The sequence below is a fragment of the Fulvivirga sp. genome (genome assembly GCF_040218215.1).
Classification (GTDB): Bacteria; Bacteroidota; Bacteroidia; order Cytophagales; family Cyclobacteriaceae; genus Fulvivirga.
Genome location: NZ_JAVJQL010000024.1, coordinates 57,672 through 168,740, shown reverse-complemented (window position 1 = coordinate 168,740; position 111,069 = coordinate 57,672). Strand labels below are relative to the sequence as shown.

The following is a 111,069-nucleotide window of genomic DNA, read 5'->3' as shown; positions in this document are numbered from 1 at the left end:
TCCCATTCCGAACAGAGAAGTTAAGCCCATCAGCGCCGATGGTACTGCAATAACATGTGGGAGAGTAGGTCGTTGCCAGCTTTTATAATCTAAAACCCTTTTCAGTATCACTGGAAAGGGTTTTTTGTTTTAAACTCTTTTGAGAAATAGGCTACTGATTTTGCGATAATACTTCCTTATTCTGTTTATTTGTGTAAAGTCAAAACAATTGAAGAAAACCGCAATATTTTTAACTTTCTTATTGGTAATAGTATTCCTTTCTTACTTATTCTATGATAAGTATCTGAAAATGGATGAAGTAGCAATTCAGGAATATGTGACGGATGACGCTGCATTAATAATTGAAAGCAATTCATTCCTTGCCTCGCTAGACAAGTATAAAAAAAATAATCAAGAGATACTTGAGTTGCTAAACTCACCTGAATACAAGCGGATACTATCAGTTTTGGATACCTCTAAAGTCAAATGGGATGAGGTTTTAAAGGGAGCAGTGCTCATATCTTTACATGTTTCAGGTAACAATTCATTTGATAATACTTATTACATTGATCTTACAAAGAATAACCGTGATAAGGTTTTTTTAACTATAACTGACCAGTTTAGGGCTAATTCATCTTTATCAACCAGAGTCTACTTGGGTAGAGAGATTCATGAATTGGGAAAAGCTAAGGAAAAAATTACCTATTATCTGGATAATAATATTTTGGTCTTTAGTTTGAAGCCATATCTTGTTGAGGATGTCGTAAGAGCCATGGAAGAAGAAGGCAATAGTTTTTTCGAAAAGCACTCTGATCTTATAAACTTACCTAATCTATCTAATGATGATGGTAATCTTTATATCAATAGCGATAAGCTAAATGACTTAGTGGGTGTTTTTGGCACAGATAAATCAGATAAATCAGAGTTCATCAAGAACTTAGCTGCGAATGCCTTTTTGGATGTTACTTTTTCAGATAAAAGTATATTTCTAAATGGGTTTACTCTTTCGTCCAAGGGCGAATTTTTGAGCACTTTCGAAAACCAAATTCCAGTGCCTGATAATTTTGATTATTTTATCCCTTCTGAGGCAAGTATAGTCAGTAAGTTTCTTACCAGTGATCCGATCGAATGGCATAGCAATCTTGTTGATTTTTGGAAAGCAGACTATGAGAAGTTTGTCTTGAAAAGAACTGACTTTGTCAAATCGTATGGTTTGGAAGTTGATAAAATTTACTCTTGGATTAAGGATGGTGTATGTCTTGCCAGTTTTGATAATGACCCTCTTGCTAAGAAGATACTTTATATTTCTACAATTGACATCAATGAAGCTTTGAATCAGTTGAATGAGTTTTCTGAGAGGGAGTCTATTGCTCTTGGAGATTCGGTTTATGCAGAAGAATATGGAGATTATGAGATTAGGGAAATAAAGGTCAAAGAGTTTCCTATGATGATTTTTGGGCCTCAATTTGAAGGTTTTGGCACTACTTACTACATGGCTTTGGATGATAAAATTGTAATTAGCAATACAATAACATCGCTCAAAGATTTGTTGTATGATATTGAAAATGAAAACACTTTAGGACGATCAGTTGGATATAATGAGTTTAAGGAGTCTGGCCTCGAGGAGTCCAATGTAAGTTACTATTTTAATCTGCCTCGAATTTTGTCAACTATACAAAGTGGACTAAAAGAAAATTGGGTTGAATATGTTGAAAAAAATAGACCTAAACTAAAAGCGTTAAAACGCAGCTCAATTCAGTTTAGTAGAGTTGATCAAAATTACTACACTAGTATGGCTCTTCAATGGGAGGATAATACTATTGAAATAGAGAATTCATTATTTAAAACCACACAACAATTAGCTTTCATCAACCCAATAATTACCAAGCCATTTGTAGTAAGGAATCATAACAATAACCTTTTGGAAGTGCTTCAGCAAGATTCGCTTTCCAACTTAAATCTCATTTCTTCTGAGGGTAAAAAGTTATGGTCTATTCCTATTTCGGAAAGAATAGTTTCTGAAATCTATCAAATAGATTATTATAAAAACAAGAAGCTACAATACCTTTTTGCAACAAGTAATAAGATTTACATGATAGATAGGCTCGGAAATACTGTTGAGCAGTACCCTAAAGCATTTGACTTTGGCATTCAAGACTTGACACTTGTGGATTATGACAATTCGAAAAATTACAGATTCATGTTAAATGATGATAGAGGTAATATTTATCTCACCAATAAAGAAGGTAAGTTGCTGGAAGGCTGGAATCCTTTGGCAGGTGAAGGGAAATTATCTCAAAAGCCTTTTCATATTAGAGTGCGAGGCAGAGATTATATGATAGCTTTATTTCAAAATGGAGATTTGTCTATTTACACCAGACGAGGTGAATTAAATAAAGGGTTTCCTGTCAAGCTTGACGGAAGATTTGAATCACAGGTTTTTGTAGAGATGGGAACCGATGATTCTAATACCAAAATTCACACTGTTTCCCGAGAAGGGAGATTGTTTATTGTCAATTTGAAAGGACAAATATTAAGCACAGAAGAACTTTATAAACAAACAAAAGAGGCTAGATTTCAAATTGTGCCTGACGCTCTAGGTAAAAACTATATTTTAGCCAGACAAGAAAAGAATAGATTAGTTATATTGAATAGTAATAGAACAGAACTCCTATCAAAGGATTACCTTGACTCAAATGAATTAAGTATTCAGTACTATCATTTTAATATTGACAATCAAATTTTTGCAGTAACAGATAAGGTGCAAGGCTTTACATATTTATATAGAAATGATGGCTCTTTGCTTGGGTCAAGCCCTATAGATAGTGACAAAGAGGTTGGGATTTTGTATTCTGAAGCAAATAACACTTACACTATTTATACTATTTCAGGAGACACTTTCAGACAATTAGTTTTTTAAGATATGCGTTCAATTTTAACAGTATTTATTCTTTTAGCTACAGTTAGCTTAAACTATGGACAGAATCAGACAGATACACTCGAATATAATCTATCGTCACCTTATGAGACTGTTTTAACTCACCTAAAATATCTACAGACGGATAATTATTACCCGTCAATTTCGAGTAAAGCGTTAAACCCTGCAGATCAGAATAATGAGAGGTTAAGTAAGTTGGCTGTTAAGCTAAAGCAAATATTTGATGGTAATGGCATTTATATTGAACTAGAGGATATACCTAGAGAAGCGAATTTTCTGGATTCAGTTAGTAATAAGAGAAGATATATAATCAGTGCAAAACTACCAGATATTTATGTTGAGAAAGTTGGTAACCGATGGCTTTATAGTACTAAAACAGTTAATAAAATAGAAAGCCTTCATCAGGAGGTATACCCTTTTGGTACAGACAAACTTTTGGATTTGTTGCCTCCAAGCAAGGGAGGTTTCAAGATTTTTGGTTTATGGGGCTGGCAGTTGCTTGGCATCCTGATTTTGGTGATTGTTTGCGTAATACTGCATAAAATATTTACTCTGATATTTGAGAGGCTTATTCTTCAGGCTTTGATGAGAATGGGCTATAGAAAACTGGCACATGAGGTGGTTATTCCTGTGGCCAAGCCTATCAGCTTTCTCGTTATATTTCCATTATTGATCCTTTTTGTTCCGGTATTGCAATTGCCAATTGGCATGAGTAAGTATGTCATAATTGCACTCCAAGCAATATGGCCAGTATTTGCAATAGTATTCTTTTATAGATTGGTTGATATTTTTTCTATTTATCTCTCTAAGCTTGCTGAGAAGACAGAAAGCACTCTAGATGATCAATTGGTGCCACTGCTAAGGAAAGTGCTTAAAACCTTTGTTGTAATAGTTGGTGGGCTGTTCATTTTGGATAACCTGGAGTTTGACATCACTGGTTTGATTGCAGGTATATCAATAGGAGGTCTGGCCTTTGCCTTGGCAGCTCAGGATACCATTAAAAACTTCTTTGGCTCGTTAATGATATTCATAGACAGACCATTTCAAGTGGGTGATTGGATAACTTCTGGTGATGTAGATGGTACCATAGAGGAAGTTGGTTTCAGATCTACTAGAATTAGAACATTCAGAAATTCTGTTATGTATATTCCGAATGGTGTCATTACCAATCAGATGATTGATAATCATGGCTTGCGTAAGTACCGCAGATTTATGACCAAAATAGCCATGACCTATGATACGCCTCCGCATTTGATTGATGTGTTTGTAGAAGGTCTGAAAAAGATCGTAGATAATCACCCGAAAACAAGAAAGGACTATTACGAAATACACTTTAACGACATGGGAGCATCTTCTCTTGATGTGTTATTTTATATTTTCTTTGATGTACCATCATGGACAGAAGAACTTCGGTCAAGGCATGAGGTGCTTCTTGAGATTGTGAAACTTGCAGATGAACTAGGTGTTAATTTCGCATTCCCAACTCAAACTTTACATGTAGAATCTTTTCCTGAAAAGAAATCAAACTCTCCTGAGTATACAGAAAACAGTCCCGAGCTTAAGAAGAAGCTAGAAAGTTTTCTTAAGAAGTAGGAGAAAGTTTATTGAGTAATTCTTCAATTACAGTGTAGATGCGGTCAAGTTCCTCATTCTTAATAATATATGGAGGAATGATATAAATAAGATTACCCAAGGGCCTTAAAAGGATGTCTTTTTCCAAAAAGAAAGGATAAAGCATGTTTCGCATTTCACTGAAGTATGAGGAGTCCTTATCTGTCTCAAATTCAATAGCGATCACAGTGCCTTTTGCTCTAACATCCTTTACTATCTGTTGACCTTTAATTCTTGATAGAAAGCCAAGATGCTTTTCAGAGATTCTTTCAATGTTTTCCCGACATTCTGGAGTCATGAGCAATTCATAACTGGCAACCCCTGCGGCACAGGCCATAGGGTTAGCGGTGTAAGAATGCCCGTGCAAGAATGTTTTTTTAAGGTCATCGGAATCAAAAGCATCAATAATATCAGATGTACAAGAAGTGGCCCCTAAAGCCAAAGCACCACCTGTGAGACCTTTTGAGAGACACATAATATCAGGCTTATTTTCTAAATAATCGGAGGCAAATAATTTACCCGTTCTTCCAAATCCAGTCATTACTTCATCAGCAATACAAATGATATTATGCTCTTTCGCTATTGAAAGTAATTCATCAAGGGTCTCTGCACTATACATGCGCATTCCTGATGCTCCTTGAATCAGTGGCTCAAATATAAAAGCTGCTATTTCTCCTGATTCAGCCAGAGCTTGAAATGTTTCAATCACTGCTTTATCATTTTCTCCATTTGGAAAGTCTATAAAATCGACTTCAAACAAATGTTCAACAAAGGGCTTTGTGAAATCACTTCTTTCCCCAACCGACATCGATCCAAAAGTATCGCCATGATAAGCGCCATCAATGGCCATGATCCTTTTCTTTTCCACGTCCTTATTGAACCAGTATTGAAATGCCATTTTTATGGCTACTTCTACAGCGGTGCTGCCGTTATCGGAAAAAAAGATTTTTGACTGGTTTGAAGGAAGAATTTTCAATAGAGATTCTGCGAGTTTTATAGCCGGTTCATGCGTAAACCCAGCGAATATCACATGCTCAAGATTTGAAGCCTGACTTGCAATAGCCTTGGCAATATGTGGGTTTCCATGACCATGAAGGTTAACCCACCAGGAGGAAACAGCATCAATAATTTTTCTGCCATCATCAGTATGTAGATACACACCTTCTGCCTTCGTAATCATTAATGGGTCTGCTACACCTTTTAAAGGAGTAAAAGGGTGCCATATTGTGCTTTTATCTCTCTCAATCCAATTCATTCCAGCTTTTCCTTAATTCTCGACTTAGGTTGTCAATGGTGTGATAATTTACTTTATCTAATTGAGGTACCTTATAAATGCAGGCCAATTTGGTATAATCTAATATTACATCTTCAGTAGCCTTATTTGCCGGGCCATTAAATATTATACCTTTAATGTTATATCCGCGGCTTTTGATTAGGTCAACGGTTAGTAGTGTATGGTTAATACTACCCAGATAGTTGTTTGAAATCAAGACAATTTCGGCATTAAAATGAGGTGCCAGCTCGATCATCATTTCTTGATTGCTCAACGGGACCATACAACCGCCAGCTCCTTCAATAATTAGATTGTTATTGGTTACAGGCAGCTTAATATCCTTGATTTTCAATTCCTTGTTTTCAATTGCAGCAGCGGCATGTGGTGAAGCAGGCGTTTCTAATGTGATATGCTCAGGATGAATGTACACTTCACCGTTTGTGAACTCCCTCACGGTCTCAGAATCAGTGGGGAACCCTGCTTGAATAGGCTTCCAGTAATCGGCTTTTAAGGCTTTGGCTAGTGCAGCTGAAATAAGTGTTTTGCCACTGTCTGTACCTATGGCTGTTATAAAGTAATTCATCAATAGGTTGCTAAGGTATCAACCAATAAAGAAATTTCATCAGTCGAATTGTAGGAATGCAAACAGATTCTTAATCTTTCTTCACCTTCTTTTACCGTAGGGGCTAGAATTGGCCTAACGTCAAAACCTTGTGAAAGTAAGTGTTCACTTAATGACCTGGCATAATCATTACTTGGTGTTATTATTGTTTGGATAGGATGATTGCTGGTCGTTCTTGAAAACTTACCCTTTAATTTCTTTTCAAACTCAATCAGATAATGACTCACGTTTTTAAAAATCGCATTTTGTATTTGGACGTTATCCGCAATATGCTTCATAGCGTAATGTATAGAAATACAGCTATGTGCTGGTAATGCTGTTGTGTAAATAAAGGGCCTTGCAAAATTAACAAGATAGTTCATGAGTTCTTTTGACCCTGCTACGGCAGCTCCATGAACCCCAGGGGCTTTTCCAAAAGTATAAATTCGACAAAAAATGTCATTCTCAAGTTTGTATTGCTCAGACAGACCACCACCATTTGTACCATACAGTCCTGTTGCATGAGCTTCATCAACTATGAGATAGGCCTTGTGCTTTGAAGATAACTTTACTAGTTCTTTCAAGTTGGCTTCGTCTCCGTCCATTGAATAGATGGATTCTATAACGATGTACTTATCTCCAGTTTCAACCTTGCTTAACCTTTTCTCCAGATCGATCAAGTCATTATGTTTAAACGATGCTTTAGAAGCCAAACCCAACCGTATCCCGTCCTTAATACTGGCGTGAGATAGCTCATCATAGAAAATAGTATCACCGCGTTGAGGTACTGAAGATAAGACAGCCAGGTTAGCATCATACCCGGAATTAAATAAAAGAGTGCCTTTCGATTTAAACTGTTTAGCTAAAAACTTCTCTGTTTCTTCGAACAACTTATTGTTTCCTGTCAGTAGACGAGAGCCTCCAGAACCATTTCGCTCATTTTGTGTCTTTAAATGAATTTCATTTGCTAATTCAGAGTTTCTAGCTAAACCAAGATAATCGTTAGAAGAAAAATCAATTAGGTTATTAACGAGCTTAAGAGATCTTAAACTATTGTTTTCTTTTCTTCTTTTTAGCTGATCTAGGTGCCTTTTTGGCAATGTCATATACAATTATATTGTAGTTTTGAGCTCTAAATTAGTTAAAATAAATCCACAGTTAATGAGGATAATTGTTTTGTGTCTTTTAACGGGCTTGTTGGTTGTAAGGGCTAGGGCACAAGTTACTACACGATCTCATTCTATAGACCAGGAGTTCTCCATACGATACGAGAATGATATTGTTTTTTTTACTGATCAATACTATACATCAGGGACTGATATCAATTATGCCTTATTGCTAAAAAGAGGAAGTTACTTTGATAAGGTTTTTAGTGTCAAATCACTTGATAGTGCCAAGGTGATTGTCAGATTCAATTATGGACATAAAATTTTTACACCTAGTAAAATAAAAGAGGCTGATGTAGCAAAAAGGGACAGGCCTTATGCAGGGTGGCAGGCACTGTCGGCAACAGTTACAAACTTCCCTAGAGAAAGCGCAGCAAATAGATATTCTTTAGAACTTGGAGTAGTTGGAGAGAAATCGGGCATGGGCAACTTTCAACAATGGTATCATAGAGAGAATGGCATTACTACACCCTTAGGCTGGGAATATGAGATAGCAAATGAAGTTGTATTGAACTTGGGATATAATAGAAAGCAAAACCTGGTTAGAAGAAGAATTTTAGATGTCAATGGCGAGTTTGATGCGCAGTTAGGCAATGGTATTAGTTACGCTGGAATAGGCGCACTTGCACGAATTGGCAGGTTTAATAATTTAATTAATACGGCATATACCGACAGCAGACTTTCGAATGACATTCCTGCAGTTGGAAACAGCGATAAAGAAGAAGTGGAAAGTTTTATGTTTTTTGGGTTAAAGGGAGATTATGTACTCAATAACATCTTTATAGAAGGAAGCATATTTAACAATGAAAGCCCTCATGTTGAAGAGTTGGAGCATGGTTTGATAACAATGCAATACGGCTATATGTATTCAAACTACTACACCACTGCTGCTATAACATTATATAGATTAAGCCCTGAAATTGTTGGGGCTAAAAAACAGCACTATGTCAGACTTGCTTTATATTTAAGATTCTAGCTTACTTTTTAGCTCTCATTTTTTCTAACATGTCCCACATTTCTGGAGTTACTGCTTCCAGACCATTGAATTCACCTGCCCCGTGAACCCATTCACCACCGTCAATGGTCACAACTTCACCATTAACATACGCTGAATAATCTGACATCAGGTAAGCGGCAAGATTTGCGAGTTCCTGATGTTCACCAAACCGCTTCAAAGGAATTCTTTTTAACGGATCTATTTGTTCAGCCACCTCACCGGGGAAAAGTCTTTTCCACGCACCCTCAGTAGGGAACGGGCCAGGAGCAATAGCATTGCTTCTGATATTGTATTTGGCCCATTCTGAAGCCAAAGATCTTGTCATTGATAATATTCCAGCTTTTGCACATGCAGATGGAACTACATAGCCTGATCCTGTCCATGCATATGTTGTGACAATGTTTAGGAACGTGCCTGCCTGCTTCTTGTTGATCCAGTTTTTGCCAGCGGCCAAAGTAAAATTGTAAGTCCCTCTAAGAACAATATCAATAACAATATCAAATGCCCTATGAGATAAACGTTCTGTAGGACTTATGAAATTGCCCGCTGCGTTGTTCAATACTCCGCTAATGGAACCAAACTTGGCTTCAGCTTCGGCAATCACATTTTCTATCTGATCATATTTTCTGATATCACAAGACACAGGTAGCACTTTACCTCCAGTTTCTGCTTCCAGCTCAGCGGCAGCTTTTTCAAGCACTTCCATTTTACGACTTGCTATAACAAGGTTAGCACCTAGTTCAAGAAAATATTTACCCATTGACCTACCTAAACCGGTACCTCCCCCGGTTACAATTATAGTTTCCCCTTTTAGCGCATCATCTTTAAGCATTCCTGACATGATCATTAGTGTTTAGTGAATAATTAAAGATATTCAAAGTTTGGTAAGGGATATGGCCCAATGCGTTTTTTATTTGACCGATCAATTAGTGATATTCGTAGAAACATAATTTTTAGATATGAACAGAATCATTTTTTTGTTTTGTGGACTAATCATTTTTTCAGCTTCATGTGTAACGCAGAAAAAATATGATGATCTATTGTCCGATAAGATCAATTTGGAGACAGACTTGGCGAATAGTCGCGATAGTTTGGCAACAGCATTGAGTACCATAGAAAGGCTTAATGGTGAAATTGCAAAGTTAAAAGCGGATACGGCTTCATTAGGTAAAAAACTAAGGGCTACAGTCTCAGACCTTAAAAATTTAAGTGCTGATAAAAGCCAATTACAAACTAAATATGACAACCTGCTAAGTAACAGTGGTAAAATGACGCAGGATTTAGCCGCCCAGCAAGAGCGATTATTGGCCTTGAAAGAAAGCTTAGAGCAAACTAAGAGGGAAAATGAAAAATTAAGTGCTGACCTTGCTGTAAGAGAAGAGAAAGTCAGGGAGTTGGAGGAAATACTTGCCAACAAGGATAAGGCAGTACAGGCACTTAAAGATAAGATCACTCAGGCTTTATTAAATTTCAAAGAGAGTGACTTAACGGTATCTGTTAAAAACGGAAAAGTTTATGTGTCGCTTGCGGAGCAATTGTTATTTAATTCCGGGAGCACGTCTGTTGACCCGAAAGGGGTTTCTGCCTTACAGCAATTGGCAAAAGCAATTAAAGATCAAACAGATTTAAATATAATGGTTGAGGGACATACAGATAATGTGCCTATAGGAAGAACCTCTCAGTACATGAATGACAATTGGGATCTGTCCGTGTTAAGAGCAACTTCTATCATTAGAATTCTTACCAAGGCTGGGCTGTCTGCTGAACAGGTTACTGCCGCAGGTAGGGGCGAGTTTGTGCCCGTAGATGATAATGAAACGAAAGAGGGTAGACAAAAGAACAGAAGAACTGAAATTATTATTACCCCTGATCTTGACGAGTTATTTAGAATCTTAGACGGTAATTAAAGTAAAAAGCCCATCCGCTAGCAAGCGGATGGGCTTTTTTGTTACTTCCCTCATCTGGAAGAGGAAGTCCTGCTACTCACATATTTGGTTCTACTAGGTCTTATATCTTCTTTTCTTTCTCTTTGACCACGAGTGGAATTGCTTCTTCTACTTTCGTCATGGTACCTATCCCTTCTGGAGTAAGAGTCACTCTGGTCACTCCACTGGCTTTTATTGTATTTATCATGATTTTTGCCATTCTTATTATGACCATAAGCATATCCTTTTCCGTGATGACCTGGTCCGTTATAATAATGCTTATTCTTTACATAAGTAACATGATTGTGTCCATGGTGGTGATGTGAAGTACAAACATTTCTATAAGTTGTATAGTAATTGTTGTGGTACCCACAGCTATGACTACAAACGTGATTATATAAAGGGTAATCCTGATACACAGTTCTTCTACTTATGAAACCATCATTTCTAACAGTTACCTGAATGAACACATCACCTCGTTGTAATACAACATCAAAATAATCCACCCCAACTCTTGCTACCCTCGAAGCATGTACCATATCATATCCATAATAGTCATGGCTGATTATCGTCTGAACCCTATTAGGAATTCCCCACCCTAATTCAAATCCGAAAGAGGTAGTAAAATGCTGAGCATTAACACCAAGTGAAACCCCAGCAACTAATCCGATCAATAGTAAAATCTTTTTCATGGCTCTACATTTTTGTTTCTGTAGAGGTAATATCCAATGATAGTGCCAAAAAGTTAAATTGATATTTAACTATCTATTAATCAGCTCATTAATGACTTGTTTTTAAGGCCTTTAAAATTGTAATTTTTTGATTGATGTTAAGCCTTATAAAGTAAATGCCATCGGCCTGATTTGAAATATCGACATTATATACCGCATTTTTATTTGATATAGATACTGGCTTCATCAAATTTCCAACCAAATCAAATACCTGAACATGGGCATTTTCTGATGCATTTATTTGAAATACTCCGGTGGACGGGTTAGGGTATAAAAATATTCCAGTGTCAATGTTATCAAAAGTATTAAGCACTAAGCTCGATTCATCGGCTTCATTTGAATAGGCTGATTCACCACCTGTATTGTAAGCCTTGATTCTATAAAAATAAATATCAGGTTCTCCGAGGGTTAAATCCTGGTAGGATGAAACATCAGCAATCAAAGAATCAAGTAATTGATAGTTGGAATTATCTCCAAGAGATCTTTCTAAAACAAACCCATCTTCATTAGCGGCATTATCAAGCCATGTTAAGTTAATTTGTTCAAGGGAGATTAATTCCAACGTCAAATCACTTGGAGCGTCCGGGGGAGTTGGAAGGGTTTCAACCATTAGGATTTCAGAGTAATTGGATTCTTTACCGTCTAATAAGGTTTTAACTCTGTACTTATAAACAGTAGCAGGTTCTACGTCATTGTCAGTATATATAGTTTCGCTAGCATTAACTGAACCAAGAAATTCAAAAGAACCAGTTTCAGAGGCTCTTTCAACAGTAAAGCTGTCTTTAGATGCGTTGTTATCTTGCCAAACCAGGGAAACCGAAGAAGCTGTCACTTCGGTGGCTTCTAAGCCTGATGGAGTTAGAGGGATACTAATGACAGAAACAATATTAGAATAATTTGAAGTGTCGTTGTTTACAATAGCCGCCACACGATAATAGTAATTGTTATCTAACGATGCAGTTAAATCAGAGTATTCCGTTATATCTGCACTAACTTTTCCGACCTCTTCAAATGATGTGCTGTTTCCAATCGATCGTTGAATACTAAACTCTTGCTCATTATCTGAGTTGTCTGTCCAGGCAAGGTCAATATTAGCATCATTAACAATAACGGCACTCAGGTTACTTGGAGGATTTGGCTTTTGACCAGAATTCTCACCACAAATTTCCAACGACCAACTTTGCAACGATCCTCCGTCATCAGGTACCTGATCTGTGACATTGAGTTTCCAAATACCATTCATTTCTTCCCCATTAAAAACATCCAGATTTTCCAATGCCTGATATGTGTTGCCTGTTGTTGGAGGGCAGTTTATTGTTGATATATCTGAGTCTTGATCAAAATTTAAATTGAAGTCATCATTACTTCCACAAATTCCGCTAAAGAGTACAACCTCGGTGCCTTTTGGTGAGATTAATTTTACTTCTAAATCTTCAATGTAAGTATGGGTTCCAACCAAATTTAAAATATTAACATCACCAATTTTACCGCTAGCGCTAATCTCAATTTCTGAAATTACTGTATTCGGTGCGCCAGAACTGATGCTCTTTGGAATATCTGAACTCGCAGTAGTGTTACAGGAAACTGTAGTAAAGTTGCTGGTGGTAAAGTCTGTGGATTCACAGCTATTAGTACCCTTTACCCTCCAGAAGTATGTTGTGCTGTTTTTCAGAAGTTGAGGTTGGAAATTCCCTTCAGAAATATTGGTTTTAGATTCAATTATATTAGAAAAACCATTATCCAAAGCAATATCCAATTGATAGGTGTTATTATTAAGCTCATTCCAAATTAATAATGGACTTAAGCCCACATCCTGTTGATTTGAAATGGGGTTTAATACTTCAATATTTTCAAGTACTCCGTCAAAAACCACTATCGAGAGGTATTCAATCCTCATGTTTGTTCCATCATTGGCTGTAATAGTCAATTGATACTGACCGTTTGCCGTTTGGCTGGGATCGGAAATTGTTAAAGTCGTGGAATTCCCAGGAACTACCGGATTGGTACTGAAATCGGCAGTGAGACCATCTTCTAAGCCTGAAACAGAGAGTGTTACTTCTTGAGAATAGCCAAGTATACTCCCTACTTCTATAGATGTATTATTACTTGTTGGGCTGCAGATTTCCAACGAAGCAGTTTGGATTTCAAGAAAATAATCTGGTACTACTGGCGCTTCAATATTTATATTCGAGTCGTTAATGTCAAAGAAAATGTTATCAGTTGCTTCAATTTTAATTCTGACAGTTGATGAAACAATGTCTGGAATCAGTACATTTTCAACACCATCATTCGGAGTGTTTGATTTTAAGGTGTAGGCAAACGTTGATCCTCCGTCATCCGAAAGCAAGATGTTTACATTTTGACAATTTACGGGTGCAGTATTAGTGTTCGCTACGTCCCATAATATTTCAACATTTGATTGTGCCGTTAACGTTGTGTTTGTATTGAAAGTATTTATCACAAAGGGACCAGCTTCTTCAGTAACATCAAAGGTTATCTGGTCATAGTTTACCCCGCCACCTTCAGCTTTATTATCCCTGGCTGTCAATCGGAAAGTTAATGTTCTGGAATATGAAGGCAATAATTCTCCTAGTGTTTGTGTATTATTCAAAATATCGGATAACTGTGGAAATATTCTTGTTGGCTCTGATTGCGGAACAAATGATCTGAATATAGGGGCATCTTCTAAAGGACTATCAGGGCTTCCTTCCGGGCCTAAGTCAAATTGCTCCCAGTTATACGTTAGGGCATCTCCATCAGCATCAGAGCCATTTCCAGTTAAACTAAATGGCGTGCTAATAGGAATGGTAAAACCAGATTCCCCAGCATTCACAGTTGGAGGAGTGTTGCCTGTAGATGTTATGAAAGCACAAGTATTGCCAGGTCCATTCACACTATAATTTAAAATTTCATCATAGCTGATGGTGTGAAAGTAAGGGTCACTGTTGTTTTGTAGATTTTCTGGTGAACAAATTCCAGCATAGGCAAGAATAGTCGATCCGCTGCCCGGTTCGTATGCTGTAGAATTATTCCTATTACCGTCACAAGCCCCAACTATACTATTGAAAGTGTGATTAGCACTAAACTGATGCCCAATTTCATGGGCAACATAATCTACATCATAAGGGTCTCCTATGGGGTCTGATGTGCCAGTAATTCCATTAGCCTTAAAACCAGTTTGGCAAGGGCCTGGGCCAGCTAATCCACCGCCACCAGTAGAAAAACCATGCCCGATATCATAGTTTGCATCACCTATAATTAAATCAATATTTTCCTGAGTCTCCTCAATATAAACGCCTCCATCGTCATTGGTGTAAGGGTCGGTGTCTGGATCGGTATAAATTAAAAGATCTGTATTTTCTACAAGAGCAAAACTTATGGACACTTCCTTTTCATATATGCCATTGACTCTATTGATAGTTGTTATAATCGCAGCCAAGGCTGATGAAACTGTTCCACCGTGAAATGCTGTATATTCTCCAGTTGCAGTAATTGCCAACCTGTAGGTTCTTAATTCAGTTCCATTTGCCCTTGACTTATAAGTCTGTTTAGCAGATAGGTTAACCCTTGAGCCTTTGGAGCTATTTTTATTTAATAATTGGTCGTCCGTAATACCAACTTTGCTGTATGCTTCAAAGTCTTGTTTGTAGTAAACTTGATGTGTTGTGTTGTTTTCCTTACTTACCGGATCAATAAAAACGGTTCCTTCCTCCGTAAACAACATACCATGAAAACCATAAGGAGTGAGGTCAACTTTGCCATGAATTTTTCCATCTGAGCTAACGGCTTCAAATGTTTGAATGTCAGGGTACTTAGTGGCTAGGGAAGGAGGTAAAAGGTTATTAGGGCTAAGGATAAATTGCTTAAACTGCCCATTGGCAAGAGGCAGTGTTACTGTTTTCGGAGATGACTTAGAGGCTCCCTTTAATTTATTATGAAGCGTTTCTTTTTTTAACCCATAATTTAGACCCTTGGTGATTGGAATGCGGGACCTTAAATTAGTGTTGGATTTTATTGGTGACCATAATTCGTCACTTTGACCATAAGCAAGGTGAGCAACAAAGATTGAAGCTATTATAAAAGTTACTATTCTCATGGGTTATTATTTTGCTCAAAAAAAGGATTCTTTGAATTTGTGTTGGTATCACCTTTTAGGTAACATACATATTCAGGGCTATTCCTCTCTACTGGATTAATAAAATAGGTATTTGATTCTATGCTAATCATCGCATAAAAGCCAGATGGATTAATATCAATTCTTCCTGATGACACCTTTTCAGAATTTAAAACCACATAAGAACGTATCTCTGGAAATTTCTCTGCCAATGCTGGCGACATAGTTGATGAGGTTTTGACATTTACAGTCAGTATTTCGCCATAAGGAGTAGGTATTTCTAAGGCATTATTACTTTCAACGGCCAATTTAAGCTTATCAATATCCAGGCTATAAGCTTTGAACTTGGCAGGAAGGTCATTCTCATTGGCAGATACTTCTGAAATCTCAGTCCAGTAAACTTGGGTAGAAAAAGAATTGGTGCCTTTACAACTCACTAAAAAGAGGAATAAAGGCACCAATAAGAATATTTTTAAAAATTTACACATCACGAATTTATCTCTAAAATTCGTCAAGTGTAACCATATTTATTCAATTATAACAGCATCAACATCTTTTTGCTTCACCATTTTGTTGAATGCCGGAATCTCCGTTTCAAAAATCACTTTCAATTTGTTGAGTTCCTTGTCAATCTCAGCGGTGATTTCCTTTTTAAATGCAACTGCCTGATCAGTAGGCTTGTAATCGCCCATCGCTTGCAGGGAATTTAAATGACCAAGCTTGTTGTTCAACCTGATTGGGAAGTTGAGTGGATCCTGGCCGCTTCTGTTTTTGGTCTGATATAGGGCTTCTTCAATCACTTTCATAGACTTAAGAATCTCCTCAGATTTTGCCTTGATGTCCTTGAATTCATCACCGTCCATTTTAGAAGTCACCAGCTTAATTTGCTCTCTGGCTGTTCTAATTTTCTTAATTGAAAGGTTGGTTTCAGAAAGCTTTTCGATTACCTCGTTAAGGAAATCGAACTGTGCCTTAAGGTCAGCTACAGAAGAAGATGATCTTGGATCTTTAAGAATTGCGAAAGGTTGCTCCTGGGCTTTTCCATTCACCTCCAATTTAACTTTGTAATTTCCCGGAACCGCCTTTGGGCCATTCAGTGAAGCCCACCAAAGTATCATTCCATCAAAACCTTCAGCTCCTGTATATCTCATATCCCAAACAAAGCGGTTCATTCCAGATTTGAAATCCAGCTTCCCTTCTTTACTCTCTTTATCAGGGAAGTTGCTAAACGTTCTTATAGACTTACCACCTTCTTCCATAAAGGTCATTCTAACAGTATCAACATTAGCAGTGTCTTTCAGATAGAAGTGCACCATTACACCTCCAGGATGATTCTCACCTTCGGTTTTAGGGTTGCTATAATTACCACCACTCATTCTATAGCTATCCATTGGCTTGAACAAGAAGCTGTTTGAAGATTTCATCTGATCACTTAATTGGTGAAGTGGTGTCAAATCATCGATTAGCCAGAAGCTTCTTCCTTGGGTTGCAGCTATCAGGTTATCATTTTTTATGGTCAAATCTGTAATAGGCACCGTTGGCAAATTAAGTTGAAATGGCTTCCAGCTTGCTCCGTCATCAAAAGAAATGTACATGCCGTTTTCCGTACCTGCATACAGAAGCCCTTTTCTTTTTAGATCAGCCCTTACCACTCTGGTAAAATGCTCAGAAGGAATCCCTGATGTTATTTTAGTCCATGTTTTACCATAGTCTTTGGTCTTATAAAGGTATGGTGCATAGTCACCAGACTTATATTTTGTTCCAGCAATGTATGCACCACCTTTCTCAAATGGGTCGATATCAATGCTATTGATCATCATCCACTCCGGCATACCGGCAGGGGTTACATTTTTCCAGTTTTTGCCACCATCTGTCGTAACATGAACTAGTCCATCATCAGAACCAGTCCAAATAAGACCTGGCTCAAGAGGAGATTCGTTGATGGCAAATATTGTAGCATAGTACTCAACACTGGTGTTGTCCTGAGTAATTGGTCCACCAGATGATAACAACTTAGTAGAGTCATTTCTGGTCAGGTCTGGGCTTATTATTTCCCAAGACTGGCCTTCATTGGTTGATACATGCACATGCTGAGATGTTGTATAGAGCTTCTTAGGGTCATTTGGAGAAAATAGTATTGGGAAATTCCATTGGAATCTGTACTTGAAATCAATGGCGCCATGTCCCATTGGGTTATCTGGCCAAACATTTATAGCTCTTATTTCTTCTGTATCATGATTAACCCTGGTTAAAAAACCGTCATAACTACCACCATAAACAATCTCATTATTTTTTGGATCAACTGCAATATGGGCACTTTCTCCACCAGCAGTTGATTCCCAATCGCTTTCCCCAATGCTTCCACCAGAAGTTCTATGTGCTATTCTTACTGTCGAGTTATCCTGTTGCGCACCATAGATTCTGTAAGGAAAGTGATTGTCAGTAACCACTCTGTAAAACTGAGCAGTAGGTTGGTTATGATAAGTAGTCCAGTTTTCACCGGCATCAAAACTTACCTGGCCGCCACCATCATCGGCCATGATCATTCTTTGATTGTCTTCAGGTGCAATCCATAAATCATGGTGGTCTCCGTGCGGGGCATTGCTCGATTCGTATGTTTTACCACCATCTTTAGAAACATGATAGCTTACGTTGAGTACATAAACCATATCCTCATCCTGCGTATCGGCATAAATGCGGGTATAATACCACGCCCTTTGTCTCAGTTTTCTTTCATCGTTGACTTTAGCCCATGTCTTGCCAGCATCATCTGATCTATAAACCCCACCGTCTTTGTTTTCTATGATAGTCCAAACCCGGTTTGAGTTTGCTGGAGATACTGTTACTCCTGATATTCCCCATACACCTTTTGGCAGTCCTTTGTTACTGGTGATATTCTCCCAGGTATCTCCGCCATCAGTACTTTTCCAAAGGGCAGAACCTTCACCACCACTTTCAAGGCTATAAGGTGTTCTTCTTATTCTCCAGCTTGAAGCATAAAGTATTCTTGGATTGTTAGGATCCATTACCAAGTCTACAATGCCTGCATCGGCATTAGCATATAACACCTTGTTCCAGGTTTTGCCACCGTCATTACTTCTGTATATGCCTCTTTCAGAACTTGACTTGTACAGGTCACCTAATACTGCCGCATAAACCAAGTCAGGGTTTTTAGGATGTATTCTAATTCGTGAAATATGTCTTGAATTAGGAAGGCCAATGGAAGTCCATGTTTTTCCGGCATCTACAGACTTATACATGCCTGAACCGGAAGAAACATTTCCACGAACGGTAACCTCACCTCCGCCAACATAGATTACGTTGTTGTCCCACTCGCTTACTGCAACGGCACCAATTGATCCTCCAAAAAAACCATCACTAATATTTTCCCATGAATTACCTGCATCAGTAGTTCTCCATACTCCACCACCAGTAGCACCCATATAGTACAAATTAGGCTTGCCGGGCACTCCAGTTACCGTGGCCGATCGGCCTCCTCTGAAAGGGCCAATGTGTCTCCATTTCAGACCGTTATACAAGCTTTCATCGTATGAGGTTGTAGCGGCACTGGAATTTGATTTAGATCTTCGTTGTGCATCAGTATTGTAAAAGCACAACAGAATAAGAAATAGGGGTATAATTCGTTTCATAGGGGTTAAGTAATTTGATTCTCTTAAATATATAAAAATCATTGAGCAAATAATTGTACAATATTTATGAGCGGAAAAATCAATTTGGGTTATAAGTCAATGATACCCCCTTATCTAAGGAAATAATGAATAAGATTACTACTTTTACGTAAGTCTATGGAAATGAACCTAATGGGAGAATCCTTGAAATATTATATTTCAGTCTTTTGTATTTTTTTGCTTTCTATTCCATTGTCTGCTCAAAACTTTGAGCGGATAGATAGTATTCAGACGCAAATTCGCCAGATCGATTTTAATGATACCTCAAGAATTGATTTATATAATCAGCTAGGTTGGGAATATCGTAAGTCTCACCCAGACAGCACTATACTGTATGCTGAGCGGGCTATTGCCTTGGTGAAACGTTACAATTTAACCAGTGGAACAGCCCAGTCGTTCAATTACATTGGAATTGGCTATCACTACAAAGGCAATAATTTAAAGTCCTTCGAATATTACAATTTGGCACTTGAGGAGGCTGAGATTCATAATGACTCATCTCAGTATGCTCATGCGTTAAATAGTTTGGGTAGACTTTACCTCAACCAGGGTGACTTTATCAAGTCTTATGATACCTATTTTAAAGCACTTGAAATTTTCAGGAACATAGGGGATACGGAAGGTATAGGTTACTGCTATAAAAGCCTGGCAGAGCTGTATCAAACCCAAAAGAATTATGACAAGGCACTCGAGATGAGTAAGCAAGCGCTTGCTATTAGGGAAAAATCCAACAATGTACGTGGCCAAATATCAGCGCTTGTAGAAATAGCGGGTGTTTATGAGAAGATGGAAAATTTCGAAAAGGCCTTTGATCATTACCTTCAGGCTAAGGTTAAAGCAGAGTCGATCAATGATAAAGTGAGTATTTCCAGTATTGACTTGGGTATTTCTCAACTTTATTATAGTGAAAGCAAGTACGATGAAGCTCTTATATTCGGCCTAAAGGCAGATAGGGTGGCCAGGAGTACATCGAATTTAGATTTAATCAGTCAGATCGAACTCCAACTTGGTAAAGTATTTTTTGAACAGAGAGTGTATGATAAGTCCAGGGCCTATCTAAAGAAAGTCATTAAAAATACTGAAGTATCAAAGGATTTGGCTTTAGAGCGCGATGCCTATTATTACCTTTCTGAGATTTCTGCCCAGCTAAACGAAGTGGCCGAAAGTTATAACTATTTTCTAAAATATACAGAGTTAAACCATGCCCTTGACAATGCCGAAGTAGCCAGGACCATTGAGAGATTGGAGGCTAGATTTGAAATTGAAAAGAAGAATCAGGAGAATGAAATACTGACCGCACAGCAGGCAAGGGATGAAGCGATTATTGCAAGACAGCAAACTCAGAATATTGCTTTGACCGTTGTTGTTCTTGTTGTTACTTCTTTAATGGTTACCCTTTATATTATGAGCAGAAAGAGAAGAGCTGATAATATGAAGTTGAAGGAAAAAAACGAGGAAATAGCAGCTCAAAGGGAGGAAATTTCAAGGCAAAATGTACATATCAATTCCCAGAATGAGAAGCTTCAGAAGAGAAATGATGATTTGGCACAGCTCAACCAAGAGAAGGACATTTTAATGAATATAGTGGCCCATGATTTAAAGTCTCCTTTTAATAGAATAAGGGGTATTTCAGAATTGCTAAAACTTTCAGGGCTTAATGAAGAGCAAAGCAATTACAATAACCTGCTTCAGGAAATATCTGTCAGTGGCATTAACCTTATCAGGGACTTGTTGGATGTCAACTCATTTGAGGACGATAGCCGCAAAAAAGATAATACAAAAGTAGATGCTTGTGATCTGATACTTGAAAAGGCTAAGTATTTCTATGCGGATGCAAAGTCTAAAAACATTGAGATAGTGACCGAAATAAGTGATGCACATGCATATTTGTTTACTGACCAGGTCTATTTATCGAGGATACTGGATAACCTGGTTTCCAATGCCATAAAATTTTCAAACCGGGATTCTAAAGTGGTTTTGGGTGCTGTTAAGTCTGACGGAAAGATTCAAATTTATATTGAAGACTCTGGACCAGGATTTAGAGATGAAGACAAGAAAAACTTATACAAGAAATTCACAAAGTTAAGTGCCCAGCCCACTGCAGGGGAAAGTTCAAATGGACTTGGGTTAGCAATTGTTAAAACCCTTGTTGATAGACTTGGTGGTGAGATTTTGCTGGAGTCAGAGGCTAGAAAGGGCAGCAAGTTTACACTCTACTTCCCGATAGGAAGTGAGGTAGGAAGGGCCGAAGATGTTACCGCATAGAGACTAATGAAAATAAGAAGAGGAGCCTACAAAGCACGCCTAATTATTTTAAGCTAGTGCTGATTTAATATCATCAAGAAGATCATCTACATCTTCGATACCAACACTAAGTCGTATAAGTGAATCCAGAATGCCAATCTTTTGCCTTTCTTCATAAGGGATGCTGGCATGTGTCATGGTTGCAGAGTGATTAACCATTGACTCAACGCCACCTAACGATTCTGCAATGGAGAAGAATTTAAAGCTTTCCATGACCTTGAAAGCAGCTTCCGTGCTGTTTTTCTTTAATGTGAAGGAGATCATACCCCCAAAGTCCTTCATTTGGGCTTTGGCTATTTCATGGTTAGGGTGTGACTCAAAGCCTGGCCAATACACATTTTCTACCTTAGGGTGATCTTTCAAGAAATTGGCAATAGCCCTTCCATTTTCACAATGCCTCTGAACCCTCAAGTGTAGTGTCTTAATTCCTCTTAGTACAAGGAAACAATCCTGCGGACCTGGAGTAGCACCGCTGCTGTTTTGAATAAATGCTAAATCCTTGGCCAGCTTATCATCATTTACAATAAGGGCACCCATCACCACATCGGAGTGGCCACCTAAATATTTTGTAACGGAATGCATCACTATATCAGCGCCTAAATCTAAGGGCTGTTGCAAGTAGGGCGTTGCAAAGGTGTTATCAACTGCAAGCATCAGGTTATGCTTTTTAGCAATTTTCGATGCTCCCACCAGATCAATGATGTTCATCATCGGGTTGGTTGGGGTTTCTAGCCAAAGTACTTTGGTATTTTCATTCACATATTTTTCGATGTTGGAAACATCTTTCATATCAATGAAATGAAATTTCAAGCCAAACTTGGCATATACTTTTGTAAACAATCTATATGTCCCACCATACAGATCATTTGCTGCTATTACTTCATCACCAGGGCTTAACAATTTCAAAACGGCATCAATAGCCGCTAAACCGGAAGAAAAACATAGGCCATGTTTTCCATTTTCCAGCGCTGCCAAACTTAGCTGCAAGGCATGTCTTGTAGGGTTTTGAGTTCTGGAATACTCGAAGCCTTTATGATCTCCCGGAGATACCTGAACGTAAGTGGAGGTTTGAAAAATAGGTGTCATGATTGCCCCTGTTGACGGGTCGGGTTCTATACCGGCATGTATTGCCTTAGTGCCAAATTTCATATGTAAATTTCTTTAAATACGGTGTGTAATGTGCATTGCCAAGATGGTAGAATAGGATAAGACTACCATGCTTCTTGATAAAATCACGACCAGTAAGTCTTGATATTTTCTTTCCAGTTGTCCTTGTCTTTGAGATAAAGCAGTGTATTGATTAACATCTTGTTTTCTGCAGATGTTCGGCCTGATTTCTCAATGGCATTTTGTATGATAGAATACATATCTTGTGCTGATTGCTTGCTTGCAAGAAACTCAATAACCGAATTGTCATCAATGGCTGTTGCTTGTGGAACTGGCTTTTCGGTAATACTCTGAGGAGCTTCTGGTTGTACTTCCTTTTTTACGGTATCTGGTTGTACAAAACTCTTGGCTTCTTGTTTTAAAAAAGCATCAAGGTCTTTGAGTGTATTCTTTTTCTTAGCCATGATTCAATTCTTTTATAATCTCCTGAGCAACGGTCAGGTATTCTTTTTCAGCCATTATTGTACTGAAATTAACAAAAAGGTTTTTCTGTGGCACAGTAACTTCCAAAATATGAGCATCCAGATTATCCAACGCATCCATTATGGTTTTTGATCCTGTCAGGCTGTGAATCCTATTGGGCAGCACCATTATTTTTAATTCTGACTTTAACTCTCTGGCTGGCGATAAATCTTCAATAGTCTGATAAGTAACTAAAAGGTCATTTTGCGTTAAGCTGGTAGGCACAATTACACCATCACTTTGCAGGCAAAGCTTCTTAATACCCTCATCAGTGGTTTTTCCGGCACTATCTACAATTATAAAATCATAAGATTTAGACGTCCTTAATTGAGCAAGATCTTCTGCAATATTCGCATCTTCAGAACCCAGGATTTCAAACAGGGAATTCTCCTTAGCCCCTGATTTAAATACCTCAAGTTTTCTGAGTGTATTAAGCGTGTAGTTGGTATCTGTTTCTATTAGCGCCACCTTGTGACCAAGGCTGTGAAGCATAGTAGCCAAATTGATGGCGTTGGTTGTTTTGCCAGTACCACCTTTTCGGCTAATAAATGAAATAATTTTTGTCATAGCATAAATGTACTTGACTAAAATTATAAAAATAGGGCGACTAAAACTAAAATCTTTTTACTTTGAAACTAAAGCACATAAAATGAAGAAAGTCTATTATTTATCGACCTGCGACACCTGTAAAAGAATAATGAATGAAGTAGGAGTGGAGGGTTTTGAAAAGCAGGATATAAAAACTGAGAAGATTACCAATGAACAAATAGAGGTGATGCATTCACTTGCAGGAAGTTATGAGGCACTTTTTAGCAAAGTGGCCAGAAAATATAAAGAACTTGGTTTGAAGGAACGCAGTCTAAGTGAGGATGAAATAAAGCAGTTTATCCTTGATGAATATACTTTTCTGAAACGACCAGTTTTTATTATCGATAAGGAGATATTTATTGGGAATAGTAAGAAGACTGTGGAGGCCATAAAGTCCAAGTTGGCTTAATGATACATCCAACTATTTCTGCACATGGTGTGTCTCTAAGAAAAGAGCACAATCATGAAGTACATTCTCATATTTTTTCTATCACTTACTTTAGTATCCTGTTCTGATGATACTGGCAATCTATGTGGAGATTATTTATCCCTAAAACTGAATCAGTCTAAGTCTGTCACTATATGTGATGAAGAGGAGGCTTCATTCAAGTTGACGAGAATAGAGGATAGCCGATGCCCTGCAGATGTTATCTGCATAAGAGCGGGGGAGGTGTTAGTTGATTTGAGGGTGAACGATGATAAATTGCTGAACTTCTGTTTGGGCGATTGTCCAGATAGAAATGCCGGTTTTATTCAAGCGGATACTATTGCAACAGTGGTCAACGACATAGCTTTTAAGGTAGTACTTCGTGCCGTTAATTCATACCCTTCTTCAAAAGATATATTGCCACCAACGGCATGTTTTGAGGTGTTGTTAATGGAGTAGGCATTTGGCCTACTCCTTATCATTTAGACTAACTTATACCTGGCCTTTTTTAAAACCATAGGTATTTTGGCCAATAAAGTCTTTAGGGAACTTGTCATCTCCCTTAAATCCAATTTCTATCTTTCCACTGTCTTCAGGGATGTAATTAGTTTTAAATACATAATCCCAAAGACTTAAACTGATACCATAATTAACACCATACTTTCCTGCGGGCAATACATAGGCATGGTGGTAAAGGTGCATCACAGGATTATTAAAAATATACTTCAACGGCCCCCATGTGATTTTGATGTTCGCATGATTCAAATGCCCGATAGTTATGGCAATAAAGTGAACAATATAAGCCTGTTCAGGCTCGAAGCCACCTAAAATCATGACTCCAAAAGTTTTTAAAGGCTTGTACAAAATATTTTCCATCCAATGATAGCGCAGGTGTGCTGCAAAACCCATTTCCTTTACACTATGGTGCACTTTATGGAACTTCCACAGAAATGGATATTTGTGAAGCAATACATGGGTAAACCATTGCACAAAGTCCAATACAATAAAGAAGATCAACAGCTGCCCCCACATTGGCCATTGTGAAATATCAATAATCGCCAGGCTTTTAGCTGTTATGTTGATACTCTCAAACAGTACATTTAGAATGTTATAGATACCGGCAACAGCTATTGAGAAAATGAAAAAGTTGAAAAACATGTAAAATCCATCAAGCCAAAAGTCCTTTCTGAAAATGGCTTGCTCTTTTCTCCATGGAAAAGCAATTTCCAGCCCCCAAACGACAAGCGATATAGCTATCAATCCCCAGAAGTAATTGGTGTACCAAGGCACTTCGAAAATTATTGATTTCCAGGTCCAATCCACTGTCCCGAAAAACGCATTCTTAAACGCATCTAAGTATTTCATTTATTTATAAATTAATCGTTGTTAAACTATCTTTCTCAAATTGTAGTTCATTGAAATGACTCCATTCAGTCCATGAACCATCATAATTCTTTACATTCTTAAAGCCTAGTAATTGGGTTAGTACAAATACTGTGTGGGCGGAGCGAACACCACTATGACAATAGACTATAATCTCATCTTCTTTTTTATCAAGTAGTTGCTTGTATACATTGTTTAACTCATCAATAGACTTGAATTTGCTGTCTCCATCAAGATCTACAGCATCAGCCCAATCAATGTGGGTGCTTCCTGGAATTCTTCCGGCTTTAGCAGCTCCTTTTTTCTGTGTTTGTCCTGCATATTCATCTACTGATCTTGTATCTATAATTATGGCCTTTTGGCCTATGGCAGTTAAAACTTCTGATTTAGAAACATAATATTTCATACTTGGTTTTGAGGAAAACCTGAAAATGCTCTCAGAATAAAAAGGAGTTTCTGACGTGATCATGCCGCCTATGTTTGTCCACGACTTCAAACCTCCATTAACTAACCTCACTTTGGTAAACTCATAATTTTGCAATATCCACCACAGTCTTGCTGCATCACAAAGGGCGTTGTCATCATATATCACCAGCGTGTCGTTGATTTCAATGCCCAACCTACTGAAAAGGGATTCTATTTGGGCTGGTGAGGCCATCATACCGTCATATTTGTAAGAGTTGTCCTCAATATCCGTACGCCAGATGGACAGCGCTCCCTCAATATGACCTATATCGTATTCTTCTCTTTTTCTAAAGTCAAGGATTTTGTAGCCTGACTTATTTATGAAATCTGATAACTCTGTAGCCTCTATCAAGTAGGAAGTTGAAGTTTCAAAATTGTCACTTAAAGCGCTCGTTGGATCTTCCTTTTTCTCCTTTATACAAGAAGACAATAAAAGTAAAATCACTATCACTTTAATCTTCCAGCTCATACCATTCTATATTTGATAGATTCTCACGCCTGCCTTTCTTTTTTGCAGGGTAATTTGTTACCAGGTAGTTAACTATGATTTCCTGATTGTCACCTAAATCCCAAAGATTCTGTGTTTCCTGCATCCACTTTATGGTAGCATTCCACCTTTCAGCGTTCATTCGGTTTTGAAGAATAAGTTTGGAAGAGTGACAATTAGTACAATTGTTCACCACGGTCATTAAGCCTTCTGCTTCAACTAAACCAGTTCGCACATGAATGCCATTTTCAATCTTATTATCATCAACTACTGCAACCACTTGAGGCTTTGGTTTTAGTGCAGTCAAATTAGGATCAGCCTTATAGTAAATCATAAAACCTCCAAATGAAACAACCAGCACCAAGGCTATGATCGTAAGCTGATGGACTACTCTAACAAGTCTTATAAGTTTTTCTTTTTCAGACATTTAACCAACTTTTACTGCTATCCTGTGACATGCATTGTTTAAATAGCCCTTGGGGTTCCATCCTGGTATGAGCATCGGTTGAGCATTACCTCTTGCATCTGTGGCTCTGGCCCATACCTCATAGTATCCTTTCTGAGGGAATTCAACTGAGGCTGAAAAATGTTGCCAAGCCAACCTGTTGGAAGGCTTTTTAACAGCGCAGGTCTTCCATGTCGCACCAAAATCTATGGAATACTCCATTTTTGATACTTCTAATTCACCTGCCCAGGCATGCCCTCTTATTTCCAATGAAGTGCCTTCTTTAATGATAGCGCCTGATTTAGGGTATGTTATCAGCGATTTGACGGGCATTGATTCTATAATGCACATGTCTTCTTCTTTGACCTTTTCTCCCGGAGCTACTGGTGTGCATGGTACTTTATAGGCATCACCTGTCATTTTTGAGCCGTCATGAACAATGTTTCTTATGCTGATGCGGTTGATCCATTTTCCAGAAACGGATGCTGGCCAGCCACCAGCTATCAGTCGCAACGGATAACCATGAGCCAGAGGAATATCTGCACCGTTCATAGCGAAGGCTATAATCGTTTCATCTTGCAGTGCCTTGGCCATTGGGCACCCTCTTGATATAGGCTCCTTATTTGGATCCATGCTCAGGTGCAAATCAGCTGAATGATATCCGATATATACTGCGTCTGATTTGATACCTGCATCTCCCAATACATCTTTTAACCTTACACCTGTCCACTTTGCGCAGTGCACGGCTCCAATAGTCCATTGATTGCCTTTTGCAGGAGGATCAAATTCGCTACGGCCATTGCCTCCGCACTCTAAGGTTAATTGATAGGTGTAATGTTTAAATTTAGACTTCAACTCTGCCAGCGTATAAGTCTTTTTATTTACAACGGATTCCCCATCAATGGTCAGTGTCCATTTATTGACATCAATATTTTCAGGCACCAAACCATTATTCCTGATGAACATCTTGTCGTTTGGAGTTACGTTATCATCCAGAAGGTGTGCTTGAGCCTCCATATTCCATGGCTTATCATTAAGCACCACCATGTCTTTATGTTTATTAAACAATTTAAAAGGATCACCATCCTGTAAAGCCAAGGGTGTGTATCCTTTTGGCATTGAAGCACCAAAAACTATATCGGCACCCAATAGTGTAATAAAGGAGGTTAAAGCAGTTTTTTTAACAAAGTTCCGTCTTTTCAAAGCAGTTTAAGTTTAGGTTATCCCTACTAAATTTAACCAATTTAAATCTTTTGAAAATTTGGTTGTGTAACATTTGTTACAATCCGTGAAGAACCTTCAGATTATCTTGGGCAATTACTAAAAATCTGAATGTTATGAAAAAAGACTTTGAATCAAGCTTTACTGGCTGGTCGTTTATATTGGCCGCAATACTTTTATGGGGTGGATGGGCCCTGTCTTCACATCACATTGGAGAATATATAGTAGCGTCAGATTTCAAGGCTGTTGGAGAAGATGTCTGGTATTGGATATGGATGTACAGGTTCCACATTTTTGGATGGGTAACTATGGCAATAGCGATGTTTGCGCTGTTATCTATTACTACGAAAGGGCCTTACAGGGTTATTATGGTGCCAGCAGCAGGCATGACAATAGTAGGTACTTTTACACTGGCGATAGCGGCAGCATTCTATTATAACTTCGGTGCATGGGGAGTGGGCATGACCATGGACAAATCTCCTGCTGAAATTGATGAATTTATGAATGGTGTTTTGTTTACCAATCAATATGTTACCTGTTTTGTCCGCTTTGGACGAATCTTTTCTGGAGTTGGTCTGGTATTGTTGGGCTTTGCTTTTTTAAAGTTCAAATTACTTCCTAACTGGCTAGGAGCCTTCACTGGTTTATTGGGCCTTGCTGCTATGGGCATTATACTGTCGATCCCTGATAATTTTGAGATTTACAAGCCATTATTCCATGTTAAGGTGGTTTGGTTGTTAGCAATGGGCGCTGTGTTGTTGCGACAAGGCATCAATGTTTCTGAGAAGTCAAGTTGATTTTTAGATAGGTTAGTTTTGTTTGGCGAGTTCAATTGCATATTCTAATTGAACATCTTTATTGAGAATTATATCTGTGATTGAAGGTAATACTTCATGATCAGGTATAATTCCTCTATCAGGAAACGCGCTTGGTTTTACATCAAGTATATATTTGATGGTTGGTACATAAATCGCAATGTTAGAGTTGGGCAGTGTAGTAGATACTGAGCCACCAGAATTGTAACCATAATATCCACCTGCGGTTTCTTCGCCAACAAAAATTGCTCTTTCATTACTTCTTGCCACTGAGCAAAACTCTGCTGTTGTTGAGAAACTAAATCCGTCAGTCAGTATATAAACATCTCCACCAAAATTATTAGATCGTGCTTGCTGAGTTAATAGGTTAGAATGGTCACTACTGGTCAGTTGTCTGTCTGCATTGTGTAATGACTTGTAATAACTAAATTCCTTGTTGGTGAGGTATGCGTAAAGTAAGGAACCGTGCGTATCCATTCCGCCTCCATTTCCCCTAAGATCGATAATCAGTTTTTCGGCTCCTTTGGATTTTAATTTTCTAAATGTGTCCTCCAGAAACAGGGTGTAATTTTCGTTACTGTTTCTCAATGAATAATAGTCAAAAGACCTGATTGTCAGAATGGCAATATTGTCGTCATGGAATGTAAAGTCGAGCAACTTTTCTGGTCTTTCGTATTTGAATTTGCAGTCCATGGCAGGAAACTTCTCCGCCTGAATAATCGTTGATTTTACATCTCCAGCATTGTCTTTAAAAGTAATTTTAAATTCCTTTGGCTCACCGTAAAGCATGAAATAATAAAAAGGGAATTTGATGCTTACATCTCTGTGCTTAAAAGAAGTGATTGCCCCATCAGACATGATGTACTTAAAAAATTGATTTCTTAATAAGTTGACGCTTTTTCCATTGATGGTTAAAATTTCACTACCTGCTTCAAGGGAAGCATAAGGAGAGTAGACCACATAAGCTTTGTCCTTTAAAAACCGCAATTGGAAGGGGAAAAGCAGTGCTTGCTGGCTGAAATAGGAATTTAGCTCCTCTGATGCCCTGCTACCTAAATGACCATCTTGCAGAGCACTCAGCAGGTATTTTATCTGTGCATAAAACTCTATTTCTGTTTTTGGTTTTGATAACGACAAAAGGCAGCTGTCAAACAACTGATTAATCCTCTTTTTATCCACATACCTGTCAAGGGCGGGGTGCGTCTCCCAAAGCGCTGCTTTAAAAACTTTGAAGTCCTCCTGTAGTTCTTCAGGGGTAAGCATTTTCATTCCAGTCTGCTCCGTTTGACCAGAGGTGCATTGCACACCGAAAACAAGGGTGAGAAATAGTAGGTGGTAAACTTTCTTCATGAATCTTTAATCTCTGCTCAATTAACGTTAATAATCATATTGAGCTTTAGATTTTCTACCAATGGGATAGTTTCTGCCGTGATCGGGATGAATAACACAAAAACCTAACAGCTAGCTTATTTTAGCCGCTCTAACTTCCCTTTTCTTTTCACAATGTTTTTGTAGTCCCACTGAATGTCACTTGACTTAGAAACCTAGCGGCTAACATCTTCTTTGTTGATTTGATCTGCTGAAGTGTATAATATGGAAGCATCTTTAAATTTACCCGAACCATTTTCTAAACCTTCTTCATCAAAACTGGCTCCACTCCAAAACATCAGGCGAATACCCGCCTTCAGTTTGCTGTACCCTACAATGGGGTTACCATCTAAAAACCAAACCGGATGAGCATGCCATATTTTATGCTCAGCTTCTGGCAGGTGCCTACATATTTCAGTATAAAGCACATTGCAAATGGCCTTTTCTTCTCTGCTTTGCTTGTTGTGGTATTCCCGGATTTCTTTATTAGACATTTTGGCGAATGTTAATACTTGAATTTAGTTGATTATTGTGATTTTTTTGTGATGTTGGAGCATATTGGAAAAATCTTAGTGTTTCCTTAGGGTAATAATGCTGACGAACCGTGACGGAAACACTATAAATCCTAGTTTGCTTTTTAGAAGAATTGAAGGGTTAGTGTCAACTATGTTAGTAGCTACATAATAATTTCTAAATTGTTATTCGCCTCTTTATACTTATCTAAATCACTCTCTGATATCTGATTATTTCTAAGCACTAGTTTTGTGAGGGTACTTTTCTTCAACAGGTTTATGGGTAAGTGTGCTATGTTATTGTTACTTAAATTTAGAATTTTAGTGGAAACTGGTAACTGACTCAAAACCTGGCCAAAATCTAATTGAGGGTTATCAACTAATGAAAGATATTTGAGGTTTTTGCAGGTACTTATTTCGGTTAGAAAAATTTTCAAATTGCAGTTATGCAAAGAGAGCTGCGTAAGGTTAGGCAGATGCTGAATACCTTCTAAATTTTCCCAATTGTTTCCGCTTAGCCAGAGGTTGCTGATGTTTTTTAATAATGAAATTTCTGTAGGTAGTTGAGTATGCCCATTGCCGCCAAGCCCCATTTGACTTAAATTATCAAGTTTTGATAGTTTTAGAAAGGTATCCCTAAGATCTAAATCAGGATTTTGACCAAGCCAGATCATTTCTAACGAACTGAGTTTAGTTATTTCAGCAGGCAGCTTTTCGAAGCTATTATTCATCAAAGCAATATTTACAAGCTTAGGTAATTTGGAAAGATAGGTGAGCATTTGAGACCATTCAAGGTTAGGGTTTCCTATCAGGTTGATGTAGATGATCTCTTTTAATTGCTGAATTGAAGCAGGTATCTCCGTAATATTAAGGTTTTGCTCTTTTAAATGCTGAATTTCTAAAACCTGTAAATTGTGAAGGTAGCCTATGCTTTCAGGGATCTTTGATATGAAGGTATTAGATAATTTTAATTCTCGTAGTTTATTAAACTTTGGGAGTGATTCTTCTAGTGCAGTTTCATCTATCTTACTATCACTTAAGTCAAGCCTAACCACTTCATCTGGTTTATTTAAAGCTTCCTCTAAAGTTTTAAAAACTTTGAAGCTGTTGATGTCTTGCATAGTCTCATTAAAGGATTGGCCGCGTAGAGAAATACAGCTAATGACGGTTAGAAGAAGTGATGTTAGTAGTGATTTCATGCAATTTAAGTTTTAGACTCCTTTACGCATTCAATAATCTTCAGGGTTGCAAAGAGCTAATGATCTCTTGTCCGATTAATTTGTTCGGATAATTAATTGTAATACAAAGCGGATTGAAAACCCTATGATATGGCTTCGGAGTTACAAAGTATGAAGAACTTGCATATTAACACCAGCGGACGCTTATGCTAGTACGGGCAGGCATATTTTCATTAGCTTATTGCAGTGCGTTTTGTACGTGCTGGTCTTCTTATAATTTTACCTTCCTTCCTTGCGAGAATATATAAAGTGATCCCAATCAGTAATAAGAACAACGCTGTAAAAATTGAACCTTCTACTCCTACAGCACCTCCTGTAAATATTTCAGGCCCATCCAATTTAGATTGAATGATTCTTCCCATATCATCCAAACCGGTAAGATTGGATCCATAAAAGGGTTGTGCAAAATTCCATCCCAGATGAAAGAAAAATGGCAACCAAATTCTCTTAGTATACACAAAGAGCATGGCCATTGTGAATCCCCAAATTAGAATAAAAAAGACACTAAACAGGTTGGCATTGGGGTTAAACAAATGATCTGTTTCGAATAGCATTCCAATTATTAAAGCTATGTTAGTGCCTAACCAATTTTCACTTATCCGTACAATAATGCCTCTAAAAAAAAGGTCTTCAATTAGTGCGGCAAGCATTAGTAGACCGAACAGTTTTAATGAATAGTGTTCTGCTGAGATACTGAAAAACTGGAAATGGCCCAGAAAATATAAGATAGCAATGGTTAGTGAAATTGTTAAAAATCCTAAAGCAAAACCTCCAAACATTTCTTTGGGCAAGTGTTTTATGGACAGTTCTGTGATTTTTCTATTGTCATAGAAACGAAACAAACAGTAGTAGCTAAGTAGTAAAACTGTAACAGAAACTAAATGGATAATTGGGTCAGCAATACTCTTATCTTGAATTATACCATAAAAAAGAGGCTTTGATACAAAGTTTTGAAATGCCACAAATAGTGAAAAGCAGACAACAATACCTACTATCATTTTTGTAATCGGGAAAAATAGCACACTCTGTATTGTTGCTTTCATTTGTTGTTTTGTTAGAGTTCAAAATTTTTCTGATTTGACTTCTGATGTTCAAGGCAGGTTACAACTTAGTTAGTCGAGCACGGGATATTATGAATTGATGAAAAATACAGAGCTATTCCAGGTTTGTAATCTGGAATGGGTGTCGAAAAATCTGTGATCCAAATAAAATAAAGCGGATTGAAAATCCTATGATATGGCTTCGGAGTTACAAACTCCGAAGATCTTGATAAATCGGGTTGAAAATCCTACTAGAGAGCTTCGGTGTATAAACTCAGAAGAGCATTTTCAATAATCAGTAAGAAGTGATTCGTAAGGAATTTTAAGCTTATCGTGCAAATTGCGAATCATCTTCAAAGTCAACTTACGCTTCCGACTTAAAATTTCTGATACCCTGCTTTTATAACCTAAAACTTTGGCCAAGTCCTTTTTACTCATATCCATTTGCTCCATTCTAAATCTAATAGCTTCAATGGGGTCAGGCGCTCCAATAGCATAGTGATCGTCTTCATATTTTTCTATCAATATAGATAGCACCTCTGCCTCATCTCCTTCAGGAGAGTTTATGGGAGCATGGAATATCTCTTCAAGTCTTAGAAGGGCATTGTTATAATCTATTTCTGATTTTATCGCTTTTATGTTCATAATTCAAATGGTATTAGCGTCTATTTTATCATAATCTGAATGCGTGCCAATGAATCGAATAAAGACCCATTGTCTGATGTAGTTGATATCAACTACCAACCTATATTTGTTTCCACACATATTGAAAACAACTCGTCCATTCTTGAGAATACTTGCTTTCACATATTCCTGTTTTATATCACTTGGGCTTTCCCATGATGCTTTGGAAGCTTCTTTATACCAAGTTTTTAGTTGGTCTTCGGCATCAGCATGAATATCCCAAAACTCCCGTAATATCTTTTTAGCAATTACTCTCATTGTATCTATTGCATCGACAAAAGTAATGAAAAGTTACCAAAATGGTAATTTCATAAATTATTTTCTGAAAAGGCATGTTCATTTCGGGAGGTAGTTGACGTCAATTCATCGGATGGATAGATGGGTTGTGCGGGATAGTCACCTGATGAATAATTACAATTACTTTGGTTGAGAGATGCTCATAATGACCAGTTTAAATTGAATGATTCAATAATATAAAATGGATTGAAAATCCTGACGTAGTACTTCGGAGTTACAAACTCCGAAGAGCTTGAATAAAATAGTTTACAAAAGGCACTAGTGAGAGATATAAATACTTGATCTGAATATGATACATATAAATGGTACTACGTATCTTTAATCATTGAATTTCAATAGCTATGAATGATAGAAAAACCACCAATACATTACTTCTGATTCTTGTTATTCCTTTGGTGTTTTATCTGCTTAAAACGCTATCATTCATCTTCATTCCGCTGTTCTCCTCTATGTTTATTGCCTTGCTTTTTTTACCTATGATGAGATGGTTTAAGAGGAAGGGCGTGCCTAAAATTGTTAGGATTATAATAGTGCTGCTCATCATTGTTTCCTTTTTTAGGGTGAGTGGAGTGTTGATTGAGCTATCAAGCAGAGAGATTCTTGCTACCGACAACGCTTTTTTTGAACGTGCAAATGATAAACTCAACTTGTTAGTAACCAGAATTGAAGTGTTCTTTGGTTTTGATTTTTTACAAGGAGAGGGAATGCTGAGGTCAATTATTAAAAAAGACACCATTATAAAAAACTTCGCGCCAACAGTTGGTTTTATCGCCAATACTTTATCCATGACGCTTACTACTGTATTTTTTGTAGTACTTCTATTGGCAGAATCTCTTGATATGCAAAAGGTATTGAACAGTACCATTCTCAAACACCACTTTTCTTCGGTCAAAACCTTTATGAAGATAGAACGGGACCTGATTAAGTTTATTAAAGTGAAGTTCTTTGTAAGCTTATGTACAGGGGTGGGTATTGGTATTGCTTGCTGGGGATTTGGCATCAGCTTTCCCATCTTTTGGGGCCTGTTTGCCTTTGCCATCAATTTCCTTCAAATGATTGGCTCCATAATCACCGTAGTGCTGCTCGCTGTTTTTGCTTTTGTGGAAATAGAGTCTGCATCCATGCTGTTTTTATTTGTCCTGACAGCCACAGGGGTTCAGGTTATTTTCGGGGCGATTTTGGAGCCCATTTTCATGGGAAAATCATTTTCCATTAATGTGATCACCATTTTAATAATGCTGATGCTTTGGGGTTATATCTGGGGAATACCAGGCTTGATCATGTCTATTCCAATCACTGTATTGCTCAAGTTGCTCGCAGAGCAGTTTAAGAACACGCAAATCATTTCCGAATTACTATCTGGTAAACCCAGAAATGGTTCGGTAAAGCGAATTTTATAGTTTCTCTTTGCCTGGATTGTAAAGCGGTAGCCAAGGATGTACTTAATAGTCTAAGATTTGGTATTGGAGGTTGTAATATTATGATGCAGGCTCAACTGCAGTTGGTTCTTGCCCCAGTTGTCTGTGGTTTGCCTCATAACGCCTACCTGAACTTTTAATTCCTTTTTTATCATATAACCAAGGGCGGCATAAAACCTGTTTCGGTCAAAATATTCTACACTATTGCCATCTCCAATAGCTCTTTGCCCATTTACAAAGAGCTCATTATACAATGCCAAATAAAGGGTGTTTTGCTCCATCTCTGGTTTATTGAGCGCTACATTAAGGAACAAGTTATAACGGTAGCGGGTCCTGAAATCCTGATTTTCTACAAAACGCTGCTCATACCTGAACCTGTGGCTGGTATAAAACCTGTTGCCGAATTTAACCGGGAACAATGCTTCCTGATAAATACGGCTTTCTGCGGTTGTAGCATTATTACTGCCAAAAGCTCCTGTAGTAATATTGCCATAGCCAAGGGTAAATTTGATGTTAGCATTTGTAGGTCTGTAGGTAAGGCCGCCACGTAATAATAACTGCTCCAGATCACTGGCAATATCCCAGTTTCGATATTGTATATCTCCCTGAACCCCAAATTGACTTTCGTTAAAATCTGCATTGAAGAAGTACATGTACCATGCACCTAACTGATCTTCATCAAATTGGGCATTTCCGGTTTTTGGGTTTAACAATGAAACAGTAAGTAGTATTAGGAATAGGCCTTTTTTCATTTTTAAGTAGTAACATTCAACATCCGGCCATGTGAAGAAACAGGCATTTGCCATTTCATTTTACACATTGCCCCACCGATTTTTAAAATTACAATTCGTAGAGGACTATGCAAGAGATAAAGGAGCCAGAGTCTGGTAGTATTGTCATTTCGAATTGTGGAGGAGAAATCTTAATGTTTTATCAGGGTTATAATACTGGTAGAAGATGTCGGAGACAATGTATTTAAGTGGTTGCTTTTTAGAAGATCTTAAGAAAATGGGCTCTAATGGCTATTCCAGATTTGTAATCTGGAATGTGTATCGATGGATCTGTGATCCATTAATATAAAACGGATTACAAATCCGATGATAGTGCTTCGGAATTGCAAATTCCGAAGAGCGGGAGCCACTTCAAGTTGGCAACAGTAAGTAACCAGATACACACTAGATTCAGGTATTACTATTCCATAATTCAACTAAAACTATAGAAATTTATACTTCCATAGCCACTGATTCTTTTAAAACAATTAAAATCCATTAGATTAACATTGGGATATAAAAGATATAAGGGACATAATGTCCCTTAGCCAATTGTTGTACGCAAGCTGAAAAAAGCCACCACACGGTCAAGCACATTTGGTTTTTCCTAAACACAAAGCCAACGCAAAAAAAAACAAAAGAGCTTGCCCTTCCCCACCACCACCCAGAAATAAAAAACATTAGAACTTGATGCAAAAACAGGAAATTATTTTTAAATTTGCTAAAAATAGGTCAAATCATAATTTGATTAAACTGTAAAAATGGCAAGTTTCGGACATTATATAAAAACGGAAAGGGAAAGACGAGAATGGACACAAACTGAATTCGGTGCGAAAATCGGAATCAACACAAGTGCCATTAGTCGAATTGAAAATGGGAGTCAAAAATTCAGCAAATCAAAACTGAAAAAATTGGCAGAACTATTTAAAACCGACTTACAGACCGTTACAGATTTATTTTTTGCAGACAAGTTTGCTAGAGAAGCTTTTAAATATAAATGTTCAGAATCCATTTTTACAGTAGCAGAAGACACGGCAAATTATTTAAGAAATACTAATACCAAACAAGGAACATTCAACTTTGAAAATGAGTAAAAAATTAACAGCAATAGATTTGTTTTCAGGATGCGGAGGATTTTCCTACGGATTCCAACAAGCAGGATTTCACGTTATTCTAGGTGTTGATAATACAGAAATTGCACTAAAAACATTTGAAAAGAATCACGACAATTCTAAAGCATTACTACTTGATTTGCATAAAGAGTCAGCAATAGACACCATAATTAAAGAATCAAATGGAAAGGAAATTGACGTAATTATTGCTGGCCCACCTTGTCAAGGTTTTTCGTTGACAGGTTCACGGAAAGAAAATGATGAAAGAAATTCATTATTCTATGCGGTTTTCCGTTTAGCGGAAAAAACCAATCCTAAAGCTATAATTATAGAAAACGTACCCGGCTTATTAACTCTTTATGGTGGTAAAGCAAAAAAAGAGATTATAGAGCTATGTGATAAAATGGGCTACAACTGTAATCCTAAATTACTTTACGCTCCAGATTATGGCGTGCCTCAAATTAGAAAAAGAGTATTTTTTGTTGCTCTTAGAAAAGATTTGGGAATGTTTGAATTTCCAGAACCAACGCATTCACCAGAAAAATATGTTGGTTGTAAGGATGCTATTGGAGATTTACCTGATTTGGTCTCTGACTTGGGAGAGGAAAACTTAAGCTATGACAAAAATCCGTTTAGCGATTACCAAAAGATAATGAGAAATGGCAACAAAGTACTTTTCAATCATTTGGGTACTCAACATACAGAACACGTAATCAATGTTATTTCGCAAGTTCCCGAAGGTGGGAATCATAAAGATTTACCTCCAGGTGTTGGAGATTCGCGAAAATTCAATGAAGCTTGGACACGATATCACAGTGAAAGACCTTCAAAAACAATAGACACTGGACACAGAAACCATTTCCATTACAAATGGAACAGGGTTCCAAGTGTAAGGGAAAACGCGAGGTTGCAATCATTTCCAGACAGTTTTGTTATGGGCGTTACCCTAAAGGGTCGGGCTTTCCGCACTCGCTTTTTTGTTCCTATCGTCTCAAAAAGAGCTCAAACAATTGCTTCAATCCCTAACGCAGCTTGACAATGAGAAGAAACTGGACAAGAGAAGAATTAATTTTAGCCTTTAATCTCTATTGTAAAATACCCTTTGGAAAATACAATCAAAGAACAGAGGAAGTTATTCATTTAGCAAGTCTTATTAATAGAACACCAAGTGCAGTTGCTTTTAAACTTGTAAACTTTGCCAGTCTTGACCCATATCACCAAAAAAGAGGTGTGAGTGGGATGAGAAATGCAGGAAACTTGGATAAAGAGATTTATGCGGAGTTTTCAAATAATTGGGATGACCTAATTTATGAAAGTGAAAGCTTACTTAATGAAAGAGAAGGAAATCAATCTTTTCAGCAAAAAATTATTCAAGAAATAGATTTAAGCAAAGAAGGAAAGGATGTAACAAGAGTTGTAAAAACTCGGGTTAATCAGTCTTTTTTCAGAACAGTTGTGCTAAATATTTACTCTCAAAAATGTGCAGTTTCAAACATTGATTTGCCTGAATTACTAATTGCAAGTCATATCGTTCCTTGGTCGGCAAATGAAAAAGAGAGATTAAACCCGTCCAATGGTATTTGTCTGTCTCCACTTTATGATAAACTGTTCGATAAAGGTTTAATGACTGTCTCGAACAATTTTGAAATAAACTTTTCAAGTAAACTTGCAAGAATTTCGGATAAATCAACTTACGAAAATTTCATAAAAAGGTACGAGGGTAAATCAATCAACACACCCGAGAAGTTTTATCCTAAAGAAGACTTTTTAGATTTCCACAGAAAAAATATCTACATAGAATGAAATTACAAATACAAAAAAAGATAACTCCAGAAATTCTTCAATCTATTCAAAATAAAGTATTTGAGTTACCAAATAACACTTTTGATTTTTTACCACATTCGGGTTTTAAATTAATTACAGTTAAAACTGATTCTGAATTTTCAACCACATATTCTGTAATTGATGGTCGTAAGCTTATAATCAATGAAAATCTTACTAATTTTTTCAACTCATTGTGCCTGAATGATAATTTAAATGGTTTCTTGATAATAATAGAAAATAAAGAAGAAACCATTTATGAACTAAAGTTTTCAATCAACGATAAAATTTTGGATTTAGAAAACGATGAACAACCGTTAATTCCAAGTAGTGTTATTGAATTTTTGGAGTCGTATCAAGTTTCAGGAATTAGGTAGTCCAAAACTAGACGGAACTGTTTCCAGAGGACGATATATGCTAATATCTAAAAATAATGAAGGTTTCTTTCCACCACTGTCAGTTACAGAATTAAATGATGCAATTTTATTGCCAATAGTCCCCCCTGATTCAAATGAAAAAGTGTACTGTACTTATGTATATCACAATGATAAATATCACGGCAGTACAGCTAAACAACCAAGAGATGAATTTAGATTGTATCTTAACACTAAAATCGATCCCGATCGTACATTCTTTAAGACTGATGACATTGTAGTCTTTGAAAAAATGCAAACAGAAGATTTAACCAACCTTTACAAAATGCACCGTTTCAACTCGAAAAATGTTCATTATTCAGCATTGGAGGAGATTATAGAAAATTCTGAGCAACGTGGTGGACACGCAACTTATGATGAAAAATTAGAATTTATTCCGGAATATCAGGTTTCAGATTTAGATTATTTAGAAACTGTAATTCCTGATGAAGTAAAAAAAGATGCAGAAAAAAGACAGAATCAAGCGAAAGAGGAATCTGAAACTGAAATTGAAGAAACAAAAGGAGCTAATCTTTTCAATTCTGTAAGTTTTAGAGATTTTGTTTTACTGGGTTATGGAAACAAATGTGCTATCACAGGAGAAGCAATTTTTTATAAAAAACTAATAAATCTTGAAGCCGCACATATAAAACCTAAATCACATTCTGGTTCATTTCTACCTTGTAACGGAATAGCAATGTCAAGAGATATGCACTGGGCTTTTGATAGGGGAATGTTTACAATTGACGAAGAATATCGTGTAAATGTACATATAGATGTAAAAGATACCTTATTAGCAAAATATGACAAACAGCAAATAACTTTACCTGTTGAAGATTTCTTTAAACCTGAAAAAGCATTTTTGAATTACCATAAAGACAATATTTTCGGACTTTTTAAATATGCGGGAGTAATGAGAAGTCCTGATTAAGCCAACTCAATGTTCAAGCACATTGCATTCCTCGTTCCTGCGGTTGCAAAGAGCTTTCACGCCAACGCTAACGGACTGAAAAGAAAGAAAGCCAGCGTACAACATTGTGTATAAGTAATAGCGAAAATAGTGCTAAAACGAAAGATAAAATATAAAACAAAGGTCAGTGCAAAACTGAAAAGTTAGTGAGTAGAAATCCGCTACTACTCATACACGAGACCGTTACAAACCCCCTTTAACCTACAAATAACAGCATTTATTTTGAGGTTTCCTGGCTACGGCAGGTTTTAGAAGGCTACAATAAAACCCTGGTGGCAAGGCTGTATTAAACAAAAAAGCCCTTCCGGTTTTTCGGAAGGGCTTTCAATTTAAAACTAAGGACAATTAAATATCTGTGTCCATCTCAAAACGCTCCAGGTAGTCAGCTACTCTTCTTACTACCATACCTCCCAATGAGCCATCTACCACTCTGTGGTCATAGCTGTGAGAGAGGAACATTTTATGTCTGATAGCAATAGCATCGCCACTCGGAGTTTCTATTACTGCAGGCTTTTTAACTATAGCGCCTAAGGCCAAAATACCTACCTGAGGCTGCATGATAATAGGTGTACCCATTACATTGCCAAAAGAACCAACGTTAGAGATAGTGAATGTACCACCAGAAAGTTCGTCAGGAGACAATTTGTTTTCACGGGCTCTTGTTGCCAGATCATTCACTTTATTTGCAAGTCCAGTCAAATTCAACTGATCAGCATTTTTGATTACTGGTACTATAAGGTTACCTGATGGCAACGCTACAGCAACACCGATATTAATATCTTTTTTCTTGATTATTCTATCGCCATCTACCTGCACATTGATCATCGGGTAGTCTTTGATGGCCTTGGCCACTGCATGAATGAAGATAGGAGTGAAGGTTAAATTACCACCTTCACGTTTTTTAAACTCATTCTTCATTCTGTTTCTCCAAAATACAATATTCGTCACATCGGCCTCAACAAATGAAGTAACGTGTGGTGCTATGCGCTTAGAGTCTACCATTCTCTGGGCAATCATCTTACGCATTCTGTCCATCTCTATGATCTCGTCACCTGCGCTAATAGAAGCAGGTACTTTGGCTACTGCGGTAGAAGGTTTAGATTCAGGAGCTGGTGCAGCAGCAGGAGCGGCTACAGGCTGGCTACCTCTAGTTTCTACATAAGCAATAATATCAGTTTTTGTAACACGGCCATCTTTACCACTTCCAGGTAAGGCATCCAATTCTGACAAAGGAATACCTTCTTCTTTGGCTATGTTTTTCACCAGTGGAGAGTAAAACCTGTCTGATGTAACTGGTGCCTGTTGTACCGCTCCGTTGCTTGCGGTAGCTGGTTGTGCGGCTTCCACCTTAACTTCTGGCTTAGGCTCAGATTTAGCTTCTGCTTTTGGAGCAGCAGGTGCGCCAGCATCTTCACCATCAGTAGCTATAATTGCTATTGGCTTACCAACTTCTATTACATCACCATCTTTGGCCAGTATTTCTTTTAATACACCGGCATGGGTTGAGGGCACTTCAGTATCTACCTTGTCAGTAGCTACTTCCAAAACAGATTCGTCCTGCTCTATAGTGTCGCCTTCTTTTTTTAACCATGTAAGCACGGTGGCTTCCATTATACTTTCGCCCATCTTAGGCATTATTAGTTCTACTAGTGCCATTTATTATTCAATAAAAGTGTTCTACCCGAATTCGGGTGCAAATTTAGTACTTTAGTTTTTTATTTCAATCGTTTTCGATAAGGTTATCCGAATAAGATTGAGTGCTGCTATAGCCGTTGCTTTTATGTTCACATCACGGTCTTTCCATAGTTGCAATTTACGTGCTTTAGTTTGTTCTCCATCAGCAATGGCAATCCAAACCGTGCCTACCGGCTTTTCGGGAGTACCCCCATCAGGCCCGGCCACACCACTTGTCGCAATACCCAAATCGGCATTAAATTTTTGACGCACATTATTGGCCATCTCTATAACGGTTTCTTCACTTACCGCCCCGTTGTCTATCAAAGTCTCCTCTTTAACACCAAGAACACTGGCTTTTAGTTCATTATGATAAGGAACTACCGAGCCCTGATAGTAAGCTGAACTTCCAGGTATGGAGGTTATTAAGTGTGAAATATAACCACCGGTACAGCTTTCTGCAAAAGCTACAGTCAGGTTGCGCTCTTTTAGCATTTCGCCAACCACAGACTGTATTTCATCTTTGTCATAGCCATAGATATATTTAGAGGCATATTTTTGAAGTTCAGTAATTTGCTCTTCTACCTCTGCTTTTAGGGTATCCATATCAGGGCCTACAGCAGTTAGTCTCAGTTTTACCTGACCTAAACTTGGCAGATACGCTAGTTTTATATGTTCTGGCAGTGCATCTTCCCAAACCTTGATCTCCTCGGCCAGCCATGATTCGCCAATGCCAATTGTCTTCACCACTTTATGGAAAATTACATCTGTTTGAAAATGACCCTGAAGTTTTGGTATGACGATCTCCTTCATCATGGTCTTCATTTCATGAGGCACACCGGGCATAGAAACGAATACCTTTCCATTTCTCTCAAACCACATTCCGGGGGCGGTGCCCAATCTATTTGAAACCCTTTCACAACAAATAGGCAATTCGGCTTGCTTCCTGTTAACTGGAGTAAGCTCACGCCCTTTGCTATTGAAAAACTCTGTAACTTCTGCCAGTGCTTCTTCATCCATGGCAATTTCACAATTGAAGTATTCTGCCAATAAGGGTTTGGTAAGATCATCATTGGTTGGTCCCAAACCACCAGTAATTAATATTATATCCGCTCGTTTTTCTGCTTCTGCAAAAGCATCCATCATATCTTGCCTGATGTCGCCCACTGTAGTTTTTCTAACCACACGAATGCCTACCTTATCCAACTCCTGACTCATCCACTGAGAATTGGTATCATTTATTTGTCCAAATAAAATCTCGTCCCCAATTGTGAGCAGCTCTGCTTTTGCGTTTGCCATGTAATTTGATTATTGAAATGTAAATATCTGAAAGTATATGAAAATGCTTAACTTAATTTGCGAATTATGTACTTCAATAGTCATTAACAGAATATTCAATTAAAAGATTATATCATGAAGCTTTTTAAAAACAATTTCTACTTCATTTTCATTGTGCTAATGGCATGTACCTCGGCACAGATCAATCAGACCCTTGGTACAATCAACGATGCGCTGGGTGATGATGCCCTGACTTCTGAACAGGTAGCTTCAGGACTTAAAGAGGCTTTAATAAACGGAATCTCTAAAGGATCAGGTCAGGCTTCGAAATTGGATGGGTACTTCAAAAATCCTCAAATTAAGCTACCTTTTCCTCCTGATGTTCAGAAGGTGGAGACTAAGCTGAGACAAATTGGACTAGGCGATGAGGTAGATAAGTTTGTGCTTACGCTGAACAGGGGCGCTGAAGAGGCTGCCAAGGAGGCCAAGCCAATATTTGTCAATGCCATAAAAGCCATGACCATTCAGGATGCCTGGGGAATATTGAAAGGCGATAAAGATGCAGCTACGCAATATTTGATGCGCACTACTTCTTCACAGTTAAAAGCCAGTTTTCAGCCTGTTATCAAAAGGGCGCTGGATAAAACCAATGCCACCAAATATTACAGCGATATTGTAACTACATACAACAAAGTGCCTTTTGTAGAGAAAGTGAATGATGATTTGGAAGGCTATGCTACAGATAAGGCAATAGAAGGTCTTTTTACATTGATCGCCAAAGAGGAGATGAACATCAGGAAAGATCCTATGGCCAGAACTTCAGAGTTATTGAAAAAGGTATTTGCTGAGCAGGATTAATCTTTAACAACCTTAAACCAGCGGGTTTCGGTTTTGTCCTGGATCCTGACAAAGTACAGGCCACTGTTCCATTGAGCAGTGGCTATTTTTATGTCTGATCCATTTTCTGAGTGGATTAATACTCCAGCGGCATTGAATAATTGAATATCAACGTTGCCTGGACTTTGAATGATAAGATGATCATGAATCGGGTTGGGGTAAATTTTAAGCGCGGAGGTTTCTTCAAGGCTGGTGATATTAACTACCTCTAAAGCGGTTGAGCTTTCGTCTATGCACCCCAGGTCATCCATCACAATCAACTTGAGTTCATAATTATTTGGCGTAGTGAAATGAAGTGCTGGCAGCACTTCAGTGCTGATTGTATCACCATCCAATAGCCAAATGAACTGCGTTGCAGCAATGGAGTTGTTAGAGATTACTGGTGACTGTGCATCATAAAGGTTAAGTGGATTTGTAATGGTGAAACTGGATTCCAGATCGCTCACATCAATGGTTAGCGCCAGCGGCTCACTTTCCTTTAAACTTGCGTTATTGGTGATGTAAATGGTGGTGTCTTTCAATACATTTTGAAGGCTTATTGATGATCCTTTTGCCTGTAATTCAGTTAATCCTGAATCAGCATAAAAGTGATAATAAGAGCCACCCGGGTTGATGTCAATATTTTCGCCTTGACAAATGACAATGTTTTGCAAGTCTGGCTTTTGACTCAAAGCAGGAGTAATAACCTGAACCAATGAATCCAGACAACCATTGCTGCTTTCTGCCACTTGCTTAATTGTGAAAGAATCTAATGAGCCATAGTCAATGTTGATATTCTCATTTACTACCTGAAGTTCATCATTAAGGTACCAATAGTATAAAGCCTCATTTTGAGCTTTTGAGTTAAAAGTGGCCAAAGTAGAGGAGGAAAGATCAACAGTATCTGGTGCATAATTAAAATCAGCTTTCACATCATCCACATTAATATGAACGAGTTGTGGGTTGCTCATATAAGCAGAGTCTTTACTAACCACATATAAGGTGGTATCTTCAGTAAAAGTGCCGGTGAAATCATTGCCAGTGTGGATTAGGTTAGTCAACTCAGCATCATTATAAAATTCCAGATTAGCTGAATTTGTAGCTGTAAGCGTTACTTCATCCCCTCTACAAATGTTTTTATCAGTGATATTTGGCTTGTTGCTTCTGTTAGCAACGTCAATAGATTTTGTGACATTTTCTACACAACCAATATCACTCGTCACCGTCAGATGTATGTTGTAAGATCCAGTAGCCGAATAAAGTGTTGTAGGGTTCTGTTGGGTAGAAGTAAAACCATTATCCAAATTCCAGGACCAGGAAACAGCATCAATACTTTTGTCTGAAAAATGCACTGTCTTTTTACCAGTTTCATCAAGTAGGAGTGGGCTGGGATTCACTGAAAAATCTGCATTAACATATTTTGGTTTAGCTACAACCCTGAACGAATTTCCATTATAAGTGCTGTCTTTATTTACAACGTAGAAGGTTGTTGGTATAGTGATATTTTCGGTTTCAAAGGCTTCCCCGGAATACAAAAGGTCTGTCAATTCCACATCTGAATAGAAATCAAAATTAGTGCCTTCCGGGTCAATGACAGCAGGTTGGTTGAGGCAGGTTTCGGCTATTTCAATTACAGGTGGATTTTGATTGTAAGAGTTATAAAATGAAACGGCAGCATTTTTATTGTTAATTAAATCTGCTAAACTATGGCCTGCAACAAATACAAAAGTAACCTTCTCAGCCTCATCAACCTCCAGGTTATTAATGGATGCCCCGAGAAGGTGTGAGACATCATTGCCATTGTTGTTATCGCCAGCACTGGTTTTCAAAATGCCTTGAGAACTGTGGCTATGTTTGATACTGTCATTGAGTATTACTGGAATATCAGCAGCATTTCCATTGAAATTTCGATTGTTAATGGCTGAGTAAATGGAGTCCTGACCACTTAAAAGTGCTATACCAATATAGGTGTTCCCATCATGCACATAGCCGAGCTTATTGTCGCCATCCCAACTTGCTTTGTTGAAATCTTTGTTATTGATATTCCAGTCGGCAAAGAGGGCAATATTAAGGTCGGAATAAGCTGCAACACCTGTATTTATTATTCTAAATTCCTGAATGATAAAATCAGAAGTGTTATCAGCTAAGGATTTTTGCTCTATGAGCATGCTGTCGGCAACGGTGAATACCGAACGGACATCACCTGCAGTTATCCCATTTCTGTATTCTTTAATGTTTGTTATTGGGGCGAAGTCACCATCACGGTCGTTTAGCCCAAAATTGTTGGGCACATTGTCGCTAATGCTGGTTTTACTTGAACCGATCATCAAACCGATGTTCTCGGCTATTCTTTCATCTTCATAATTGACACCAATGCCTGATAGAAACCCATCTCTGTCATATCCCAGATCACCATCACCAGCTATGGTCATTTCCAGCTGCCCTGATTTAAAATTGACATAATTTGGTGAGGTCTTGATAGTGAAATATTGAAAGTCCACATAATTATCACCTATCATATCAACTCTGAATACAAGATCTTCTGAGGCTGGAAGATCGCTTGAAAGCACCACTTGAAACGGGGAGTTAGTATTGTTAAGTGTGTCAATACTTGCAAGTGTGCCAACACTAAACTCTCCTGAAATAACCTGAACATAAGGTGAAGGTGAAGAAAGAGTTAATGTGGTGCTTCTGGCTACATTCAGATAGTTTATCATGTCCATTGAAATGTTCAGCGTATCTCTGGCATAGGCCCTAGTCTTTAACCCGTTATTGTAACTGATATTTTTTAATCTTATAGATGGGGTTGAAATATCATTGAGGGCTCTTAACATATTTAGTCGACCTTTTCCCATTAGTCCTTCAAAATTGTTATTAGTCCCAACAGAATAGATATCATCTGTGGTAATTCGGATTCTTTCCATTACCTGCACTGCATTAAGCTGTGGAAATCTCGCCCTTACCAAAGCAGCAGCGCCAGCCACCATAGGTGAAGAAAAGCTGGTTCCAGAGCCATTGGTTCTATATTTACTGTCATTGTTAACATGGAATATATTTTGTCCGGGGGCCATCAGATCAATATTGTAGCTGAATGTGGCAAATGCTGATTTGTTATCCAACATATCAGTAGCGCTGACAGAGAGTACATTGTCATAAGATGCCGGATAAAAATCCAAGTGTTCTGGTGTATTTCCCGCAGCAGCTACTATAACAGCATCTCGCTCCAGCACAGCATAGTTTATAATGTCTTGACCATATTGGCTAAAACTACCTGCTGAACCCCAGGATAGATTAATAACCTTACAGCCCAGATCTGCAGCCAGTGCAATGGCCTCATACCCATTTCTAAAAAAGTTGGATCCACTTGCAAAGATTTTAATAGGTAGGAATTTGGTGTTAAACCCGGTACCAGCGATACCAATGCCATTGTTAGTTCTCGCTGAAGACATCCCGGAAATTTGCGTACCATGCGGATCGGTGTCTGCCGTTGGGTTGTTATCATTATCAGCAATATCCCATCCTGCGTAATTATCTATCAGTCCATCACCATCATCATCCAGACCATTAATTGGCTCATTCAAATTATAGGCTATTTGCTGAAACAAATCCGGATGATCAAGTTGAACGCCTGAGTCAAGAATGCCAATAACAATGGAAGAATCCCCCTTTTCTATTGTCCAGGCATCATAAGCCTTAACTACTGAAAGGTAGGTTTGCTGGGCTATTGCAGAATCATTGGGAACGAATAAAGGGCGGTGGTTAAAATAGGGCTCTGCATAAATCACATTGTCATCCTGAAGCAATTCATTGATTGTGTTTATAAGCTCTTGGCTATTTTCAACCTCAATCTTATAAATGTTGGACAATGGATGCTGAGCATTTTTGCTGGAAATATGACTTACTGCACGTTGGGCATTCATAAGCTTATTGGTTTTTAAACTTTTGCTTTTAAGACCGCTGAGCTCGCCAGATTTTAACTTGACAATAATAGTATGGCTGTCATATTGCGAGGGAGTAACTCCTCTGGGAAGTTGATATGGCTTTTGTGCATAAACTGTTGTCACAGCCAGGCACAGGAGGGTAATATGTAAAAGCCACTTCAAAGTAAAACGTTATGGTTTCTTAATATGCTTATGGATGTAAATGTAACTTTTTAATTCTCACCTAAAGTGGTGTGCAACCGATTGAAATTTTTTATCAATATACCTTATCTTCGCTTTCCTAAATTGATACTCTAAAAACCGATCACTATGAGTTTATATAAGAAACATAAAGATATTTTAACTAAGGCAATAAAGGCCATTCATGACAGAACATTTTTTGCTGCCTATCCTGAACATCCGGCACCTTCTATTTATGGTGAGACCGCTGATGCAGATGGAAGAAAGAAATTTCAGGGAAGTGTAGGTAAGAAATTTGAAGAGCTAAAGCAGGAAAACCCATCGTCATGGGTAGGGGTGGAGGAGTCTCCATACTTGCAGGAGCCGTTGAATATTCAATATCCTGCTTTTGATACCAAAACGTTAATAGAAAGAGCGGATAAAGCTTTTCATATCTGGAGAAAAGTGACTGCTGATGACAGGGCAGGTATCCTTATTGAGTCTTTGGAAAGAATAAAACAAAGGTTTTTTGAAGTGGCCTATGCTACTATGCATACTACCGGTCAGGGCTATATGATGGCTTTTCAGGCATCTGGTCCGCATGCTGCTGATAGAGCACTGGAAGCCGTAGCGTCAGGTTATGAAGAACTGAATAGATTTCCGGGAGCAGTGGTGTGGGATAAACCTATGGGTAAATATAATATTACTTTAGACAAGGAATGGCGTGCCGTGCCTAAAGGAATAGGTGTGGTTATTGGTTGCTCAACTTTCCCTACCTGGAATAGTGTGCCTGGCGTTTATGCCAGCTTAATTACTGGAAATAGTGTAATAGTGAAGCCTCACCCAGGTGCGGTTTTACCAATGGCCATTTTTGTTGCTGAAATTCAGAATGTATTGGCAGAAAATAACCTTGATCCTAATATCTGTCAATTGGCCGTTGATACTTATGATAATTTGATCACTAAAGAATTGGCTGAAGATAAGGCTGTGAAGATCATTGATTTTACGGGTAATTCTAAATTCGGCAGCTATTTGGAGAAATTGGATGGAAAAGCAGTATTTACAGAGAAAACTGGTGTCAACTCTGCTATCCTTGACTCAGCAGATAACATCGATAAAGTAGCGGCCAATCTTGCTTTCTCATTGACACTTTATAGCGGTCAGATGTGTACTGCTCCTCAGAATTTCTATATTCCTGAAGGTGGCATCAACACACCTGATGGAAATGTTAGTTTTGATGAGTTTGCTGCAAAACTGATTGAGAACATTAATGGATTAGTTGACAACCCTAAAGCAGGGCCATTTGTATTGGGCGCTATCCAGAATAAAATGACATGCCAGCGTGTGGCTGAAATTGGAAAAATTGGAGGTAAAGTACTACTTGAATCGCGCAGTATTGAAAACCCAATGTTTGCCAACGCAAGAATATCAACACCAGCTGTAATCGCATTGGATGCTTCAGATAAAGATAAATTCAGCACTGAATTGTTCGGGCCAATTGCATTATTAATCAAAACAAAAAACACCGAAGAATCTGTAGCATTGGCTAAGGAGATGGCCATTGAGCATGGTGCAATTTCATGTGGTGCCTATGTTACTGATCCTGAAGTTAAGGAGCATATTGCAGATGAGATGGCCCTGGCTGCAACGCCTGTATCTTTCAATTTAACTGGTGGAATTTACATGAACCAGAATGCTGGATTCAGCGATTTCCATGTTACAGGAGGAAATCCAGCGGGTAATGCATCATTTACAAATCCTGAATATGTGATAAAAAGATTTACCTGGGTAGGCCACAGACAGCCTGCAAATGTTTAACTTTTGGTTTGAATAACTTTAGACTATGCATCCAGTATTTAATAGAAACCTCTTTTTTGTAAAAGAGCAGGTTGGTATGTTCAAAGCATCCAACAACTATGATATCTATGACCCTGAAACGAAGGAAGTGATTTTGGAATGTAGGGAACCTAATCTTGGTTTTTTTACCAAAATGTTCAGGTTCACTGACTACAAAAGAATGACGCCTTTCGAGGTGGTAATAAAAGAGCCTAATGGGGATGTTTTGATTACAGTTAAAAGAGGGGTTTCTATTTTCTTGTCTACCGTGGAGGTGTTTGATGAGAAGGATCAACTTATAGGTAAGTTTAAACAGCAATTTTTCAGTATTGGCGGCAAGTTTAATTTGTTGGACCAAAATGATAGTGTAGTGAGTACACTAAAAGGAAAATGGACGAGCTGGGATTTTAAGTTTGTAAAGGAAGGCCATGAGTTTGCTCATGTGAGTAAACAGTGGGCTGGTTTTGGAAAGGAACTGTTCACTTCTGCTGATAACTACATGCTGCAAATCCATGAAAGTGTACCTGAAAATAACAGGTTAAGGATGTTGATCATTTCTGCGGTGATGTGTATTGATATGGTTTTGAAGGAGTAATGTTAATCGATGATTAAAAAGAATGCATGGATAACTTATGGTATTTTTTTTCGGGCAACAGGAACAATCTCTGTGTTTCTCTGTGAACTCCGTGGTTAATTTTACCACAGAGACCACAGAGGACTTAAAGTATGTTTATCTAGCTTTTTTTTGGAGTTTGTACTCTAAACTAAGTCCCACCAAAACACCAACAGTATAGCTGAGAATATCACTCCACAGAAAGCCATAACCTAAAACCAAACCACCTAAACGGGTTCTTCTTATTTCATTGATCCAGTCGGCCTGATAAAGCTGGCTTAACTCTATGGCATAGCAAGTGATAAGGCTAATGAGCGCTACTTTTAAAGCGCTGGCTTTTGGAAATAAAAAGCCGATAATCCAATAAATCATAAGTGCATAGAGTGGGTCTCCGGCATAGTCCTTAATAAAATCTGGCGAGAAGGAACCCCTTGATGCCAAGCCAATGGCAATGGTGCTAATGATTAAGAAAAAGTAGAGGGTTCTGTTTCTAGAGGTTATCATAGTAACCAGTTTATTGTTTGGATATTTATTATTGATAGGTGAGGCAGGTAAATCTGGGAGTCGGGTTTATTGGAAACAAAATGATATCATGACGTATGTTCCTCAAACTCATTACAGTCCAATCTGATGTCTGTTTCGGTTAGGGATATGTTAAGTAAGTTACAATAATGCTGGCCATTGTTATTGATATAAAATCTACAACCGAAACACATCCTCTGTACTTTAATAATTCCTTGTGCATTCAACTTAAATATCAAATCAGTTAAGCTGGAGTATAGATTTACCAATTGTTCATTGGGGCTATCTTCCAGTGCAGCTTGAATAGGAGTATTATACTCAGAAATCTGGTTGATGACATCCTGGCCTTTTGGAGTAATGTATAGATTGTAGCTTCTGGTATCTTCTGGAAGCAACTCTTTACGCAACAGTTCTTTGTTCACCAGAACTCTGACGGCATCACTAATGGTAGGTTTCGTGACGCTGAATTCCATAGCCAGATGACTGACATTAGAAAGTGCTGATTTGTGCGAGTTAATAAATAAAAGTATTTGAATTTGAATAGGACTGAGACCTGTAATCTTAGCTTTCTCCCAAATGAGTGTTTTATACGCATCGGTTAATCGCTCCAGGCCGTACAATATTTTTTGGTTCAAATCCATGTTTGATCATAAAGTTAGTCATCCTAATTATTTTACTTGAGATATTCTTCAATATTTAAAACAAATCATGATTGCCGAGCAGTTGGAATAAAACAAAAGTAAGTTTGGTCAATGCGGCCAAACTTACTTTGCTCAGATAAATTAACGTGTAACGGCTAGTCGCAATTCTTGATCTCGATAATACAATAGCCCTTTTCCAATATTCTTTTCTGAAGCTCAGGTGAAGCTTGCTCTATGTGGCAAAATTGGCATTCGTTCATGGTTAAAGGTCCGGTGCCGATTTTTTTATCAGCCAGGTATTCTTTACCATAATTAAAGATCGCACTAGTATCCGTTAGCTTACTCTCGACCAAAATATCAAAGTGCATGACCTTGTCATCATCTCTTTTGACATAAGTATCCCAAACTGCTACCTGCATCATTTTACCTGATAAGGGAGGGATAAATTGCCGCTGGCCACACTATATACTTCATAAACCCCAAGCATGGGTTTGTCATCTTTGGATGTATTTACCTGCATATAGGCTGTTACTCCATCATAAGTAAAATCAGTGCGATTGTTGATTCTGTAATCGGGAACCACTACACTTATCATTTGGCTATTAGTAATCACCTGAAATCCGGGAGAATCCATATACATAGGCATGCCGGGATTGGTAGGAGGTAACACTACAGATTCATCTCCTTTGGTAAATTGCTTAACAGACAAACCGCCCGCAACCCGCTTATCTTCTACCAAAATCACCCAATGCGGATGCCAAATAATGCCGTCATTGTTGAAAATCTGATCAGAATTTTCATCCCACAGGGGTGTGTCATCAAAATCCGGATGGGAGGTAAGAGCTAATGCTACAATGCCAGGTGTATCGCCAAAACCAACATCTGTAGATTTTAAGCTGGTAGGAAATACATAACCCAGAACCGGGGCACCATCCAGTTGCCCTGCAGGCTTTGGCAAGGTGTTGCCAGCCTTTCCATCTACTGTTATTTCCCAAACAGTAGCAGCAATTTCTTGAACCCGCCTGACCTGAACAGAGACTATCTTAAAATCAGTGGTTTTTTTGTAGGTGCAGTTTTCACAAGCCCAGCTATTAGTTGATATAATGGCAAGGATAAATACAATCGTCTTTTTCATTTTCTTGTTTGTTTAAATTAATAAAATAAGGAATCCTAACTAATTGATTCAAATTGAATTCATCATTCATTTAAAATCTGACGTAATTATAATTAGGAATCCTAACTAAAACAAATAAAGACTATTTTTAATTGATTTTAAACATATATTATTCTTTTGATATTGGATAAAACAGAAGGTGGGAAACTTTTTTAAACCACCTTAAATGGGCACTCAGCCTATGGAAATGGTAAAATCCATGTTATTTAATTACCATCACCAAACACCTTCTTACCACCCACATAAGTCTCTAGTATTTTAAGGTCCTTGATGCTAACCGGGTCGACTGTGGTTAGATTATTACTAATAACTACGAAATCAGCCAGTTTTCCGCGTTCTAATGTGCCTTTTATCTTCTCATCAAAGGAAGCATAGGAAGCAGTTTTGGTATAAGCCTTTAATGCTTGTTCAACCGAGATCTTTTGCTCAGGCACCCAGCCGTCAGGGTTTTGATCGTCCAGCGTTCTTCGTGTCACGGCTGCATAAATGCCCATCAATGGAGATGGAGGGGCTACAAACCAATCGCTGCCAAAGGCAAGCTGGGCATTCGCATCGAGTAAGGCCTTAAAGGCATATGTTGTTTTTATTCTTTCAGAACCTATGAGCTTTTCTGCCCACCTGCCATCATCAATAGCATGATAAGGCTGCATGCTGGGTATCACATTAAGTTCAGCAAACCTTTCAATATCATTCGGATCAATATGCTGTGCATGTTCAATTCTTAATCTCCTGTCCTTATTACCATTTTCTTTCTCCACGGTTTCAAATGTGTTAAGAAGATTATGAATCGCTTTATCGCCAATAGCATGAATCATTACCTGCAGTCCGGCATTATCTGCTGCCTTTACATGTTTGTATATAGAGTCAATAGGGGCAACGAAAAAACCTGAGTCAGTGGGATTATCGGTGTAAGCCTGAAAGAATGCCGCAGTGTGAGAGCCTAAAGAGCCATCTACAAATCCTTTGAGCCCACCAATTTTCAGCCAGTGGTCACCACTTCCATTGGTATCAATTTCTTGTTTTAGACCTTCCCATTGGTTCAGCGGATACATGGCATATATTCGTGTGATCAAATTATCTTCATTACGTACTTTCTTAAGCACATTATAATGCCCGGCAGCTGACATGTGGTGCACCGAAGTTACCCCGTTTGAGGCCAGATATTTCATAGCCGCATTGAGTGCATGCTCATATTCTTCAGTAGTAGGTTCAGTAACGGCAGACCAAATTAAGCTGCTGGCGTTGTCTTTAAATAAGCCTGTTATTTCTCCTTTGTCATTTCTTACAATCTCGCCTCCCTCTATATCAACAGCATCATTTGACACTCCAGCCAACTCTAAGGCTACAGAATTGGCCAATGACATATGCCCATCCAATCGGGTTATAAAAACAGGGTTGTCTTTAGTGACTGAATCTATCCATGATTTAGTGGGCAATTCACCGCCCCAATTTTCATGGTCCCAGTCTCCTCCCAAAATCCAGGAGCCTTTGGGTATTGTTTTAGCATAGTCTTCAATGGCCTTGGTGAATTCTTCAGGAGTTTTGGCATTCCTTAATTGTACCGAGTTGAGGTTAAATCCACCAGTCAGCAAATGCACATGGCTATCAATAAATCCGGGAGTGACAAATTTCCCTGATAGGTCTTTGGTTTGTGTGTTTTCTCCAATGAATTTTGAAATTTCTTCGGTGCTACCAACAGAAAGGATAGAGTCTCCTGATATGGCCATGGCTTCTGCCCAGGGCTGACCATCATTACCGGTCCAAATGGTAGTATTTGTAATTACCAGATCGGCCTTTTGTGTTTTGTCCTGACAAGAGGTTATCAAGATTAATAGTACTAAAGACTTGAATAGTGGGGACAACAGGTAATTGAATTTCATCAGGTTTTGGTTTGATATCTCCACAATATATAAATTAAATTGAAGTGACAGGAGAAAACAATTGATTGACTTAACCATTTGACATGATATCATTTAAAACACCAAACCCGTTCTTTGCCAACCTTAACTACTTTTTGTATCTTGAAAGGTGCGTAATTCTCAGCTGGTAAATATTGTTTCGTTCCTTGTAGCAATGGTGCTTTGCTCCATATCTGATCTTCTCGCTCAGAATAAACTATCAAATCTAAAATCTCCTTTCTCTAAATATGAGGTGAGCACCACTGAGTGCTCCAAAATTATGCATCATAGTGGCAGCCTCATTTATATACCCAGCAATGCCTTTGCAGTAGATGTTAGTAAGATTGATGTTGTTACGCTTTTGTACCGTGAGGTACGCACACCATCTGAGATGTTGATCCATAATATCAATATGACTACCCAATTGATGGGTAAAACCTTTTATCTGGAGTCTAATGGTATGTTTGAAATATATTGTTTGAATGACCTAGATACTGTGCAGGTACATGAAGACCGATCTATAGTAGTAAGGCTGGCTTTACCATCCAAAGAAGTGGATGTAACTATGGAGGGCTTCCGTTATAATGAAAAGGAGGGTTTGTGGGACTCCTATACTAATAGGATACAACCCTTGTTTTTGAATGATAAGGACGATGACCTTTGGGGAAGCGGTATAGTACAAAGTAATGCTGAAAATGTTGAAGTTATGGAGCCTGGATGGGATGACGAGTGGGTGGTAGATCCGGCCTGGGCACGGCAGGATTCTTTGAGAAACCTTGCCTTTCAGACCATGGAGATTTTTGATTTCGGTCTCTATAATTATGATAGAATCATTAATGGGGAGGAGTTTGTACCTTATGTTCCTCAATTTGTAAATCAGAATAATGATTCAATTAAAACCGATGTCTATGTGGTTTATGAAGGGCTGAATACCGTCATCTATTTTAATGAGTACAATTGGGCTAAAGACTTTACACTTATAAAAAACAGGAAATACAGCATGTTTACGGTTGATAAGGATGGCGCCATTTTCAAGCTCAATCAATATCCAGAACTCACAGCTGCAGGTAGCACTTTGACTTTTATGTTGGAAAAGAAAGCGGACCTGCCCAAGAGCGCTGATGAATTATCTAAGTTAATTGGAACAAGATGAGGAGAGGGCTGACGATATTCCTTCTTACAATAGCAGGGGTGACTCAAGCGCAGGAGATAGTCTCTAAAGTGATGCTCAAGGAAAAGCAAAACCAGATGGCTGCTGAGGTGCCCAAAATTTTGATTGATGCCATGAGCAGGGGCGATATTGTTGGTTACTATCCTAAAAACACGAAAATTCCAGTAAGCTATTCACAGTTCCTCTATCATTTTGGGATGACGGAACGCGCCTATCGGGCGCTCATGCAAACCTCACCAGGGTGGAACTGTGAAACCACCAAACCTGTGCCTATTGATGATTATGCCCTGGACTGCATGGAATACCAGTTTGAAATTGTAGAGCAAATGCAGCGCAATAATGTGACCTATGCCCAGGAAAGGAAAATGAAATATGTGCGATTGATATTCTTCAATACCTGCACGCTAGATGGACTTGATGTGGCGGGCCCGATATTTAAGATAAGTGATATAGGAGATTTGGTAGACCGTAGATATGGCATTACTAACCCTCAAAATAGTGCTGTAAAATACTCCGTGCTAGAGATGTTAAGGTTGAAGCTGTATAGTGCTAGATAAGGGTTAACACTCGGCTAACAACAGAGTGCGTGTTATTTCTATTAGCAATATATGTCATTGCTGTTGTTTTGCAAATAGTATCCCTGGCTAGTTTTAGTTCGGACTTCACTTTCTAGTATTGGAAAAGATCAAAAGGCTAGCACAAGTAAGGGCATAAGTGCATCTCGAATATTCCGATTCATAGTTCCTTTCGGAAATCAGTATTTTGTTCTTTGGTCGTTCCATATTTTTTATAAATGTCTTTTAGATGTTTATGAATATGGTTTGATACTATTTCTAAATGCTCGCTCCTTGAATAATCCCGTGAACCACTCTTGTAGGGTATCAGATTTATGCTATCAAGAAATATAAATTCCTCAATCGTGTTATGAGCATCTTTCAGTCGTTTAATAAGGTGCTCTATTGAGTTGCTCTTTGTCGATTCAACACTTTGTCTGTTCACTTCGGATAGCTTCCCTTTCAACGGACTTGGTTTAATACCCTTGCCTAAATCTGAAATGTTCCTGGCAAAACTCTCGTGCCAAAAAGTAATGTGTCCAAGAATGTCCTTAGCATTCCAGTATTCATATACCATTTTATTGTAGTCAAGGTCTTGCTCGAAAAAAGCAATGAGATTTTTCAATTCACTTCTTAGAATTTTAACATTAGTTTTTATCTGTTCCTCTTTACCTGTCATTTCTTTTTAATGGAACCTAATAAAATATAACACCACCTTTCTGTTTGTAAGCATTTTTTAAGTGTTCATACACGGAAAAATATCCTTTAAAATACCAATAAAAATCAATTTTGCACTTCGGGACTAAACCTCTCTTTATGGATTACAATAATCGCAATACATGGGGTCTTCAGCAGATTTGTTATTGATCGGTTCCGTTTTAGTGTAGCCACATTTTGTGCACGATAAAACATTGGCCTGTATTGATTGCGTGGGCATGCCACACCAACTGCATTTCAACCCTCGTTCTACATCGCTAATACCAAAGCCGGGGGTTTGGCATTTTTCGCAATTGGCCAAAGCCCTTTCTATCAAATTATCAGTAGCTGCTGCTATAATTTCCATTCTTGTGGGGTTATAATGGGCGCGCATATCGGTTTCCACAAAAGCCTTTCCATGATGTTTCATGAGCCAGTCAAACTTCTCCAACAGCTCATCATTATCACCTATTCCTTTGAATATGGCTGTTTTAGATTCCTTATCATTTCTTAAAATCAGCCTGTGAGAGGGGAAGCCAGCTTTTTCAGCAAAATCCATTAGCTCGGTCTCAGTGTTGCAAATCCGGCCATCAAAGTTCGTTTCAGTAGTGAGCTTTTTTCCTATTATCTCTAAGTTGTTTTTCCTGTCAAGCAGTAAAACCAGTTCCTCATTGCCCGGCACAAAAATAAGGGAAGGGTGTGAACCAAAAGAGCCTTCACTGGCTATAGCAAGATCACAGCCTGATATGTCCATAGCCATTTCACACTTTCTTCTTGCAGCCTCCAATGGACTTAAAATGCGTTCTATTTCACCAGTAAAAGTTCCAAGCTGATCGGTATCAAGCCCTGAAGGTACAAAAGGCAGCACTCCAAGTTTGGAGGCTACCTTTTGCGCTATCACTTTTTCTTTATGGTGTTTGGTGGCTATGGCCAGCTTTCGCCCGTAAAACAGGTTCATTATTTTGCTGCTATGCCATTAAAGCTGCTCCCAGTTCAGATTGCCATTGTACCTGTGCGATACCTTTCCTTCTTGGTCCATAGCAAGTAGGTACAACCACTCGTTGTCGCATAGGTTTCTCACCGATGGATGTTTCTCCAATATGATGTTCATGGCTTCTATTGGCGCTTCAATGATCACGTTGAGCCTTAAAGGCTCATGCTGGAAATTTTCTCCGTCATGCACCGACTGCATCGGCAAGCCAACTCTCAAGTCTCCTGAGTAGCCTTCCAGTACGCCAACTCCTGCGGTAACGTTGTGCAGTGTTTTATTTCCCGAACCGAAGTTTTTGTTATCAACAGTGGAGGCATAATATTGCAGGCTTATCCAGCTGGTAACCACCATGGGTGCTGTCATGATAAGTTCTAGTATTGAAAAGCCCTGGTCTTTTTTCCATTCATAAGAGTGTAGGAAAGATCGGCCACCAAAATCCAGGTTTTTAGTTCTGCCTCTGGGTGCCACTATAAACGATGAGCAGCCTGCTAATCCCCATTCTGGTCTAATTTGCGACCAGTCGTTGCTTCTGGCTTTTATCGCCAGATCAATGTTTCCATCTGTTGACATTCTCAGTGAACGCTCAGTCCTTGCCGCATGACCAGCCAGATCGAGTGATTTTTTAAGATCAATCAATTCCTCGCTTTTGTCACTCGGTATGTCATATTCGTTGAAAATGCTCACTTCATCTGTTGTTGTATCATGCAGGCAGGCCAGGAAGACCGTATTTTCTGGAATGTCTATGCCTTCTTGTTTTAGACTCGCTCTCACTTTTTTGTCGTTAAGCACTGCTGCAGCTACCCTGGCGTTGGATTCTCCACTATGTCCACCACACGCACCGCAGTCAAGGCCTGTAGCATGTGGGTTGTTTACCGAGGAAGACCCGTGACCTACTATCAGCACGTATTTCGCGAAATCTTCTGTTAATGACATGGCGCTGAGTGCGTTTTTGGCCATGCTTATGCGCTGTTCTACAGGTATGCCTGTAATGTCGCTGTTGTGGGCATTTGTTTCCAGACTGATCCTTTTTGTTTTAGTATGCCCTTCACTCATACCGTTCTTATCCGGGTGCGGAACCGGCCTTGTCAGTCCGAAGGAATCTGTGAAGAGCTTAGGAAGGTAGGATAGTCCCATTGGGCTTACAAAGCTGAAGCAGGTCACCGCTCCTGATTTGAAGGACTTCCAGATCTTGCTCACCTGATGTTTAAACATTCGGCTGTTGTATGCCGATTGATGCTGCTCTTTGTTTGGCAGCTCCTCCATTATCGTTGGGCCTGTTTTTAGCAGTACCGGGCACTGGGCTTCTCCATTTTCATGTGCTATGGGCACGTACTTAATAGGGAAGGCAAAGAATCCGGCAAACCCGAGGGTTTCTATGTTGCTATCAACAAGCTCTAAATTTCTGCGGTACACTTCAGAGCGCACATCTATACAAAATATGGCCTGGGCTTTCGCTTGTTGTTCTAATTTCTTTTTGATGCTCCCATTTTTGAATTTATTCACGATCTTGCGCTGTGCTGCAAGGTCATAAGCTTCCTGCAAGATGAGTTTTTGAGCGAGCTGTTCATTGATACTTCTGTTGGCTGCAGTGGCCGAGAGGATAATTTTGGCCTCATTCCATTTTTTGTTCAGTTCGTCATGTTGCAGGCAGTTGAGTATGCCAGCCTCCCAGCAGGTCAATACTGCGAGCATTTCTATGAGCTTACCGTCTTTACCTCCGTACAACTCACTGTCCCAGTCGAGGCGTGCCGCGTAGGCAGACCAGCCGCCCACTTTTAACAGGAGCCTGTGAAAGTAAATGTTATCACAACCCTCAGGAATCCTGAGCATTTCAAGCGCTTTTTGGGCGGCTAGAATAGGATCATTTGGAAAAGATTTAATCGTTTTTCTAAAATTTTTCAATCCCGCAATTTCCGTGGTAAGATCTGTTTCGGCATCAAATTTCCATGAAGCAAAGAGTCCTGCTTTTTTATCAGCTGCCGCCCATGAGGCCTGGCCATTGTCGAAGTAGGAAGCAGCCCAGAATGAAATTCTTGAAGTCACAAAGCTATTCCAGTCTTTCCCGCTTAGTTGTGAGGCGACATCCACTACTGTGGCAACTGGTGCAGGCTCCTGCTTTTTGTCCTGATCTTTTAGACTTGCTAAAAAATCATCTGTATTGGTATCAATTTCGTCAGCATTCCGTTTTAGCGCTGCCTCTATATCTTCTCGTAAAATCTTCCCTTCTTCCAGTTTTTCCATGTAAAATGACATCGGCAGGGTCATTTGTATTCCACCTGCCGTTACCAGGTCCTGGGCCACATTTTTGAATTTCTTGTCTGTCAACCCTAAGTAAGGATTCACAGCCACAAAATTTTCTAAAGGCCAAACGGGAGCAATTTTCTTACAAGCCTTGCGCATAGCGTTTACCAGCGCATTATTCTCTTTTTCAAGCTGCTCCAGAAAATTTGATCCATCTAATTTTGTTAAAGTCATTGGTCTGGTTTTACTGTTTATGGAATGTTTGATATTACTTTTTATAATCAAGCTGGCTGTCCGTCAAAGCTTTCTGCATTGATGTATTCTATTCTTTTAAACTGATCAGCTTGTAGCAGCGTCACGTGCTTGGTTTCTGGGGAATGGACTCTTAAAGCACTTACCGTTCTGTCAAAAATGGCATTGGCATAAAACCCATTTCTTATATGAATGGCCAAAGCACTATAGTTTGAGCTTTGCGATATAAATGGCGCAAGAATCTGGATGAAAACAACCGCTGCAAAAACTATTAAGATGATACTTATAGCTGCTATTTTTCCAAGACTCGGTGCGGTTAACTCAGGTACCTGAGCACTGAGCAAGTAATGCATTCCTGACTCCAGAGTGAAAAATGCTGTAGTTACAATAATGGACATTAAAGCTGCCTGCAAGAGTAGGGGTAGGCTTTTTTTAGATTCCAATGCTGCCGTAAAGATTCTTGACAGTCCCAGCACTATGATGGCTCCAATGGCGAGCAATGAAAGTTCCTTTTCAGGGTTTATGCCCCAAATCATTGCAAAACCTAAGTACACACCAACTGCCAGTGCAATACCTATGATCACTTTATATGGTTTTATCGACTGCTCCAGTGACTTTATCTTCGACCCTCTTATAACATCAATGACGCTACCTGATGATAAGAACGAATGCGCCTTGTAAAAGGAATGCGCCACAAGGTGAAGCATCGCTGCAGGATAAACTCCAAGGCCACATACCATTAGACTAAAGCCCATGTGTGCAATACTAGAGTAGGCAAGTGCAGTTTTTACAGAGGTTTGAGTAAGGTAAACCACTGATCCGAAAAGTGCTGTAAAGCCACCTACAATCATGAGTATTATTGGTGCGTAGCTACTAGCATCTAAAACAAAGGCCATTCTTATTATTAAGAAAGGGCCTGCATTTAATAAGCCCGCATGAAGCAAGGCTGAAACTGGTGTTGGTGTTTCCATTACTTCAATTAACCAACCGTGAGTTGGAAACTGTGCCGATTTCAAGAGTGCGGTGAGTACTAAGAAAATGGCAACTGTTTCAAGGCCGGCCAGCGGAAAGCCTAAGGCCTGATTGTTCTTTACAGTGGTGAATATGCTTTCCAGGTCACCGGTGCCAAATTGATTGTACATCATTACCACTGCAATGAGGAGACATAAATCACCTAATCTGGCGAGAATGAACTTCTTTTTGGCAGAGATAAGTGCTCCCGGTCTGTCTGAATAAAAAACCAGAAGTCTGTGCAATGACACACTTGTAAGAATCCACGATACCAGCAGTATTCCGAGATTGCCTGATAATACCAGCAGCTGAACAGAGGCGATAGTTGCCGCCAGTCTACCGATAAATGCTCCCTGTCTTTTATCACCGTCAAGATAGTTAATGCTGAATTTAACAATGATAAAACCGAGCAGTGCTATCATAGTCATCATCATGACGCTCAGGGCATCAACTCTTAAACTGAATCCGAGATTATTAAACCCTATCAGCCCGGTTTGAAATTGACCGTAATTCATAACCATATAGCCACATACTATTGCAATGGCAATGCTTATCACTGTTGAAAACATTCCCATTCTTTTAACCATTAACGGCCGTAGCCCTGGTTGAAACCAGGACATTAGTGCCGTGATAGTGAAAGCCGCAGGAGATAAAATTACAATTAGTGCTAGAAGATTTTGAGAAATCATTTGATCGTTAGGTTTAAATGGAATTTTAGATTAATTCAACAGAAATGGTTGATTTAACCCTTAGGTTTTTTCCAGATAACTTTGCCTCTTTAATGAGCTGCTTAAGTTCTTCCGATGATGCCTTCAATTCTTCGATTCTTTTTAGTGAAGCATTATCCTCCATTCCGAATCTTATCTGCTTACTAAAAGACTTTAGTTCATGAAAGTTGATTTTTTTCATGAGCAAGTGACTGATGATTTCTAATCCCTCTTCAGGTGTGTATTCACCTTTGATCAAATCATAGTTTCCTTTTTGAACTTGTGTGTTTTGTTTTTCTTGTATTGCTTCCATAATTAAGATTGTTTATGGTGCAAAGTTTATAAAACCAATTCATAAGTTTTTATTTATAATTATTATGTAATACATAAGTAATATTTATTTATTGGAAATTTGGAATACTGCTATTAAGTGTATTTTAACATCATAAAATTCAGATAATCAATATCTTATAATACTAGCATTGGATTGGTGCAATAAGCGTGACCAAGAGGCTTAACTCCACGATTTTGGGTCATCAATTGAGCATTAAATTTTAGCTAAGGTCTTTTTTTGGTTAAAACTTCAAGCCACAAGCAAGGTTTCTATGCCCTTTAAATACTGGTTTTGACTTACTGAATATGGTAAATATAGTTTTCAGGACCGATAAAGGAAGAGTTGTTAAAGCCCAATTTTTCCCAGTGTTCATTCGCATAACTATTGAAGGCATTAACATCTTCAACCTGCCATTCTAATTCCACTGCTTTATCATCAGCATAGTTTTCCATGCCCCTACACTCATCAACCAAACCAATAAAACCTGAAGCTGAAGTTTGGTAAATTTTTGTCCAACCCTGATCAGCCACTTTTTGATAGCCTAATACTTCCTCATAAAAGCTTTCCATTTTTAACATGTCTTTATGATAAGTCCATGTGATAGAGCCATAGAAGTTTAGTGCTGTAGAAGTTCTTGTGCGCGGAGCATCTTCGAGTACGGCCATAAACAATTCATTTTCCGGATGCTGCTTAAACTGCTCAAACTCTAATAGGTACCCGCCCGGATCTACCGCTACAAAACCATCATGTGGGCCACCAGTCTTCGGTTTGTAAGTGTATTTGATTGGTACCTGCTGCTCTTGTAAATAACTGTACCATTCCGGCAGTTGATCTGTTAGCAACGCAATGGCTGTAGATTTTGGTTGATCTTTAATATGGCTTTGGTTAAGAGCATGCAAATGCACAAGCACCTCATCACCAATTTGAAAGAGACTTGTATCGACCTTATTTAGACCAAGAACTTCTTCATAAAAAGCGATGGCTTCCTTAATATTATCATAATAGAGATGTGTTACCTGCTTTTTAACTCCAAAAGAAGCTAAACTTTTGTAGGGGGTATTTTTACTTAATAATTCATTAATTCCGCGATTATTATAGCCGAGAAGCCTGCCCAGTCTTCTTGCAAATCCCACCTTTAACGCATCATCTTTTGGATTTTCTTCCATTGCAGCTTTCAATTGTTCATATTGTTTCAATCGCTGCCCGGTATATATTAATATAACAGACTTGTTTTCTGTGGCTTCGTTTGGAAACAGGAGCGTTTTAGGGAAATTATCTTCTCTGTAGAGTTGGACATTGTAACTATCAGCAATCGTCTTGTATTGATCCCAATTCTTTTCTGCGACATCCCGTGCTATTGGGTGGTGCAGGGCCAAAGGCTTATTACCGTTGGCCACCATTTCACAAAAAACTTCAAAGGCTTCAAATTCTGTTTCTTTATGACTAGTGCAGGCAAAGCAGATAAATGCTACGATTAGACTTTGTAGAAGGGTTTTCATAAAAGTAAGCTAGTAGTTTTAGTAATTTGTCAAAGGCAATTCAGATTATTGGAGTTTAGGCCAACAACTACAATAATATAAGTTTTACATAAAGTTAGCTTGAATAACTTCTTCCTTGTGCAATTTGATATACTCAATCAGTGCCTGGCAGGCTGGGGTTAAGTTTTTACCACTGGTCCAGACCAGGTTCCAATTGGTCTTAATTGGTAAGTCCTTCAGAGGTACAATTTTCAGTTTATCTAACTGTAATTCATGTCTGAGTCCGATTAAGGGCATAATTGACATTCCCAGCCCCGCCATAACAGCCTGTTTTACTGCCTCATTGGAAGTAAGTTCGAAAGACCTTGTCGGTTTGATTTTGTTCAGGTTCAAATAGTTCTCCATGGCCTTCCGCGTTGCAGAACCCTGCTCTCTGAATATAAGCGGGATTTCAGCAAGTTTTTTCAATGTCATAGCATCGCTCTGTTGATAGTATTCAGGTCCGCTAAAAAGATGAAGCACATTGTCCATAAGCTCAATGCGCTCAAGTGCAAGGTCTGGAAGCACAGAAACAAGTGCAAAATCTGTTTCATTTTTGGTAAGGCTTTCTACCACCAGATTTTTATTGGTTACATCTATTTTTAAATCGATGTTAGGATGCTCCCTGGTAAATCCAGTGAGGAAAAAGGGGATAACATATTTTCCTGTGGACACGGACGCAATCTTTATTTTTCCTGTAAAAAGGCCTTTGTATAAATTGGCAGTATCATTAATTCTTTCAGCACCTTCCAGTAGGGTCTCACTTAAACTCAAGATTTGCTCTCCGAATTCTGTAACATATAGCTGCCTGCCTATGACCTCGGTCAGCGGAATATCAAACTGTTCCTGAAGTTTTTTAAGCTGTATAGATACTGCGGGTTGTGTAAGGTGAAGTTCGTCAGCAGCCTTTGTTATGCTTTTAAGCTCACAAACTTTGACAAATACCTTTAACTGGTGTAATGTATAATGCATTAATTTTATTTATGTATATGTTAAAAATAATAAATAAAAAATTATGAACACAATTATAGAATATTGCATTACGAAATAAAATAAAAATGCCTGAAGGAAACGAAGGGCAATAAGAATATTGATAAAACATGTAACCATAAACAACCAGCTCTTAGCTAGGAGCCGGAATATATTGAGGTAGGAAGGGGTTTTTTATGGTCAAGGAGAATATCAGCAAACTAAACATAATAAGTATGAGAGGTTTTTTTAAATACGCAAAGTTTATTGTCAGTAAAATGGCCTTCTGCCCAATACTGCTGAATAAAGAGTATCGCAAGTGTTTGTCTTATCTATCACATTCAGAAAAAAAGAAATTGAACAGGTGGGTTAAGACTAAGCAATTCGCCAAAGAAATCAATATGTACACTCGTTTTGATTTAAACGGACAAAATTAAACCAGGGCTTTAAAAAGTTAAAACATTATAAATGGATATGGAAAAATTGAATAAATGGATGGTGGGAATTGATGGAAGAAATTCATCAGAAGCAGTTTTATGGAACATTATTGATTTGGCAAATCACTTTAAGCCTGAAAGCATTACATTTATTTGTGTCTTTCAGGAATTAGACTTGCCTAATGAAATATGGTCAAAATTCCCTGACTTACAGACAACACAAATGCAGGATTTTGGACATAAACTGTCTGGGAGTGTTAGTGGTGTGCTGGATGATTCAATTGAATACACTATTGAGTTAAATGTTGGTAATCCGTTAACTGAGCTTTCGAAAAAAAGCCAGCAGCCAGAGTTTGATCTTATTCTTATTGGTAATGATAAAAACCATTATAAACTCCGTGATAGAGTAATCAAAAAATCGTCATGCAGTGTACTATTGGTTCCAGATCAAAAAATTGATAAGCTTCAAAATATTTTAATGCCAATAGACCACTATGATTATTCACAGCGTATTGCGTCCGTAGCCAGGCAATTTGTGGATTGTTACCAGGTAGAAAAGGTAAAGGCACTACACATCTATCAGGATGCATTTCATTATCTCAATCTGATTTTAGAGTCACCTTATGAAGTAGAAGAGATATTACAGAAACGTAAGGAGCTGGATGATCAACTTCAGTCTTATGCCTTATATAAAACCAAAGAATTTGCAGAAAACCATAAATTCCCCGGTTTTGAAGGGGAAATAATAAAAATGGGCAAGGGAGTGAATATAGATATGCCCTTGGCCAAGTCAACAACTAATTATAAACCTGACCTTATTATAATAGAGGCCAAAGGTAAAGCCGCTTCTTCAGCCTATCTACTTGGCAACATGACAGAAAGCTCAGAAAATGGATTAGTACAATCCTATCTATACATTGTAAAGGCTAAAAGGGAGCCTGTTGGAGTTCTAAAATCACTATTAAGGCTTGACTATCGAGCGGTAACAAATCTTATTTATTCGTAAATAGGATAAGTTCATAACCCTTAGGATAAATTTCTTATAAAAATTTCAGCAAGGACTAAACATTTCCGATGGACGTGCGTTAACATGGCATGTTATATAATAGTAATACTATTATATATATAAGTTAATATATTATACTTGAAAGTATGGCAGTACTTCAGCTTTTAATGAGTGAGCAATTATTTTTAAGAGACCCGCAGGAAACTGACTTGGGCAAGAAAATGATTCAGGAATCTATTATTATGATTGATGAGCTGGGTTTTGAGAAATTCACTTTTAAAAAATTAGCGGAGCGTATTGAATCAACAGAAGCTTCTATTTATCGTTATTTTGACAATAAACACAGGTTACTGGTATATCTTATCGCATGGTATTGGAACTGGCTGGAATTTAGAATAGATTATGCTACCAATAACATTGAAAGTGCAGTCACTAAACTGGAAATAGCACTGAAAATAGTTACGGAATTAAAAACCAGGGATGCATCTTTTCCTCAAATAGATGAGGAGGCACTTTTTAGAATAGTGATTTTAGAGTCTGACAAGACCTATCTTACTAAGCAGGTGGATGACGATAATAGAGAAGGGCTGTTTAGGGGTTTCAAATCATTATGCACAAAAATAGCAGGGTTTGTAGAAGAGATTAACCCCGACTACAAAGCGGCCAATTCGCTGATCAGTACAGTACTGCACTCAGCACACCATCAGCTCTTTTATGCCGAGCATCTGCCATCATTGACCAACTTGTCTTATGGTAAAAACATGCATTCTCAAAACGAAGAATTTCTGAAAGACCTAATCTTTAAAACTATAAAAGCTTAATAGTTACCCTAGATGAACAATAATCAAATTATTAAAGTCATCCGAACATCATCTGACCTGCTCAAGCAGGATTTTGATGGTTTTGCTTTGAATAGTATCGAGGCATCAGTAAGGCGTTATAATAAAAATGAGCTTTCTGAATTTATTAGGGATCTTATAGAAGCTGCCAACAAACAGCGGATTATCTACCTCGAAAATCGTTTGAAAGGTGAGGAGTTTGCTGAATTCTTAAAGGGCATTGAAATACCAATTGTTGCCTTTGAAAACGCAGAAGAGGAATACATTCCTGTAATAATCTATAAAGATGGTCGTAAGACTAAGGCTATAAAGATTGAAGAACATGATTCTGACCCTTTCTTAATTGATGAAGACTATATTTCGAGACTTAAGGATGATAATGGGCAGATTAACTTTATGGGTGTTTTTGCCTATAAAAGTATGGTGAGCGATGAAGATGGAGATGTAGAAGCTAAAAAACTCAGCCCTATTCAGCGCCTGATCAGGTTGCTGTCAGAAGAGAAAAGGGATATTTTCTATGTTTATGTCTATGCCCTGCTTATCGGTTTAATAAGTCTTACGCTGCCGCTGGGTATTCAGGCTACGGTATCGTTAATTTCCGGGGGGGTGGTTTTTAGCTCTGTTTATGTGCTCATAGGTTTGGTCATCTTAGGTGTTTTGGCCACGGGTGGGCTACAAGTAATGCAGATAACATTGGTTGAATACCTTCAGCGCAGGGTATTTACCAAAGCGGCATTTGAGTTTGCCTTTAGGGTTCCGAGAATAAAAACAGAGGCCTTATTGCAATATTACCCACCAGAATTGATGAACAGGTTTTTCGATGTACTAACCATTCAGAAGGGTCTGCCAAAATTATTGATTGACTTATCAGCAGGTGTTATCCAAATTCTTTTCGGATTATTACTGCTGTCTTTCTACCATCCGTTTTTCGTATTCTTCAGTCTCATATTGTTGGGCATGCTGTCTTTAATCTTTTACCTCACGGGGGCAAAAGGGCTTAGTTCATCAATCAGCGAATCAAAATATAAATACAAAGTGGTTTATTGGTTGGAAGAGCTCGCCCGAACCATCAACTCATTTAAGCTTTCGGGAAATACACCATTGCCACTCAGAAAAACGGATTATAATGTAAATAACTACCTGAGAAATAGGAAAACCCACTTTGGTGTGCTCATAACACAGTATTCATTCATCCTTCTGTTTAAGGCTTTGGTTACAGGAGGTTTGTTGATTATTGGTACCATCCTGGTAATACAAAGGGAAATTACACTAGGTCAGTTTGTAGCTTCGGAAGTAATTATAATCTTGATTTTGAACTCTGTTGAGAAAATCATTATGTATATGGATGTGATTTATGACATGCTTACTGCCGTTGATAAAATTTCTCAGGTTACAGATTTGCCTTTAGAGAAAAGTGGCGGTTATGATATGCCTAATTTCCATGATAGCAAAGGAATGGCAATACAGGCTAAAAACTTAAAATATAAGTTCCCAGGCAATTTAGAATATTCATTAAAAAACATTGATCTAACGGTTAAGAGCGGTGAGCATATTTGTCTTTCGGGTACTGGGGGCTCCGGAAAAACGGTACTAAGCAATGCCATTGCTGGTCTCAACATTAACTACGAAGGCATTGTTACCATTGACGGTTATTCTCTCAGAGACCTGGATTTAACTAACCTGCGAGACAGGATCGGTAAGAATGTTAGCCAACAGGATATATTTGAAGGCACTATTATAGAGAATATACTGCTGGCAAAGACCCATTCCAATTATGAAGATGCCATGTGGGCTATCAACATGGTTGGCATCGCTGATGAGATCAATAATATGCCCGAAGGCCTAAATACACCTATGCTAAGTGGTGGTAAAGGACTGGCCAATGGCCTGGTAAATAAAATAATACTGGCGCGATGTCTGGCCAAGCGGCCTAAGATGCTGGTACTCAATGATTTCTTCACTGACTTTCTGAAATCTGAGCGACTTCAGTTAATAAGCATGCTCACCGATAAGCAGCATAAATGGACAATGGTGGTGGTATCCAACGATCCTGTAATTATGGCTGCATGTGACAGGGTGGTTATCCTTGACCAGGGCGAGATAAAAAGAGAAGGAAAATTTGAAGAACTAATCAAATCTGAAGAACTAAACAGAATAATAAACTAAGAGGTATGAACATTTTAGATAATTTGGCGGACGGCCAGCTTTATACCTTAAAAACACTAAAAACGCCTAGTGCAGGGCGTATTTTAGCAAGGATATTGATGTCACTTTTCGGTGTCTTTCTTATAATCCTGTTTGTACCCTGGCAGCAAAATATAAGGGGCGCAGGAAATTTAACCGCTTTTGCCCCTCAAAACAGGCCACAGTCGGTGGAGTCAGCCATAGCCGGAAGAATAGCCTCATGGAATATCCGTGAGGGGCAGTTTGTAAATAAAGGAGATACAATTCTCACTTTATCAGAGATAAAAGACAAGTTTTTTGATCCGGAGTTGTTGACAAGACTTCAAGAGCAGTTGACGGCAAAACAAGAGGCCATCGGTTCTAAAAAGTTAAAGGCTGAAGCATTGCGAACGCAAATCAAAGCCTTAAAGGAAGGGGCAAGTATTAAGAACCTGCAAACAAAGAATAAGTTAACGCAGGCAGAACTCAAGCTGGTGAGCGATAGCATTGACTATGAATCTGAAAAAGTGCGTTTCCAAAACTTTAAAAACCAGTATGAGCGTAACAAAGTGCTTTATGAAGCTGGCAACATTGCATTAACCAAGTTTCAGGATATAGAATCTAAATTTCAGGAGTCGAGAATGAAGGTGGTTTCTGCTGAAAATAAATTCTTGCAATCCAAGGCCGAACTTGAAAATGCCAGGGTCAATATTGCTGGCGTTCAGGCTGAATATCAGGATAAGATCAGCAAATCGATATCTGATCTTAACGCTACACTGGCCGATCTTTCTGATTCTGAAGCCTCATACGCCAAACTTAGAAATGAAAACGCCAATATGGAGATTCGAAATCAGCAATATCAGGTGGTGGCCCCGCAGTCGGGTTACATTGTGAAAGCAATGCAAGCCGGTATTGGGGAAACCATTAAGGAAGGGGAGGCCGTTGTAACTATCATGCCCGAGCAACCTGATTTGGCAGTACAAATGTATGTCAAAGCCATGGATGTGCCATTGATCTCCAAAGGCCGTAAGGTGAGGATTGAATTTGATGGCTGGCCTGCCTTACAGTTCTCAGGCTGGCCTAGCGTATCGGTAGGTACCTTTGGTGGAGTTGTTAAAGTAATAGATTATGTTAATACCAAACCAGGTGAGTTCAGGATATTGGTAACACCCGATCCTGACGATCAGCCGTGGCCTGATAGGCTAAGAATGGGCTCTGGCACCAAAGGTTGGGTGATGCTTGACAACGTGCCTGTATGGTATGAAATCTGGCGACAGCTTAACGGTTTTCCTCCGAGTTTGTACGAAGCACCAGAACCTGATAACGTGGAAACAACTGAGAAGAAGAAATGAGACATCTGGTATTCTTTTTTCTCTTTGCAAGTGCAGCCAGCTTTGGACAGGTTGCTGATGATTCGGTGCGGGTGCTGGGTTTCGATGACTATTATCAAATTGTGATTCAAAACCACCCTATTATCAAGCAGGCCGAATTGCTCTCTCAAGCGGCCAGTCAGGAGCTGAGGCTTGCCCGCGGTGCTTTTGACCCAAAGTTGGAAGGCACATGGAATATGAAAGACCTTTCAGATACAGAATATTACAATCTGTTAGATGTGTCTTTAAAAATACCAACGTGGTTTCCGGTTGATCCTAAAGTCGGTTTTTCTCAAAATACCGGTGAATATCTGAATCCTGAAAATTTCATTTCCAGCTCTACGGATAACCAGCAGCTATATGCAGGGGTGTCTGTGCCTATTGGTAAAGGCTTATTTATTGATAGCCGCAGGGCAACATTGCGACAAGCGCAGCTGATGCAGGGAATGGCTGAAGCTGATCAGATTAAAGAGATTAATAAAATATTGCTAACAGCCGTTAAGGATTATTGGGAGTGGTACGCTGCAGTAAACAATTATGATTTAATGCTACAAAGCATAGATATAGCTGATGATATTTTCAGCAGAACAAAAATGGCATTTGAGTATGGTGAGGCGGCACCGCTAGATACCATTCAGGCCAAAATAACCCTTCTTGGACGCAAGACGGCCTTGCAGGAAGCGCTGATAGAGCGTATCAAGGCGGGTTTGACATTATCAAACCACCTGTGGACCGAGGAGGGGGCACCTTTGGAAATGACTCCCGATATTGAACCGGGCAGCATTCAAAACAACCTGCTTTCAAATGTGCAGCTAGAGCAGATGTATGAGTTGGCCAGGGAAAACCACCCTGAGCTTAGGAAGCTAAACCTAAAAAATGAGTCGCTGATTATTGATAACCGTTTGGCGCGGGAGAACTTGAAGCCAAGGCTGGATTTGAATTATTACTTTCTTGATCAGCCAATTAATGCGCAGGGCAATAGCAATGATTTAATGTTTATGGATAACTATAAAGTAGGCGTTGATTTTGTTTTCCCTATTTTCCTGAGAAAGGAGCGTGCAAAACTGGGTATGACCAAACTGAAGATTACTGAAAATAATTATCAGCTTGATTTTACGGAGCGTCAGATTTTAAATGATCTCAGTGCCCAATACAATGAGATGATCAACCTGCAGCAGATAGTAGTGCAGCAGCAGGAAATGGCCGATAGCTACCAACTGATATTGCAGGCCGAGCGGTTGAATTTAGAGAATGGCGAGAGTGATTTATTCAAACTGAACATTCAGATTGATAAACTTATAGAAGCACAAAGCAAGTTGATTAAGACTAAAGTAAACTACCAAAAGAGCATAGCCACACTTTACTGGGCTGCGGGTATTTCTAATCTTGGGTTGGTGGATTAATGTTGGGTAACGAAACGTGCTTGTCTTTTATGTTCCAATAGATTGACAGTATTGATATGACAATAAGTACTGTAGCCATCTCATGGAGTTGAAGGTAATAATTTTTAGAAAAGGCAAATACAATTATATAACCGCTCAATAAGTTTAGAGCAATTAAAATTGTTAGTCCCAAGAGTATATCAAGAATAAGATACTTGGTTCGAACTAGCCTTATTACTCCCGCGCAGAAGAGACTAATAATGAGGATAATTAACATTTTAATTACAAGTGGCACCTCATTAATGAATTCATTTCTATTTATAGTTGAAATTATGTTTGCTGAAATTTGAGTATCAGACATATCGCCTATTATATTTTTATTAGAGTCATACCAATAATTCATTGGTGTAACTAAGCTGTCTTGAAGAAAGCCGATAAGAATTGTTTTTCCCTTAAGAAATTCTGAATCCATACGTTCTACTTCACTGAGTTGTGCGGTTACATACCTATCTTCAGCTCTGTAATTTATTCTCTCTACTTCATTATTTCTTTCTTTGAGTTCGTTGGGTTTATCTGATAGTTGTATCTCAAAGTACGAATCTTTATCTGTTTTAAAGTGTGTAACTTGATTTTTAGGAGAGATAATTTTACTTGTTCCTTTATCTGAATTTGGTTGGCAGTCGCAGGTTACAATGTTTTGATTACCGATAAGATAAGAGTTAAGTATTTCACTTTTATCTTCACTATTGCAAAGATTAACTCCAATAGATTTAGGTTTATAAGTTTCTAATAATTCAATATAATCTTTTACACTATCAAGGTGAGTATCTTTAATATCAAGTAGAACGATTTCTAATTCAAAACCCAGGTCATTCCTAAAGACTTTGAATAAATCAGAATTCACGCTTCTTGGCGGATATATTTTAAATAGGTTTATATCAATAAACTGATAAACCATGATAATTATCATCGTGTACGCTATAGAGATGAGAAGTCTAGGCGTTTTCAAATTTGAGCTACTAGTTTGGATATAATAGTTAGTTTTAAAACATTAGAACAACAGAAGTTATATTATGTCATAATGTTTATTTCACTAATCTAAGGTAAATAATTAAAAAGCCAGAAGGTGGTTATTTGTACGAAGCCTCAATTCAGTTTAGGAAGTTTCAAAATGTAATTTGTACTTCTTCCTCCTTCTCCCGAATCCTCTAATACACCCTTGTTAACTAAATCCTGTATATCCCTGAGTGCAGTATCTCTGTGTACCTTAGTCATCTTTGCCCACTTGGAAGAAGATAACTTGCCAACAAACTCACCCTGAAGTCTGTTGATCATCATCCTCTGTCTCTCATTGAATGCAGTACTCTTATGCAGCTCCCAGAATTTAGCCTTTGTTACTATCTGCGATAACGTTTCGTTAGTTGCTTCAAGTGCATCTTCAAGTCTTTCGAAATACCACACCAACCATTGACTTATATCCAGATTTCCTTTTTGGGTAGACTCCAGTATGTCATAATATCCCTTTTTAGATTCCATAATTTGACCTGACATACTATAAAACCTTTGATTGGTTCTGTCAGCCCTGGCTAATTGACTATCTGCTATCGCGCGTGCTATTCTGCCATTGCCATCATCAAATGGATGTATGCTTACAAACCATAAATGAGCAACAGCAGATTTTATTACTGGTTCTATGTTTTCATTGGTGTTAAACCAATTTAAAAAGTGATTCATTTCATTTTCCAAATATGATGCTTCTGGTGCTGTATAGTGTACTTTTTCTTTCCCCATGGGGCCTGATACAACTTGCATTGGTCCTTGCTGATCATTTCTCCATTCACCAACGGTAATTTTATGCATTCCACTTCGACCTGTCGGAAATAATGCTGCGTGCCATCCGCATAAGCGATCCTTTGTTAAAGGTTGTTTGTAATTCTGAGTAGCATCCAGCATCATTTCTACAACACCTTCAACATCTTTGCCCGCTGTTGGTAGTCCCGATATCTCCATTCCTAGCCTTCGGGCTACCGAAGACCGTACTTCCCGGGCATTCAATGTTTCACCTTCTATTTCGCTTGATTTTATAACATCTTCGGTGATAGTTTCAAGGACTGCCTCATCTCTAAGTTCGAATCCCATATGCTCCATTCTTCCAATTAATCGGCCCTGCAAATCACGAACTTTACTTACGTGCGGAAGTATAAGATCATTATCCCATTTAAAGGTTGGCCAGTCTTGATGTTGGTAGAAGTACATGGAATAATAATTTATTTGCCGTGTTTTGTACTGCAAATATAAGGCGCATTTGCCGGATCATAAAATATTTGCCGTATTATTTACGGCAAATAGAGAGATAAATGCCGTATTGGCGAGATTCAAAGTATATCAAACATTACAACGGCATTGATTAAGCTATGCCATGAGTAATCATTTTATTGATGTGTTTTTAACTATTTATCTGAGTTCGATTAATAATCCATATGAGCCCCCCTTAGAACGTCATCGCGGAAATTTTTTTCATTTCTTTTTTAAAAATGAAGAAAATTGTCCGTGATCTCTTCCAAATAGTTAAGAGATACCTGCCTTTGCCGGCAGGCAGGCCGGATAAATAAGGGTTTTTAAAATGTAAACCTTTATTTTCCAGGCATGACGGTCGTTTTTATTAATCGAACTCAGGTTATTTATAAAACGAATCTTCATCCACCACAATGGTGGTTAGCTCTACGGTATGGCCGTCAGGGTCTTTGGTGTAGATGGAATGGAAGTAATGATGATCCTGAATATCATATTCAAGACCTAAGCCACCATAATGCTTTTTGGCCTTTTCAAAGTCTTGGTTAGACACATTAAAAGCGAAATGGTCAATTTTCACATTTTTTGAGGCAGCATCTAATGCCGGATGATCTGTATTGGCAGGAAAGAGTGCTATGCCCGTTTTTCCTAACATCATAAAAATTGGAAAATCCCCCCACTCGGGCAGCTGATATTTCTTTAACCCCAGGACTTTTTCATACCACTTGACTGAAGTGTTTAAATCTTTAACTCTTATGGCTACATGGTCAAGGAAGTTGATTTTGAAAGGCATGGTTTATTACTGCAATATTGACTTATACTTTTAAAAGTAATGAACAGGAAGTAAAAGAAGTCATTTTTTAATGCCTTTCAATAGTTTTCATTTGGATTAAAAATCCTACGAAAGGGTATTTGAATTGCAAATTCCGAAGAGCTTTACCTGCATCCTTTAACCTATCAGCTGGTTCAAGTTTTTAACTTGGACCTTGTATGATAACTTTTAACCCTTCAAGGGTTATCTGCACCATGCAAGTAAACCCTTGAAGGGTTGTATTTGAAATAACCACAAGTTACGCTGTGCTAAACTTGCGGTAGAGGGGACCTCTTCATACCACTTTACAGAGGCTTCTAAATCTTTAACCCTAATGGCTACATGGTCAAGGAAGTTGATGTTGAAAGGCATGGTTTATTACTACAATATTGACTTATACTTTTAAAAGTAATGAACTGGAAGTAAAAGAAGTCATTTTTTAATGCCTTTCAATAGTTTTCATTCGGATTAAAAATCCTACGATAGGGCTTCGGAATTGCAAATTCCGAAGAGCTGTACCTGCATCCCTTAGCCTATATGCTGGTTCAAGTTTTTAACTTGGACCTTGTATGATAACTTTTAACCCTTCAAGGGTTATCTGCACCATGCAAGTAAACCCTTGAAGGGTTGTATTTGAAATAGCCACAAGTTACGCTATGCTAGACTTGCTGTAGGTGGGGATGACTAGAGTCGTTTTGTCAAATCCGTAAAAATAGATTTTAAGTTGTCCGAATCTGTATAGTCAAATATTTCAATTAGCGCATATACGCTTTCTGCATTCCAAGCAGCATTAATAAACCCGTTTGCCTCATATCGTTTTAACAACACTCTAAGATTTGCTTTAGTTGTAGGTCCGCCTATTTCTTGTTCAAGAAATCGTATGAATTCATCCAGATCTGTGATTGGTCTATCCCAATCTCTTTCGGCCTCTAGGATTCGAGTTGTTATTTCTCGATCTCTTTCATTATCGATTTTATGAGTGTCTAATGCCTCAGATAACTCTTTAAAATTCATATTATACCACCGATAAATTCTTGCCAATACCAGGATAACAGAAGTTCTGTTATATCGCCATGTTTATTTTACTAATCTAAGATATTTTAGTCTTTTAATAGCCTTCCATAATAAATCAAATCTACAAGCTCACCAGAAGTGGTTTTGTAGTCCATTCTTATCGTTCCTTCTATTTCAAAGCCGCATTTTTCAGCAATGGTCTGGGCAGGTTTGTTAGAGTGGTGGGTTCTTAGAAATATCTTTTTGAAACCATAATGCTCAAAGCAGTGGTCAACAAATAGCTGCATGGCTTTGGTGGTAATGCCTTTACCAGCATACTGAGCATCGGTATAGCAGCCAATCTCTGTTTTAGGTATCGACCAATCGACATTTTTTAAATCAATGAATGCCATGAAATCTCCAGTGGTATTGTTTGTGACAATGAAAGGGTAGTACTGTTTGTCTTTTCTCTTCTGGTCTATTTCTTCTAAAAATACTTTAGTGGCTTCAAGGTCTTGAGTCCGGGAAACTGTGCCCGTAAAAAAGTCTTCAAGCCGTTTTCTATTCCGCTCAACCAGAGCAAAGTAGGGCTCCAGATCAGTGACTTCTAAAGGCCGAATGGTGTAATTATCAAAAGTTAGCATGCTGTAAATTTGGAGAATTTAGCTTAAAAAACTGAGGTCTAACAATAATCACATGAGACATCCCTTATAACACTACATCCTTTTGGCGAGAATCTTTCCTTCGCATACAGGAGACTTCTCACTTCACTGCGTTCCGTATCGAAGTGACGATACTTATTGCATTTCGTCTCCTCGAATCCGCCATTTGGTGGAGAGAGGTCTTACTTCGCCCAACGTCACCTCGAAGCCTTTTGCGAGAGGTCTCCTCCTTAGTACGAGGAGACTTCTCAGTCGTGCCTCCTTCGAAGTGACGATACCTTTTGGTTTTCGTCTCCTCGAATCCCTTTAGGGTGAGAGGTCTCCTTATTGGTAGCAATGTCTTTTACTTAACGATTAGGGGACTTCTCATTCCGCTGTGCTACATGCCGAAGTGGCGATAAGTTCATTTGTTATTACTTCTCAGGTATAACGTTTTTATTAATAGATCTTGGATTAGAAGTTAAAATCGAGCAATATTTTCCAGTCGTCACCTTCTTTTACCCAGATGAGGAGATAGAGCCCTTTACCACCAACCTGATAGGTGCCAATATCAAAGAAGATATTTTCATTAACTCTGGTGCCGCTCAATGACTCAAGCTTTATGCGATAACTTTCATTGTTCATATACCCATAAGCCTCAATAATTTCATCACCATGGGAGAGACGGCCACGGTTAAAATACATGCCATTTTGAGCGCTCACGTTTTCAATGATCAGGTCAGGACGATGCTCATTGGCATGGTCTTCCCATGCTTGCCTGCCAGCTGTTGCCACATCACCCGTCTCGTTGGCAACGGGCTTGTGCTCATAAATCACTTCAAATTCCTTTGTCCAATCCCCCAGTTGCTTCCAGCCAATCACAGAGTAAAACACTTTATTTGTGGCCGTTGAGTATTTGCCCAATACAAGCTTTTGCCCATCACGTAACTGGTGGGTTTCCAGCAATTCGTAATCTTTAATATTTCCCTGATCCTTGATAAAAACCTTCAGGGCTTCACTTAGCTCATCGACCAAAGCGAATTTTCCATTGATTAAAAGTCCGCTGTTATTATTATAAAACTCATCGAGTGCCGCAGCACTGTTTACGGCTTGCAGCCATTCTGTTTGTATCTGATCGGTAGTTTTTTGAGCACTTGAATAAAATGAAGTTAAAAAGAACAGGATAACGAAAATGGTCTTTATTGTTGTTTTCATGCAACGCAATTTAATCGTTATTTTTTTAGTTTGATGTCACGCTCGCCAACCCAAACACCATCTTTTTTGGTAAGTGTTATTATATGGGCAAACCTTCCTTTGCCATCATTAGCTCTCATCTTAGCTGAAATTAGTGGATCATCGTTGAACAATGTTGATTCAATCCAGTATTCAGGCATATTTTCGGACGAAAGGGTGAAATGCACATGGGCAGGCTCTGATCTTGATGGGTAGGCCGCTGGTTTGATGGTGTTGAATTGATAGCGTCCCTGGGCATCAGTTTTAACCCACCCGCGCAGGTGGCCGTACCTTTTTCCATTACCGGTTTCATCACCTTTCTTTTCATAGATGCCTTGCAGATTGGTGTGGTAGGCATAGATTAAAACACCTGCTGCTGGTGTGCCGTCTTTATTAAATACTTTGCCTGACAGAACCAGCCTTTCACCAGGCTCATTTTCATCGGCAATCGTTGTTGACCATGAAAGCTCTTCTGGCGCATCCATCGCACCGCACCACTCACAGCTAGGCAAAGGCTCCTGACTTTTAACTTGAGTAATTGCTGCAAATGATTTGTTTTCTGTACTGTTGGTGCAATTCAGAAAAATAAGAAGAATGAGCATTGAGGATATTTCCGTGATTAAAAATTTGTGTCGCATAGCACTTTAGATTAACGAGAAGACAGAGGTTCTGTTATCAGATATAGACGAATAACAAACTATGCACTATCAACAACAGTGTTTTGCACAGTCTTTACCAGTCACTAAACCCATATCAACTGATTAATGAACCAGAATGAAGGACACTTTGAGGTTAAACCTAATAGTGATGTTTATTGAAGTTCTTTTAGGCGCGCTACCATTTTATCCCAATCAGAAAACTGTTCTACAACCATTGGGTTATCTTTGTTCTTCTCGGCTTTTGATTTTACACCACCTCCAGAAATTTTAGCAAATACGTCCTTTTCGTCCAAATACTGCATATGATAAAAGGGTGTGCCGTTTAAATGCTTAATCATGGCAGGGAACATTACATTTGCTACATAATCTTGCGATTCCAGGGCAATTATTCCAATTTTTCTGATATCAGCAACGAGCTTATTAGTGTTTAAGCTAGTAAAAGCCTTCAATAAGGCTTCGTTGATGACCAAAAACTCAGCATGGTTTTTTACATTTTTGAGATACTCTAAAAATAAAGTGTCTAAGTCACTATCATAGAAGACTTTAGCAACAGCACTTTCAAAGAATATTTCTTGCTTATCCATAACCTAAATTGAAAAAGATGTGAACCTAAAGTAATTAATTTATCACTAATTCTGTCTAGGCAGGCACATAACTATATAAACAAAATCTAATTTTTGCTTATTTCAGACTTACGCATGGGCATGCCGTCAATAATTTCAAAAAGAGCACTATTCTTCAACAATCCATATTTTTCATATTTAACTCCTCCATCGAGACCTATGAGGATGACCTTAAATGGGTCAGAGGAGGTATTGTATTTTTTGAACAATGACTCATCAGGTTTGATAGTCTCGTGACTATGAGTATAGCCCGTCTTATAGTGAGTTGGAAAGATTTGGTAAACTATTAGTTTTCCTTCTTTTAGGCCTTCAATGTCAGAGTTCAGCGCTTTAAGCTGCTCACTTAAAGTTGGGTTGTTGTCATTTTCAGCAAAGATTAATAGTACCCTGTTTTTCCATCTATGGGTGTCCAATTCCTGAGCTTTTGCAGATAAATTGAGGGTCATAAAAAGTAAAACGGTCAACCAACCTGTTTTATTAAAGCTAATTGACCGTTGAATTATAAGTTTCACTTTTAATGAGTTGCATTTGACATGCGAGACTTCTTGAGTAATTGCATATTGGCAAAGCTCATAAAACACCCTGACGCCATACCTTCAATGAAAATTTGTATAGGTGCCCCAAACCTGTTCATGTAAATACCAAAAGGCTCATTTTCCCTAATGGACTCCATAAATTCTGGGTTTATAAAGCTTAGGTAAAAGAAGCCGAAGATGGCAAATATCAAAGTTGAAACGAAAGCTGTAATGACTCCTGTTCCTAGTCCCTGAAAGTAGTTGAAATCATGATCTGAAGCTTTAAATTCTTTAATGGCCTTATATACCCCAAAGTACATAATGACCCCGTTAAATACTCTGAGCTCTATCACATGGACGTAGCCCAGCATTTGTAGTGCGAAAAAATAAATGGAGAGTAACGCAAAAACTATTAGTCCCCATTTCAATCCGATTTGTTCTAATGTTTTTGGTTTCATAAGGTTTCAACAGGAATTGTGGCCCAAATGTTCAAATTCTGCCAATTTGATGAACTTCCAAGTCACTTATAATGTAAAGACATCATAAATCCTGGCAATGTTAAATCCATTTGTAAGGATCAGCCTGGTTTGTTCACTTTCGGGGTCAAGTGCCGGGTTAGTGTGGTTAAAATGGATAAAGTGAACCTTTTCTTTTTCCTGGCTTGACAAGTCCTTAAACAACTTCATGCTTTCAATAATAAATGGGTGCGGGATCTCTGAAATATCGCGGTTATTGATCTCAGCACCATCAAAAAAAGTGGCATCTACAAAGGCATAATCAACCATAGCAATCTGTTCAATTATATTTTTATCCCAGTTCTCCCACTTGTCAATATCAGGAATGAATAATGCTGATTTGTTAGCCCCTATGATTTTGTAACCCACTGTTTCTGAAAATTCGTCTCTGTGAGGCACTGTAAATGGGATCACTTTTAGCGTTTCGGACAGGTTAATGGTATCTTCATTTACCATCTTCTGAATCGCAATATTGTCTAATGATACCAATTGACTCCATGGGCCATTATTTTCAAGATACTTTTTCATTCCCGGCAGCCCATAAACAGGAACTTTGTTGGCATTCAGGGCCTCTTTGCCCAGAAACATCAGTCCTGCATAATGCCCGATATGGGCATGCGTCAGAAATATACCATCGGGGGTTTCGGGTGTATCAAATGAGCAAGCTTCTTTGAGCATCTTCATTTGTTCGGTCATATCAGGAGTAGCTTCAAAAAGATATTTCTTTTGGCTATCCGTATCAATTAATCCGAGTGAAACGACCTTCCTATTTTTATCAGGATTCTGAAAGAGCTCTTTACAGCAGTCTTTCTTGCAGCCAATATGCGGAGACCCACCATCCTGAACATTGCCTAAAATAATCAGACTGGTTTTTGATACCCGAGTGGTTATGTCGGTATCAGTAATAGGGACATTCCCTTCCTTTATTTGAAGGCACGAACATAAAAGGCACACCAATAAAGGAAGGGAATATCTTAGCATAGTTATCAATTGTCATTATCATAACCTTCAGGACGCTTCCATCTCACCGGAGCTTTAGGCTCAGGTTTCATTTTAAACTCCTGGGTTTCCAACAATTTAAGCGCTTCTGCAACGGCACGTTCCAACTGCGGGTCTTTACCCTGAAGCACCAATTTTGGTTCCTGTATAACTTCAATATCAGGGGAAATACCGACTCCCTCAACTGCCCATTCGCCATTGATATCATAGAAGCCACCACGCGGTGCCACCATTCTACCACCATCAATAAACCTTGGGGTGTCCCAGGTACCAACCAGTCCGCCCCAGGTTCTGGTACCAACCAGCGGGCCAATTTTCTTCATCTTGAACATATAAGGCAGTAAGTCCCCACCAGAACCAGCACGCTCATTAATCAACATAACTTTTGGCCCCCAGATACCGGCAATAGGAGAGGTCCATGGACGATTATCGTTGGCCTTGCTATTGAAATAACCAAATGGTTCGCGGGTTAAAACATCAATCATATAATCAGCTGCTGATCCGCCACCATTGTTTCTTTCGTCAAGAATTACACCTTTTTTATCTTGCTGAGAGAAATAATACCTATTGAAGCTGGTGAACCCACCACCACCAGTGTTGGGGATATAAACGTAGGCAAGCTTGCCACCGGACAATTCATCTACTTTTTTGATGTTCCCGTCAATCCAGTCGGTATAGCGAAGCATATATTCATTGCTCACTGGTTTAACATAAACAGTCTTAGCATCGGCCATGTCAGGTTTGTTGTTGACAGTAATTGAAACCGTTCGGCCTGCAGTTTGGGCAAGTAAGTCATACACATTTTGCGGTGCTTTTAATGGAGTTCCATTGATGGCCAAAAGGTAATCCCCTGTTTTAACACCCAATCCTGTAAGGCCAAGCGGGGCATTTATATCAGGATTCCATTGACCTCCATCATATATTTTGCTGAACGTGTAATATCCATTTTTGATGCTGTAGTCAGCACCAAGGAGGCCAACAGGCACTCGTTCAACATCAGGCATATCGCCACCAGATACGTATGAATGGCCTATCGCAACTTCTCCACTTAAGATATCAACTACATAATTTAAGTCGGTGCGGTGTTTAACATACTTTATCCACGGCTGGTACCAGCTGTAAACCTTGTCCCATGGGGCACCATGCACATTGTTAACATAGAGGAAGTCACGCATATAGCGCCAGCCTTCTTTAAAGATCTGTGCATATTCTTCATCGGGCACTATTTTCATTTTAGCTGAAATAGTCACTTTATCTTCACCCTTGGGTTTTCCTTTGCTCTCAGATATGCTCCAGCTACCGCTTTTATTAAATAATACTTTACCACCATCATTCGATGCTACTATGTCAGAAACGTTGTCTTCAAAATCAGAAGCCTTCTGCTTTTTGATATCGTAGCTGTGTATTTTGAGTCCTCTTTCATTGGGTATGGCCTCTCCAATGAAGACTTGATTGGACACCGATCTAATCAATCCTTGATAGTTTCTGGATGGAAGGTCTAAGGCAACGGCTCTGTTTTGAATATTGTTAAAATCAATGGTTACAGTCACCGACTTTGACTTATCATCAGATTTTGACTCCTCTTTCTTAGCTTCTTCATCATCACTTTGAGGAAGGTTAGGTGCCTTGCCATCAGCTTTTAACACAAGAGCATAAAGGCTTCTGTTAACAGCAGGATCGTATGAACTCATGTCTAGCCAGCCTGTATTTAGACCGTAGTCAGTACTTGCCAGGAAGTATAAATACTCTCCCGACTGATCCCATGTTGGGCTAATGGCATCTGCAAGTCCATCTGAAACCTGGGTAGCTTTTGAGGTTTGGGTGTCATAAATAAATATAGCCTTGAAGTGCGAATCCAGTTGCTTTTCATAAGCAATAAACCTGCTGTCTGGAGACCACACAGGATTCATCGTTCTGTTAGGATGAGCATATCGGTCGGTATCGACTTTCTTAACTTTTCCATCAGCAAGCGTGATCATCCAGATGTTGTAGTCTGTATCAGTGTAGGCTATGCTATTGCCATCAGGCGACCAATCTGGCCTGAAATAGAAAGTCGGGTTTTCCAATGAATAGGACTTTTGGTTTTTTCCAAACTGATCTGCTACCACCAGTTTGTACTCGCCACTGGCATCAGAAAACCATGCTATCTTATCACCTTTAGGCGACCAGATAGGGTAGCGGTCAGCTACACCGCTGCTTTGAGTTAGGTTTCTCCAGCTACCTTCTTCTTTGGGGAAAGTGAAGATATCACCTCGGTATTCAAAAATGGCCCTTTTGCCATTAGGGGATAAGTTTGGATTGGAAACATTGCCAGCGTTAACATCTACCCAACGTTCTCGGCTAAAGCTTAAGTCTCCGGCAACATTGATATTTAGTTGAGTGGTGGCTTTGGTGCCAGCATCCAAAACGTGCAGATAGCCGCCTTGTTCGTAAACTATTTTATTGTCTGAAGCATCAAGGCTTTTTACATCAAACTTTTTATGGAAGGTCATCTGTTCTTCCTGCTTGGTGGTGATATCGAAGCTCCAGATGTTGCTGGTATAATCTCTTTCTGACATGTAATAAACCTTATTGCCAATCCAAACAGGATCAAGATGTCTTTCTTTATCCAACTGCGGGGTTCTTACCAAGTCCTTCGTTTTCATATCCACTATCCAGATGGGCATGGCCTGACCACCACGGTAATTACGCCATTCAGGATCCCAGCCGGTAATTGGAGTGTAGGCGATATATTTTCCGTCAATAGAAATTTCACCATAAGCTGCCCTTGGAATATCGATCAACTCAGGTAGACCACCATTCGTGGAGATGGTGTAAAGCTGATTGGTTTGTGTTGGTCGCGCATTTCTTCCTGAACGGAAAATGATCTTACCATCGGGTGTCCATCCCTGAACAAAATCGGCAGAAGGGTGATAGGTTAACCTTTTTGGCGAACCTCCCGCAGCCGGGATGATATATACATCAGTATTGCCATCATACTCTGCTGTGAATGCTATCCATTTTTCATCATTAGAAAAGTGTGGCAGTGATTCATAACCTTCATTTGATGTTAATCGCACCGCATTTCCGCCACCGACAGGAGCCTTCCAAAGGTCATTGGCATAAACGAATACAACATCCGTAGACGATAATGTGGGTTGCCTTAGTAACATGGTGCCTTGTGAAAAGGCAATGTTTGCTGAGAACAGCAACAGCAAGCTTAGATATATTTTGTTCATAGTTTAGGGATTTTAATACAATCCTTAAACTACCATATATCTCAGGGATTTAAAAGTTGAATTACATGAATGAAATTCGAAATTTATCAAACTGCTCTAATCCAATTAGAAATTAAACTTTAGTAGCTTTTAAGGTAAGGTCGGGTTCATGAACGGTGAGAGATATAGCCTTGCCATCTACCATTTCAAAGGAAATTTCAACAGAAGTTGTTCCATTATAAACGAACCTGTTTTCACCTATTGGGTACAAACCACCTCCAAATTTACCCAGTTTGCCGAGAGCAAGCATCTTGCGCATGTTTACTTTAATGCTAAAGCCGTCATTAGGTCCATCTCCATACATATAATCGCCCGTATAATTTTCCAATGCGGTTTCTTCCAGCTTATTATATTGAGGGCCATCTGCATCTCCTAGTTTCTTGAGGTAGTCAATGAGCATTTCATTTTTAACCTTTTCAGCTGCAGTTATATCCTTACTTCGAGCGCCAATTTCGCAGTGGGTAAGCAGACTGATTCCATGTGGACCTGCTATTGTCTGCACTCCTGGAGTAGCTTCAATCATACCTTTGACCACTTCATATTCGCCTAACATAGCATAGGTAAAAATGTCTGGCCGGGCACCTTTACTCATCAAATAGGCTACAATATCCCTTCGCCCAACATGCGATGCAGCTCCAATGGCCGTTTCCCAATCACCGAATGCCCAGTCCCAGGTAGCACGGGAAAGTTCAGGTCTTTTGTCTACCAATTCTGATACTCTATCAAGGTTGAAGTGCGAAGCTCCCACAATCTCTGACACAATCTCATCATCAATAGAAGGGTAGCGATGGAAGAGCTCTCCATTGTACAATTTATCTGAGGATGGAAGGATGTTTTTAGAATAGCCAATGCTGGGAATTGAAACAGCGAGCATGCCAAAAATTGAACTTTTGACCAGTGCTCTTCTGGAAATAGAGTTTTTATCAGACATAATTTTTAAGGTTGTTGTTACTCTTTAAATTTAATTGTTTCAGATTTAATCAGAGAATCTTAGCATTGTTGTCCGTCTAAGGAATAGTGTTGTTTGTGGAATGTGATTAATTTAAAGGCAAAATATTATTCCTATGGCAAATGACATTCCTGCATTAATCAATTCTTTAAATGGTAGCCTACCGGAAAATGCTTATGAGATTTCAGACACATTAGGGCATATTGGTGAGGAAGAAGTGTTGGTGGCCATGCTTAAATTGCTTTCTCATGGAAATGATGAGAATAGAATCATTGCCTCCAGAACACTAGGCAAGCTCAAGGATAATGCTGCGGCCTTACCAAACCTACTAGAGGCAATAACAGCCAAGGAGAATGTGTCCATAGCTGGTGATTTGCTGGTGGCTTTAGAAGGGTTTGACATCAGTGACCGCTTTGTTGAAATATTCAAACTCTATCTTTTCGGCAGTTTTAAAGTGTCAAACATAGCCAAAGACCTGCTAGATTATAAAGAGTTTGACATTACGCCCCGGGTAATCAAAAAGGCCAAAAAACATTGGAATCACTACAGCAACAACATCAAACATGATGACGCCTACCAGCTTCGTAAGGTAGAGGTAGAAGAGATGTTTGAGGATATGGAGGATTTTACCAAAGGATAGGGCGAATTTTAGTGTTTGACATGGATCAAAAGCGATAGTGGGCAAAGTGGTTTTAGTTTAGACACAGCAATATTTAAACTAAATATTTGATTAGTTTATTTTTCAGTAAAAACCACTCTCGATGATCAAAATATAATTCCAATGTATTTTAAAAGCTGTTTAATTGGCTTTATTTAGTTATGTTTTACGAGAGTCATCTTGACTGAATTTATGCGTTGGTACTACTTGCTAATTCCTTTTGTCTTTGTTTATGGCCTGTCTTTAGGATTACAAACTGATGCCGCTGATAGCTTAAAAATACCCCCTTCTGAAACTTCTGACATTCATAATGAGATTAAAGCCCTACTTGATATCAGCAAGACATTAAGATCCAGAGATGTGGACTCAGCAAACTATTATGCTGAACTGGCTTTAGAACTTTCTACAACTAATGATTATGAATATGGGTTGATGGTAAGTCATTATAATTTGGGGATACTATTTAGAATTAAAGGCGATTATGATAAAACATTAAGTCATTACTTCGAATCTCTGAGCTTAGCTAAAAAGCTTGAGGATAATTACTATGAAATGGCACTCCTGAATGCAATAGGTGTTGTGCATAAAATTTACGGGAAGAATAAGTTAGCATTGAAATATTTCAACGAATGCTTAAACCAAATTATTGGTTTTCATACTCCAGAGGCATTAGGGTCAATCAAGAATAACATTGGTGAAGTTTACTTAGCCTTAAATGAATATGATAGTGCTCTAAAGTATGGCCTGGCTTCGTTGAGGGTGCGAACAAAAGTCAATGATACTGATGGGCAAGTTAAAACACTAAATAACCTAGGAAAAGTATATGCCAATAAGCAGAATTTTGACTCGGCAGCATACTATTTAAATAGAGCGTTGGCGCTAAGTAAATCAACGAAAAACCTTCTTGGTCAAACAGAAACTCAAATTGCTATTTCAGAGGCTTATCTAAAAGCAGGGAAATATGAAGAGAGCATATTGCGTGCGATGGAAGCTGAAACTTTAGCTAAAGCGTTAAATGCCAAATTTGAAAGATTGCAAGCCTACAAACTACTATCTGATGCCTACGCAAAGAAGTTGGATTATCATGAGGCATTCAATTATCAAAAGTTAGCAATGGCTTTAGGGGATAGTATTTTTAATGAAGAAAAAGAACGAGAAATCAGTCTGTTAAGATTGAACAGAGAAGCAGCTGAAAATGAATTGTTAAAAAATAAAAATGAACTTCAGGAAGTAACAATTCAAAAGCAGAAAGTTCACAATTTATCTACTATTATCATTTTAGTTATAGTATTTATTTTGGGGTTAGTTCTTTTATATCTGTTTCTTGTTAAACGCAAAACGAACATTATTCTTAGAGCCAAGGCTGAAGAATTACAGCATGCCAATGTGCTTAAAAATAAAATGCTGTCCATCATATCGCATGATGTAAGGGCTCCATTAAACAACTTGTACGGATTGATAAACCTTGTTAAGTCTGGGCAGGTGAATGAAGAAGAGTTCCAAAAATGGATTGGCAATCTGGCCAGTCAGGTAAGTGTCACCAGAAATTTTTTAGATAGCCTGTTGTATTGGGTAAGGTATCAAATAAGTCATGATTTGAAAAAAGAGGAAGTCTGCGAATTAAAATCAATTTTGGACAATGTTATAGAAATCTTGCAGGCTGAAATTGATGGAAAGGGTATTCGTTTAAAGCTTGATCTGGATGATAATATAAAGATAAAAACAGATAAGGAAGTAATGATACTGGTACTTAAAAACCTGTTGTCTAATGCCATTAAGTTTTCTCGCAGAGACGGTGAAATTGAGATTGAAACAAGTGTAAAACAACATGTAGTTGTGATGAGCATTAGAGATTACGGAGTTGGTATAGAAGAAGATAAGTTGGAAAAGCTATTTGATTTTGAATTACTTTATACAACTAAAGGAACATTAGGGGAAGTAGGAACGGGGCTTGGGCTATCATTCTGTATGGAGTTTTTAGAACTGAACGGAGGAAAGATTTGGGTTGAGAGTAAGGTCAATGAAGGCAGTGTTTTTTACTTGTCCATGCCACTAGCTAAATAGAATTTGAGTGTGGTTGCATAAATCTTAATCTGATATCATAGTCTTCCAAATGAGTTGAAATATAGGTCTCATTTGGTAAAAGCATCAATTAAAACGCTGTTTCCCTACTTTAAAGGGGCATTGAGCCCGCCTCGTTAAGATTTAGCTGTTCTCTCCACCTGTTTTAGGTTTTCGATCTTCTTATTTCTCAAGAAGCCGTTGATATCTTCGAAATGTTCTTTTACTCTTTTGTTGCCGAATTCGAAAACTTTGGTGGCCAGTCCGTCAAGGAAATCCCTATCGTGAGAAACCAGGATAATTGTGCCTTCAAAAGCTTTGAGGGCATCTTTCAAGATGTCCTTTGTTTTGATATCCAAATGGTTTGTGGGCTCATCCAGAATAAGAAGGTTAACTGGCTGAAGCAGCAATTTGATCATGGCCAGTCTGGTGCGCTCACCCCCTGAAAGCACCTTTACTTTCTTTTCTATAGTGTCCCCACCAAACATGAAGGCGCCTAAGAGGTCTTTGATTTTTGTACGCACATCGCCATGGGCAATTTCATCCACCGTCTGGAAAACGGTAAGGTTTTCATCCAATAATGAAGCCTGATTTTGAGCAAAGTAACCGATCATACTGTTATGGCCAACTTGCAAGCTGCCATCAAAATCAATTTCACCCATAATGGCCTTTACCAATGTGGATTTTCCTTCACCATTTTTACCAATGAAAGCAATTTTTTCTCCTCGTGAGATAGTCAAAGACACATCCTGAAATACAGTATGATCACCATATTTTTTTGTCAGCCCATCAGTGATAACAGGGTAGTTTCCAGAGCGGGGTGCAGGAGGGAATTTGATGTTTAATGCTGAAGTGTCCACTTCATCTACTTCTACAATCTCCATTTTCTCCAGCATTTTTACCCGTGACTGAACCTGTAAAGTTTTAGAGTATGTGCCTTTAAAACGATCGATGAATTGCTGAATATCTGCAATTTGCTTTGCCTGGTCATCAAATTGCTTTTGCTGCTGCTCTCTGCGCTCTTTTCTTAACTCCAGGTAATGACTGTAGTTTGTCTTGTAGTCATAGATTCTACCTCTTGTAATTTCTATTGTCCGGTTGGTCAGATTATCAACAAAAGCTTTATCATGGCTTATCACCATCACACCTTTGGCGCTATTTTTCAAAAAGTCTTCTAACCACTGCACAGATTCAATATCGAGGTGGTTTGTTGGCTCATCTAAAAGGATGAGGTCAGGCTTTTGCAATAGTATTTTTGCCAATTCAATACGCATTCTCCAACCACCACTAAACTCACCGGTAGACCTGGTGAAATCGCTTCTTAAGAAACCAAGGCCGAGCAAAGTCTTTTCTACTTCCGCATCATAATTGATCTCTTCAATGCTATAATATTTCTCGCTTAGTTCAGAAACCTCTTCAATGATTTTGCTGTAGGCATCAGATTCATAATCGGTACGGGTTTCCAGTTGATGATTCAGTTCCTCCATTCTGTTTTTCATATTCAGAATTTTAGAAAACGCTTTTGACGTTTCTTCAAAAACAGAGCAGTTATCTTCAGTAAGCAAATGCTGAGGCAAATAAGAAACGATGGCATCATTAGGCGCTGATACTTTCCCCTGAGTAGGTTTACTTACCCCCGCTATGATTTTTAATAATGTGGATTTACCAGCACCGTTTTTACCCATCAGGGCAATTCGGTCATTATTATTGATATTAAAAGTGATATTATTAAATAAGGTAGTGCCACTGAATTCAACACCTACTGCATCAACTGAAATCATAACTATTCAAATTTGGCCGCAAAGGTATTAGAGATTGCGATTAATCGGTCTATTGCTGTCAAATTAGTTTTATAACAACAATGATTTTAATCCAAATTATAAGTGCTTATAAGAAGATGATTATCTTCAAGCCATGAAACCTGCTACACTGGCCGAACTAAAAAAAGAGCTTAAATCAAGAAGCCCGGAAGAGTTACTACAAATCTGCCTTAGACTTGGGCGTTTCAAAAAGGACAATAAGGAATTATTGAGTTATTTGCTTTTTGATGCCCAGGACGAACAGGGCTATATAGAGGCCATCAAATATCACATTGATGATTCGATGGAGGAGGTTAATACTTCACACATTTACTACGCGAAAAAGGGGCTGCAGAAAATATTGAGAAGTTTGAATAAATACATTCGTTATTCGGGCAATAAACAAACAGAAGTTGAGGTGTTAATCCACTTTTGTACAGCGATAAGGGAGTCAACCATCGATGTAAATAGAAGTAACATAATCGCTAACCTTTATGACCGGCAGGTCAGTAAAATACACAAAGCTTTAACCAAACTTCATGAAGATGTTCAGGCTGATTATCAGTATCAGGTTAGCGAATTGTAAAAATTTGTCAGCATCACTGATTAAATGGATTAATTGATTTCGCTAATTTTGGGCGTGATTTTTAGTAAATCGGATTCATCTTTTAATCTGTTTCATCTGCGTTTCAAAGCTGCTTTTTAGAAGAAGATATTAGCCTTTTGAAGGTCAAACTTTTCGATCCAAAATTGATCAGAAGGCCAATCTCTAATTTATAAGCTTTAAGGTAGTTAAGAGCTTGAGCCATATGAACATCTTCTAATTCTTTGATGGCCTTTATTTCCACCAATACTTTGCCTTCTACAACAAAATCAGATCTCCGCGTTCCAATTGGTTCTGATAAATCTTTATAGAAGATATCCTGTTCAATTTCCCTGGCAAACTCAAGGTTCCGTTGACTCATCTCATAAGCCAATGCCCGTTGATAAATAACCTCTTGGAACCCGTTACCTAGAAAAGAATGAACATCAAATGAAGCACCTATGATCTTTTCAGTTATCTCTTTATAAAGTAAATCTGTGTTCATCTCTTCATCTTATTAATCAGTGCTTCAGACAATAACTGTTTGAAGATAACAAGTCAAAATTAAATTTTTACCATTCATACTTTAACTTTGACTAACCAAAACAAACACTGCCTCCAGGCGTTTTTTAAGTATCAGATTTAGAATCACCATGACAAAAAAGAAGAAACCGGATAACATAGTTTATAATATAGAGGAGGACAAGTATGATGCAGCCCTAAAACCTTACGGCACTAATGTGGGTGCGCCAGCAATACATACCGGGCATACTATAGCCTGGAAAAACAGAAATTTAGATAAGGTTAATAAGCAATTCGGGGCGCGTTATCATGAGATAAAAGCCCAGTATGAAGCTATGATGGAGCAGTTTGAGTACAATGAGCTTGTCTATGGTGCAAAGTTTAATTTTGAACCTATAGTTGGTTACACTTACCACATGTATAAAGACAAACATGAGGAGCTATTTTTATCTGTAATAGCTCCTCATGAATGTAATTTTCATTTCGTTGGTTCTTTTAGATTAAATGCAGATTTGATGTGGGAGAAGGTAGGATAAAACTACTCTTGCTTCCAAAAAATGATTCCACCAGCCTGCTTGCCCATATCAACTGATGCTACTTTAGCTGCCTTTTTCAGGTCAATAACATCCATAGTGCCGGGCTCACCACCAATGCCCTCAACTGAGACAAATGCATATTTACTGTCTGACGAGATAGAAACCCCATGCGATACTTTACGCGTATTCTTAACCCTTGCCAACTCTTTATTTTTCGCTAAATCCCAAACGCCAGTTTCTCCACTGCCTTTGTAGGTGGCAACCAGGTATTTGCCGTCAGGTGAAATATCAACATTATAAGGCGCTTTCCCAGTTTTTAAACGATTGGTAATCTCCCATTTTTCTAAATCTACTTCTAAAATCTCATCAGAGCCATTGCCAGCTACATATACCTTGTTGTTAGTAGGATGGGGTATAACCCACGTAGGTTTAACTTTGCTATGAAACATCTTGTCATGATTCATGCCTCCTTGACTCATTTTTGAGTGATCCATGGTGCCATGATCCATCTGTGAGTGATCCATTCCTCCCATACTGGCCATTTCACCCATTTCCTGCTTTTCTTCACCATCTAGCTTTAGCACACGGTCAACCTTGAGCCTTAGTGTGTTAATTTCAAATAACTCGCCTGACATCATACCTACAGAATAATGATACATGCCATCGGGTGAAATTCTGGAGCCATGAGGCATAACCCCTGTCTCAATGCGCTGCACTTCAATCATTTCCTCCGGATCAACAACAGAAACCGTGCTTGGCACCATATCACCATGAAGATTGAAATTAACACAATACAGAAGCCCTGTTGCTTCAGAAACCTGCAGCGAAGCGGGGAAAAGTCCCAATTCAACTTTTCCAACTACTTCATTGGTTTCTGTAGAGTATTTGTACAGTGTGCCATAAGGATTACCGTGAGCCAGCGACAAATACCAGTATTTGCCATCAGGACTCACATTGATACCATGAGGGCCTTCTATTTCTGCTGGCCAAACACCAACAGGAATAGTTTCTTCAACAACGGCTTCCTTGCCGTCAAATTTTATCAGCGCCACTTCATCTTCCGATTCTGCAGTAACATAGATATAGTAATTCTGCCCAACAGAAATTGAACTTAAGCCGACTAAAAATATTAATATTAAACTTCTCATAATCACTTGGTTTGAACAGCTGCATTTTCAGGAACTACAGGCTCCAGTTTGGCAGACCACAAGCCACTATTCCAATCAGAATAGAAAATATGGCCTTTGTATGGTTGTGCTCCCCAGGTGAATGGAGCATTTTTCACATACCCATCAGGATCTTCAGGCACAATCCAGGCAATTTCCCTTCCTTGTCGGTTAAGGTCGCCCAGTAATTCACCACTTAAATCAACCACTCTTACACCGGCATTGTAGAATGCTGCATATAAGATGTCATCTTCAATCCAGTAGTTATGTGACCCCGCAAAAGGAACTTGAAACCAGGCCACCTCTTTTGGGTTGTTTAAGTCAGAGAAGTCAATAACATGAAGGTAGCCAGCAGCTCTGCCAGGTTTTCTTCCGTCAGGGTCAAGGCCATAAGGAAATTCCTCATCACCTAAAATCACATAAAATTTACCCGTCTTTTTATCCTTATAAGGGAATGCAGCATGGTTTGATCCACTAGGGTATGCATAACTAGCAAACTGAACAGGGTTTGAAGGAGAACCACCTGCTATGCCATTTCCAACATCCACAAGTTGCACACCATCATCCCAGTTAGAGGAGTAAGCAATACCATTATCAACCCAAACGTCATGTATTGAATGACCGGGAGTATCTAATTCAAACTCGCCTACAATTTTTGGGTTCTTAGGATCTTCAATATTGATGGAATAGTATTTTCTGCCTGCACTTAATGCATAAACATGTTTTTGGTAAATAAACACATTGTGCACACCACCAGTTAAATTCTCAGAAAACTCAGAAATGATAGAAACATCTCTCGGATTTTTAACATCAATAATTACCAAACCATTTTTTCTATTGGAAGCACCTTCACGGGAAATGACGCATACTGTACCGTCTTCAGAAACCTTAACATCATTCACTGTACGGGCATCAACCTGTACCGAGTCGATCAGCACCAGTGCCGCAGGGTTGGTAACATCCCAAAAGTATGCTTTGCCATCAGCACCCCAGGTTCCTGTCACCGCATAATCTTTACCATCTACACCTTCCCAGATCCATAAGTCAGAGGTGTGTTTTGTACTTACAGAACCTCTACCTACCTGCTCTATTTTTCTTGACACATTTCTTTTTGCCGCGCTTACTGTTACTGAAGCGGCAGCTGGACCACTTGTAGCATTAAGTACATATAGCCCTGGTTGATCAGCCACAAACTTGCCTTCTTTGGTCATCAATCCCGATGGAGCCGCAGAAACATCATAAGACTCTCCAGAAAACGAATAGTTGATAGGCGCATCAGTTATAACCTTTCCATTTTTGTCCTTAGTTACAGCTTTCAATGTGAATACATCTCCTGACCGACCTTCGGTCATATCGGTAGTTAATTCAATCTTAGCGATTGGATTCTCTGTAATATTTAAATCCAGTTTGGTAGTTACACCACCTTCTACAGAAGCTGTAATAGTAGATTTACCTGCAGCAACGGCTATTACTTTATTGAAAGGGGCTGCTTTTACTATTTTTTCATTGGATGATGAAAGCTTCACCGCGATTTCAGGTCTTTCAAAACCAGCTTTGTCATATACTTTGATGTCTAAAGGAAAAGTAACGCCTGCATAAATTTTAGTTGGCACTTCACCAATCTCTATTTTAGCTATGGCAGCCGGTTCAATAATTACCTTGATATCAGATCTGAGTCTTCCACCTTCAGGGTTGGGGCTTATTACCACAACGGAATATTCACCATGTTTTATGGCGGTAGCAAGTCCTGTGCTATCAACTACCGAAAGTGCCCGTGCATCCCTTGAATAAAAAAGGTACTCCCGATCAGCCACCTTATTGCCTTTACTGTCCATCACAGCAGCCATTAGTTGTACAGATTCACCGATGTTCAGGGTAACGGGTTCTGAGTTTACTTTAAGGGTTAAGTCTTGCGCAAAGAGTGTTCCGCATGTAAATAGTGCGAGTGCTATTAGTTTTAGTTCTTTCATGATAGGATTTGGGTTAAGGATCATGAATTTAATGAATAAAAATGATTGGTCAATAGTCACGATTTTAAACTTGATGAGCGGTAGTGCTTGCTTTTGCTTGCAATTAGTTTAAAAAAGTGAGTTGACCCAGATCTCACCCATATTTAGGGGTGTTTTGGTTGATGTAATTGTAAAAATTACAGCTAACACATCAATATCAACCACTTGTATAAATATCATGAAGGAGAGCCCGTATTGACGTTTATTTGTAGCGAAATCGTTTTAAATAAATATATGGGAAAAGTAATTAGCGCCTTACTTCTGGTATTGATGATAGCAGGGCAGGCAGCAGCGACCACAGGGCCTGAGGGCAAGATGTACAAATTTAAAGTAGATCTGACAGTAGTAAAAGATGACAGGGTGCTGGTAGAACTTGAAGCTCCGAAAATTGATAAGGATGAGATCATCTATTATATGCCAAAGATTATTCCTGGTACCTATAGCATAGCAGACTATGGACGTTTTGTTGGAGACCTTAAAGCATTTGATAAAAAGGGCGGGGAGCTAGAGGTAGAAAGGCTTGATGATAATAGCTGGAAAATAAACAATGCCAAGAAGTTGATCAAGTTGACATATTGGGTAGAAGATTCATATGATTCTGACAAAGCGGGGCCGGATATATTTCAGCCTGCAGGAACGAATATCGAAGATGGAAAAAACTTTATCATTAATACTGCGGGGTTCTTCGGGTATTTTGAAGGGATGAAGCAAATGCCTATTGATTTTGACATTGTAAAACCAGGGAATTTTTATGGTGGCACAGGCCTGATTTCAAATAATGCATCAAACCTTAATGCATCGCTGGAAAAGGAAAATACGACAAGTGTAACTAAGAATGTTGACAGCTATAGTGTAGAAAACTATGACAGGCTCATCGATTCGCCTTTGATGTATTCAGAGGCTGACACAGCGATTATAAAAGTGGCAAATACCGAAGTTTTGATCAGCTCTTATTCACCGAATAAAATGGTGACAGCCAAAGATATAGCCGGAACCATAAGCGAAATTCTGACCGCTCAAAATCAGTATTTGGGTGGTAAGTTGCCTGTAGATAAATATGCCTTTGTTTTTTATTTTACTGATCAGCCTGTGACATCATACGGTGCACTGGAACATTCTTATTCATCAGTGTATTATATGCCTGAGAATAGAATAGAAGCCATGGAACAGCAGCTTCGTGATTTTGCAGCACATGAGTTCTTTCATATTGTCACACCTCTGAATATTCACTCAGAAGAGATTCATTACTTTGATTTTAATGACCCGAAAATGTCTAAGCATTTATGGATGTATGAAGGGGTAACGGAGTTTTTTGCGGGCAACATGCAGGTGAAGTACGATATCATTAGCAAGGAGGAATATTTACAGGTGCTGAGCCAAAAGATGTCTATTGCTTCTCAATTTTTAGATACTGTACCTTTTACTGATATCAGTAAGTATACTTTAGATAAATATTCTAACCAGTACTATAATGTGTATCAAAAAGGCGCTTTGATAGGAATGTCTTTGGATATCCTGTTAAGAGAGCTTTCTGAAGGCCAATATGGAATGCAGAACCTCATGGCAGACCTTGCAAAGCAGTATGGCAAAGATCAGGCGTTTACCGATGACGAATTGTTTGATAAAATTACTGACTTAACCTACCCTGAAGTTGGAGAGTTTTTGAATACCTATGTAGGTGGAGATAAGCCATTGCCATATGCAGAAATCTTTGAGAAGGTAGGGGTCAATTATTCTGCTGAGGAACATTATAAAGCCGTTGACCTTGGCATCACGCAGGCTTCTATAGGTGTTAATCCTGAACTACGTGCGCTTTTTATCAGCAATAAGGACGCTCTTAACGAGTTTGGACAGGCTGTGGGCTTTGAAAATGGAGATATTATATTACAAATCAATGGTGATGATATGCCTCCTTTAGGGCCTGAATTAGGAGCATACCTTGGTCAGAAACAGCAAGAACTGATAGTTGGTGAGCCCTATAGTTACACTGTAAAAAGAGGTGAGGAGGAAGTAACGCTGACTACAACCGTTATTGAGATTGATAAGGTGAGAATGCATGGATTATTCATTAATGAAGATGCTTCTGAAGAGCAGTTAAAAATTAGAAGTAGCTGGTTGGAAGCGAAGTAATAGCATTATAACTATCAAAAAGCCCGGCATACATTCTATCCCGGGCTTTTTTTTGACCTAAAATCAGAAGCTATTGATAATCAGCTTACAAGCTGACCTGAGTCATTATTAATTTGCGCATACAAGACTAATTTTATTTCAACAAAAAGAGAGGAGTTAGTCATGAAAAACATAGTAATATTAGGAAGTAATTTTGCTGGGTTCACAGCAGCACTTCGTTTGGCTCGTAAATTGAAAAGAAAAAGAGACGAGTTTAAAATCACTGTCGTTAGTCCAAGTAGAGATTTTCTCTATGTCCCGTCTTTAATCTGGGTACCTTTTGGAAGAAGAAAAATCAATGATATAAAATTTGATTTAAGACCGCTCTTTATTAAAAACAACATCGAATTTATCCAAAAAGCCGCAGAGCGCGTTGACCCTGACAACAATGTGGTGATTCTGCCTGATAATGAGAAATTGAAATATGATTATTTGGTAGTGGCCACCGGTGTAAAAATGAACTTTGATATTATAAAAGGCCTTAGACCAGAAGATAACATGATTCAAAATATAGTCATTCCAAAACTGGCCAATAAAACTTTAAATGCTTTCGAAGAATTGGTAAAAGACCCTGGCCCTGTCATTGTAGGAGCTACGCAAAGTGCCAGTTGTATGGGTGCTGCTTATGAGTATCTTTTCAATATGGACAAAGAGTTGAGGACAAGAAAAGTGCGTGACAAAGTAACACTCTATTGGATAACTCCAGAGCCATACCTTGGCAATTTTGGGATTGACGGTATGCCTGGTGGAGAAGGAATGCTCAAAATGTTTATGAAGCTTTACAATATCAAATGGATAGTAGATGCGAGTATAGAAACCATTGAGGAGGATAAGATCATTTTGAAAAGTGGCGAGGTGCTCCCTTACAAAATGGCCATGCTCATGCCTCCGTTTGAAGGTGCAGATGTTATGAAAAGAAGCAAAAAACTTGTTGATGCGAAGGGCTTTGTAGAAACTAATGCTGCTTATCAAAGTATCTATTATGACAATGTTTTTGCAGCTGGTTTGGCAGTTAAAGTTGCTCCTCCTTTTGAGATTAAAAACACTCCTTTTGGTGTGCCAAAAACAGGGTATCCTAGCGATGTAACTGGTAAGATAGTAGCTGAGAATATTTTCAGACTCATAACTGGTAAAAAGAAAATGGTAGAAAAAGAGTGGGGAAGAATACCAGCCCTATGTGTTATGGATGCAGGAAGAAAAGAGGTTTATTTAGTAGCCAACCACTTGTTCAAACCAAGACAGTTTGCCATTATGTTGCCTAACATATTTAACGACTTCGGTAAGGTTTTACTAGAGAAATACTTCCTCTGGAAAAACAGGCATGGGTATGCATGGCTGCCCTGATTGGCACATGGTTGAAAAAAGAAAGGCTATCAAATTGGTAGCCTTTCTTTTTGGGTTATAAAACTAATACACACTTAATGATGATATAATTTCTCCTTCCTTTTTTCCAGTTGGCGTTTTACAGCTTCTATTGTTTTGGTTATTGCTAGGTTAAAATTATCCGCGCTTTCTTTAATAAAAATAGGGTTGCCGGGTAGTCTGATTTCAACTTCGCAAAGGCAATTACCTACTGCGGCATTGTCTTTCCTGAAGTACACAAATGCAGCTGTAATCCAATCATAACGCTCACTTATTTTGGCTACTTCTTCGTTGACCCTTGTTTCTAACTCTTCATTTCGGGCGGTTTCTACAAATTCTATTATCGTTTTCATGGCCTTTCTTTTTCTTCAAAAGTGAGCCCTAACAACAACAAGACTCATGACCATCGGCACATAAAATGCTGATAGATATCAGTTGAAATCTCTGGCACTATTTTGACTCAACCACTTCACCATCCATGGAAACTTTATTCTTTACATAAGTCTCTAGCCACTGGTCCTGCTCCCACAAAAGGTGCATGATACTTTCTTTGGCCCTGTAGCCATGACTTTCTTTAGGCAGCATTACAAGTCTTGCTGTTGCCCCTAAACCTTTTAGCGCATTAAAGTAACGCTCACTTTGCATAGGATAGGTTCCAGAGTTGTTGTCAGCCTCACCATGTACCAGCAACAATGGATGCTTCATTTTATCAGCATGCATGAATGGTGACATAGTATAATAGGTCTCTGGAGAGTCCCAATAAGACCGTTCTTCACTCTGAAAGCCAAATGGAGTAAGCGTTCTGTTATAGGCACCACTTCTAGCTATGCCAGCTGCAAAAAGATCAGAGTGTGTCAATAGGTTGGCCACCATAAAGGCACCATAAGAGTGACCACCAACACCAACCCGGTTTCTGTCAATGTAGCCCATTTCGTCAATAGCATCAATGGCCGCTTTGGCATTGGCTACCAACTGCTGTCTGAAAGTATCATTAGGCTCTTCATCTCCTTCTCCCACAATTGGGAAGGCAGCATCGTCAAGTACTGCATAACCTCTTGTTACCCAGTAAATGGGTGATCCATAATAAGGATAAATAAACTCGTTAGGATTAGAGGTGGTCTGTCCGGCACTTTGCTTGTCCTTATATTCGCGTGGATATGCCCACAAAACCATTGGCAGCTTTTCCTTCTTCTCAAAATCGTAACCGGCAGGAAGGTACAGCGTACCATTAAGGTCTAAACCATCGTCTCTTTTATAATTCACTACCTCTTTGTGTACACCTTGCAGCGCCTTAAAAGGATTTTCAAAGAAGGTCATAGGGGTAAGCTCTTCTTTGTAGATGTTGCGCTTGTAGTAATTCGGATATTCTGACTGCGACTCTATTCTCACGAGAATATCTCCAGAGGCCATGTCCAATGCTGAATACAGGTTTTCCAACTTGTCAGTATAAGCAGATTGATATACCCTGTCCTTTTTCTGGGTTTTTAAATTTAGCTTATCAACAAAAGGAAATTGCCCCTTATCGGTATATCCTTCACCCAATAAAAAGGCATTGCCATCAACCAGGCTTAGTGTTTCTTTATTGTATTTATTCTTCTTGGTAACAAAATCCCCTGGGTCGCTGTAGTTATCCTGATAGTTCCTGTCGGTTATTACTATTGGTTTCTTTGCACTATTGTTAGGATTAAAAAGGTAAACCTTTGAATTTCTGGTATTCCACCAGTAATCATAAGCAATGGCATTATTTTCATCACCCCATTCTACACCGGCAAACCTGCCTATGGTTTTCATCATGGGTTTGGGCTTTCCTGTAAATGGTGCTTTCAGTTGAAATACTTCATCCCTGAACTCCACTTCTTTGTCAGGGTCACCACCATCAAGAGCTTCTGCCCATACCAATGTTGCTGCTTCATCATTTCTCCACTGCATGGACCTGCGGCCTTCATGGGTAGCCATAAAACCCTGCGGCATAACTTCAATTAAAGGGATATCCAATACCTTTTGTACTAAATTGCCTTCTTTGCTGAATACATTAGCTTCTTCAGGAAACCTACGGTAGGTCACGAGGTATGAAAATGGCTTTTTGATTTTGCTGACCATTACATACTCTCCATCTGGTGAGAAGGAAATGTCAGTGTACATGGCAGTAGGCAGAAAATCTGATGTTTCACCTTTTAAACTAACCTTCTTGATAGTTGATAAAGCAAGCTGTTCAAAGTTCTGCTCATCATTGGGGTTTTTAAGCAAATCCTGATAGGTTCTGTTCTGTGCTTTGGCACCACTGCTTACCGAAATGGTCGGCCCATCCGGTACTGCCTCTGAAGCGATAATTAATGGCTTTCTGTCATCAGGCAAAAGCTTAACCAGTAAGCTTTTGCTATCCGAAAACCAGATAAGGGCATCATCCATGTTGGCATTTATAACAGCATCAACTATTTTCTCGGCTTTGCCATTGGCAATATCCAGTATCCAACCCTCAACACCATCTTTTGTGGTATGGGTAAAGCTCATTTTAGTTTCATCTGGTGACCATTGGAAATTTGCCAATCTTGGGTTTGAAGGAAGACCCGTAACCTGCTTATTGGTTTTGTCATAGGCCTTTTTGGTTTCTATATTGTTGTAATAGGTAGTCCTGCTACCAATATTAGTCTTTGGATTTATTCTTAAACCACCAAGCCTCATCTCTGTCTCGGAGAGCTCTGCAATGGTTTTGAAAGCATCGCGATAAATAAGAACGATATTTTCAGCTTTACTATCAATGCGCACCCATGGTGCCAGCGGTACATCCACCAACTCTTTTATTTCAGCGGGCGGTTCCTGATAGGTAAGGGCACCTTGTGCAAATGCAGAAATGCTGGTGCAAATGAAAAAACAGTAAGCAAGTAATCTTTTCATGGTTTTTGATGATTAATGAAGTCATAAATTACAAACCAGACCTCGAAATAGGAAGCGTAATTATATAGATGGGCTAATAAAAGAATTACTGGTAACCATAAATGTAGTTGAGGGTACATTTCAAATTGTCATATCCTTGTGGCCATAAAGGATACTTTAATAGACCTCCAACTCATTTGCCTATAGACAGTTTGGTTTAAACTCTTTTCATAGGGCTGATAATCGGGATTTTTACAGTAAAAGCCTATGTTTCGCAGAGGCCTCACCCATCTTCGGCTATCGTGTTGGCTCCATAAATGCTCCCTCTCCAAGTTGGAGAGTGCATTCAAACTGTGCGCAAGCTCAGCTTTTTGAGGGGTGAGGCTTCTTTGAATGCAAGACATGTTAAAATCATTAAGCGACAATTTGAAATGCACCCGTACTTGAGTTATTTAAACCATAGCGATATGGCCAATCCTGTAACAGTAACAACCAATACCCTTTTTATCCATTTGTCACCAACTTTTACTGACCATCTACTGGTTAGCCAGCCACCAATGGCATTGCCCAAAGCGAGTGTGAGTCCATACGTCCAGTTGATGGCATCTTCATAAATAAAAACAGCCACGGCAGAAAGGGTATAAATAAGCGCAACAAATACTTTGGCACTGTTGGTTTTTACCAGACTAAAACCGTTGATGCTGGTAAGCGCTGCAATCATTAAAAACCCTACACCTGCCTGGATGAAGCCCCCATAGATACCAATAAAGAAAAAGGTGAAAATGCCTATTAGGGTTGATTTGGTATCCGTCTTTTCGTGTATGGCAGTTGCAGTTTTAAAAGGCTTAAATACTGTAAGCAAGACCACGGCTATCATAATAATGGCGATAATCCTGTTGAAGAGTTCATCATCTAAATCCACGGAAATTTTAGCACCTATAATGGCTCCTACAAAGGCCGATAAAGCAATATAAAGACTGTAAGGCCAGGCATGAATGCCTTTGGACCTGAAGCCTGCCACAGCAAAAATGTTCTGCCCTATAATACCCAACCGGTTAGATGCATTGGCAATGGGTGAGGGTAGTCCCATAAAGATTAAGACAGGTAATGAAACTAAAGAGCCACCCCCTGAGGTGACATTTAAGAAGCTGGCGACCATGCCGGTGCCAACTAATAGCAGGCCTTCAAGTATTGTCATAAACTAAACTAATGATTTTTTTGATAGGAGGTTCTTTTGCCTGTAAAACAAAAAAGCCAGCATGCGCTGGCTCATCTGAAGTTTATTTTAAAACCTATTTGTTAGGTTGATATTGATATACGCCATCAAGCTGATCTGCCGAATTGAGCGTATAGCCAAGATCTTTAATCAAACCATCCTTTAAGCTATAAACCCAGCCATGGATGATAGGAAAATCACCATTATCCCACTCTTCCTGAATGAAAGACACCTTGGCAAGGTTTCTCACCTGTTCCAATATGTTTAATTCAACATAACGCTCGCCACGTTCTTCTTCATTCTCAATGGCATCAAGCTCTTTTTGGTGATACCTGTAAGAATCTTTGATATGTAACAACCAGTTATCAAGGAAACCGAAGTTTTTATTGCTCATGGCCGCCAATACACCTCCACAGCCATAGTGACCACAAACGATTATGTGCTTAACTTTTAAAACCTTAACAGCATAATTTACCACACTTAATAGGTTAGAGTCGGTATGCACTACCATGTTGGCAATGTTTCTTTGAACGAAGATAGAACCAGGCAAGGTATTGGTAATTTCAGTGGCAGGTACGCGGCTATCAGAACAACCTATCCATAAAAATTCTGGTTTCTGCGACTTTGAAAGTTTTGTGAAAAAATCGGGGTTGAATTTTTTAGTGTTCTCCACCCATTTCATATTTCCTTCCAAAAGTAGTTTGTGACTATCGCTCATGTTATATTCTTGTTTAATTGATGTTGAAATATAAAAATAGCAGATATGTTTTAAAATCGAATTGATTAATGAGAAAATAGATGATGATAATTGTAGTTGCTGTGTTAGAGAAACCTTAATTTATCATCAGTTCAACCTTTACCTTTACCTCATCAGAAAGTACCCAGCTATTTCCCCCAACACCAAAGTCACGCCTGTCTAGCTCAAAACTGGCGTTGAAATGTTGTTTGCTATTTTCTTTTTTAACAGTAAAAGGTATTACCAGTTCTTTTGTTAAGTCTTTCATGGTTAGCATAAAAACGCCTTCATAACCATAGCTTTTTTTAACTATGGAGGTGGACTCCATTTTTATTACCTGATATTGATCCACATCAAAATAGTCTTCCTTTTTCAGATGCCTATCACGCAAGCCCACACCAGTATCTATGGTAGCAGGATCAATGGTTACAATTATTTTTGAGTTGGAAGGCTGTAGCATATCAAAATCTATGTTGCCTTGCAGCCCGCTAATACTACCATCTACATTGAGGCCAGTATTTTTAACTACGAATGTGACTGAACCTGTCAGTGGCTTCATTGATTGGGCAAAAGATATATTCCCGAGAAGCAGAAGGACAAGAGTCAATAAGTGTTTTTTCATAATCAGTGATTTGTATGGTGGGCACTTATTTATCCTTCCATGGAAGTATGTACCTTGAGAGGTGTTTTTAGTTATTAACCATTGGAGGCAATTTTTCATCTTTATTCCTTAAATCTACGCCACCTTCATAAATGGACTTTAAGTTGGCTAAATAAAAAGTCCAACCATTTGTGCAGCCGAGCCTGACATATTTCTTGGAATGGTCATCTAAAGGAATATTATGATGTTTGAGGGTGATGACAATATAATCATTTACTTCTTCAAGGTTCACATCTACCAAACATTCACCTTCGAATGTAAATTGGATATAGTCCTTGCCGTTTGCCTTTGTTATTTTGCCTTTCATTGGCTCATTGTATAAATACCAATACCATGAATATTGAGCATTTTCTTTAACGTTTTTGTCCTGATCGTACAATGAATTATCTGCCTCAAGAAATTTAACTTTTTTCAAGAACCATTTTTCTAGTTCTGACCCTTTTGTCCAGGCATCATACATCTCTGATAATGTTGATTTAATTGCAATCCGTTTAGTGAATGAGGTCCAATCAAAATTTTCCATAATTCTTCTACTAATTTTTGACTTAAATGGTTTGGCGAAGCTAGCAGTTTTTGAAAATTGCAAAATTGGCTTCATACAATGGCACTACAAGCCGGTTTTGTTCGAGCAGTATTTAGTTAATACTTCTTCTAACATTTCCTTTGTCAGGGGTTTTGTCCTGAAGTCAGCCAATACACCCTCCATTCTGGCCAATGCTTTATCATCCGGATTGTCAGAGGTGGTGAGCATAACTATAACCATGGAGCTTTGTATCTCTTTATCCAGTTTTTTATACTCTTCAATAAACTCCCAGCCATTCATCCGTGGCATATTGATATCAAGAAATATTAAATTAGGATGAACCTTTTGGTCATGTGTGTGATAAGTTTTTAAATATTCAAGTGCTTCTTCTGCCGACTCTTTGATTACTACAATCTCTGCAGCGTCATTTTTCAAGATGACGCGTTTATGAAAAAAGTTGTCATCCATATTGTCATCTATCAGCATTATGCATTGTACTTTATTATCCATACCTAAACAGTTTCAATAGTGAATTTAAACGTACTTCCTTTTCCCAACTCTGATTCCACCCATATTTTGCCTCCGTGCATTTCAACGATCTTCTTGCAATTGGCCAATCCTATTCCATACCCTTCTTCTTCCTGACTGGTGTTTAGTCGCTGAAAGATTTGAAAGATCCTGGCGAAATATTTGGGTTCAATGCCTATGCCATTATCTGCCACATAAAACTCGAAATGGCCATTGGAATTATTCCTGCAACCTATCCTTATTTCTGATAACTGGTCTTTTTTTCTGAACTTGATAGCATTATTGATCAGGTTAAGGAACAATTGCATTAATTCCGTTTCATAGGCATACAATGTGGGCAGGTCTTCTATCAATATTGTTGTCTTTGTTTCTTTAATCAGACTGTTTAGGTCTGTGACAACATTTTTCACAATTGTATTGCAATCTAAAGAGACCATCTTTTTGTTTTGCCCGAGCCTTGAAAATTCAAGTAATGTGCGCACCAGCATGCTCATGCGTAAAGTGGCTCGCGAAATAGTGTTCAGGTAATTCTTTGCTTCCTGATTTAGTTGCCCTGAAAAGTCTTCTTCCAGGATTTGAACATAATTAGAGACCGTGCGCAAGGGCTCTTGTAAATCGTGCGAAGCGATATAATTAAACTGCTCTAGTTCTTTGTTTTTCAACTCCAGTGCGGACATTGCCTCGTGTCTCTTTCGTGCTGTTATGTCGATGACCGATGCCAACACAACAGTTCCCTGATCAGTCTCAATCGGGTTTAAACCAATTTCCACAGGAAATTGAGTACCATCTTTCCGAACTGCAAAAAGATCCCTTCCTGCCCCCATTGAACGCACAGATGGGGAATGAAAAAAGGACTCCCTTAAGTGTGGATGATTTCCACTGAACTTTTTGGGAATTAATATTTCCAGCTTGCTTCCAATTAGTTCATTCCTTTGATATCCAAATAATTTTTCAGTCTGCGCATTAATCAGGGTGATTTCCCCATCCTTATTGGCAAGAATCATGGCGTTGGGAGCAGACTCTACTACCAACCTAAACCTTTCTTCAGCTTTTTTCCTGGTAGTAATATCAATAATTGAAACGAGAACCATCGTTCCTTCCAATGTAACCAAAGGGTTCAATCCAATTTCAACGGGAAATTCCGATTTGTCCTTTCGCATCGCAAACAGCTCCCTGCCAGAGCCCATCGCCCTGGTTTCGGGGGATTTAAAAAATTGCGTCCTAAAGTCAGGGTGATGCTCATGATGGCGTTGTGGGATTAATATTTCCACTTTTTGACTAATCAATTCAATTCTATTAAACCCGAAAAGTTTTTCTGTCTGATGATTGGCGTATGCAATTTTCCCTTCTTTATTGACAAGTATTATAGCATTGGGGGTCGCTTCTACAATGGCCTGAAAAGTAAGCTCTGAGTGCTTCATCTGACAAATCTTGTTTTAATACTATTCAAAGCATGCATATAAACGTCTTGGCAGGGGGCTATTGCACATATTCTGACCGAATGGACTTAGGGTATTGATATCTGCAATTTTTGCTGGATATATAAAGCTTTTCTTTCTTTAAGATATAAAAATACATAATTAATCTTATAATCTACAATGTGCTAAATGAGCTACCGCATTAGCAAGGGAGTTGTTAAAGTGCCTTATAATGTTTTTGGTATTTAAGGGCCATAACCTCGCAAAATGTCAATTTTTGCTTTCACCTATTCAGTTACTCGCAGAAAACACTGAAATTGTTATTGAAAGCCATAGGAGTTATTTGAAGGAGACTGCAATGGGGGTTAAATAACACTATCACGACTAAGGAAAAAAGACGATATCAGTAGCGTTGAATACGATTTGAAATTCAAACGTCAAATTCAATGAACTACACAATACAATCGGCCCCGTACGCTGGGTGGTGTGCCCCAAAGGGATGCCTATGGCAAGGGGCACACTGTGGGCTTATGGCTCACGGACGTCTACTCGATTATGTGACGTAACTCTACTTTAATTTTAATTTGTACAATTTATTTTCGACCTTTTTCGGAAGTCTTAGAATTACAACACCCGAAAAAGGCATATGAAAAATCCAATCCCCTGTCATCTCAGTAATTATCTCTATTTGCTCTATTGAGTCCTGGTTTAATATTTTTAATAACTTTTCACTGTCTTGGTCGGTCTCTATTCTTGGAGGGTCAAAGGGTATTCCGTTTATTACCATTAAAGGAGAATATCTAATTGAATCATCCGGGGTATTGGATGTCTCTTTAGAAAAAAATCGCAGTTTTATGGCATTCCATAACCCAGGTGTATCGAGCGATTTTGTACTAGCAAGCCAGCTTTCGTTCTGTTCAAAAGTTAAAAATCTGTTGTCTTTATTTGGTATGGTTTGTCCATGGGAACAGACTATTATTGTGATTAAAGAAATTGTCGTTAAGATTCTCATCAGTTTCCAAAGGTATGCCCCATAACACCTGTGTAACGAGACAAAAGGTGCTGTTATATTTTATTATTGGAACGAATCTAATGGATTTTTAATCGTGTTCATAGCCGTATTGGCCACATGGGTATAGATTTGAGTGGTTATCAGACAGTTATACAAGACTCCTTTAATGTTTCTTAATAGCTTTTGTATTCCTGACCTTAAATGAAAATGGTGCTGAAAAATATGTCTTAGTTCAGCACGAATTTTATAGGAATTAGCCTCTAAACATTATCCAATCGCACATCCAATCTCGTGTCCACAAATTTCTTTTCTGTGGCGGAGAAGGCTTCGGCTTCTTTCTTTAGTTCGCTGTGTATATAGGCCTTGTCTTTGATAATGGCAGTTTCGTATTTGTACTCTGTTGTTTCCAGCAAGTAATCATAAGGCCCTTTTTTGGAAATGAGCTTTACAAAAATAGGAGAGGTCTCTACTACTATAAATAACAGAATAATGAATATGTTGGACATCCAAATGGCTTCGCTATCTACTGTTAGTCTGCTCAAGGCCTCCAGTCTGGCTGCTGGCCCACCTATGGCGGTTTTCTGAAGGCTGGCTAATTCTGCATTGCTTAAGGAGTCCAGCCCATTCAACCGGTCTTGTTTTTCTTGTATCAGCGTCAGGTTGGTAGTACTGAGTGCTTGCAGTTCAGCTTCCACTTTGTCGGCATCGGCCTTTTTGATTTTGTAAATTGGCCCAGGATTTCTTTTGCCCGTACCACCTGTACCATCGGCTTCCTGCTGGGCTATTCTGGCCAGCTCATCACGTTTGGCCACTTTCTGTTCAATCTCTTGTTTCAGTTGACTGATCTCAGCCTTCAAAGTTTCTGTTTGCGTCATGTACTTGCTTTTCACCAGTTGCTCTTGCTCGGCAAACATTTCCTCTGTCATCAAGGCAAGTTCGGCATTTATCTCTTTTTCAAAGATTTTGAGTTCGAGTGGTTTGGCTATCACTATTGAGATCAAAACAGCCAACAATAGTCGGGGCGCAGCCACGGCAAATTCTGACCAAAATTTACCTGACTTGCGCATACTAGAGACTATAAATCGGTCAAGGTTGAAAATCATGAGACCCCAGACCAATCCTAAAAGTGAGGCGATAAGGTAACTGTCAAAGACAGTAAAAAAGGCATATGCAGCTGAGAGGGCAGCAAAGAGGCCTGTGAAGAAAATAGTGGCGCCTATACCCACATATTTGCTTGATTCAGATTCACATTGTTGTAAGAGTTTGGTATCTGCCCCTGAGCAGTACCAAAAAAAGGTTTTGAGCTTTTCCATGGAAATTGAACGACCGGTACAATGAATTATTTTCTTGGTCGACAACATTAGTGCCATGTGCTCAGAAGCGTATCAGAGCTGTTTTCGCCATTAAATTAGTACGAATTTGAACAGGTGTGGTGTACGGTTTTAATCAAAAAAATACTCCGAGGCATCGCCTCGGAGGCCCAATCCAAGGTCTGTGGCTCACAGAACTTGAATTGTCATCCTCGATAAAGTGGGAATGATACAATCACCATTCCGTATGGAAGATGCCTTCCATATCTGTTCTTTCATAAGTATGCGAACCAAAATGATCGCGCTGTGCCTGTATCAGGTTCAGTGGCAACCTGCCAGAGGTAATGGCATCAAAATAGGTAAGACTATTTGATAATCCTGGTAATGGTATTCCATTCTCGGCACCATAGGCCACCACATTGCGTGTTGCTGATAAGGTTTCTTTTAGTTTGCTAACAAAATCAGAAGCCATTACAATATTCTTAAGTGCTGGGTTGGCACTAAAAGTTTTAGAAATATCATCAAGCAATGCCGCTCTGATGATACAACCTGCCCGCCATATTTTAGCCACTTCAGACATATTCAATTCGTAGCCATATTCTTCTGAAGCTTCTACCAACTGATTTAAACCCTGAGCGTAAGTAATGATAAATGCAAAGTATAATGCCGGTTCTGCTTTGTTGATGAAGTCAGCTTTGTCAACTGGTTTTGGTGTTGGCTTACCATAAAGAGCCTCAGCTTCAACACGTAAATCTTTAAAGGCAGAGATTTCACGCATGCTCACCGCAATGTCAATGGATGGGATAGGAATACCCAAATCCATGGCATTTTGAGAGGTCCATTTTCCAGTACCTTTTTGTTTGGCTTTGTCCAATATTTTATCCACCAGATGTCCTTCTCCTTTATCATCTTTCTGGTTAAAAATCTCAGCGGTTATTTCTATGAGGAAGGACTGTAATCTTCCTTTGTTCCAAGAATCAAAAGTGGCAACAAGCTCGGCATTGCTCAGTCCTGCCGCATGTTTTAAAAGGTGATAAACCTCCGAGGTCAATTGCATCAAACCATACTCAATGCCATTATGCACCATTTTCACATAATTGCCTGCTGACTTGGGGCCTAAATAGGTCACACATGGCTCGCCATTAAACTTGGCTGCTGCAGCTTCAAATATTGGTTTGATATGCTGATATGCTTCTTTGTTACCACCAGGCATAATACTAGGGCCACGTCTGGCACCTTCAGCACCACCAGATACACCAGAGCCAAAAAAGTTGATCCCTTTATCCTTTAAATAGGCTTCTCTGCGGTCAGTATCAGTAAAGAAAGAATTTCCACCATCAATGATAATATCGCCTTTTCCCAGATGCGGCAATAAGCTTTCAATAGCTGCATCTACCAGCTTACCGGCCGGAACCAAAAGCATAATTTTCCTTGGCGAGCTCAAGGCTTGTGTAAACTCTTCTACTTTGGTTGTAGCCTGCACCTTAGTGGCATCACCGCCAGAGGCGATAAGCGAGTTTACCTTGGTTTGATCAAGGTCTAGCCCGCAAACGGAGAAGCCCTTATCGGCCACATTTAAAATAAAATTGTGGCCCATAACCCCAAGACCAACTAAACCGAAATCGTATTTGTGTTCTAACATCTGAAAAGCCTTATATTTGGCGCTTAATTTCCTTTAGGTGAAGATGACTATCATTTCCCATTAAAAAAAACGAAGGTCTCTAAATTTAGTGTTCTAAGCTAACGCACAATGAAA

97 protein-coding genes and 1 rRNA gene (1 of these 98 cut by a window edge) are annotated in these 111,069 nt (G+C 38.8%); 32 read left to right on the top strand and 66 right to left on the bottom strand.

The annotated features are described in order from the left end of the window. The 3 genes from rrf to RIB54_RS17155 form a co-directional block, all read left to right on the top strand. A 5S ribosomal RNA gene (gene rrf / locus RIB54_RS17165) occupies positions 1-81 on the top strand; the annotation flags it as partial. A 127-nt stretch (positions 82-208) separates the two neighbouring features. After that, positions 209-2,899 carry a hypothetical protein gene (locus tag RIB54_RS17160; protein ID WP_350102037.1) on the top strand — a complete coding sequence of 897 codons (2,691 nt, stop codon included), beginning with the start codon at positions 209-211 and terminating at the stop codon, positions 2,897-2,899. Between the two features lie 3 nt (positions 2,900-2,902). Further along, complete coding sequence (locus tag RIB54_RS17155) at positions 2,903-4,510, top strand: mechanosensitive ion channel family protein (protein ID WP_350102036.1); 1,608 nt, start codon at positions 2,903-2,905, stop codon at positions 4,508-4,510. Here RIB54_RS17155 and bioA read toward each other — a convergent pair. Genes bioA through RIB54_RS17140 form a run of 3 tightly spaced genes read right to left on the bottom strand, consistent with a single transcriptional unit; the run spans position 4,500 to position 7,508 of the window. Then, on the bottom strand, positions 4,500-5,783 hold the full coding sequence (gene bioA, locus RIB54_RS17150; protein ID WP_350102035.1) for an adenosylmethionine--8-amino-7-oxononanoate transaminase: 1,284 nt from the start codon (positions 5,781-5,783) through the stop codon (positions 4,500-4,502). The genes RIB54_RS17155 and bioA overlap by 11 nt on opposite strands. After that, on the bottom strand, positions 5,770-6,384 hold the full coding sequence (gene bioD, locus RIB54_RS17145; RefSeq protein ID WP_350102034.1) for a dethiobiotin synthase: 615 nt from the start codon (positions 6,382-6,384) through the stop codon (positions 5,770-5,772). The genes bioA and bioD overlap by 14 nt, the downstream gene beginning before the upstream one ends. Beyond that, a complete protein-coding gene (locus RIB54_RS17140) occupies positions 6,384-7,508 on the bottom strand; it encodes an aminotransferase class I/II-fold pyridoxal phosphate-dependent enzyme (RefSeq protein WP_350102033.1) in 1,125 nt (374 codons plus the stop codon). The genes bioD and RIB54_RS17140 overlap by 1 nt, the downstream gene beginning before the upstream one ends. Before the next feature lie 55 nt (positions 7,509-7,563). Here RIB54_RS17140 and RIB54_RS17135 point away from each other — a divergent pair, with 55 nt between their 5' ends. After that, positions 7,564-8,544, top strand: coding sequence for a lipid A deacylase LpxR family protein (locus tag RIB54_RS17135; RefSeq protein WP_350102032.1), 981 nt, complete (start codon positions 7,564-7,566; stop codon positions 8,542-8,544). A gap of 1 nt (position 8,545) precedes the next feature. On the opposite strand, the gene RIB54_RS17130 is transcribed toward RIB54_RS17135, so the two are convergent. Then, on the bottom strand, positions 8,546-9,406 hold the full coding sequence (locus tag RIB54_RS17130; protein ID WP_350102031.1) for an SDR family oxidoreductase: 861 nt from the start codon (positions 9,404-9,406) through the stop codon (positions 8,546-8,548). A gap of 118 nt (positions 9,407-9,524) precedes the next feature. Here RIB54_RS17130 and RIB54_RS17125 point away from each other — a divergent pair, with 118 nt between their 5' ends. Further along, a complete protein-coding gene (locus RIB54_RS17125) occupies positions 9,525-10,472 on the top strand; it encodes an OmpA family protein (RefSeq protein WP_350102030.1) in 948 nt (315 codons plus the stop codon). A gap of 50 nt (positions 10,473-10,522) precedes the next feature. Here RIB54_RS17125 and RIB54_RS17120 read toward each other — a convergent pair whose 3' ends face one another. The 4 genes from RIB54_RS17120 to RIB54_RS17105 form a co-directional block, all read right to left on the bottom strand. After that, a complete protein-coding gene (locus RIB54_RS17120) occupies positions 10,523-11,182 on the bottom strand; it encodes a hypothetical protein (RefSeq protein ID WP_350102029.1) in 660 nt (219 codons plus the stop codon). 88 nt (positions 11,183-11,270) lie between these two features. Further along, positions 11,271-15,317 carry a reprolysin-like metallopeptidase gene (locus tag RIB54_RS17115; RefSeq protein ID WP_350102028.1) on the bottom strand — a complete coding sequence of 1,349 codons (4,047 nt, stop codon included), beginning with the start codon at positions 15,315-15,317 and terminating at the stop codon, positions 11,271-11,273. Further along, on the bottom strand, positions 15,314-15,823 hold the full coding sequence (locus RIB54_RS17110) for a hypothetical protein (protein ID WP_350102027.1): 510 nt from the start codon (positions 15,821-15,823) through the stop codon (positions 15,314-15,316). The genes RIB54_RS17115 and RIB54_RS17110 overlap by 4 nt, the downstream gene beginning before the upstream one ends. A 39-nt stretch (positions 15,824-15,862) precedes the next feature. Continuing rightward, entirely contained in the window at positions 15,863-18,985 is a 3,123-nt protein-coding gene (locus RIB54_RS17105; protein WP_350102026.1) for a WD40/YVTN/BNR-like repeat-containing protein, read from the bottom strand. A gap of 156 nt (positions 18,986-19,141) precedes the next feature. Between RIB54_RS17105 and RIB54_RS17100 the strand changes: the two genes are divergently transcribed. Then, positions 19,142-21,289, top strand: a complete 2,148-nt coding sequence (locus RIB54_RS17100; RefSeq protein WP_350102025.1) for an ATP-binding protein — start codon at positions 19,142-19,144, stop codon at positions 21,287-21,289. Between the two features lie 48 nt (positions 21,290-21,337). Here RIB54_RS17100 and RIB54_RS17095 read toward each other — a convergent pair whose 3' ends face one another. The 3 genes from RIB54_RS17095 to RIB54_RS17085 all read right to left on the bottom strand — a co-directional run bounded on the left by RIB54_RS17095 (position 21,338) and on the right by RIB54_RS17085 (position 23,524). Beyond that, on the bottom strand, positions 21,338-22,477 hold the full coding sequence (locus RIB54_RS17095; protein WP_350102023.1) for a cystathionine gamma-synthase: 1,140 nt from the start codon (positions 22,475-22,477) through the stop codon (positions 21,338-21,340). Positions 22,478-22,560: 83 nt separating this feature from the next. Further along, entirely contained in the window at positions 22,561-22,899 is a 339-nt protein-coding gene (locus tag RIB54_RS17090; protein ID WP_350102022.1) for a hypothetical protein, read from the bottom strand. After that, positions 22,892-23,524, bottom strand: a complete 633-nt coding sequence (locus tag RIB54_RS17085) for an AAA family ATPase (RefSeq protein WP_350102021.1) — start codon at positions 23,522-23,524, stop codon at positions 22,892-22,894. Before RIB54_RS17085 ends, RIB54_RS17090 begins: the two co-directional genes overlap by 8 nt. 82 nt (positions 23,525-23,606) lie before the next feature. Between RIB54_RS17085 and RIB54_RS17080 the strand changes: the two genes are divergently transcribed. Further along, entirely contained in the window at positions 23,607-23,954 is a 348-nt protein-coding gene (locus RIB54_RS17080) for an arsenate reductase family protein (RefSeq protein ID WP_350102020.1), read from the top strand. A gap of 54 nt (positions 23,955-24,008) precedes the next feature. Continuing rightward, the gene (locus tag RIB54_RS17075) at positions 24,009-24,431 is read left to right on the top strand and encodes a hypothetical protein (protein ID WP_350102019.1); all 423 of its coding nucleotides are present in this window, start codon (positions 24,009-24,011) and stop codon (positions 24,429-24,431) included. 33 nt (positions 24,432-24,464) lie between these two features. On the opposite strand, the gene RIB54_RS17070 is transcribed toward RIB54_RS17075, so the two are convergent. The 4 genes from RIB54_RS17070 to RIB54_RS17055 are packed head-to-tail and all read right to left on the bottom strand — an operon-like array spanning position 24,465 to position 27,955. Beyond that, positions 24,465-25,337: a sterol desaturase family protein gene (locus tag RIB54_RS17070; protein ID WP_350063604.1), complete on the bottom strand. Its 873-nt coding sequence runs from the start codon at positions 25,335-25,337 to the stop codon at positions 24,465-24,467. A gap of 4 nt (positions 25,338-25,341) precedes the next feature. Continuing rightward, positions 25,342-26,289, bottom strand: a complete 948-nt coding sequence (locus RIB54_RS17065) for a sulfurtransferase (RefSeq protein ID WP_350102018.1) — start codon at positions 26,287-26,289, stop codon at positions 25,342-25,344. Then, entirely contained in the window at positions 26,273-26,734 is a 462-nt protein-coding gene (locus RIB54_RS17060) for a hypothetical protein (protein WP_350102017.1), read from the bottom strand. Before RIB54_RS17060 ends, RIB54_RS17065 begins: the two co-directional genes overlap by 17 nt. After that, the gene (locus RIB54_RS17055; RefSeq protein WP_350102016.1) at positions 26,735-27,955 is read right to left on the bottom strand and encodes a sulfite oxidase; all 1,221 of its coding nucleotides are present in this window, start codon (positions 27,953-27,955) and stop codon (positions 26,735-26,737) included. A gap of 134 nt (positions 27,956-28,089) precedes the next feature. Here RIB54_RS17055 and RIB54_RS17050 point away from each other — a divergent pair, with 134 nt between their 5' ends. After that, complete coding sequence (locus RIB54_RS17050; protein WP_350063612.1) at positions 28,090-28,770, top strand: hypothetical protein; 681 nt, start codon at positions 28,090-28,092, stop codon at positions 28,768-28,770. A 12-nt stretch (positions 28,771-28,782) separates the two neighbouring features. Here the strand turns inward: RIB54_RS17050 and RIB54_RS17045 are convergent, their stop codons facing one another. The 6 genes from RIB54_RS17045 to RIB54_RS17020 form a co-directional block, all read right to left on the bottom strand. Beyond that, entirely contained in the window at positions 28,783-30,138 is a 1,356-nt protein-coding gene (locus tag RIB54_RS17045) for a S41 family peptidase (protein WP_350102014.1), read from the bottom strand. Between the two features lie 194 nt (positions 30,139-30,332). Further along, positions 30,333-30,650, bottom strand: a complete 318-nt coding sequence (locus RIB54_RS17040; protein WP_350102013.1) for a DUF1801 domain-containing protein — start codon at positions 30,648-30,650, stop codon at positions 30,333-30,335. 182 nt (positions 30,651-30,832) lie between these two features. Further along, on the bottom strand, positions 30,833-31,867 hold the full coding sequence (locus RIB54_RS17035) for a leucine-rich repeat domain-containing protein (RefSeq protein WP_350102012.1): 1,035 nt from the start codon (positions 31,865-31,867) through the stop codon (positions 30,833-30,835). 212 nt (positions 31,868-32,079) lie between these two features. Next, positions 32,080-32,949, bottom strand: a complete 870-nt coding sequence (locus RIB54_RS17030) for a CPBP family intramembrane glutamic endopeptidase (RefSeq protein WP_350102011.1) — start codon at positions 32,947-32,949, stop codon at positions 32,080-32,082. A gap of 285 nt (positions 32,950-33,234) precedes the next feature. Beyond that, the gene (locus tag RIB54_RS17025; protein ID WP_350102010.1) at positions 33,235-33,591 is read right to left on the bottom strand and encodes a helix-turn-helix domain-containing protein; all 357 of its coding nucleotides are present in this window, start codon (positions 33,589-33,591) and stop codon (positions 33,235-33,237) included. A 3-nt stretch (positions 33,592-33,594) separates the two neighbouring features. After that, positions 33,595-33,888 (bottom strand): type II toxin-antitoxin system HigB family toxin, encoded by a 294-nt coding sequence (locus RIB54_RS17020; protein ID WP_350102009.1) that lies wholly within the window; start codon positions 33,886-33,888, stop codon positions 33,595-33,597. 380 nt (positions 33,889-34,268) lie between these two features. Here RIB54_RS17020 and RIB54_RS17015 point away from each other — a divergent pair, with 380 nt between their 5' ends. After that, on the top strand, positions 34,269-35,327 hold the full coding sequence (locus RIB54_RS17015) for an AI-2E family transporter (protein ID WP_350102008.1): 1,059 nt from the start codon (positions 34,269-34,271) through the stop codon (positions 35,325-35,327). Positions 35,328-35,377: 50 nt separating this feature from the next. On the opposite strand, the gene RIB54_RS17010 is transcribed toward RIB54_RS17015, so the two are convergent. Then, positions 35,378-36,097, bottom strand: a complete 720-nt coding sequence (locus RIB54_RS17010) for a DUF2490 domain-containing protein (RefSeq protein ID WP_350102007.1) — start codon at positions 36,095-36,097, stop codon at positions 35,378-35,380. Positions 36,098-36,876: 779 nt separating this feature from the next. Here RIB54_RS17010 and RIB54_RS17005 point away from each other — a divergent pair. The 5 genes from RIB54_RS17005 to RIB54_RS16985 are packed head-to-tail and all read left to right on the top strand — an operon-like array spanning position 36,877 to position 40,392. Beyond that, positions 36,877-37,209, top strand: a complete 333-nt coding sequence (locus tag RIB54_RS17005) for a helix-turn-helix domain-containing protein (RefSeq protein ID WP_350102006.1) — start codon at positions 36,877-36,879, stop codon at positions 37,207-37,209. Next, entirely contained in the window at positions 37,202-38,263 is a 1,062-nt protein-coding gene (locus RIB54_RS17000; protein ID WP_350102004.1) for a DNA cytosine methyltransferase, read from the top strand. Before RIB54_RS17005 ends, RIB54_RS17000 begins: the two co-directional genes overlap by 8 nt. Before the next feature lie 2 nt (positions 38,264-38,265). Continuing rightward, the gene (locus RIB54_RS16995) at positions 38,266-39,030 is read left to right on the top strand and encodes an HNH endonuclease (RefSeq protein WP_350102003.1); all 765 of its coding nucleotides are present in this window, start codon (positions 38,266-38,268) and stop codon (positions 39,028-39,030) included. Beyond that, a complete protein-coding gene (locus tag RIB54_RS16990) occupies positions 39,027-39,425 on the top strand; it encodes a hypothetical protein (RefSeq protein ID WP_350102002.1) in 399 nt (132 codons plus the stop codon). The genes RIB54_RS16995 and RIB54_RS16990 overlap by 4 nt, the downstream gene beginning before the upstream one ends. A 37-nt stretch (positions 39,426-39,462) precedes the next feature. Then, complete coding sequence (locus RIB54_RS16985; protein WP_350102001.1) at positions 39,463-40,392, top strand: HNH endonuclease; 930 nt, start codon at positions 39,463-39,465, stop codon at positions 40,390-40,392. Positions 40,393-40,776: 384 nt separating this feature from the next. On the opposite strand, the gene RIB54_RS16980 is transcribed toward RIB54_RS16985, so the two are convergent. Together RIB54_RS16980 and RIB54_RS16975 are read right to left on the bottom strand one after the other, a co-directional pair. Then, the gene (locus RIB54_RS16980; RefSeq protein ID WP_350102000.1) at positions 40,777-42,087 is read right to left on the bottom strand and encodes a dihydrolipoamide acetyltransferase family protein; all 1,311 of its coding nucleotides are present in this window, start codon (positions 42,085-42,087) and stop codon (positions 40,777-40,779) included. Between the two features lie 51 nt (positions 42,088-42,138). Continuing rightward, positions 42,139-43,404: a competence/damage-inducible protein A gene (locus tag RIB54_RS16975; RefSeq protein WP_350101999.1), complete on the bottom strand. Its 1,266-nt coding sequence runs from the start codon at positions 43,402-43,404 to the stop codon at positions 42,139-42,141. A 114-nt stretch (positions 43,405-43,518) separates the two neighbouring features. Between RIB54_RS16975 and RIB54_RS16970 the strand changes: the two genes are divergently transcribed. After that, entirely contained in the window at positions 43,519-44,241 is a 723-nt protein-coding gene (locus RIB54_RS16970) for a DUF4197 domain-containing protein (RefSeq protein WP_350101998.1), read from the top strand. Here RIB54_RS16970 and RIB54_RS16965 read toward each other — a convergent pair. Then, positions 44,238-48,362, bottom strand: coding sequence for a S8 family serine peptidase (locus RIB54_RS16965; protein ID WP_350101997.1), 4,125 nt, complete (start codon positions 48,360-48,362; stop codon positions 44,238-44,240). The genes RIB54_RS16970 and RIB54_RS16965 overlap by 4 nt on opposite strands. Before the next feature lie 147 nt (positions 48,363-48,509). Between RIB54_RS16965 and paaN the strand changes: the two genes are divergently transcribed. Beyond that, positions 48,510-50,177 (top strand): phenylacetic acid degradation protein PaaN, encoded by a 1,668-nt coding sequence (gene paaN, locus RIB54_RS16960; RefSeq protein ID WP_350101996.1) that lies wholly within the window; start codon positions 48,510-48,512, stop codon positions 50,175-50,177. Between the two features lie 25 nt (positions 50,178-50,202). Continuing rightward, positions 50,203-50,790 (top strand): LURP-one-related family protein, encoded by a 588-nt coding sequence (locus RIB54_RS16955; RefSeq protein ID WP_350064205.1) that lies wholly within the window; start codon positions 50,203-50,205, stop codon positions 50,788-50,790. Between the two features lie 135 nt (positions 50,791-50,925). On the opposite strand, the gene RIB54_RS16950 is transcribed toward RIB54_RS16955, so the two are convergent. From RIB54_RS16950 to RIB54_RS16930, 5 genes are all read right to left on the bottom strand, one after another. Further along, complete coding sequence (locus RIB54_RS16950) at positions 50,926-51,312, bottom strand: ribosomal maturation YjgA family protein (RefSeq protein ID WP_350101995.1); 387 nt, start codon at positions 51,310-51,312, stop codon at positions 50,926-50,928. 86 nt (positions 51,313-51,398) lie between these two features. Beyond that, positions 51,399-51,971, bottom strand: a complete 573-nt coding sequence (locus RIB54_RS16945) for a MarR family winged helix-turn-helix transcriptional regulator (protein WP_350101994.1) — start codon at positions 51,969-51,971, stop codon at positions 51,399-51,401. A gap of 155 nt (positions 51,972-52,126) precedes the next feature. Continuing rightward, positions 52,127-52,393: a DUF2024 family protein gene (locus tag RIB54_RS16940; protein WP_350101993.1), complete on the bottom strand. Its 267-nt coding sequence runs from the start codon at positions 52,391-52,393 to the stop codon at positions 52,127-52,129. After that, positions 52,390-53,106, bottom strand: coding sequence for a hypothetical protein (locus RIB54_RS16935; protein ID WP_350101992.1), 717 nt, complete (start codon positions 53,104-53,106; stop codon positions 52,390-52,392). The genes RIB54_RS16940 and RIB54_RS16935 overlap by 4 nt, the downstream gene beginning before the upstream one ends. 245 nt (positions 53,107-53,351) lie before the next feature. Further along, the gene (locus tag RIB54_RS16930) at positions 53,352-55,025 is read right to left on the bottom strand and encodes an amidohydrolase (protein ID WP_350101991.1); all 1,674 of its coding nucleotides are present in this window, start codon (positions 55,023-55,025) and stop codon (positions 53,352-53,354) included. Between the two features lie 148 nt (positions 55,026-55,173). On the opposite strand from RIB54_RS16930, the gene RIB54_RS16925 reads away from it, so the two are divergent. Then, the gene (locus RIB54_RS16925; protein WP_350101990.1) at positions 55,174-56,196 is read left to right on the top strand and encodes a hypothetical protein; all 1,023 of its coding nucleotides are present in this window, start codon (positions 55,174-55,176) and stop codon (positions 56,194-56,196) included. Then, positions 56,193-56,771, top strand: coding sequence for a hypothetical protein (locus tag RIB54_RS16920; RefSeq protein ID WP_350101989.1), 579 nt, complete (start codon positions 56,193-56,195; stop codon positions 56,769-56,771). The genes RIB54_RS16925 and RIB54_RS16920 overlap by 4 nt, the downstream gene beginning before the upstream one ends. Positions 56,772-56,949: 178 nt before the next feature. Here the strand turns inward: RIB54_RS16920 and RIB54_RS16915 are convergent, their stop codons facing one another. The 7 genes from RIB54_RS16915 to RIB54_RS16885 form a co-directional block, all read right to left on the bottom strand. After that, positions 56,950-57,447: a hypothetical protein gene (locus RIB54_RS16915; protein ID WP_350101988.1), complete on the bottom strand. Its 498-nt coding sequence runs from the start codon at positions 57,445-57,447 to the stop codon at positions 56,950-56,952. A gap of 135 nt (positions 57,448-57,582) precedes the next feature. Next, entirely contained in the window at positions 57,583-58,422 is an 840-nt protein-coding gene (locus tag RIB54_RS16910) for a DUF6671 family protein (protein ID WP_350101987.1), read from the bottom strand. A gap of 18 nt (positions 58,423-58,440) precedes the next feature. Continuing rightward, positions 58,441-60,930, bottom strand: coding sequence for a YbcC family protein (locus RIB54_RS16905; protein ID WP_350101986.1), 2,490 nt, complete (start codon positions 60,928-60,930; stop codon positions 58,441-58,443). Positions 60,931-60,977: 47 nt separating this feature from the next. Then, on the bottom strand, positions 60,978-62,648 hold the full coding sequence (locus RIB54_RS16900; RefSeq protein WP_350101985.1) for a proton-conducting transporter transmembrane domain-containing protein: 1,671 nt from the start codon (positions 62,646-62,648) through the stop codon (positions 60,978-60,980). Positions 62,649-62,673: 25 nt separating this feature from the next. After that, positions 62,674-62,979: a hypothetical protein gene (locus RIB54_RS16895; RefSeq protein ID WP_350064068.1), complete on the bottom strand. Its 306-nt coding sequence runs from the start codon at positions 62,977-62,979 to the stop codon at positions 62,674-62,676. A 317-nt stretch (positions 62,980-63,296) separates the two neighbouring features. Further along, a complete protein-coding gene (locus RIB54_RS16890; RefSeq protein ID WP_350101984.1) occupies positions 63,297-64,499 on the bottom strand; it encodes a VOC family protein in 1,203 nt (400 codons plus the stop codon). An 84-nt stretch (positions 64,500-64,583) separates the two neighbouring features. Then, on the bottom strand, positions 64,584-65,489 hold the full coding sequence (locus tag RIB54_RS16885; RefSeq protein WP_350101983.1) for a LysR family transcriptional regulator: 906 nt from the start codon (positions 65,487-65,489) through the stop codon (positions 64,584-64,586). Positions 65,490-65,954: 465 nt separating this feature from the next. Between RIB54_RS16885 and RIB54_RS16880 the strand changes: the two genes are divergently transcribed. The 5 genes from RIB54_RS16880 (at position 65,955) to RIB54_RS16860 (ending at position 72,704) form a co-directional block, all read left to right on the top strand. After that, entirely contained in the window at positions 65,955-66,929 is a 975-nt protein-coding gene (locus RIB54_RS16880) for a universal stress protein (protein ID WP_350101982.1), read from the top strand. Positions 66,930-67,075: 146 nt separating this feature from the next. Then, the gene (locus tag RIB54_RS16875) at positions 67,076-67,750 is read left to right on the top strand and encodes a TetR/AcrR family transcriptional regulator (RefSeq protein ID WP_350065744.1); all 675 of its coding nucleotides are present in this window, start codon (positions 67,076-67,078) and stop codon (positions 67,748-67,750) included. Between the two features lie 12 nt (positions 67,751-67,762). Then, on the top strand, positions 67,763-69,934 hold the full coding sequence (locus tag RIB54_RS16870; RefSeq protein ID WP_350101981.1) for a peptidase domain-containing ABC transporter: 2,172 nt from the start codon (positions 67,763-67,765) through the stop codon (positions 69,932-69,934). Between the two features lie 5 nt (positions 69,935-69,939). Further along, on the top strand, positions 69,940-71,283 hold the full coding sequence (locus RIB54_RS16865; protein WP_350101980.1) for an HlyD family secretion protein: 1,344 nt from the start codon (positions 69,940-69,942) through the stop codon (positions 71,281-71,283). Then, complete coding sequence (locus tag RIB54_RS16860; protein ID WP_350101979.1) at positions 71,280-72,704, top strand: TolC family protein; 1,425 nt, start codon at positions 71,280-71,282, stop codon at positions 72,702-72,704. The genes RIB54_RS16865 and RIB54_RS16860 overlap by 4 nt, the downstream gene beginning before the upstream one ends. Here the strand turns inward: RIB54_RS16860 and RIB54_RS16855 are convergent. The 14 genes from RIB54_RS16855 to RIB54_RS16790 all read right to left on the bottom strand — a co-directional run bounded on the left by RIB54_RS16855 (position 72,682) and on the right by RIB54_RS16790 (position 86,152). Beyond that, positions 72,682-73,587: a CHASE2 domain-containing protein gene (locus RIB54_RS16855; RefSeq protein ID WP_350101978.1), complete on the bottom strand. Its 906-nt coding sequence runs from the start codon at positions 73,585-73,587 to the stop codon at positions 72,682-72,684. The genes RIB54_RS16860 and RIB54_RS16855 overlap by 23 nt on opposite strands. Before the next feature lie 242 nt (positions 73,588-73,829). After that, a complete protein-coding gene (locus tag RIB54_RS16850) occupies positions 73,830-74,939 on the bottom strand; it encodes a Fic family protein (RefSeq protein WP_350101977.1) in 1,110 nt (369 codons plus the stop codon). 421 nt (positions 74,940-75,360) lie between these two features. Continuing rightward, on the bottom strand, positions 75,361-75,768 hold the full coding sequence (locus tag RIB54_RS16845) for a VOC family protein (RefSeq protein WP_350101976.1): 408 nt from the start codon (positions 75,766-75,768) through the stop codon (positions 75,361-75,363). 222 nt (positions 75,769-75,990) lie between these two features. Further along, on the bottom strand, positions 75,991-76,158 hold the full coding sequence (locus tag RIB54_RS16840; protein WP_350101975.1) for a VOC family protein: 168 nt from the start codon (positions 76,156-76,158) through the stop codon (positions 75,991-75,993). A 312-nt stretch (positions 76,159-76,470) separates the two neighbouring features. Continuing rightward, complete coding sequence (locus RIB54_RS16835; RefSeq protein WP_350101974.1) at positions 76,471-76,800, bottom strand: hypothetical protein; 330 nt, start codon at positions 76,798-76,800, stop codon at positions 76,471-76,473. Positions 76,801-76,886: 86 nt separating this feature from the next. Continuing rightward, complete coding sequence (locus tag RIB54_RS16830; protein ID WP_350101973.1) at positions 76,887-77,423, bottom strand: GNAT family N-acetyltransferase; 537 nt, start codon at positions 77,421-77,423, stop codon at positions 76,887-76,889. Positions 77,424-77,894: 471 nt separating this feature from the next. Next, positions 77,895-78,635: a hypothetical protein gene (locus RIB54_RS16825; protein WP_350101972.1), complete on the bottom strand. Its 741-nt coding sequence runs from the start codon at positions 78,633-78,635 to the stop codon at positions 77,895-77,897. 17 nt (positions 78,636-78,652) lie between these two features. Next, the gene (locus RIB54_RS16820) at positions 78,653-79,291 is read right to left on the bottom strand and encodes a dioxygenase family protein (protein WP_350101971.1); all 639 of its coding nucleotides are present in this window, start codon (positions 79,289-79,291) and stop codon (positions 78,653-78,655) included. A 173-nt stretch (positions 79,292-79,464) separates the two neighbouring features. Next, complete coding sequence (locus RIB54_RS16815) at positions 79,465-79,896, bottom strand: hypothetical protein (protein ID WP_350067605.1); 432 nt, start codon at positions 79,894-79,896, stop codon at positions 79,465-79,467. 86 nt (positions 79,897-79,982) lie between these two features. After that, positions 79,983-80,381, bottom strand: coding sequence for a DUF4174 domain-containing protein (locus tag RIB54_RS16810; RefSeq protein WP_350101970.1), 399 nt, complete (start codon positions 80,379-80,381; stop codon positions 79,983-79,985). Between the two features lie 68 nt (positions 80,382-80,449). Then, positions 80,450-80,908, bottom strand: coding sequence for a DUF4199 domain-containing protein (locus tag RIB54_RS16805; RefSeq protein ID WP_350101969.1), 459 nt, complete (start codon positions 80,906-80,908; stop codon positions 80,450-80,452). A 66-nt stretch (positions 80,909-80,974) separates the two neighbouring features. Continuing rightward, positions 80,975-81,946 carry an MBL fold metallo-hydrolase gene (locus RIB54_RS16800; protein WP_350101968.1) on the bottom strand — a complete coding sequence of 324 codons (972 nt, stop codon included), beginning with the start codon at positions 81,944-81,946 and terminating at the stop codon, positions 80,975-80,977. Positions 81,947-81,951: 5 nt separating this feature from the next. Further along, on the bottom strand, positions 81,952-85,182 hold the full coding sequence (locus RIB54_RS16795; RefSeq protein ID WP_350101967.1) for a S41 family peptidase: 3,231 nt from the start codon (positions 85,180-85,182) through the stop codon (positions 81,952-81,954). A 112-nt stretch (positions 85,183-85,294) separates the two neighbouring features. Further along, positions 85,295-86,152, bottom strand: a complete 858-nt coding sequence (locus tag RIB54_RS16790; protein WP_350101966.1) for a hypothetical protein — start codon at positions 86,150-86,152, stop codon at positions 85,295-85,297. Positions 86,153-86,285: 133 nt separating this feature from the next. On the opposite strand from RIB54_RS16790, the gene RIB54_RS16785 reads away from it, so the two are divergent. Beyond that, positions 86,286-86,810, top strand: coding sequence for a HEAT repeat domain-containing protein (locus RIB54_RS16785; RefSeq protein WP_350101965.1), 525 nt, complete (start codon positions 86,286-86,288; stop codon positions 86,808-86,810). 210 nt (positions 86,811-87,020) lie between these two features. After that, on the top strand, positions 87,021-88,892 hold the full coding sequence (locus tag RIB54_RS16780; protein WP_350101964.1) for a tetratricopeptide repeat-containing sensor histidine kinase: 1,872 nt from the start codon (positions 87,021-87,023) through the stop codon (positions 88,890-88,892). A gap of 134 nt (positions 88,893-89,026) precedes the next feature. On the opposite strand, the gene RIB54_RS16775 is transcribed toward RIB54_RS16780, so the two are convergent. After that, positions 89,027-90,670 (bottom strand): ABC-F family ATP-binding cassette domain-containing protein, encoded by a 1,644-nt coding sequence (locus tag RIB54_RS16775; protein ID WP_350101963.1) that lies wholly within the window; start codon positions 90,668-90,670, stop codon positions 89,027-89,029. 133 nt (positions 90,671-90,803) lie between these two features. Here RIB54_RS16775 and RIB54_RS16770 point away from each other — a divergent pair, with 133 nt between their 5' ends. Further along, positions 90,804-91,274, top strand: coding sequence for a hypothetical protein (locus tag RIB54_RS16770; RefSeq protein WP_350101962.1), 471 nt, complete (start codon positions 90,804-90,806; stop codon positions 91,272-91,274). A 103-nt stretch (positions 91,275-91,377) separates the two neighbouring features. Here the strand turns inward: RIB54_RS16770 and RIB54_RS16765 are convergent, their stop codons facing one another. Then, positions 91,378-91,776: a GxxExxY protein gene (locus tag RIB54_RS16765; RefSeq protein ID WP_350063331.1), complete on the bottom strand. Its 399-nt coding sequence runs from the start codon at positions 91,774-91,776 to the stop codon at positions 91,378-91,380. Positions 91,777-91,924: 148 nt separating this feature from the next. On the opposite strand from RIB54_RS16765, the gene RIB54_RS16760 reads away from it, so the two are divergent. After that, positions 91,925-92,329, top strand: a complete 405-nt coding sequence (locus RIB54_RS16760) for a DUF2452 domain-containing protein (RefSeq protein WP_350101961.1) — start codon at positions 91,925-91,927, stop codon at positions 92,327-92,329. Positions 92,330-92,331: 2 nt separating this feature from the next. On the opposite strand, the gene RIB54_RS16755 is transcribed toward RIB54_RS16760, so the two are convergent. Then, a complete protein-coding gene (locus RIB54_RS16755) occupies positions 92,332-93,477 on the bottom strand; it encodes a YncE family protein (RefSeq protein ID WP_350101960.1) in 1,146 nt (381 codons plus the stop codon). Positions 93,478-93,479: 2 nt separating this feature from the next. Next, the gene (locus RIB54_RS16750; protein WP_350101959.1) at positions 93,480-95,465 is read right to left on the bottom strand and encodes an LVIVD repeat-containing protein; all 1,986 of its coding nucleotides are present in this window, start codon (positions 95,463-95,465) and stop codon (positions 93,480-93,482) included. 273 nt (positions 95,466-95,738) lie between these two features. Here RIB54_RS16750 and RIB54_RS16745 point away from each other — a divergent pair, with 273 nt between their 5' ends. Beyond that, positions 95,739-97,634 carry a M61 family metallopeptidase gene (locus RIB54_RS16745; protein WP_350101958.1) on the top strand — a complete coding sequence of 632 codons (1,896 nt, stop codon included), beginning with the start codon at positions 95,739-95,741 and terminating at the stop codon, positions 97,632-97,634. A 162-nt stretch (positions 97,635-97,796) separates the two neighbouring features. Continuing rightward, entirely contained in the window at positions 97,797-99,017 is a 1,221-nt protein-coding gene (locus RIB54_RS16740; protein ID WP_350101957.1) for an NAD(P)/FAD-dependent oxidoreductase, read from the top strand. 74 nt (positions 99,018-99,091) lie between these two features. Here RIB54_RS16740 and RIB54_RS16735 read toward each other — a convergent pair whose 3' ends face one another. From RIB54_RS16735 to gnd, 11 genes are all read right to left on the bottom strand, one after another. Continuing rightward, entirely contained in the window at positions 99,092-99,388 is a 297-nt protein-coding gene (locus tag RIB54_RS16735) for an HPF/RaiA family ribosome-associated protein (protein WP_350101956.1), read from the bottom strand. 97 nt (positions 99,389-99,485) lie between these two features. Beyond that, positions 99,486-101,930, bottom strand: a complete 2,445-nt coding sequence (locus tag RIB54_RS16730) for an alpha/beta hydrolase family protein (RefSeq protein ID WP_350101955.1) — start codon at positions 101,928-101,930, stop codon at positions 99,486-99,488. Positions 101,931-102,357: 427 nt separating this feature from the next. Next, positions 102,358-103,107, bottom strand: a complete 750-nt coding sequence (locus RIB54_RS16725) for a sulfite exporter TauE/SafE family protein (RefSeq protein ID WP_350101954.1) — start codon at positions 103,105-103,107, stop codon at positions 102,358-102,360. 94 nt (positions 103,108-103,201) lie between these two features. Then, positions 103,202-103,843 (bottom strand): carbonic anhydrase, encoded by a 642-nt coding sequence (locus RIB54_RS16720; RefSeq protein WP_350063322.1) that lies wholly within the window; start codon positions 103,841-103,843, stop codon positions 103,202-103,204. A 115-nt stretch (positions 103,844-103,958) separates the two neighbouring features. Then, on the bottom strand, positions 103,959-104,483 hold the full coding sequence (locus tag RIB54_RS16715) for a YceI family protein (protein ID WP_350101953.1): 525 nt from the start codon (positions 104,481-104,483) through the stop codon (positions 103,959-103,961). Between the two features lie 67 nt (positions 104,484-104,550). After that, positions 104,551-105,045 (bottom strand): SRPBCC family protein, encoded by a 495-nt coding sequence (locus RIB54_RS16710; RefSeq protein ID WP_350101952.1) that lies wholly within the window; start codon positions 105,043-105,045, stop codon positions 104,551-104,553. Positions 105,046-105,129: 84 nt separating this feature from the next. After that, positions 105,130-105,555 (bottom strand): response regulator, encoded by a 426-nt coding sequence (locus RIB54_RS16705; RefSeq protein ID WP_350101951.1) that lies wholly within the window; start codon positions 105,553-105,555, stop codon positions 105,130-105,132. 2 nt (positions 105,556-105,557) lie between these two features. Beyond that, a complete protein-coding gene (locus tag RIB54_RS16700) occupies positions 105,558-106,994 on the bottom strand; it encodes a sensor histidine kinase (protein WP_350063499.1) in 1,437 nt (478 codons plus the stop codon). 565 nt (positions 106,995-107,559) lie between these two features. Beyond that, positions 107,560-108,003: a hypothetical protein gene (locus RIB54_RS16695; RefSeq protein WP_350101950.1), complete on the bottom strand. Its 444-nt coding sequence runs from the start codon at positions 108,001-108,003 to the stop codon at positions 107,560-107,562. A gap of 260 nt (positions 108,004-108,263) precedes the next feature. Continuing rightward, the gene (locus RIB54_RS16690) at positions 108,264-109,316 is read right to left on the bottom strand and encodes a DUF4407 domain-containing protein (protein WP_350101949.1); all 1,053 of its coding nucleotides are present in this window, start codon (positions 109,314-109,316) and stop codon (positions 108,264-108,266) included. A gap of 232 nt (positions 109,317-109,548) precedes the next feature. Continuing rightward, positions 109,549-110,955: an NADP-dependent phosphogluconate dehydrogenase gene (gnd, locus tag RIB54_RS16685; RefSeq protein ID WP_350101948.1), complete on the bottom strand. Its 1,407-nt coding sequence runs from the start codon at positions 110,953-110,955 to the stop codon at positions 109,549-109,551. 108 nt (positions 110,956-111,063) lie between these two features. Between gnd and zwf the strand changes: the two genes are divergently transcribed. After that, positions 111,064-111,069: the start of a glucose-6-phosphate dehydrogenase gene (zwf, locus tag RIB54_RS16680; RefSeq protein ID WP_350101947.1), read on the top strand. Its footprint extends 1,503 nt past the window's final position; only the first 6 of its 1,509 coding nucleotides appear in the window; its start codon is at positions 111,064-111,066; its stop codon lies off the right edge, out of view.

What these genes read in the sequence shown, in the direction of transcription:
- RIB54_RS16690 (WP_350101949.1), bottom strand. Translation starts at nt 109,316, where the DNA reads ATGGAAAAGCTCAAAACCTTTTTTTGGTACTGCTCAGGGGCAGATACC.
- RIB54_RS17010 (WP_350102007.1), bottom strand. Translation starts at nt 36,097, where the DNA reads ATGAAAAAAGGCCTATTCCTAATACTACTTACTGTTTCATTGTTAAAC.
- RIB54_RS17005 (WP_350102006.1), top strand. Translation starts at nt 36,877, where the DNA reads ATGGCAAGTTTCGGACATTATATAAAAACGGAAAGGGAAAGACGAGAA.
- RIB54_RS16790 (WP_350101966.1), bottom strand. Translation starts at nt 86,152, where the DNA reads ATGTCTGATAAAAACTCTATTTCCAGAAGAGCACTGGTCAAAAGTTCA.
- RIB54_RS17050 (WP_350063612.1), top strand. Translation starts at nt 28,090, where the DNA reads ATGAAAAAAGACTTTGAATCAAGCTTTACTGGCTGGTCGTTTATATTG.
- RIB54_RS16950 (WP_350101995.1), bottom strand. Translation starts at nt 51,312, where the DNA reads ATGATAACCTCTAGAAACAGAACCCTCTACTTTTTCTTAATCATTAGC.
- RIB54_RS16800 (WP_350101968.1), bottom strand. Translation starts at nt 81,946, where the DNA reads ATGCTAAGATATTCCCTTCCTTTATTGGTGTGCCTTTTATGTTCGTGC.
- RIB54_RS16825 (WP_350101972.1), bottom strand. Translation starts at nt 78,635, where the DNA reads ATGAAAACAACAATAAAGACCATTTTCGTTATCCTGTTCTTTTTAACT.
- RIB54_RS16895 (WP_350064068.1), bottom strand. Translation starts at nt 62,979, where the DNA reads ATGGAAGCAATACAAGAAAAACAAAACACACAAGTTCAAAAAGGAAAC.
- RIB54_RS16760 (WP_350101961.1), top strand. Translation starts at nt 91,925, where the DNA reads ATGACAAAAAAGAAGAAACCGGATAACATAGTTTATAATATAGAGGAG.
- RIB54_RS17105 (WP_350102026.1), bottom strand. Translation starts at nt 18,985, where the DNA reads ATGAAACGAATTATACCCCTATTTCTTATTCTGTTGTGCTTTTACAAT.
- RIB54_RS16865 (WP_350101980.1), top strand. Translation starts at nt 69,940, where the DNA reads ATGAACATTTTAGATAATTTGGCGGACGGCCAGCTTTATACCTTAAAA.
- RIB54_RS16710 (WP_350101952.1), bottom strand. Translation starts at nt 105,045, where the DNA reads ATGGAAAATTTTGATTGGACCTCATTCACTAAACGGATTGCAATTAAA.
- RIB54_RS16750 (WP_350101959.1), bottom strand. Translation starts at nt 95,465, where the DNA reads ATGAAAGAACTAAAACTAATAGCACTCGCACTATTTACATGCGGAACA.
- RIB54_RS16740 (WP_350101957.1), top strand. Translation starts at nt 97,797, where the DNA reads ATGAAAAACATAGTAATATTAGGAAGTAATTTTGCTGGGTTCACAGCA.
- RIB54_RS16905 (WP_350101986.1), bottom strand. Translation starts at nt 60,930, where the DNA reads ATGACTTTAACAAAATTAGATGGATCAAATTTTCTGGAGCAGCTTGAA.
- RIB54_RS17045 (WP_350102014.1), bottom strand. Translation starts at nt 30,138, where the DNA reads ATGAAGAAAGTTTACCACCTACTATTTCTCACCCTTGTTTTCGGTGTG.
- RIB54_RS16970 (WP_350101998.1), top strand. Translation starts at nt 43,519, where the DNA reads ATGAAGCTTTTTAAAAACAATTTCTACTTCATTTTCATTGTGCTAATG.
- bioA (WP_350102035.1), bottom strand. Translation starts at nt 5,783, where the DNA reads ATGAATTGGATTGAGAGAGATAAAAGCACAATATGGCACCCTTTTACT.
- RIB54_RS16730 (WP_350101955.1), bottom strand. Translation starts at nt 101,930, where the DNA reads ATGAAAAGATTACTTGCTTACTGTTTTTTCATTTGCACCAGCATTTCT.
- RIB54_RS16840 (WP_350101975.1), bottom strand. Translation starts at nt 76,158, where the DNA reads ATGCCTTTCAACATCAACTTCCTTGACCATGTAGCCATTAGGGTTAAA.
- RIB54_RS17030 (WP_350102011.1), bottom strand. Translation starts at nt 32,949, where the DNA reads ATGAAAGCAACAATACAGAGTGTGCTATTTTTCCCGATTACAAAAATG.
- RIB54_RS17070 (WP_350063604.1), bottom strand. Translation starts at nt 25,337, where the DNA reads ATGAAATACTTAGATGCGTTTAAGAATGCGTTTTTCGGGACAGTGGAT.
- RIB54_RS16900 (WP_350101985.1), bottom strand. Translation starts at nt 62,648, where the DNA reads ATGATTTCTCAAAATCTTCTAGCACTAATTGTAATTTTATCTCCTGCG.
- RIB54_RS16775 (WP_350101963.1), bottom strand. Translation starts at nt 90,670, where the DNA reads ATGATTTCAGTTGATGCAGTAGGTGTTGAATTCAGTGGCACTACCTTA.
- RIB54_RS17135 (WP_350102032.1), top strand. Translation starts at nt 7,564, where the DNA reads ATGAGGATAATTGTTTTGTGTCTTTTAACGGGCTTGTTGGTTGTAAGG.
- RIB54_RS17020 (WP_350102009.1), bottom strand. Translation starts at nt 33,888, where the DNA reads ATGAGAGTAATTGCTAAAAAGATATTACGGGAGTTTTGGGATATTCAT.
- RIB54_RS16910 (WP_350101987.1), bottom strand. Translation starts at nt 58,422, where the DNA reads ATGAACCTGTTTTACGGGCGAAAGCTGGCCATAGCCACCAAACACCAT.
- RIB54_RS16805 (WP_350101969.1), bottom strand. Translation starts at nt 80,908, where the DNA reads ATGAAACCAAAAACATTAGAACAAATCGGATTGAAATGGGGACTAATA.
- RIB54_RS17075 (WP_350102019.1), top strand. Translation starts at nt 24,009, where the DNA reads ATGAAGTACATTCTCATATTTTTTCTATCACTTACTTTAGTATCCTGT.
- RIB54_RS17095 (WP_350102023.1), bottom strand. Translation starts at nt 22,477, where the DNA reads ATGAAATTTGGCACTAAGGCAATACATGCCGGTATAGAACCCGACCCG.
- RIB54_RS17090 (WP_350102022.1), bottom strand. Translation starts at nt 22,899, where the DNA reads ATGGCTAAGAAAAAGAATACACTCAAAGACCTTGATGCTTTTTTAAAA.
- gnd (WP_350101948.1), bottom strand. Translation starts at nt 110,955, where the DNA reads ATGTTAGAACACAAATACGATTTCGGTTTAGTTGGTCTTGGGGTTATG.
- RIB54_RS16835 (WP_350101974.1), bottom strand. Translation starts at nt 76,800, where the DNA reads ATGAATTTTAAAGAGTTATCTGAGGCATTAGACACTCATAAAATCGAT.
- RIB54_RS16885 (WP_350101983.1), bottom strand. Translation starts at nt 65,489, where the DNA reads ATGCATTATACATTACACCAGTTAAAGGTATTTGTCAAAGTTTGTGAG.
- RIB54_RS16715 (WP_350101953.1), bottom strand. Translation starts at nt 104,483, where the DNA reads ATGAAAAAACACTTATTGACTCTTGTCCTTCTGCTTCTCGGGAATATA.
- RIB54_RS16935 (WP_350101992.1), bottom strand. Translation starts at nt 53,106, where the DNA reads ATGAAAAAGACGATTGTATTTATCCTTGCCATTATATCAACTAATAGC.
- RIB54_RS16705 (WP_350101951.1), bottom strand. Translation starts at nt 105,555, where the DNA reads ATGGATAATAAAGTACAATGCATAATGCTGATAGATGACAATATGGAT.
- RIB54_RS17115 (WP_350102028.1), bottom strand. Translation starts at nt 15,317, where the DNA reads ATGAGAATAGTAACTTTTATAATAGCTTCAATCTTTGTTGCTCACCTT.
- RIB54_RS17035 (WP_350102012.1), bottom strand. Translation starts at nt 31,867, where the DNA reads ATGAAATCACTACTAACATCACTTCTTCTAACCGTCATTAGCTGTATT.
- RIB54_RS16990 (WP_350102002.1), top strand. Translation starts at nt 39,027, where the DNA reads ATGAAATTACAAATACAAAAAAAGATAACTCCAGAAATTCTTCAATCT.
- RIB54_RS16700 (WP_350063499.1), bottom strand. Translation starts at nt 106,994, where the DNA reads ATGAAGCACTCAGAGCTTACTTTTCAGGCCATTGTAGAAGCGACCCCC.
- RIB54_RS16890 (WP_350101984.1), bottom strand. Translation starts at nt 64,499, where the DNA reads ATGAAAACCCTTCTACAAAGTCTAATCGTAGCATTTATCTGCTTTGCC.
- RIB54_RS17065 (WP_350102018.1), bottom strand. Translation starts at nt 26,289, where the DNA reads ATGAGCTGGAAGATTAAAGTGATAGTGATTTTACTTTTATTGTCTTCT.
- RIB54_RS16985 (WP_350102001.1), top strand. Translation starts at nt 39,463, where the DNA reads ATGCTAATATCTAAAAATAATGAAGGTTTCTTTCCACCACTGTCAGTT.
- RIB54_RS16735 (WP_350101956.1), bottom strand. Translation starts at nt 99,388, where the DNA reads ATGAAAACGATAATAGAATTTGTAGAAACCGCCCGAAATGAAGAGTTA.
- RIB54_RS17130 (WP_350102031.1), bottom strand. Translation starts at nt 9,406, where the DNA reads ATGTCAGGAATGCTTAAAGATGATGCGCTAAAAGGGGAAACTATAATT.
- RIB54_RS16880 (WP_350101982.1), top strand. Translation starts at nt 65,955, where the DNA reads ATGGATATGGAAAAATTGAATAAATGGATGGTGGGAATTGATGGAAGA.
- RIB54_RS16945 (WP_350101994.1), bottom strand. Translation starts at nt 51,971, where the DNA reads ATGGATTTGAACCAAAAAATATTGTACGGCCTGGAGCGATTAACCGAT.
- RIB54_RS16720 (WP_350063322.1), bottom strand. Translation starts at nt 103,843, where the DNA reads ATGAGCGATAGTCACAAACTACTTTTGGAAGGAAATATGAAATGGGTG.
- RIB54_RS16915 (WP_350101988.1), bottom strand. Translation starts at nt 57,447, where the DNA reads ATGACAGGTAAAGAGGAACAGATAAAAACTAATGTTAAAATTCTAAGA.
- RIB54_RS16810 (WP_350101970.1), bottom strand. Translation starts at nt 80,381, where the DNA reads ATGACCCTCAATTTATCTGCAAAAGCTCAGGAATTGGACACCCATAGA.
- RIB54_RS16765 (WP_350063331.1), bottom strand. Translation starts at nt 91,776, where the DNA reads ATGAACACAGATTTACTTTATAAAGAGATAACTGAAAAGATCATAGGT.
- RIB54_RS16975 (WP_350101999.1), bottom strand. Translation starts at nt 43,404, where the DNA reads ATGGCAAACGCAAAAGCAGAGCTGCTCACAATTGGGGACGAGATTTTA.
- RIB54_RS17080 (WP_350102020.1), top strand. Translation starts at nt 23,607, where the DNA reads ATGAAGAAAGTCTATTATTTATCGACCTGCGACACCTGTAAAAGAATA.
- RIB54_RS17155 (WP_350102036.1), top strand. Translation starts at nt 2,903, where the DNA reads ATGCGTTCAATTTTAACAGTATTTATTCTTTTAGCTACAGTTAGCTTA.
- RIB54_RS16870 (WP_350101981.1), top strand. Translation starts at nt 67,763, where the DNA reads ATGAACAATAATCAAATTATTAAAGTCATCCGAACATCATCTGACCTG.
- RIB54_RS16795 (WP_350101967.1), bottom strand. Translation starts at nt 85,182, where the DNA reads ATGAACAAAATATATCTAAGCTTGCTGTTGCTGTTCTCAGCAAACATT.
- RIB54_RS17125 (WP_350102030.1), top strand. Translation starts at nt 9,525, where the DNA reads ATGAACAGAATCATTTTTTTGTTTTGTGGACTAATCATTTTTTCAGCT.
- RIB54_RS16830 (WP_350101973.1), bottom strand. Translation starts at nt 77,423, where the DNA reads ATGCTAACTTTTGATAATTACACCATTCGGCCTTTAGAAGTCACTGAT.
- RIB54_RS16920 (WP_350101989.1), top strand. Translation starts at nt 56,193, where the DNA reads ATGAGGAGAGGGCTGACGATATTCCTTCTTACAATAGCAGGGGTGACT.
- RIB54_RS17060 (WP_350102017.1), bottom strand. Translation starts at nt 26,734, where the DNA reads ATGTCTGAAAAAGAAAAACTTATAAGACTTGTTAGAGTAGTCCATCAG.
- paaN (WP_350101996.1), top strand. Translation starts at nt 48,510, where the DNA reads ATGAGTTTATATAAGAAACATAAAGATATTTTAACTAAGGCAATAAAG.
- RIB54_RS17120 (WP_350102029.1), bottom strand. Translation starts at nt 11,182, where the DNA reads ATGAAAAAGATTTTACTATTGATCGGATTAGTTGCTGGGGTTTCACTT.
- RIB54_RS16815 (WP_350067605.1), bottom strand. Translation starts at nt 79,896, where the DNA reads ATGGATAAGCAAGAAATATTCTTTGAAAGTGCTGTTGCTAAAGTCTTC.
- RIB54_RS16845 (WP_350101976.1), bottom strand. Translation starts at nt 75,768, where the DNA reads ATGCCTTTCAAAATCAACTTCCTTGACCATGTAGCCATAAGAGTTAAA.
- RIB54_RS16745 (WP_350101958.1), top strand. Translation starts at nt 95,739, where the DNA reads ATGGGAAAAGTAATTAGCGCCTTACTTCTGGTATTGATGATAGCAGGG.
- RIB54_RS17015 (WP_350102008.1), top strand. Translation starts at nt 34,269, where the DNA reads ATGAATGATAGAAAAACCACCAATACATTACTTCTGATTCTTGTTATT.
- RIB54_RS17040 (WP_350102013.1), bottom strand. Translation starts at nt 30,650, where the DNA reads ATGTCTAATAAAGAAATCCGGGAATACCACAACAAGCAAAGCAGAGAA.
- RIB54_RS16980 (WP_350102000.1), bottom strand. Translation starts at nt 42,087, where the DNA reads ATGGCACTAGTAGAACTAATAATGCCTAAGATGGGCGAAAGTATAATG.
- RIB54_RS16695 (WP_350101950.1), bottom strand. Translation starts at nt 108,003, where the DNA reads ATGAGAATCTTAACGACAATTTCTTTAATCACAATAATAGTCTGTTCC.
- RIB54_RS16785 (WP_350101965.1), top strand. Translation starts at nt 86,286, where the DNA reads ATGGCAAATGACATTCCTGCATTAATCAATTCTTTAAATGGTAGCCTA.
- RIB54_RS16755 (WP_350101960.1), bottom strand. Translation starts at nt 93,477, where the DNA reads ATGAGAAGTTTAATATTAATATTTTTAGTCGGCTTAAGTTCAATTTCT.
- RIB54_RS17140 (WP_350102033.1), bottom strand. Translation starts at nt 7,508, where the DNA reads ATGACATTGCCAAAAAGGCACCTAGATCAGCTAAAAAGAAGAAAAGAA.
- RIB54_RS16860 (WP_350101979.1), top strand. Translation starts at nt 71,280, where the DNA reads ATGAGACATCTGGTATTCTTTTTTCTCTTTGCAAGTGCAGCCAGCTTT.
- RIB54_RS16850 (WP_350101977.1), bottom strand. Translation starts at nt 74,939, where the DNA reads ATGTACTTCTACCAACATCAAGACTGGCCAACCTTTAAATGGGATAAT.
- RIB54_RS16930 (WP_350101991.1), bottom strand. Translation starts at nt 55,025, where the DNA reads ATGAAATTCAATTACCTGTTGTCCCCACTATTCAAGTCTTTAGTACTA.
- RIB54_RS17085 (WP_350102021.1), bottom strand. Translation starts at nt 23,524, where the DNA reads ATGACAAAAATTATTTCATTTATTAGCCGAAAAGGTGGTACTGGCAAA.
- RIB54_RS16820 (WP_350101971.1), bottom strand. Translation starts at nt 79,291, where the DNA reads ATGCGACACAAATTTTTAATCACGGAAATATCCTCAATGCTCATTCTT.
- RIB54_RS17110 (WP_350102027.1), bottom strand. Translation starts at nt 15,823, where the DNA reads ATGTGTAAATTTTTAAAAATATTCTTATTGGTGCCTTTATTCCTCTTT.
- RIB54_RS16940 (WP_350101993.1), bottom strand. Translation starts at nt 52,393, where the DNA reads ATGATGCAGGTAGCAGTTTGGGATACTTATGTCAAAAGAGATGATGAC.
- RIB54_RS16725 (WP_350101954.1), bottom strand. Translation starts at nt 103,107, where the DNA reads ATGACAATACTTGAAGGCCTGCTATTAGTTGGCACCGGCATGGTCGCC.
- RIB54_RS16995 (WP_350102003.1), top strand. Translation starts at nt 38,266, where the DNA reads ATGAGAAGAAACTGGACAAGAGAAGAATTAATTTTAGCCTTTAATCTC.
- RIB54_RS16875 (WP_350065744.1), top strand. Translation starts at nt 67,076, where the DNA reads ATGGCAGTACTTCAGCTTTTAATGAGTGAGCAATTATTTTTAAGAGAC.
- RIB54_RS16955 (WP_350064205.1), top strand. Translation starts at nt 50,203, where the DNA reads ATGCATCCAGTATTTAATAGAAACCTCTTTTTTGTAAAAGAGCAGGTT.
- RIB54_RS17100 (WP_350102025.1), top strand. Translation starts at nt 19,142, where the DNA reads ATGGAAATGAACCTAATGGGAGAATCCTTGAAATATTATATTTCAGTC.
- RIB54_RS16770 (WP_350101962.1), top strand. Translation starts at nt 90,804, where the DNA reads ATGAAACCTGCTACACTGGCCGAACTAAAAAAAGAGCTTAAATCAAGA.
- RIB54_RS17025 (WP_350102010.1), bottom strand. Translation starts at nt 33,591, where the DNA reads ATGAACATAAAAGCGATAAAATCAGAAATAGATTATAACAATGCCCTT.
- RIB54_RS17000 (WP_350102004.1), top strand. Translation starts at nt 37,202, where the DNA reads ATGAGTAAAAAATTAACAGCAATAGATTTGTTTTCAGGATGCGGAGGA.
- RIB54_RS16780 (WP_350101964.1), top strand. Translation starts at nt 87,021, where the DNA reads ATGCGTTGGTACTACTTGCTAATTCCTTTTGTCTTTGTTTATGGCCTG.
- bioD (WP_350102034.1), bottom strand. Translation starts at nt 6,384, where the DNA reads ATGAATTACTTTATAACAGCCATAGGTACAGACAGTGGCAAAACACTT.